This is a genomic window from Allobosea sp. NPDC055332 (assembly GCF_053645455.1).
Map to the genome: position 1 here is coordinate 222,913 of NZ_JBSHMO010000004.1, position 113,884 is coordinate 336,796.

94 protein-coding genes (2 of these 94 running past the window's edge) are annotated in these 113,884 nt (G+C 67.3%); 33 read left to right on the top strand and 61 right to left on the bottom strand.

Going from position 1 to position 113,884, the window contains the following annotated elements; all coding sequences use genetic code 11:
- The 7 genes from ACWIGM_RS22705 to ACWIGM_RS22735 all read right to left on the bottom strand — a co-directional run.
- Window positions 1-644, bottom strand: the 5' portion of a protein-coding gene (locus ACWIGM_RS22705) for an SIS domain-containing protein (protein WP_454028236.1). Its footprint begins 376 nt before the window's first position; the window shows 644 of its 1,020 coding nt (coding positions 1-644); the start codon lies at window positions 642-644; its stop codon lies beyond the left edge, outside the window.
- Window positions 637-1,509 carry a carbohydrate kinase family protein gene (locus ACWIGM_RS22710; protein WP_454028749.1) on the bottom strand — a complete coding sequence of 291 codons (873 nt, stop codon included), beginning with the start codon at window positions 1,507-1,509 and terminating at the stop codon, window positions 637-639. The genes ACWIGM_RS22705 and ACWIGM_RS22710 overlap by 8 nt, the downstream gene beginning before the upstream one ends.
- Before the next feature lie 83 nt (window positions 1,510-1,592).
- Window positions 1,593-2,660, bottom strand: a complete 1,068-nt coding sequence (locus ACWIGM_RS22715; RefSeq protein WP_454028237.1) for an ABC transporter ATP-binding protein — start codon at window positions 2,658-2,660, stop codon at window positions 1,593-1,595.
- On the bottom strand, window positions 2,660-4,177 hold the full coding sequence (locus ACWIGM_RS22720; protein WP_454028238.1) for an argininosuccinate lyase: 1,518 nt from the start codon (window positions 4,175-4,177) through the stop codon (window positions 2,660-2,662). Before ACWIGM_RS22720 ends, ACWIGM_RS22715 begins: the two co-directional genes overlap by 1 nt.
- Window positions 4,178-4,182: 5 nt before the next feature.
- Window positions 4,183-5,019 carry a carbohydrate ABC transporter permease gene (locus tag ACWIGM_RS22725; RefSeq protein WP_454028239.1) on the bottom strand — a complete coding sequence of 279 codons (837 nt, stop codon included), beginning with the start codon at window positions 5,017-5,019 and terminating at the stop codon, window positions 4,183-4,185.
- Window positions 5,019-5,945: a carbohydrate ABC transporter permease gene (locus ACWIGM_RS22730; protein WP_454028240.1), complete on the bottom strand. Its 927-nt coding sequence runs from the start codon at window positions 5,943-5,945 to the stop codon at window positions 5,019-5,021. The genes ACWIGM_RS22725 and ACWIGM_RS22730 overlap by 1 nt, the downstream gene beginning before the upstream one ends.
- 40 nt (window positions 5,946-5,985) lie before the next feature.
- On the bottom strand, window positions 5,986-7,245 hold the full coding sequence (locus tag ACWIGM_RS22735) for an extracellular solute-binding protein (RefSeq protein WP_454028241.1): 1,260 nt from the start codon (window positions 7,243-7,245) through the stop codon (window positions 5,986-5,988).
- Between the two features lie 167 nt (window positions 7,246-7,412).
- Here ACWIGM_RS22735 and ACWIGM_RS22740 point away from each other — a divergent pair, with 167 nt between their 5' ends.
- The 5 genes from ACWIGM_RS22740 to ACWIGM_RS22760 all read left to right on the top strand — a co-directional run bounded on the left by ACWIGM_RS22740 (window position 7,413) and on the right by ACWIGM_RS22760 (window position 13,069).
- Entirely contained in the window at window positions 7,413-8,672 is a 1,260-nt protein-coding gene (locus tag ACWIGM_RS22740) for an ROK family transcriptional regulator (RefSeq protein ID WP_454028242.1), read from the top strand.
- 243 nt (window positions 8,673-8,915) lie between these two features.
- Complete coding sequence (locus tag ACWIGM_RS22745) at window positions 8,916-9,752, top strand: endonuclease/exonuclease/phosphatase family protein (protein WP_454028243.1); 837 nt, start codon at window positions 8,916-8,918, stop codon at window positions 9,750-9,752.
- Window positions 9,753-9,899: 147 nt separating this feature from the next.
- Window positions 9,900-10,502 (top strand): MarR family winged helix-turn-helix transcriptional regulator, encoded by a 603-nt coding sequence (locus ACWIGM_RS22750; RefSeq protein ID WP_454028244.1) that lies wholly within the window; start codon window positions 9,900-9,902, stop codon window positions 10,500-10,502.
- A gap of 19 nt (window positions 10,503-10,521) precedes the next feature.
- Window positions 10,522-11,241, top strand: a complete 720-nt coding sequence (locus ACWIGM_RS22755; protein ID WP_454028245.1) for a hypothetical protein — start codon at window positions 10,522-10,524, stop codon at window positions 11,239-11,241.
- Window positions 11,242-11,470: 229 nt separating this feature from the next.
- Complete coding sequence (locus ACWIGM_RS22760; RefSeq protein WP_454028246.1) at window positions 11,471-13,069, top strand: gamma-glutamyltransferase; 1,599 nt, start codon at window positions 11,471-11,473, stop codon at window positions 13,067-13,069.
- Between the two features lie 199 nt (window positions 13,070-13,268).
- Here the strand turns inward: ACWIGM_RS22760 and ACWIGM_RS22765 are convergent, their stop codons facing one another.
- The 6 genes from ACWIGM_RS22765 to ACWIGM_RS22790 all read right to left on the bottom strand — a co-directional run bounded on the left by ACWIGM_RS22765 (window position 13,269) and on the right by ACWIGM_RS22790 (window position 21,527).
- Window positions 13,269-14,855 (bottom strand): ABC transporter substrate-binding protein, encoded by a 1,587-nt coding sequence (locus tag ACWIGM_RS22765; RefSeq protein ID WP_454028247.1) that lies wholly within the window; start codon window positions 14,853-14,855, stop codon window positions 13,269-13,271.
- A gap of 88 nt (window positions 14,856-14,943) precedes the next feature.
- Window positions 14,944-16,437 (bottom strand): amidase, encoded by a 1,494-nt coding sequence (locus tag ACWIGM_RS22770; RefSeq protein WP_454028248.1) that lies wholly within the window; start codon window positions 16,435-16,437, stop codon window positions 14,944-14,946.
- A gap of 111 nt (window positions 16,438-16,548) precedes the next feature.
- Window positions 16,549-17,946: a dihydrolipoyl dehydrogenase gene (lpdA, locus tag ACWIGM_RS22775; RefSeq protein ID WP_454028249.1), complete on the bottom strand. Its 1,398-nt coding sequence runs from the start codon at window positions 17,944-17,946 to the stop codon at window positions 16,549-16,551.
- A 15-nt stretch (window positions 17,947-17,961) separates the two neighbouring features.
- Window positions 17,962-19,275 carry a dihydrolipoamide acetyltransferase family protein gene (locus ACWIGM_RS22780; protein WP_454028250.1) on the bottom strand — a complete coding sequence of 438 codons (1,314 nt, stop codon included), beginning with the start codon at window positions 19,273-19,275 and terminating at the stop codon, window positions 17,962-17,964.
- On the bottom strand, window positions 19,275-20,291 hold the full coding sequence (locus ACWIGM_RS22785; RefSeq protein ID WP_454028251.1) for an alpha-ketoacid dehydrogenase subunit beta: 1,017 nt from the start codon (window positions 20,289-20,291) through the stop codon (window positions 19,275-19,277). Before ACWIGM_RS22785 ends, ACWIGM_RS22780 begins: the two co-directional genes overlap by 1 nt.
- Window positions 20,292-20,294: 3 nt before the next feature.
- Window positions 20,295-21,527, bottom strand: coding sequence for a 3-methyl-2-oxobutanoate dehydrogenase (2-methylpropanoyl-transferring) subunit alpha (locus ACWIGM_RS22790; RefSeq protein ID WP_454028252.1), 1,233 nt, complete (start codon window positions 21,525-21,527; stop codon window positions 20,295-20,297).
- Window positions 21,528-21,737: 210 nt separating this feature from the next.
- Between ACWIGM_RS22790 and ACWIGM_RS22795 the strand changes: the two genes are divergently transcribed.
- A complete protein-coding gene (locus ACWIGM_RS22795) occupies window positions 21,738-22,238 on the top strand; it encodes an Lrp/AsnC family transcriptional regulator (protein ID WP_454028253.1) in 501 nt (166 codons plus the stop codon).
- Window positions 22,239-22,243: 5 nt separating this feature from the next.
- Here the strand turns inward: ACWIGM_RS22795 and ggt (ACWIGM_RS22800) are convergent, their stop codons facing one another.
- The 8 genes from ggt (ACWIGM_RS22800) to ACWIGM_RS22835 form a co-directional block, all read right to left on the bottom strand.
- A complete protein-coding gene (gene ggt, locus ACWIGM_RS22800; protein WP_454028254.1) occupies window positions 22,244-23,857 on the bottom strand; it encodes a gamma-glutamyltransferase in 1,614 nt (537 codons plus the stop codon).
- Between the two features lie 23 nt (window positions 23,858-23,880).
- On the bottom strand, window positions 23,881-24,909 hold the full coding sequence (locus ACWIGM_RS22805; RefSeq protein WP_454028255.1) for a CapA family protein: 1,029 nt from the start codon (window positions 24,907-24,909) through the stop codon (window positions 23,881-23,883).
- 6 nt (window positions 24,910-24,915) lie between these two features.
- On the bottom strand, window positions 24,916-26,586 hold the full coding sequence (locus tag ACWIGM_RS22810) for an ABC transporter ATP-binding protein (RefSeq protein ID WP_454028256.1): 1,671 nt from the start codon (window positions 26,584-26,586) through the stop codon (window positions 24,916-24,918).
- Entirely contained in the window at window positions 26,583-27,401 is an 819-nt protein-coding gene (locus tag ACWIGM_RS22815; RefSeq protein ID WP_454028257.1) for an ABC transporter permease, read from the bottom strand. Before ACWIGM_RS22815 ends, ACWIGM_RS22810 begins: the two co-directional genes overlap by 4 nt.
- Window positions 27,398-28,342, bottom strand: coding sequence for an ABC transporter permease (locus ACWIGM_RS22820; RefSeq protein WP_454028258.1), 945 nt, complete (start codon window positions 28,340-28,342; stop codon window positions 27,398-27,400). Before ACWIGM_RS22820 ends, ACWIGM_RS22815 begins: the two co-directional genes overlap by 4 nt.
- 36 nt (window positions 28,343-28,378) lie before the next feature.
- Window positions 28,379-29,932: an ABC transporter substrate-binding protein gene (locus ACWIGM_RS22825; RefSeq protein WP_454028259.1), complete on the bottom strand. Its 1,554-nt coding sequence runs from the start codon at window positions 29,930-29,932 to the stop codon at window positions 28,379-28,381.
- 64 nt (window positions 29,933-29,996) lie between these two features.
- Complete coding sequence (locus tag ACWIGM_RS22830) at window positions 29,997-31,541, bottom strand: ABC transporter substrate-binding protein (RefSeq protein WP_454028260.1); 1,545 nt, start codon at window positions 31,539-31,541, stop codon at window positions 29,997-29,999.
- Between the two features lie 40 nt (window positions 31,542-31,581).
- Window positions 31,582-32,466 (bottom strand): alpha/beta hydrolase family protein, encoded by an 885-nt coding sequence (locus ACWIGM_RS22835; protein ID WP_454028261.1) that lies wholly within the window; start codon window positions 32,464-32,466, stop codon window positions 31,582-31,584.
- A gap of 152 nt (window positions 32,467-32,618) precedes the next feature.
- On the opposite strand from ACWIGM_RS22835, the gene ACWIGM_RS22840 reads away from it, so the two are divergent.
- Entirely contained in the window at window positions 32,619-33,266 is a 648-nt protein-coding gene (locus tag ACWIGM_RS22840; RefSeq protein ID WP_454028262.1) for a GntR family transcriptional regulator, read from the top strand.
- Here the strand turns inward: ACWIGM_RS22840 and ACWIGM_RS22845 are convergent.
- Together ACWIGM_RS22845 and ACWIGM_RS22850 are read right to left on the bottom strand one after the other, a co-directional pair.
- A complete protein-coding gene (locus tag ACWIGM_RS22845; RefSeq protein WP_454028263.1) occupies window positions 33,263-34,822 on the bottom strand; it encodes an ABC transporter substrate-binding protein in 1,560 nt (519 codons plus the stop codon). The genes ACWIGM_RS22840 and ACWIGM_RS22845 overlap by 4 nt on opposite strands.
- A gap of 52 nt (window positions 34,823-34,874) precedes the next feature.
- Window positions 34,875-36,017 (bottom strand): C45 family autoproteolytic acyltransferase/hydolase, encoded by a 1,143-nt coding sequence (locus tag ACWIGM_RS22850; RefSeq protein WP_454028264.1) that lies wholly within the window; start codon window positions 36,015-36,017, stop codon window positions 34,875-34,877.
- Window positions 36,018-36,101: 84 nt separating this feature from the next.
- On the opposite strand from ACWIGM_RS22850, the gene ACWIGM_RS22855 reads away from it, so the two are divergent.
- Window positions 36,102-36,983, top strand: a complete 882-nt coding sequence (locus ACWIGM_RS22855) for a GntR family transcriptional regulator (RefSeq protein ID WP_454028265.1) — start codon at window positions 36,102-36,104, stop codon at window positions 36,981-36,983.
- Window positions 36,984-37,060: 77 nt separating this feature from the next.
- On the top strand, window positions 37,061-38,401 hold the full coding sequence (gene aptA, locus ACWIGM_RS22860; protein ID WP_454028266.1) for an omega-aminotransferase AptA: 1,341 nt from the start codon (window positions 37,061-37,063) through the stop codon (window positions 38,399-38,401).
- Between the two features lies 1 nt (window position 38,402).
- Here the strand turns inward: aptA and ACWIGM_RS22865 are convergent, their stop codons facing one another.
- Window positions 38,403-38,801, bottom strand: a complete 399-nt coding sequence (locus ACWIGM_RS22865) for a rhodanese-like domain-containing protein (protein ID WP_454028267.1) — start codon at window positions 38,799-38,801, stop codon at window positions 38,403-38,405.
- 115 nt (window positions 38,802-38,916) lie between these two features.
- Between ACWIGM_RS22865 and ftrA the strand changes: the two genes are divergently transcribed.
- Window positions 38,917-39,876 (top strand): transcriptional regulator FtrA, encoded by a 960-nt coding sequence (gene ftrA / locus ACWIGM_RS22870; RefSeq protein ID WP_454028268.1) that lies wholly within the window; start codon window positions 38,917-38,919, stop codon window positions 39,874-39,876.
- 19 nt (window positions 39,877-39,895) lie between these two features.
- On the opposite strand, the gene ACWIGM_RS22875 is transcribed toward ftrA, so the two are convergent.
- The 3 genes from ACWIGM_RS22875 to ACWIGM_RS22885 all read right to left on the bottom strand — a co-directional run bounded on the left by ACWIGM_RS22875 (window position 39,896) and on the right by ACWIGM_RS22885 (window position 42,637).
- Window positions 39,896-41,140 (bottom strand): aminopeptidase, encoded by a 1,245-nt coding sequence (locus ACWIGM_RS22875; RefSeq protein ID WP_454028269.1) that lies wholly within the window; start codon window positions 41,138-41,140, stop codon window positions 39,896-39,898.
- A gap of 88 nt (window positions 41,141-41,228) precedes the next feature.
- Entirely contained in the window at window positions 41,229-41,933 is a 705-nt protein-coding gene (locus ACWIGM_RS22880; RefSeq protein ID WP_454028270.1) for a flavin reductase family protein, read from the bottom strand.
- Window positions 41,930-42,637, bottom strand: coding sequence for a GntR family transcriptional regulator (locus ACWIGM_RS22885; RefSeq protein ID WP_454028750.1), 708 nt, complete (start codon window positions 42,635-42,637; stop codon window positions 41,930-41,932). The genes ACWIGM_RS22880 and ACWIGM_RS22885 overlap by 4 nt, the downstream gene beginning before the upstream one ends.
- Before the next feature lie 237 nt (window positions 42,638-42,874).
- Between ACWIGM_RS22885 and ACWIGM_RS22890 the strand changes: the two genes are divergently transcribed.
- The 7 genes from ACWIGM_RS22890 to ACWIGM_RS22920 are packed head-to-tail and all read left to right on the top strand — an operon-like array spanning window position 42,875 to window position 51,092.
- Entirely contained in the window at window positions 42,875-44,443 is a 1,569-nt protein-coding gene (locus ACWIGM_RS22890; protein ID WP_454028271.1) for an ABC transporter substrate-binding protein, read from the top strand.
- A 58-nt stretch (window positions 44,444-44,501) separates the two neighbouring features.
- A complete protein-coding gene (locus tag ACWIGM_RS22895; RefSeq protein WP_454028272.1) occupies window positions 44,502-45,494 on the top strand; it encodes an ABC transporter permease in 993 nt (330 codons plus the stop codon).
- Window positions 45,484-46,419 (top strand): ABC transporter permease, encoded by a 936-nt coding sequence (locus ACWIGM_RS22900; RefSeq protein WP_454028273.1) that lies wholly within the window; start codon window positions 45,484-45,486, stop codon window positions 46,417-46,419. The genes ACWIGM_RS22895 and ACWIGM_RS22900 overlap by 11 nt, the downstream gene beginning before the upstream one ends.
- A gap of 30 nt (window positions 46,420-46,449) precedes the next feature.
- Window positions 46,450-47,649 (top strand): amidohydrolase family protein, encoded by a 1,200-nt coding sequence (locus tag ACWIGM_RS22905; RefSeq protein WP_454028274.1) that lies wholly within the window; start codon window positions 46,450-46,452, stop codon window positions 47,647-47,649.
- A gap of 38 nt (window positions 47,650-47,687) precedes the next feature.
- A complete protein-coding gene (locus ACWIGM_RS22910) occupies window positions 47,688-49,151 on the top strand; it encodes an amidohydrolase family protein (protein WP_454028751.1) in 1,464 nt (487 codons plus the stop codon).
- Window positions 49,148-50,131 carry an ABC transporter ATP-binding protein gene (locus ACWIGM_RS22915; RefSeq protein WP_454028275.1) on the top strand — a complete coding sequence of 328 codons (984 nt, stop codon included), beginning with the start codon at window positions 49,148-49,150 and terminating at the stop codon, window positions 50,129-50,131. The genes ACWIGM_RS22910 and ACWIGM_RS22915 overlap by 4 nt, the downstream gene beginning before the upstream one ends.
- The gene (locus ACWIGM_RS22920) at window positions 50,124-51,092 is read left to right on the top strand and encodes an ABC transporter ATP-binding protein (RefSeq protein WP_454028276.1); all 969 of its coding nucleotides are present in this window, start codon (window positions 50,124-50,126) and stop codon (window positions 51,090-51,092) included. Before ACWIGM_RS22915 ends, ACWIGM_RS22920 begins: the two co-directional genes overlap by 8 nt.
- Before the next feature lie 6 nt (window positions 51,093-51,098).
- On the opposite strand, the gene ACWIGM_RS22925 is transcribed toward ACWIGM_RS22920, so the two are convergent.
- The 9 genes from ACWIGM_RS22925 to ACWIGM_RS22965 form a co-directional block, all read right to left on the bottom strand.
- Complete coding sequence (locus tag ACWIGM_RS22925; RefSeq protein ID WP_454028277.1) at window positions 51,099-52,802, bottom strand: IlvD/Edd family dehydratase; 1,704 nt, start codon at window positions 52,800-52,802, stop codon at window positions 51,099-51,101.
- A 93-nt stretch (window positions 52,803-52,895) separates the two neighbouring features.
- Window positions 52,896-54,491, bottom strand: coding sequence for a gamma-glutamyltransferase (gene ggt, locus ACWIGM_RS22930; RefSeq protein ID WP_454028278.1), 1,596 nt, complete (start codon window positions 54,489-54,491; stop codon window positions 52,896-52,898).
- Window positions 54,492-54,562: 71 nt separating this feature from the next.
- Entirely contained in the window at window positions 54,563-56,149 is a 1,587-nt protein-coding gene (locus ACWIGM_RS22935) for an ABC transporter substrate-binding protein (RefSeq protein ID WP_454028279.1), read from the bottom strand.
- 81 nt (window positions 56,150-56,230) lie between these two features.
- Window positions 56,231-56,938 (bottom strand): GntR family transcriptional regulator, encoded by a 708-nt coding sequence (locus tag ACWIGM_RS22940; RefSeq protein ID WP_454028280.1) that lies wholly within the window; start codon window positions 56,936-56,938, stop codon window positions 56,231-56,233.
- A 327-nt stretch (window positions 56,939-57,265) separates the two neighbouring features.
- Window positions 57,266-58,417 carry a glycosyltransferase family 4 protein gene (locus ACWIGM_RS22945; protein ID WP_454028281.1) on the bottom strand — a complete coding sequence of 384 codons (1,152 nt, stop codon included), beginning with the start codon at window positions 58,415-58,417 and terminating at the stop codon, window positions 57,266-57,268.
- A complete protein-coding gene (locus tag ACWIGM_RS22950) occupies window positions 58,414-59,442 on the bottom strand; it encodes a glycoside hydrolase family 5 protein (RefSeq protein WP_454028282.1) in 1,029 nt (342 codons plus the stop codon). The genes ACWIGM_RS22945 and ACWIGM_RS22950 overlap by 4 nt, the downstream gene beginning before the upstream one ends.
- The gene (locus tag ACWIGM_RS22955; protein ID WP_454028283.1) at window positions 59,439-61,226 is read right to left on the bottom strand and encodes an alpha/beta fold hydrolase; all 1,788 of its coding nucleotides are present in this window, start codon (window positions 61,224-61,226) and stop codon (window positions 59,439-59,441) included. Before ACWIGM_RS22955 ends, ACWIGM_RS22950 begins: the two co-directional genes overlap by 4 nt.
- Complete coding sequence (locus ACWIGM_RS22960) at window positions 61,223-62,605, bottom strand: lipopolysaccharide biosynthesis protein (protein WP_454028284.1); 1,383 nt, start codon at window positions 62,603-62,605, stop codon at window positions 61,223-61,225. The genes ACWIGM_RS22955 and ACWIGM_RS22960 overlap by 4 nt, the downstream gene beginning before the upstream one ends.
- Window positions 62,602-63,828: a glycosyltransferase family 4 protein gene (locus ACWIGM_RS22965; protein WP_454028285.1), complete on the bottom strand. Its 1,227-nt coding sequence runs from the start codon at window positions 63,826-63,828 to the stop codon at window positions 62,602-62,604. The genes ACWIGM_RS22960 and ACWIGM_RS22965 overlap by 4 nt, the downstream gene beginning before the upstream one ends.
- A 343-nt stretch (window positions 63,829-64,171) precedes the next feature.
- On the opposite strand from ACWIGM_RS22965, the gene ACWIGM_RS22970 reads away from it, so the two are divergent.
- The 7 genes from ACWIGM_RS22970 (at window position 64,172) to ACWIGM_RS23000 (ending at window position 73,686) form a co-directional block, all read left to right on the top strand.
- Window positions 64,172-66,238: a GumC family protein gene (locus ACWIGM_RS22970; RefSeq protein WP_454028286.1), complete on the top strand. Its 2,067-nt coding sequence runs from the start codon at window positions 64,172-64,174 to the stop codon at window positions 66,236-66,238.
- A gap of 14 nt (window positions 66,239-66,252) precedes the next feature.
- A complete protein-coding gene (locus ACWIGM_RS22975; protein ID WP_454028287.1) occupies window positions 66,253-67,491 on the top strand; it encodes a hypothetical protein in 1,239 nt (412 codons plus the stop codon).
- Window positions 67,492-67,774: 283 nt separating this feature from the next.
- Window positions 67,775-68,020: an acyl carrier protein gene (locus tag ACWIGM_RS22980; RefSeq protein ID WP_454028288.1), complete on the top strand. Its 246-nt coding sequence runs from the start codon at window positions 67,775-67,777 to the stop codon at window positions 68,018-68,020.
- Between the two features lie 50 nt (window positions 68,021-68,070).
- The gene (locus ACWIGM_RS22985) at window positions 68,071-69,255 is read left to right on the top strand and encodes an acyl-CoA dehydrogenase family protein (protein WP_454028752.1); all 1,185 of its coding nucleotides are present in this window, start codon (window positions 68,071-68,073) and stop codon (window positions 69,253-69,255) included.
- Between the two features lie 4 nt (window positions 69,256-69,259).
- Window positions 69,260-70,180 carry an amino acid--[acyl-carrier-protein] ligase gene (locus tag ACWIGM_RS22990; RefSeq protein ID WP_454028289.1) on the top strand — a complete coding sequence of 307 codons (921 nt, stop codon included), beginning with the start codon at window positions 69,260-69,262 and terminating at the stop codon, window positions 70,178-70,180.
- Window positions 70,181-70,185: 5 nt separating this feature from the next.
- Window positions 70,186-71,199 (top strand): DUF1839 family protein, encoded by a 1,014-nt coding sequence (locus ACWIGM_RS22995; RefSeq protein ID WP_454028290.1) that lies wholly within the window; start codon window positions 70,186-70,188, stop codon window positions 71,197-71,199.
- A 3-nt stretch (window positions 71,200-71,202) separates the two neighbouring features.
- On the top strand, window positions 71,203-73,686 hold the full coding sequence (locus tag ACWIGM_RS23000; RefSeq protein WP_454028291.1) for a glycoside hydrolase family 2 protein: 2,484 nt from the start codon (window positions 71,203-71,205) through the stop codon (window positions 73,684-73,686).
- Window positions 73,687-73,696: 10 nt separating this feature from the next.
- Here the strand turns inward: ACWIGM_RS23000 and ACWIGM_RS23005 are convergent, their stop codons facing one another.
- The 12 genes from ACWIGM_RS23005 to ACWIGM_RS23060 form a co-directional block, all read right to left on the bottom strand.
- Complete coding sequence (locus ACWIGM_RS23005; RefSeq protein WP_454028292.1) at window positions 73,697-73,984, bottom strand: hypothetical protein; 288 nt, start codon at window positions 73,982-73,984, stop codon at window positions 73,697-73,699.
- Window positions 73,974-75,062, bottom strand: coding sequence for a hypothetical protein (locus ACWIGM_RS23010; protein WP_454028293.1), 1,089 nt, complete (start codon window positions 75,060-75,062; stop codon window positions 73,974-73,976). Before ACWIGM_RS23010 ends, ACWIGM_RS23005 begins: the two co-directional genes overlap by 11 nt.
- Window positions 75,059-75,472: a DUF4383 domain-containing protein gene (locus ACWIGM_RS23015; RefSeq protein ID WP_454028294.1), complete on the bottom strand. Its 414-nt coding sequence runs from the start codon at window positions 75,470-75,472 to the stop codon at window positions 75,059-75,061. The genes ACWIGM_RS23010 and ACWIGM_RS23015 overlap by 4 nt, the downstream gene beginning before the upstream one ends.
- 7 nt (window positions 75,473-75,479) lie before the next feature.
- Complete coding sequence (locus ACWIGM_RS23020; protein WP_454028295.1) at window positions 75,480-76,928, bottom strand: FAD-binding oxidoreductase; 1,449 nt, start codon at window positions 76,926-76,928, stop codon at window positions 75,480-75,482.
- Window positions 76,929-77,036: 108 nt separating this feature from the next.
- Window positions 77,037-77,924 carry a sugar phosphate isomerase/epimerase family protein gene (locus ACWIGM_RS23025; RefSeq protein WP_454028296.1) on the bottom strand — a complete coding sequence of 296 codons (888 nt, stop codon included), beginning with the start codon at window positions 77,922-77,924 and terminating at the stop codon, window positions 77,037-77,039.
- A 14-nt stretch (window positions 77,925-77,938) separates the two neighbouring features.
- On the bottom strand, window positions 77,939-78,553 hold the full coding sequence (locus ACWIGM_RS23030; protein WP_454028297.1) for an NIPSNAP family protein: 615 nt from the start codon (window positions 78,551-78,553) through the stop codon (window positions 77,939-77,941).
- A 21-nt stretch (window positions 78,554-78,574) separates the two neighbouring features.
- Window positions 78,575-80,293 (bottom strand): FAD-dependent oxidoreductase, encoded by a 1,719-nt coding sequence (locus tag ACWIGM_RS23035; protein WP_454028298.1) that lies wholly within the window; start codon window positions 80,291-80,293, stop codon window positions 78,575-78,577.
- Window positions 80,290-82,029, bottom strand: coding sequence for an FAD-dependent oxidoreductase (locus ACWIGM_RS23040; protein WP_454028299.1), 1,740 nt, complete (start codon window positions 82,027-82,029; stop codon window positions 80,290-80,292). Before ACWIGM_RS23040 ends, ACWIGM_RS23035 begins: the two co-directional genes overlap by 4 nt.
- 9 nt (window positions 82,030-82,038) lie before the next feature.
- Entirely contained in the window at window positions 82,039-82,845 is an 807-nt protein-coding gene (locus ACWIGM_RS23045) for a shikimate dehydrogenase family protein (RefSeq protein ID WP_454028300.1), read from the bottom strand.
- Window positions 82,846-82,869: 24 nt separating this feature from the next.
- Complete coding sequence (locus ACWIGM_RS23050) at window positions 82,870-85,392, bottom strand: branched-chain amino acid ABC transporter ATP-binding protein/permease (protein WP_454028301.1); 2,523 nt, start codon at window positions 85,390-85,392, stop codon at window positions 82,870-82,872.
- Entirely contained in the window at window positions 85,389-86,258 is an 870-nt protein-coding gene (locus ACWIGM_RS23055) for a branched-chain amino acid ABC transporter permease (protein WP_454028302.1), read from the bottom strand. Before ACWIGM_RS23055 ends, ACWIGM_RS23050 begins: the two co-directional genes overlap by 4 nt.
- A gap of 89 nt (window positions 86,259-86,347) precedes the next feature.
- Window positions 86,348-87,619: an ABC transporter substrate-binding protein gene (locus ACWIGM_RS23060; protein ID WP_454028303.1), complete on the bottom strand. Its 1,272-nt coding sequence runs from the start codon at window positions 87,617-87,619 to the stop codon at window positions 86,348-86,350.
- A gap of 200 nt (window positions 87,620-87,819) precedes the next feature.
- Here ACWIGM_RS23060 and ACWIGM_RS23065 point away from each other — a divergent pair, with 200 nt between their 5' ends.
- Genes ACWIGM_RS23065 through ACWIGM_RS23080 form a run of 4 tightly spaced genes read left to right on the top strand, consistent with a single transcriptional unit; the run spans window position 87,820 to window position 91,330 of the window.
- Window positions 87,820-88,866: a Gfo/Idh/MocA family protein gene (locus ACWIGM_RS23065; protein ID WP_454028304.1), complete on the top strand. Its 1,047-nt coding sequence runs from the start codon at window positions 87,820-87,822 to the stop codon at window positions 88,864-88,866.
- A 4-nt stretch (window positions 88,867-88,870) separates the two neighbouring features.
- Window positions 88,871-89,728: an IclR family transcriptional regulator gene (locus ACWIGM_RS23070; protein ID WP_454028305.1), complete on the top strand. Its 858-nt coding sequence runs from the start codon at window positions 88,871-88,873 to the stop codon at window positions 89,726-89,728.
- 42 nt (window positions 89,729-89,770) lie between these two features.
- Window positions 89,771-90,601 carry a sugar phosphate isomerase/epimerase family protein gene (locus tag ACWIGM_RS23075; protein ID WP_454028306.1) on the top strand — a complete coding sequence of 277 codons (831 nt, stop codon included), beginning with the start codon at window positions 89,771-89,773 and terminating at the stop codon, window positions 90,599-90,601.
- A gap of 30 nt (window positions 90,602-90,631) precedes the next feature.
- The gene (locus ACWIGM_RS23080) at window positions 90,632-91,330 is read left to right on the top strand and encodes a hypothetical protein (RefSeq protein WP_454028307.1); all 699 of its coding nucleotides are present in this window, start codon (window positions 90,632-90,634) and stop codon (window positions 91,328-91,330) included.
- Here the strand turns inward: ACWIGM_RS23080 and ACWIGM_RS23085 are convergent.
- Window positions 91,270-92,241: a LysR family transcriptional regulator gene (locus tag ACWIGM_RS23085; RefSeq protein WP_454028308.1), complete on the bottom strand. Its 972-nt coding sequence runs from the start codon at window positions 92,239-92,241 to the stop codon at window positions 91,270-91,272. The genes ACWIGM_RS23080 and ACWIGM_RS23085 overlap by 61 nt on opposite strands.
- Before the next feature lie 158 nt (window positions 92,242-92,399).
- Here ACWIGM_RS23085 and ACWIGM_RS23090 point away from each other — a divergent pair, with 158 nt between their 5' ends.
- From ACWIGM_RS23090 to ACWIGM_RS23110, 5 genes are all read left to right on the top strand, one after another.
- On the top strand, window positions 92,400-93,827 hold the full coding sequence (locus ACWIGM_RS23090) for an FAD-dependent oxidoreductase (RefSeq protein WP_454028309.1): 1,428 nt from the start codon (window positions 92,400-92,402) through the stop codon (window positions 93,825-93,827).
- 116 nt (window positions 93,828-93,943) lie between these two features.
- On the top strand, window positions 93,944-94,996 hold the full coding sequence (locus tag ACWIGM_RS23095) for an ABC transporter substrate-binding protein (protein WP_454028310.1): 1,053 nt from the start codon (window positions 93,944-93,946) through the stop codon (window positions 94,994-94,996).
- Window positions 94,997-95,030: 34 nt separating this feature from the next.
- Complete coding sequence (locus tag ACWIGM_RS23100; RefSeq protein WP_454028311.1) at window positions 95,031-95,837, top strand: ABC transporter ATP-binding protein; 807 nt, start codon at window positions 95,031-95,033, stop codon at window positions 95,835-95,837.
- The gene (locus ACWIGM_RS23105) at window positions 95,834-96,916 is read left to right on the top strand and encodes an ABC transporter permease (protein WP_454028312.1); all 1,083 of its coding nucleotides are present in this window, start codon (window positions 95,834-95,836) and stop codon (window positions 96,914-96,916) included. Before ACWIGM_RS23100 ends, ACWIGM_RS23105 begins: the two co-directional genes overlap by 4 nt.
- 13 nt (window positions 96,917-96,929) lie before the next feature.
- Window positions 96,930-97,697 (top strand): SDR family NAD(P)-dependent oxidoreductase, encoded by a 768-nt coding sequence (locus tag ACWIGM_RS23110; RefSeq protein WP_454028313.1) that lies wholly within the window; start codon window positions 96,930-96,932, stop codon window positions 97,695-97,697.
- A 95-nt stretch (window positions 97,698-97,792) separates the two neighbouring features.
- On the opposite strand, the gene ACWIGM_RS23115 is transcribed toward ACWIGM_RS23110, so the two are convergent.
- From ACWIGM_RS23115 to bcsA, 12 genes are all read right to left on the bottom strand, one after another.
- On the bottom strand, window positions 97,793-98,098 hold the full coding sequence (locus tag ACWIGM_RS23115) for a hypothetical protein (protein ID WP_454028314.1): 306 nt from the start codon (window positions 98,096-98,098) through the stop codon (window positions 97,793-97,795).
- A gap of 56 nt (window positions 98,099-98,154) precedes the next feature.
- Complete coding sequence (locus tag ACWIGM_RS23120; RefSeq protein ID WP_454028315.1) at window positions 98,155-99,672, bottom strand: aspartate ammonia-lyase; 1,518 nt, start codon at window positions 99,670-99,672, stop codon at window positions 98,155-98,157.
- A 45-nt stretch (window positions 99,673-99,717) separates the two neighbouring features.
- Window positions 99,718-100,398, bottom strand: a complete 681-nt coding sequence (locus tag ACWIGM_RS23125; protein WP_454028316.1) for an orotate phosphoribosyltransferase — start codon at window positions 100,396-100,398, stop codon at window positions 99,718-99,720.
- On the bottom strand, window positions 100,395-101,690 hold the full coding sequence (locus tag ACWIGM_RS23130; RefSeq protein ID WP_454028317.1) for a Zn-dependent hydrolase: 1,296 nt from the start codon (window positions 101,688-101,690) through the stop codon (window positions 100,395-100,397). Before ACWIGM_RS23130 ends, ACWIGM_RS23125 begins: the two co-directional genes overlap by 4 nt.
- Window positions 101,687-102,649 (bottom strand): dihydroorotate dehydrogenase, encoded by a 963-nt coding sequence (locus tag ACWIGM_RS23135; protein WP_454028318.1) that lies wholly within the window; start codon window positions 102,647-102,649, stop codon window positions 101,687-101,689. The genes ACWIGM_RS23130 and ACWIGM_RS23135 overlap by 4 nt, the downstream gene beginning before the upstream one ends.
- Window positions 102,646-103,521: a dihydroorotate dehydrogenase electron transfer subunit gene (locus ACWIGM_RS23140; RefSeq protein WP_454028319.1), complete on the bottom strand. Its 876-nt coding sequence runs from the start codon at window positions 103,519-103,521 to the stop codon at window positions 102,646-102,648. The genes ACWIGM_RS23135 and ACWIGM_RS23140 overlap by 4 nt, the downstream gene beginning before the upstream one ends.
- A gap of 10 nt (window positions 103,522-103,531) precedes the next feature.
- Window positions 103,532-104,779, bottom strand: coding sequence for an MFS transporter (locus tag ACWIGM_RS23145; protein ID WP_454028320.1), 1,248 nt, complete (start codon window positions 104,777-104,779; stop codon window positions 103,532-103,534).
- Between the two features lie 339 nt (window positions 104,780-105,118).
- Window positions 105,119-106,030: a helix-turn-helix domain-containing protein gene (locus ACWIGM_RS23150; RefSeq protein WP_454028321.1), complete on the bottom strand. Its 912-nt coding sequence runs from the start codon at window positions 106,028-106,030 to the stop codon at window positions 105,119-105,121.
- 202 nt (window positions 106,031-106,232) lie between these two features.
- A complete protein-coding gene (locus tag ACWIGM_RS23155; RefSeq protein ID WP_454028322.1) occupies window positions 106,233-108,401 on the bottom strand; it encodes a tetratricopeptide repeat protein in 2,169 nt (722 codons plus the stop codon).
- Window positions 108,392-109,411, bottom strand: coding sequence for a glycosyl hydrolase family 8 (locus tag ACWIGM_RS23160; protein ID WP_454028323.1), 1,020 nt, complete (start codon window positions 109,409-109,411; stop codon window positions 108,392-108,394). Before ACWIGM_RS23160 ends, ACWIGM_RS23155 begins: the two co-directional genes overlap by 10 nt.
- Window positions 109,408-111,663 (bottom strand): cellulose biosynthesis cyclic di-GMP-binding regulatory protein BcsB, encoded by a 2,256-nt coding sequence (locus tag ACWIGM_RS23165; RefSeq protein ID WP_454028324.1) that lies wholly within the window; start codon window positions 111,661-111,663, stop codon window positions 109,408-109,410. Before ACWIGM_RS23165 ends, ACWIGM_RS23160 begins: the two co-directional genes overlap by 4 nt.
- Window positions 111,664-111,860: 197 nt before the next feature.
- On the bottom strand, window positions 111,861-113,884 hold the 3' portion of the coding sequence (gene bcsA, locus ACWIGM_RS23170; protein WP_454028325.1) for a UDP-forming cellulose synthase catalytic subunit. The gene runs 160 nt beyond the window's last position; the window shows 2,024 of its 2,184 coding nt (coding positions 161-2,184); its start codon lies beyond the right edge, outside the window; its stop codon occupies window positions 111,861-111,863.

Here is a 113,884-nt window from a genome sequence, read left to right on the forward strand (position 1 = left end):
CCGAAGGACAGCCCCCGGCCGATCACATAGAGGCTGCTGGCCTCGCGCCAGGACAGGAGAGCGGGCTTCCAGTCGCAACGCCCGGCAGCGTCGAATGCTTCGGGTGCCTGCGCAAGCGCGGCGGACAAGGCTTCGTCCTGTGCCCACTCCGCCGTCAGATGCAGGAAGGCGAGGCAGGTGGCGAGGAAGCTCTTGGTCGCGGCGACGCTGCGCTCGGGCCCGGCCCGCAGCGGCACGAGCACGTCGACCATCCCCGCGAGCGGCGAGGCCTCGTCGTTGACGAAGCCGACCACGAGCGCTCCGGCGCGCTTGGCCGCTTCGGTCAGCAGCAACGCATCGGGACTGCGGCCGGATTGCGAGACGGCGATGAACACGGCGCGGGACAGATCGAGCTCGCCGCCATAGACCGAGGCGAGGCTGGGGCCGAGCGAGGCGACGGGCAGGCCGAGGGCGCGCTCGATCAGGTATTTGCCATAGGTCGCGGCATGGTCGGAGGAGCCGCGCGCGCAGGTCGCGACGAAGGCCGGTCGCTTGATGCGCAAGCGCGTGACGAGATCGGCGATGATCGCCGCGTTCTCGGCAAGCTGGCGGCGCGCGACGATGGCGGCCTCGGCCGCCTCACAAGTAAGCAGGGCTTCAGCCATGGCGACGCAGGGGCTCTTCGAGCAATCGGTCGGCGATGCGGGCGACCTGGTGCGGATCGAGCACGTGGCCGGCACCGCCGACGCTCTGGACCGAAAGCGTACCACAGGCGATGCCCTCGGCGAGGGCGCGTTCGGGAGAACTCCCGGCAAGCCAGGCGGCGAGGAAGCCGGCATTGAAGGCATCACCCGCACCGGTGGTATCGAGCACCGCCTGGCTGGGCGCGGCAGGAAGCGTGATGCTCTTCTCGCCGTGGTAAAGGCAGGCGCCGGCACCGCCATCCTTGATCACCACCAGCGCGAAGTGTTGCGCCAGCCGTTGGCCAGCCGCATCGAGATCGTCGCTATCGGCAATCGCGCGAGCTTCCGATGCGTTCGGCAGGAAGACATCGACGCCGCTGCAGCGTGCGACGAGATCGGGCGAGCGGATCAATGCATCGTCCCAGCTCGGATCGAGCGAGACGGTGAGGCCGTGATGTTTGGCGTCGGTCACCAGATGCGGGATCTCGGCCAGCGTCGCGAACTCTGCGATGTGGAGGTGGGCAGCGCGGACATGGCCGAGGGCGGCAGGAAGCGTCCCCGGCCGCGCCGGGCCGGCGCGACGGGAGAGAAAGGCGCGCTCGCCATCCTTGACCATCGCGACTGTGAGCTGCGGGCCGGCATCGACGGCACGCTCCAGGAAGGCGAGGTCGACGCCGCTGCCTTCCAGCGCCGGCAGGAGCGATTGCGAGAGCGGGTCCTCGCCGAGGCGCGCGAGCAGGGCGGAGGGGCGGCCGAGCCCGACAAGATGGGCCGCGGTGATGAAGCCGCCGCCGCCGGGGACGATCGCGACATCATCGGCAAAGCGCTCCTCGCCGAGGCGCGGCATCGCTTCCAGCCCGCGGAAGACGAGATCGCAATAGAGCCGGCCGGCGCTCAGCACGAGCCCGTCCGGCCGAGGTGGCCGGGACGTCACAAGGCACGCTCGCTCTTGGCATCGAACAGGCGCAGCGCCGAACTGGGGGCGCCGAGCCTGACGGCGCTGCCGACAGCGGGCGGATGCTTGGCCGAGGCCGAGGCGAGCAGCAAGCCGCCCTCGGCCTCGACATGGACGAAGGTCTCAGGTCCCAGCGGCTCGACCACGGCAACCGTGCCGGAGAGGATGAGATCGGCGCGCTCGTCCTGTTCGAGCACGCGCAATTCCTGCGGCCGGACGCCGACGAGGATTTCGGCCGGGAGCGCGGTCGGCCATGCCATCGGCATCTCGCCGAGCTGCAACGTGCTGCGGCCGGCCTCGGCAGTCGCCTTCGCCGGCATGATGTTCATCGTCGGCGAGCCGATGAAGCGGGCGGTGAAGACATCGGCCGGCTTCTCGTAGAGCTCCATCGGCGCGCCGACCTGGAGGATATGGCCGTCGCGCATCACCACGATCCGGTCGGCGAGCGTCATCGCTTCGACCTGGTCATGGGTGACGAAAACGATGGTGGTCCCGAGCCGCTGGTGCAGGCGCTTGATCTCAAGCCGCATCTGCGCCCGCAATTGCGCATCGAGATTGGAGAGCGGCTCGTCGAACAGGAAGACGGCGGGATCGCGCACCATGGCGCGGCCGATGGCGACGCGCTGGCGCTGGCCGCCCGAGAGCGCCGAGGGGCGGCGTTCCAGCAGCTTGGTCAGGCCGAGCACCTCGGCCACTTCCTCGACGCGGTGGCGCTTCTGCGCCTTGTCGAGCCCGGAGGTGTAGAGGCCGAAGGCGATGTTCTCGGCGACGCTCATATGCGGGTAAATCGCATAGTTCTGGAACACCATGGCGATGTTCCGCTCTTTCGGCTCGAGCCGGTTCACGACCTGGCCGCCGATCGCGATCGTGCCGTCGTTGATCTCCTCGAGCCCGGCGATCATGCGCAGTGTCGTCGACTTGCCGCAGCCGGAGGGACCCACGAAGACGACGAACTCGCCGTCCTGGATGTCGAGGTCGATGCCATGCACGACCTGCGTCGTGCCATAGCGCTTGACCAGTTTCTCGATCGCGATCCCGGCCATCAGGCGGCTCCTGCGAGGGCGGTGAAGGCGGCGTCGAGCTCGCGACGTGCAGTATCCTCGCGGCTTGCGACGGCGCGGGCGGTTTCCTCAGCCGCGGCGAGCTCGGCGCGATAGCCGGCAAGCGCTTCGCCGAGCACCTTCGGCCCCGGTCCGCCGAAGCGCTCGCGCAGGGCGACGAAGTTCTCCGGCGAGACGGCGGTGGCGAAGTCCTCGCGGCTGAGAGCAGGCTCGCGGCCGGCGGCGTGACGGAAGGCTTCACTGAAGGGTTCGTAGCCGTCGCGCGGCAGGTCGCCGTCCTTGGCGACCACAGCGCGGGCGACCGCCGAGGCGACCTCATGGGCGGCGCGGAAGGAGAGGTCCTCCTTGCGCACCAGCGTGTCGGCGAGCTCGGTAATGGTGATGCAGGAGCGCCGGATCGTCTCGGCAACGCGGCGGCTGTCGACCGACAGTGCCGGCAGCAGCGCCGCGAGCAGGTCGAGCACGCGTCCGCCGCTCTCGAAGGTCTGGTAGCCGGCTTCCTGCGTCTCGCCCTCGCTGTCGTTCATGTCGGTGAACGGCGTGTTGTGGACGATGTCGCGGACCATGCGGGCGCGGCTGACGCTCTGCGAGGCGAGATGGCGCAGATGCTCGATCGGCACGGGATTGCGTTTCTGCGGCATGATCGAGGAGATCTGCACGAAGGCGTTGGGCACATAGACCTGGCCGACCTCGAAGGCGGTCCAGAACTGCAGGTCCTGGATCAGCCGGCCGAGATGCAGGAAGACCAGCTCGATCGCGCCAAAGACGCCGGTGACGTAATCGACCGCGGCGATGCAGCCATAGGAGTTCTGCAGGGGTGCCTTGAAGCCGAGCAGATGGGCGGTGCGGTGGCGGTCGAGCGGGAAGCCGGAGGTGGTGATCGCGGCCGCCCCGAGCGGGCAGAGGTCCAGCAATTCGCGCGCCTGCATCAAGCGCTGATGGTCGCGCAACATCACCTCGATGGCGGCCGAGAGATAATGGCCGAGCGTCGAGGGCTGGGCCGGCTGGCCATGGGTATAGGCGACGATCAGCGTCGCCTTTTCGCGCTCGGCCAGCGTCAGCGCTGCGGCGATGAGGGCGCGCAGCTGGGCGGCGAGCCTGTCGAGCCTCGGCTTCAGCGCCAGCTTGAACAGGGTGTGCTCGATATCGTTGCGCGAGCGGCCGGTGTGCAGGCGGCCATTATCGTCGGGCTTCAGGCGCTTGCGCAGCTCGGCCTCGACCAGGAAGAAGTAATCCTCGACCTCGCCGGTATAGGTCAGCGTCGCCGGATCGATCTCGCGCTCGATCTCGATCAGGGCGCGGGCGATACCGGAGGCCGTCTCGCGCGAGAGGATGCCGGTCTCTGCCAGCATGACGAGATGAGCGCGGTCGACGGCGCGGAAGCCAGCGACATGATGCGTCTTCACTGCGTCAAAGAGCGGGCGCAGCACCGTTTCCTTGTAGACCGGATCGGGAAAGACGGAGCTGTCGCTGGTGCGTGGATCGATGTGGGCGGTCATCGCAACTATCCCTTGAGTCCGGCGAGCACGACGCCGCGGACGATGTAGCGCTGCAGCAGCAGGAAGACGGCGAGGGTTGGGATCGTCGCCAGCGCCGCGCCGGTCATGATCAGCTCCCACTGGATCTGCGATTCGACCGCGAAGGAGGCGAGCCCGACCGGGAGCGTGTAGAGCTCCTTGCTGGTGGTCACGATCAGCGGCCAGATGAAGGCCGTCCAGTTGCTGAGGAAGGTGAAGATCGCCAGCGCCGACAGCGCCGGCGTCACCAGCGGCAAAGCGATGCGCCAGAAGATCGCGAACTCGTTGAGCCCGTCGACGCGTGCCGCTTCGAGGAAGTCGTTCGGTACCGTCTCGAAGAACTGCTTCATCAGGAAGGTGCCGAAGGCGGTCATCATGCCCGGGAACATGATGCCCCAATAGCTGTCGAGCCAGCCGAAGTTCTTGGCCATGACGTACCAGGGGATGACCAGCATCTCGGTCGGGATCATCAGGGTCGAGAGGATCGCGAGGAAGACGAGATAGCGGCCGCGGAACTGGAATTTGGCCAGGGTGTAGCCGACCAGGCTGTCGAAGAAGACATTCGACAGGGTGACGATCGTCGCGATCGCCAAGGAATTCCAGAACCAGCGCAGGAAACGCCCGTCCGAGAGCACGGTCTTGTAGTTGTCGAGCGTCGGCGCCGCCGGGATCAGCCGGAGATCGTAGATATCGGCCGAGTCCTTCAGCGAAGTCGAGAACATGAAGAGCAGCGGCATCAGCATCAGGAGGCCGCCGGCGAGCAGCAGCAACCAGGCGATGACGCGCCCTGGGGCGAAACGATGCATCAGGGACGAGCCGGTCATCAGCGATCCCTCAAGAGGCGCAGCTGCAGCAGAGAGACGCAGAGCAGGACGAGGAAGAGCACGACGGTCTGCGCCGCCGCATAGCCCATGTCGAAAGAGGAGAAGGCGGTCTGATAGATCATCAGCACCAGCGGCTTGGTCGAGTTGAGCGGGCCGCCGGGATCGCCGCTGGTCATGTTGTAGACCTGGTCGAAGATGCGCAGGAAGCCGATCGAGGAGAAGACGACGAGGAAGATGATCGTCGGCTTGAGCAGCGGCAGGGTGATCTTGCGTAGGATCGCGAGGTCGGAGACGCCGTCGATCCGCGCCGCCTCGTAATAGGTCGTCGGGATCGCGCGCAGGCCGGCGAGGAAGATCACCACCTGGAAGCCGAGGCCGGCCCAGATCGCCGGCGCCAACACCGCCGGCAGCGCCTGCGTGGTCGAGCGCAGGAAGGGCTGCTGGGCCAAGCCGAAGGACGAGAGCAGGTCGTTGATCAGGCCGATCGGCACCGGCTGGTAGAACCAGCGCCAGACCCAGGCCATCGCCGTCGCCGTGGTCAGGAAGGGCAGGAAGTAGAGCGCCCGGATGAAGCCGTGCATGAAGCGGACGCGGTCGAGATGGTAGGCGATGGTGAAGGCGAGCACGAGGCTGAGCGGCGTGCCGATGAGGAGGTAGAGGAAGGTGTTGCGGAATACCTGCCAGAACACCGGATCGGCCATCAGCCGCTTGAAGTTCGCCAGCCCGACGAAGGAAGGCGAACTCATCAGGTTCCAGTTCGTGGTCGAGATGATGAAGGCCTCGACCGTCGGGTAGAAGCGGATCAGCCCGTAGAACAGGATCGGCACGGCAAGGAAGCCCCAGGCCCAGACCACCTGCTTCTGCTGCAAGGTGAGGCCCTGCCAGAGGCGCCCGCCGGAGCGGGCGACTTCGGTATTGGCGGTCATGGCGCGTCCTGCCGTCTTGGGATGGCTCAGCTTGCCGCGATCACTTCTTGTAGAAGCGGTCGAGGATCGCCTGCTCGGCCTTGGCCGCTTCCGCGAGCGAGGCCTTGGCGTCCCGGTTCTGGATGAACACCCGGTTGGCCATGTCGAGCCCGACCTGGCGCTGCGCCAATTCGTCGACGAAGATGGTCGCCTGCGAATAGTTCAGGGCCTTGAGGAAGGGGCCGTAGATCGGGTGGGCAAGGTTCGCCTGCGTCTCCGCTGCGGCCTTGCGGGCGGGGAGCTCGCCGACCATGTCGAGCCAGACCTGCATCGCTTCCGGCGAGGTGGTGAAGGCCATGAACTTCTTGGCCGCCTCAAGCTTGGCGCCGGTCGGCTTGCCGGTGATGGCGTTGACCCAGTAGCTGGCGAAGTTCGAGCGCTTGCCATCGGCGCTGGCGGGCAGCTCGGTGACACCCCACTCGAAGTTCTTGATGCCGCCGAAGGCGCCGAGGCGGAAGGAGCCGTCGACTGTCATCGCGGCGCGACCGGCGCGGAAAGCGGCCTGGCCCTCGTCCATGAAGCCGGCCTGGCCGACCTTGTGGACGCGCTGCAGGTCGGCATACCAGTTCAGCGCCTTGGCGCCGGCCTCGCTGTCATAGGCGACGCTCTTGTTGTCGTCGGAATAGGGCTTGCCGCCCATCTGGCGCAGCAGCACCTCGCGCCACCAGTGCAGGTCCTGACCTGGCATGTCGATCACGGCGCCGGCCGAGAGCATATTGCCGGCGGCGTCGCGCTTCACCGTCTTCTTGGCAGCTTCGAGATACTCGTCGAGCGTCTGCGGCGGCTTGTTCGGGTCGAGCCCGGCCTCCTGGAACAGTTTCTTGTTGTAGAACAGCGCCAGCGTGCGGACCGCTGTCGGCAGGCCATAATACTCGCCGTCGCGCTTCATAGTCTGGACGATCGGGTAGAATTCCTTCTCGATCACGTCGTGCGGGAAGGCGTCGCGTGGCAGCGGCTGGATGAACTTGGCCGAGACGAAATTGTCGAGCCAGCCATAATAGAGCTGGACCACGTCCGGCCCCTGGCCGGCCGGCACGGCGGCGGCGATCTTGGTCTGGTAGTCGGCATAGGGGAAGGTCGTGTGCTTGACCTTGATGCCGGGATTGGCGGCCTCGAAGCGCTTGATCAGCTCGTTCATCGCCTTGATGCGGGCGTCGAACACATATTGCCAGTACTCGATCTCGACCGCCTGGGCGCGGGCGCCGGCAATGGCGCCGATCGACATGGCAATGCCCAGGACTAATCCGCGAAAGCCGCGCATAGGTCTTCCTCCCCGTCTCGTTGCGACGTCCGCCCGCATGCTCGCTCCCGGCTGCCGGACGTTCGGCAAGCAGGCTCTCCCGCGGCCCGCCTGCTGTCAATAGATTAATTCACTTGAGTTTGATTAATGGCCGGCGCAGCCTGTGCGGACGAAAGAGGCTGCCCACCATGCCGCATCGCAAGCTCCCGGCCGCGCCAAGCGTCGCCCTCGGCGCCAACCCCGAGCGGGCGCGCCGCCACAACCGGCGCGTCGTGCTGGAGACGCTGCGCCAGCATGGCCGGCTCGGCCGCTCCGACATCGCCAATCTGACGCGGCTGACCGCGCAGGCTGTCTCGAACATCGTCGCCGAATTGCTCGAAGAGGGCTTCCTGATGGAGCTCGGGCGGCGACGTACGGCGCGCGGCCAGCCGCCGGTCGAGTTCGCGCTCAACGCCGATGGCGGCGTGACGGCCGGCCTGGAGATCGCCGCCGACCACATCACCACCGTGCTGGTCGACCTCGCTGGCGAGGTCAGGGCGCAGCGGGTCGTGCCCTTGCCGGACCTTTCGGTCGAGGCCGTACAGGCGCTGGCGGCCGCCGAACTCAAGCGAGCGCGGGCGGGGAAGGATCTACCTGAACGCCTGCTCGGCTGCGGCGTCGTCATGCCCGGGCCGTTCGATTTCGAGGGGACGATCACCGTCGGCTCGACTGCGCTGCCAGGCTGGACCGGGCGCGATGTAACGGCGCTGATGAGCGCGGCACTCGGGACTTCCGTGACGGTCGAGAACGATGCGACGGCGGCGGCGGTCGGCGAGCATCTCTACGGCATCGGTCGCAATCTCCGCCATTTCTGCCTGATCTATTTCGGGCTTGGCCTCGGTCTCGGGCTGATGCTCGGCGGCGAGCCCTATCGCGGTGCCTTCGGCAATGCCGGCGAGATCGGCCATGTTCCGGCGGTGCCGGAGGGCCTGCCTTGCGTCTGCGGCCGTCAGGGCTGCCTCGAGCGCTATGTCTCGCCGTCAGCCCTGCAGGATACGCTGCGCGGCGCGGGCATCGCCCAGGTCGATGCGGCCAGCATTGCCAGGCTTCATGCCAGCGGGCATCCGGCGGTGCTCGGCTGGATCGCCCAGGTCGGGCCGTTGCTCGCGCCGGTGCTCGCCATGCTGGAGAACCTGTTCGATCCGGAGACGATCATCCTGGGAGGGGCACTGCCGGACAGCGTCATCGATGCCCTGATTGCGGCGGCCGAACCGTTGCCGATTTCCGTCGCCAGGCGCGACGGTCGCGCCATCCCACGTCTCCAGCGTGGCACGACCGGTCAGCTGACGGCGGCGCTCGGCGCGGCAGCGCTGCCTCTCCTCGATGCAATTGCGCCGCGCCTTGTGCGCAATCCGGCGGCAGGGGATGCTGGCCCGTCAGCCGCTGCCGATACCATGCCCGCAGCATAGTGGCTCGCGCAGCAGTCGGGCCGGGGCGAGGACACAACTTGGTCGTGATGCGGCGTCGCCGCGAAGGCGATCAACAGGTCGAGACGTGGCATCAGACAGGCTGTATCGGCCGAATTTTTCCGCTAACGCTGATCCGAGCGAGTCGTTCGCCCCGGGCCGATCGAACCGTAGCGTGCGTCAAGGATTGATCATGGCAGGGCTCTTGCTAACGAGCTGGGGCGAGCGATTGGAGATGCCGGCCGGATGCTAGAGTTCGAAGGGCGCGGCTTGCGCCGGATCAGGGTGCTGCGCCCACCCCAGATGTCGAGCTGGACGCGCGAGACCGCCGCGCAGCAGGCGCCTGCGAGCGCGCCGCCGGCCACCGAGCTCAGGATCGCCTCCTACAATATCCACAAGGCGGTGGGGCGTGATCGCCGCTTCGATCCGAACCGGATCATCGAGGTGATCCGGCAGATCGACGCTGATGTCGTCGCGCTGCAGGAGGCCGACCAGCGCTTCGGCGAGCGCGCCGGGCTGCTCGACCTCGCCCGGCTCGAGCGCAGGACCGGCCTGAAGCCGGTGCCGGTGCAGAGTGCCTGGCAGGGCCATGGCTGGCATGGCAATGTCGTGCTCTTCCGCGATGGGGCGGTCACCGCGACTCGGCAGCTCGTCCTGCCCGGCGTCGAGCCGCGCGGAGCGCTGATCGCCGACCTGACCGTCAGCGGCGCGCCGATCCGGGTGGTCGCCGCGCATCTCGGCCTTTTACGCCATTCACGCTCGCGCCAGGTCGAGACGCTGATCGCCGCCTCCAGGCCGACGGACGGGCGCCCGATCTTCCTGATGGGCGACCTGAACGAGTGGCGGATCGGCAAGAAATCGAGCCTGCACGGGCTGGCGCCGAAATTCGGGCCGCTGCAGGCGGCAATCCCGAGCTTCCCGGCGCGCTTCCCGATCTGGGCGCTCGATCGCATCGTCGCCTATCCCGCCGAGACCATCACGCAGGTCGATCTGCACGACACCGACTTGTCGCGGCTGGCCTCCGACCACCTGCCGATCAAGGCGGTGGTGCATCTGCCGGGCGAGGATCGCCAGGCGCATTAGAGCGATCTGTCGGCTGAGGGCGGGTGGGCTAATAGGCGGCTTGACGATTTTACATAGGAATCCTATTCAATAGATATGTCGTTCTTCGATGCCAGCTCCGGGCCCTTGCCGCGCCGTCTCCGGGACGGGCTGGAGCGGCTTGCGAGCGTGCTCAAAGCTGATCAATGGTCGGTGGCCAATGCGGCCGGGCTCAATCCGACCCAGGCCCATGTCCTCTCATTCCTGGCCGGTCGCGGCGAAATGGGAATGCGGGTCAAGGCGATCGCCGAGCATCTCGGCGTTACGCAGCCGACCGCGACGGATTCGATCGCGGCGCTGGAGCGCAAGGGGCTGGTCGCCAAGGGGCCCGATGCCGGTGATGCACGTGCCGTTGCGGTGAGGGTGACGCAGGCCGGTCGTGACGCGGTCAAAGCGATCGGGCTCTCGACCATGGCGACCGACACGGCTCTGGCCGGCCTTTCCACCGCCGAGCAAGCCGACCTGCTCCTGCTCGTGGTCAAGTTGATCCGCTCGCTGCAGATTACCGGCGCCCTACCGGAGCAGCGGACTTGCGTGACCTGCCGCCATTTCCGGCCGAACATCCATCCCGGCGCCGACGCGCCGCATCATTGCGCCTTCGTGAACGCCGCTTTCGGGACCCGGCATCTCCGGCTCGATTGCGGCGAGCATGAAACTGCGGAGCCGTCCGCCCAGGCTGCCACCTGGCGGGCTTTCACAAGGGCTTCCGCGCCCCTCCAGACGAACCGCTAGGCAGGAAGGACCACAGATCATGAAGAGTTTTGGGCTGCGGGGCATGGGCCTCGCCGCAACGGTCGCGCTCGGCCTGATCGGCGCGGCCGGAGCACACGAGATCAAGAGCGCCAGCAACGCCGCGGTGCAGGCCTCGTTCGACATCGTCGAGACCACGATCGCCACCGATCACGGCCATGCAATCTTCCGCAGCCGCCTGCGTGGCGATGCGGGTGCGGCCAAGCCTGCCGCGACCGGAAACTTCGCCGGCTCCGAGGTCTACGCCTATGTCTGGCCGACCTCGCTCGACAGCGCCGAGGTCGGCTTCGACAAGGGCCAGGGCATCGTCGCGCTCGCCGTCACCTTCCATCCCGATTTCGACGATGGCGCCAAGGGTGCGAGGAATCGCGATGTCTGGCACCCGCACTGGGTCGTGCTGGCCGAGGACAAGGCCTGCGGCGGCGGGCTGAAGGTGCGCGACATTCCCGACGGGGCGAAGCCGCGCGTACCCGAGACCTGGCCCGGTGTGCCGCTCTTGATCGACAGCCCCGCCTACAAGACAGCGCTCGCCGGCAGCATGGTCGAGGTTCATGTCCCGCTCGACAAGCTCGGCGCGCTGAAGGGTGCTTCCTTCGACGGCGTCACTGCGGGCCTGCGCGTCAATGCCAACCTGCACGCGCCGCTGCTCTGCGTCGCCAATGTCTTCAAGGTCGCCTCGGGCAATCTCAGCCTGCCCGGCAAGGTCGCGCCGGCGAAGTAGGCGCAAACGGTAGGTGGCGCGCCGACTGCCATCGGCGCGCCACCCGGATTTCCCCCTCCAGACGATAGAGAAGGAGCAGCAAATCTCGCACGGAACGGCCCAATCGATCCAGCAGGATGGCGCAGCGGGACCGACGCGCGGCGCGGAGCCGCTCCGCATCACCGGGCGATGACCTTTCCGAGCATGCATGCCACGATCCCGGTCGCCTCCATCCTTGATCGAGATCGTCATGCCCACTGCCACGCCGCACCGCGCCTACCGCACCCAGAACTGGAGCCTGACCAAGCCTTCGGCGCGCGGGCGCAAAGGCATCGTCGTCTCGCAGAACCATGAGGCGGCGGCGGCCGGCGCGGCGATCCTTGAAGCCGGCGGCAATGCTACCGACGCCGCGGTCGCGACCGCCTTCGCGCTGGCGGCGGTCGAGCCCTGGAACAGTGGATTAGGGGGCATCGGCTTCGGTGTCGTGCTCAAGGCCGGCGAGAGCCGGGCGCAGGTCGTCGATTTCGGCCCTGTCGCGCCGCGCCGCGCCGATCCGGCCGACTATCCGCTGACCGGCGCGATGAAGTTCGACCTGTTCGCCTGGCCGGAGGTCGAAGGCGATCGCAATATCCACGGACCGCTGTCCTTCTGCATCCCGTCTTCTGTCGCCGGCTACGCCAGGCTGAAGGAGACGTTCGGGACGAGCATGCCCGTCTCCGAGTTGCTTCAGCCCGCGATCGCACTGGCGAAGCGTGGCCTGGCGCAGGACTGGTACACGACGCTGAAGATCGCCTCCTCGGCCGCGGTGCTCCGGCTCTACGAGGAGAGTGCGCGCATCTATCTGCCGGGCGGCTTGCCGCCTGTGCCGCCCTATCAGGGCGTGCCTGGCTTCAGGACGCTCGGCAATCTCGGCGCGACGCTGGAGCACCTCGCCAAAGCCGGGCTCGACGATTTCTATCGCGGCGAGCTGGCGAAGAGGTTGGCGGCCGACATCGCCGCGGTCGGCGGCGTGGTCGATGCGCAGGATCTCGCCGATTGCCGTGCGAGCGTGCGCGAAGCGCCGGTGATCGACTGGCGCGGCACGCACCGCATCCACACTGCCGGCGGTCTGACGGCGGCGCCGACCCTGCAGGCGGTGGTCGAGGGCATGGCCTCGAGCCCACCGCCGGAGGGCGGACCGGACTCGGCCTGGTTCGCCAGGCTTTCGCAGGTGATGCGCGAAGCTTACGCTAGCCGGCTCGAAGGGCTCGGTGCGGCGCAAGCTGCGAAGGAGCCAAGCGAGACCTGCACCACGCATCTCACCGTCGTCGACGGCGAGGGCACCATCGTCGCGCTGACCACGACCTTGCTCTCGTCGATGGGCAGCCGCCTCGTCCTGCCTGAGACCGGCGTGTTGATGAACAACGGCATGATGTGGTTCGACCCGCGCCCGGGCAGTGCCAATGCGATCGCGCCGGGAGCCCGGCCCTTGTGCAATATGTGCCCGGTGGTGGTGACCCCTGCCGATGGCGGCTATCCGCGCCATGGTGCTGGCGCCTCGGGCGGGCGGCGCATCCTCGCCAGCGTCTACCAGGTGCTGGCCTTCACCCTCGATAGCGGCATGAGCCTCGAGGATGCCGCGCATCAGCCGCGCATCGACGTCTCCGGCCCAGACGGCACCAGCGCCGATGCCCGCCTGCCGGACGGCACGCTCGATGCGCTGGCGGCAGCCGGTCCGTTGACCGTGGTCGAACACGGCGTGCTGCCGCTCAACTTCGCCTGCCCGAACATGGTGCGGACCGGACAGGACGGGCAGGAGGGCATCAGCGACGCCGCCTCGCCCTGGTCGGCGGCGGTGGCGGCGAATTGAGACGCTGGAACCACAACGTGAAACCCCTCTCCTGGAAGGAGAGGGGTAGGGGTGAGGTGTTCGGAGCGGAAATGTAAGCGTGAGCCTGACCGCGCGGTCAGGCCGCACACAACTGGTCAAAGGGCCTACACCTCACCCTGCCCTCTCCTTACAGGAGAGGGTTCCCCGCGTTTCACTCGTCACGGTCAGAGGCGGGTTATCACCCCCGCTTCAACCCCCACGGATAGGGCGCCGAGCCCGGCAGCATGCCGGTCAGGCCCTTGCGATAGGCGGTCTTGATCACGAACTGGCCGAGCGGGATTGTGGCGCATTCCTCCAGCGCCAGCCGGCCGAGCGCGACCGCGACCTGCTTCTGCTTGGCCTCGTCAGGCGCGTAGAGCCATTCCTCGGCCATTTCCTCGGCTTTGGCATTGGTCCACCAGCCGAACCAGCCCTTGTCGCCAGGGCCGCGCACGAGATTGGAGAGCGCCGGGTTGCCCCAGCCGACGGCGGCGCCGGTGGTGTGGAAGATGCTCCAGCCACCCTTCTCGACCGGCTCGCGGCTGTTGCGGCGCTGGATCACCGTGCCCCAGTCGCTGGCGGCCATTTCGACATTCATGCCCATCGCCTTCAGCAATTCGTAGGTGACGTCGCCGAGCGGGCCGATATCGGGGAAGTCGGTCGGGTTGATGATGACGACCTTCTCGCCGTTGTAGCCGGACTCCTTCAGCGCCGCCTTGGCCTTGTCGAGGCTCTGCGGCATCAGGTCCTCGAGCTCGCCGGTGTAATAGGGCGTGCCGCGCCACCACAGGTTCCGGCAGACCTGCCAGGCCGTGGTGTCGTCGCCCTGCGACGCCCGCATATAGTCTTCCTGGTTGACGCCCAGGCGAACCGCGGCACGAACCTTCGGATTGTTGAAGGGCGGCTGGAGGTGGTTCAGCCGCATGATCGAGCCGCGGCCGTTCTTGTCGATCACCTCGCGGGTGATGTCCGGGCTCTTGGCCAGCAGCGGCTGCAGGTCGGCGAGTGGGCGCTCCCACCAGTCGATCTCGCCCTTGGTCAGGGCGGCGGCGGCGGTCGCCGGATCGGGCAGGATCGGCCATTCGATCCGCTTGAAATGCGCGACCTTGCCGCCGGCATTACGGCTCGGCGGCTCGCTGCGCGGTTTGTAGGCCTCGTTCTTCTCGTAGACGACGCGGCTGCCGGAGACGTATTCGCTGGCCACGAATTTATAGGGGCCGGAGCCGGTCATCTCGGTGACCTGCTTGGTCGCGTCGGTCTTGGCCAGGCGCTCCGGCATGATGAAGGGCGGGTTGTCGGCCTTGGCCATGCAGTCGAGCATCATCGGGAAGGGCCGGGTCAGCTTGATCTCGATGGTGCGCTCGTCCGGGGCGCCCCAGGCCTCGACCGCCTTGATCAGGAGCTGGCCATAGGGGTCGCGCTGGCACCAGCGCTTCAGGCTCTCGATGCAGTCGGCCGGGCGGACGGGCTGGCCGTCATGGAAGGCGAGGCCCTCGCGCAGCTTGATCTTCCAGACTTTGCCGTCGGCCGAGATCTCGTGACCTTCTGCCATTTGCGGTTGCGGCTTGAGATTGAGGTCGCCGCCATAGAGCGTGTCGAAGACGTAATAGCCGTGGTTGTTGGTGACGGTCGCGGTCGTCCAGATCGGATCGAGCGAGGTGAGGTTGGCCTGCGGCGCCATCTTGAGCACGGCCGCGCTCGGCGCCTGTGCCATTGCCTCGCGGGCAAGCGCTGGAGCGAACAGGGCGGCAGCGGCCGTGCCCTGCAGGAACTGACGACGCTTCATAAGATCTCTCCCCTTTTATGATTGAATCTGACTGCCGATGAACCCTGTTCTCTTCTGCTTTTGATAGGACGAAAATGGTTGGCCTCGACTAGTCGAAGCCGAGGAAATTCGGGCTGTCCTTGAGCTTCGGGGCCTTCCTGAGTCCGGCGATATCCGGCACCGGGCGCGCCGTCAGCGGATCACCCGCCAAGAGTGACTCGAGCGCCGCAGCGACCGCAAGCACCTTGGCGTCGCCGCCGCGCGGGCCGACGATCTGCAGGCCGAAAGGCATGCCGTTGCGATCGAGCCCGACCGGCAGCGAGATCGCGGGATGGCCGACGATCGTCACGGCATAGGCCATGGCGAGCCAGTGGAAATAGGTGCGCGTCGGCTTGCCGTCGATCTCGGCCGGGTAGAGCTCGGACCAGGGCCGTGGCGACAGCGTCATCGCGGGCGAGAGGATGACGTCGTATTTTTCGAAGAAGCGCTGCCACTCGTGGTAGAGCACGGTCTGCTGCTTCAGGGCGCGGGTGACGTCGAGCGCGCCATAGCGCAGCCCTTCCTCGACATTGGCGCGGACATTGGGGCCGACCATGTCGGGCATCTTGGTCGAACGCTCGTGATGGCTGGCGAGGAAGGAGACGGCGCGCAGCACCTCGAAGCTCTCATCGGTGCCGGCGCAATCGGGTGTCGCCTCGTCGGCGCGGCCGAAGACACTGCTGAAGCGGCCGACCTTGTCGGCGAAGACCTCGCGGATGTGTTTCTCGGTCGGAGCGAAGCCGAAATCCGGGGTGATCGCGACTTTCAGCGAGGCGAGGTCGCAATGATCGGGCCGGGCGAAGTCTCCCGCTCGTCTGACCTGCTTGCCGTGGATCGTCGTCGCCAGCGGATCGACCGCGTCGTCGCTGACCATGGTCGAGAGCAGGAGGCAGAGATCGGGCACGGTGCGCGCCATCGGGCCGAGCACCGAGAGCGGGTTCCAGCCGAGCGGGCGCTTGTCGCTGGGCACCAGCCCCGGCGACGGCCGGAAGCCGACGATGCCGTTGAAGGCGGCAGGGTTGCGCAAGGAGCCGCCGGTGTCCGAGCCGGTGGCGATGGGCACCATATTGGTCGCGAGCGCGACGCCCGAGCCGCCGGAGGAGCCGGCAGCCGAGCGCGAGGGATCGAACGGGTTGCCGGTGACGCCGTAGACGGCATTGCGGGTGTTGGCGCCGGCGCCCCATTCGGGCGTGTTGGTCTTGCCGACGATGACCGCACCGGCCTTGCGCACCGAGGCGACGATGCCCTGGTCCTGCGTCGGGACATGGTCGGCGAAGAGCGGGCTGCCATAGGTGGTGCGCAGACCGGCGACGTCTTCGAGATCCTTGATGCCGATGGGCAGGCCGTGCAGCGCCGGCAGAGCGTCACCGCGCATGGTGGCAGCGTCCGCCGCCTTCGCGGTGGTACGCGCCCGCTCGTCGTCGCGCGCCACCATGGCGTTGACGGCGGGGTCGACGGCATCGATCCGGGCGAGGCAGCTTTCGAGCAGTTCGCTCGCCGAGAGCTTCTTCTCGCCGATCAGGCGGCGGGCGGTGACGGCATCGAGATCGCAGGGTTCGGTCACAGCAGAAAGCTCCGGCAGTCAGGGCGGGTCGTCCTGACCTGTCCTGCCAGTCGAAGCGGTCGGTGCTCCTGCGTCAACCCTCGTCGGGTTGAACCCCGGCCTGCGTTCGCCTCAGATGTGCAAGGCGTGGCCGAGCGCCTTCAGCGCCGATTCCTGGAAGGCCTCGCCCAAGGTCGGGTGAGCGTGGATCGTGCCGGCGACATCTTCGAGCCTCGCGCCCATCTCGATGGCGAGGCCGAAGGCGGCGGAGAGTTCCGAGACGCCCTGTCCGACCGCCTGGATGCCGAGGACGAGATGGTTGTCGGCCCGGGCGACGATGCGGACGAAGCCGGTCTCGCCATGGCGGGTCATGGCGCGGCCATTCGCCTGGAGCGGGAAGAGGCCGATCTTGGTCTCGAAGCCGGCGGCCTTGGACTCGCTCGGCGACAGGCCGGCCGAGACGATCTCCGGATCGGTGAAGCAGATTGCCGGGATGCAGGCCTTGTCCCAGACCCGCGGCTCGCCGGCGACGATCTCGGCGACCATCTCGCCCTGCGCCATGGCGCGGTGGGCCAGCATCGGCTCGCCGGTGACATCGCCGATGGCATGGATGCCCCGCATCGAGGTCTCGCAGCGTTCGCCGATGCGGATGAAGCGGCCATCCATGTCGAGCACGAGCTCGTCGAGGCCGAGCTTGGCCGTCGCAGGCGCGCGGCCGACCGTGACGAGGATCTTGTCGGCCGGCAATTCGCGCTCCTTGCCGTCGGCGGTCTCGATGCGCAGGCCGTCGCCCTTGGCGGTCTGTCCGAGCGCCTTGGCCCCGAGCAAGACCTCGACGCCGAGCGCCGAGAGGCTCTTGGCTACGGGCCCGGTCAGCTCGGCGTCGTAGAGCGGCAGGATCTTGTCCTGCGCCTCGACCACGGTGACCTTGCTGCCGAGCTTGGCGAAGGCGGTGCCGAGCTCGAGGCCGATATAGCCGCCGCCGACCACGACGAGGCGCTTCGGCAAGTCGGTCAGCGCGAGTGCGCCCGTGGACGAGATGACGTTGCCGCCGAAGGGCAGGAAGGGCAATTCGACCGGCACCGAGCCGGTCGCGATCACGATCGTCTCGGCCGTGATGGTCTTCGGGCCGGTCTCGGTTTCGACCGCCACGGTCTTGCCGTCGCGGAAGCGGGCCTGGCCGTGGACGATCTTGACCTTGGCCTTGCGCAAGAGGCCGGCGACGCCGTTGTTGAGACGCTGGACGATGCCGTCCTTCCAGGCGACGGCCTGCTTCAGGTCGAGCTTGGGCTCGGCTGCGGTCAGGCCGAACGGCGTCTTGCCGGCGGCGGCGTGGGCGGCCTTCTCGAACTCCTCGGCGACATGGATCATCGCCTTGGAGGGGATGCAGCCGATGTTGAGGCAGGTGCCGCCGAGCTTGGTGCTCTCGACGATGACGGTATCGATGCCGAGCTGGCCGGCGCGGATGGCACAGACATAGCCGCCCGGGCCGGCGCCGATGACGAGAAGCTTGCAGGTGATGTCGGTCATGGCTCGCTCCGCCGCTCACATGTCCACGAACAGGGTCGCCGGCGTCTCCAGCAGCTCTTTCAGCCGCTGCACGAAGACCGCCGCGTCCCAGCCGTCGATGACGCGGTGGTCGAAGCTGGAGGACAGGTTCATCATCTTGCGCGGCACGAAGGTGGTGCCGTCCCAGACCGGGCGGACCACCATCTTGTTGACGCCGACGATCGCGACCTCGGGATGGTTGATCACCGGGGTGGTGGCGATACCGCCGAGCGCGCCGAGCGAGGTGATGGTGATGGTTGAGCCGGTGAGCTCGTCGCGCGTCGCCGAGCCGTCGCGGGCACGCTCCGCCAGGCGCGAGAGCTCGATGGCGCAGCCCCAGAGGTCGCGCGCCTCGGCATGCTTGACGACCGGGACCATCAGGCCGGACGGCGCCTGCGTGGCGATGCCGATATCGATGCCGGCATGCTGGTGGACGATGCCGGCATCGTCGTCATAGAGCGCATTGAGATTGGGCTGCTCGCCGAGCGCCTTGACCATCGCCCGCATCAGGAAGGGCAGTATCGTCAGCTTCGGCCGCTCGGCCGTCGGCTTCTTGTTGAGCGCGGCGCGCAGGTCTTCCAGCGCCGAGACGTCGACTTCTTCGACAATCGTGATGTGCGGGATGCGCGACTTCGACAGCGCCATCTTCTCGGCGATGCGGCGGCGTAGCCCGACGACCTTGACGTCGGTGATCGCGGTCCTGGCGACGAGCCCGCCCTTGGTCGGAGCCTCGGGGCCGCGCAGGATGAAGGCGTCGATATCCTCATGGCTGACGCGGCCGGCCGGGCCGGAGCCCTGGACCTGGCGCAGGTCGACGCCGGCCTCGCGTGCCTTCAGCCTGACGGCCGGCGAGGCCAACGGCTTCTCGCCGACCGGCCGGCGCGGCGCCGGCGTGGTGATGACCGGGACCGGGCGGGCCGGAGCCGCGGGCTTCGGCGTCGGCATCTGCTTGGGAGCGGGCTCCGCAGCCACGACCGGTGCGGCCGGAGGAGCCGCAGCAGCGGGCTTTTCCTTCGTCGGCTCGAGCGGCGCTTCAGCCTCGGCTGGCGCCTCGGTCGCGGCGCCGTCGCCGGAGACCTTCAGCTTCACCAGCGCCGAGCCGATCGCGACGGTGTCACCGATCTCGGCGCCGACCCAGGTAACCTCGCCCTCGACGGGGGAGGGAATCTCGACGGTCGCCTTGTCGGTCATCACCGCGGCGATCAGATCGTCCTCGCGGACGATGTCGCCGACCTTGACGTGCCATTCGACCAGCTCGGCTTCGGCGATGCCCTCGCCGACATCGGGCAGCTTGATGATGCGCTCGGCCATCAGCGTGCCTCCATGATGTCGCGAAGCGCTCGTCCGAGACGGGCGGGGCCGGGGAAATAGTCCCATTCCTGGGCGTGCGGATAAGGCGTATCCCAGCCGGTGACGCGTACGATCGGCGCCTCCAGATGGTAGAAGCAGTGCTGCTGGATGAGCGCGGCGAGCTCGGCGCCGAACCCCGACGTCAGCGTCGCCTCGTGCAGGACGATGCAGCGGCCGGTCTTGGAGACGGAGGCGACGATCGCGTCGAGATCGAGCGGCAGCAGGGTGCGCAGATCGATGATCTCGGCGTCGATGCCAGTTTCTTCGGTGGCGGCCTGCGCGACATGGACCATGGTGCCGTAGGTGACGATGGTGACGGCCGAGCCTTCGCGGCGGATGGCGGCCTTGCCCAGCGGGATGGTGTAGTGACCTTCCTCGACCTCGCCGAGCTCATGCTTCGACCAGGGCGTGACCGGGCGGTCATGATGGCCGTCGAACGGGCCGTTATAGAGCCGCTTCGGCTCGAGGAAGATCACCGGATCGGGATCCTCGATCGCCGCGATCAGCAGGCCCTTGGCGTCGCGCGGATTGGACGGCACCACCGTCTTCAGGCCGGAGACGTGGGTGAACAGCGCCTCGGGGCTCTGGCTGTGGGTCTGGCCGCCGAAGATGCCGCCGCCGGTCGGCATCCGGATCACCATCGGGCAGGTGAAGTCGCCGGCCGAGCGGTAGCGCAGGCGGGCTGCCTCGGAGACGATCTGATCGTAGGCCGGGTACATGTAGTCGGCGAACTGGATCTCGACGCAGGGGCGCAGGCCATAGGCCGCCATGCCGATCGCGGTGCCGACGATGCCGAGCTCGCTGATCGGCGCGTCGAAGCAACGGTTGACGCCATATTTCTGCTGGAGGCCGTGGGTGCAGCGGAAGACGCCGCCGAAATAGCCGACATCCTCGCCATAGACGACGACGTTGTCGTCGCGGCCCATGGAAACGTCGAGGGCGGAGCGGATCGCCTCGATCATGGTCATGCGGGCCATGGCTCAGACTCCGATCTGCTGGCGCTGGCGGCGCAGGTGCGGGGGCAGCTCGGCATAGACGTCCTCGAACATGTCGCGCGAGGAGGGCTTGCCGCCGGCATGCAGCGTGCCGAAGCTCTCAGCTTCCTTCTGCGCGGCGATCACGGTCGCCATGATCTCGGCCTCGGCCTGCTTGTGACGCTCCTCGGTCCAGGCGCCGATCGCGATCAGATGCTGCTTCAGCCGGACGATCGGGTCGCCAAGCGGCCAGTCGTCGGATTCGTGCTTGGGCCGGTAGGCGGAGGGGTCGTCCGAGGTCGAATGCGCGCCGGCGCGGTAGGTGACGTATTCGACCAGCGTCGGCCCGAGATTGCGGCGGGCGCGCTCGATCGCCCATTGCGCCACGGCATAGGTCGCGAGGTAGTCGTTGCCGTCGACGCGCAGGGCCGGGATGCCGAAGCCGAGGCCGCGGGCGGCGAAGGTGCCGGAGCCGCCCCGCGCGATGCCCTGGAAGGTCGAGATCGCCCACTGGTTGTTGACGACGTTGAGGACGACCGGGGCCTTGTAGGTCGAGGCGAAGACCAAAGCCGCGTGGAAGTCCGACTCGGCGGTCGAGCCGTCGCCGACCCAGGCGGCCGCGATCTTGTTGTCGCCCTTGATCGCCGAGGCCATCGCCCAGCCCACCGCCTGGACATACTGGGTGGTGAGATTGCCCGAGATCGAGAAGAAGCCGTTCTCCTTGGAGGAGTACATCACCGGCAATTGCCGGCCCTTCATCGGGTCGCGTTCGTTCGAGTAGATCTGGCACATCATCTCGACGAGCGGGTAGTCGTGCGCGATCAGCAGCCCGGCCTGGCGATAGGTCGGGAAGTTCATGTCGCCCTTGCCGAGGGCGATGCGGAAGGCACAGCTCACCGCTTCCTCGCCGGTGTGCTGCATGTAGAACGAGGTCTTGCCCTGGCGCTGCGCCATCTGCATGCGGGCGTCGAAGGCGCGCAGCGTCAGCATGTGGCGCAAGCCGCGGACCAGATCGTCTTTGGAGAGCTCGGGCACCCAGGGGCCGACCGCCTCGCCCTCGCGGTCGAGCACGCGGATGATCGAATAGGCGAGGTCGCGGATTTCGCGGGGATCGACATCGACCGGCGGACGCTGCACCGAGCCGGCCTTGGGGATCACGACATGGGAGAAATCGGGCTTTTCGCCGGGGCGACTGGCGGGGACTGGAACGTGGAACCGAAGCGGTGAGGGGTCTGTCATGTCCACGCTCCCTAGGCTCTAGTCCGACCCAGCATTTCGCCATGCGGCTCTCGCCGCAAGGCGCGTTTGCAGGGGCGTCCGTCGAGACGCCGTCGTTATTCGGGCATGATAGGGTGGTGACACATCGATTTCTTGCCGAAATGGCCTTGAGATTCGACTCTGACCGGAGGATTATTCTGTCATCTCGGTCTAGTGCGGAAAATTCACCCGATGGCGATCAAGGCGCGGCGCAGCGACGAGCTCGACCAGATCGACCGGCGTATCCTCTCGGCCCTGAACGAGGATGGCCGGCTGACGATCAATGCGCTGGCCGAGAAGGTCGGGCTCTCGCCCTCGCCATGCTGGACGCGGGTGAAGCGGCTCGAGGAGAATGGCGCGATCGAGAAATACGTCGCGGTGCTCAACCATCGCGCGCTCGGGCTCGACAATGTCGTCTTCATCGAGATCACGCTCGACAAGCATGACGACAAGCTGCTCGACCGCTTCGGCGAGGCGCTGGCGCGCATTCCCGAGGTGGTCGAGGCCTATCTCGTCACCGGCGACTACGATTATCTGGTCAAGGCCGTGGTCAGCGGCACCGAGCACTATGAGCGCTTCCTGCGCGAGAATATCTACCGGCTGCCGGGCATGCGGCAGTCGCGCACGACCTTCGGCCTGCGCGCCCTGAAGCGGGCGATCTCGGTCGACCCGCTGCAGATCGCGCCGGTTTAGCAGGCTTACGCAGGCACCGAGATCGCCATGCCGTCGCGCTGCGGGTCGGCGCCGCCGGTCGCGAGCCCGTCTTCGATCTTGACGCCATGGAGCGCGGCGAAGGGATAGCTCTGCGCCGAGCGCTTGACGTCGTAGCCATCGGCCTTGAGCTGGGCTTCGACGCTGCGGCGGATGCGGTTGCTGATGTCGATGGAATTCGACACGCCCATGACGCGCGGCGCCGCCACCGCTTCCAGCATCGACATGTCGAAATCGATGACGTTCATGATGCCTTGCGCCATCGCCGGGGCGATATAGCTGCCGCCCGGCGCGCCCATGACGATGAAGGGCTTGTCGCCCTTGAAGACGATGGTCGGCGCAGCCGAGGATGAGCGGCGCTTGCCGGGCGCGATCGAGCCGGCGCGGCCGGGACGCGGGTCGAAGCGGCTCATCGTGCCGTTGTAGATGAAGCCGAGCCCCTCGGTGATCGCGCCGGACGGGCTGCCGAGCGTATGGGTCAGCGCGACGGCATTGCCGTGCCGGTCGATCACGGTGACATGGGTGGTCTCGCGCTGCGAGGAGCGCTCCAGGCGCTTGACGTCGGCGCGCTCGCCGCGGCGGATGCTCTCGGCCTGTTCCGCCGCATGCTCCTTCGAGATCAGGCGCTCGACCGGGACGTCGACATAGGCGGGGTCGCCCATGAACTGGTCCTTGTCGATGGTCATGCGCTTCATCGCTTCGGCCAAGAGGCGGACATGCTCGGCGCTGCCATGGGCCAGCGAACCGATGTCGAAGGCCTCGAGCATGTTGAGGATCTGGAGCATCGACATGCCGCTCGCCGGTGGCGGCGAGGTCGAGATGCGGTGGCCGCGATAGGAGCCCCAGATCGGCTCGGCGACCGAGAGCTCGTAGCGGGCGAGGTCCTCGCGCGAGATCAGCCCGCCATGCCCTGCGAAGTCGGCGGCGATCTCCTCGGCGAGCTCGCCATGGTAGAACAGGTCGGCGCCGCCTTTCGCCAAACGCTCCAGCGTATTGGCCATGTCGGTGTTGACGATGACGTCGCCAGGGCGCTTCGCGCTGTCATCCGGGCGGAAATAGAGCTTTTTGCCGGTCTCGCTGTAGCGCAGCTTGTCCGATGTGTTGACCTGGCCGGAGCCGCTCTGGTCCTGCGTCCAGAACCAGTGCATGTGCGGGCGCACCAGAACGCCCTCGCGCGCCTGCTTGATCGCCGGCGCCATGACATCGGCCCAGTCCATCGTGCCGAAGCGCGACAGCACATGGTCGTAGCCCTTGACGCTGCCGGGCGTGCAGACGGCGAGATGGCCGAACTCGTTGATGCCGCCTTCGAGCAGGAAGGCGAAGCCGTCGCGCGACTGGCCGCGCAATTTGTCGAGCCACATGTCCGGCTTTGCCGAATAGGAGGCGCGGGCGTAGAACTCGACGATCTCATGGACGCCTTTTCCGGGCATGTAGAGCTGCATCGAGCCGAAGCCGCCGATGCCCGACATCAGCGGATCGACCACGCCCTGCATGAAGGCGCAGGCGATCGCCGCATCGATCGCATTGCCGCCGCGCTCCAGCACGGCAGCGCCGGCTTCGACCGCTTCCGGCTGCGGGGCGACGATCATTCCGTTCTTCATGGCAGCGTCTCGTTCATTGCGGATTAGGTCTTCAGCTGGAGGCGCAGAATCTCGCCCTCGGCCTGTAGGCGGGCGCCCAGCCTGGCCGAGGCGGCGATCAGCCGGTCGCGTTCCAGCGGGAGATCGGCGACAGGGCGAGGGACGGTCTGATTCTCGGCATTGCGCGTGACGAAGGCGATCTCGATCGCCTGCAGCGCGCCATCGCGGATCGGCGCGCGCAGGAGCATGCCGGTCCAGTCGTCATGCAGCGCGCTGTCATGGGCGTACTGGAAGGAGAAGTTGCCGCAGCCATAGAAGATCGGGCGATCGGCATGGAGCTCGATCGGCAGGATCATGTGCGGGCCGTGGCCAAAGACGAGATCGGCGCCCGCAGCGATCGCCGCATGCGCGAACTCGCGCTGATAACTCAGCACCTCGGCGCGGTAGCCCCAGTGGAAGGAGGCGATGACGATATCGGTCTGCTGGCGCAGGGCCGCGATCGCGGCCGAGCACTCCGCCAGCGAAGCCGGGTCGGCGAAGGTCACGACCTCCGGCGGAACGCCCGGCCGGGTCCGCGCCGCCTGCTGTTCGAGCCGCGGCCGATAGGCGGTGTGCGCCCTGATGACGGCGACGCCGGGCTTGCCGGGACTGGCCTCGTGGCCATCAGGCCAATAGACGGCGGTGCGTTGCAGGATGCCGTAGCGCAGCCCGTCGCGTTCGATGATGAGCGGCCGGTAGGCGGCTGCCATGTCGAGCCCGGCGCCGACCGTGGCGATACTGGCCCGGTCGAGCGCGGCGAGCGAGGAGGCGACCGCTTCGCGCCCGATATTGACGTTGTTGGCCTGGCCGACGGCGTGCAGGCCGGCCGCCTTCAGTGCCGACGCGAAGCGGGTCGGCACATAGAAGCCGCGCTGCTCGCTGACGCTCGCGGCATCGTCGAACAGGCAGCATTCGAGATTGGCGAAGGCCAGGTCAGCCTCGGCCAATCGCGGCCTGATCAGATCGAACACTGCATCGGGCTCGGCGACGCCCTTCAGATTGATATCGCCGAGCAGGTAGAGGCTGCGCGTCATCGCCGGTCAGGCATTGGCCATGGCCGTGGCCTGCCCGGCATCGGCGAGCCGCCAGAACAGGCGCACGCCGCCATCTTCGGTGCTTTCCAGCCCGGGTACGGCCGAGAGCAGCTTTCTGGTGTAGTCGTGCTGGGGCGCATCGAAGATCTGGTCGCGCGTGCCTTCCTCGACGATGCGGCCCTCATGCATGACGATGACGCGGTCGGAGACCTGCTCGACCACGCCGAGATCGTGGCTGATGAACAGGCAGGAGAAGCCGTGCTTCTTCTGCAGCTGCGCGAAGAGCTCCAGCACCTGCGCGCGCACCGTCACATCGAGCGCCGAGACCGGCTCGTCGGCGATGACGAAGCTCGGTCGGCGGATGATGGCGCGGGCGATGGCGACGCGCTGGCGCTGGCCGCCGGAGAGCTCGTGCGGATAGCGCTCGGCGAAACCATCACCGAGGCCGACCTCGCCCAGCACTTCGGCGAGCCGCGCCTTCTTGTCGGCGGCGCCCATGCCCTTGACCAGCCGCAGGGGCTCACCGACGAGCTCGCCGATGGTCATGCGCGGATCGAGCGAGGAATACGGGTCCTGGAAGACCATCTGGCAGTTGAGCCGGTAGTCCCAATAAGCCGTCTCGCTCTTGTCGATCGGCTTGCCGTTGAACAGGATCGCGCCCTCGCTCGGCTTGATCAGCCCGGCGATGGCATGGCCGAGCGTGGTCTTGCCCGAGCCCGAGCCGCCGACGACCGAGACGACCTCGCCCGGCTTCACCGACAGGCTGATGCCGTGCAGGGCACGCTTGGGCTGCTCCTTGCGGAAGAAGCCCTGGCGGCCGCCATAGTCGACGACGAGGTCATTGACCGCGACGAGTGGCGTTTTTGCCTCCGGCAGCGCGCGGGCCGGCTCGCGATGCGGCATCGCAGCGAGGAGCTTGCGGGTATAGGGATGCTGCGGCCGGGCGAGGATGTCGTCGCTGTTGCCGTGCTCGACGACGTCGCCCTGGCACATCACGACGATGCGGCTGCAATAGCGCGCGACCATGCCGAGATCGTGCGAGATCAGCAGCACGGCAGTGCCGTTCTCCTTGGTCAGGTCGACCATCAGCTCCATGACGTCGCGCTGGACGACCGCGTCCAGCGCGGTGGTCGGCTCGTCGGCGAGCAGCAGCGCCGGCTTCAGCAGCATCACCGAGGCCAGCATGATGCGCTGGCGCATGCCGCCGGAATACTGGTGCGGATAGGCGTTGAACGCCCCTTCGGGATCGCGGATGCCGACGCGCCGGAGCATGTCGAGGATGAGCTCGCGCCGGCCATTGGCGTCGAGCTTGCGATGCAGCGCGAGGCCTTCCTCGAGCTGGCGACCGATCAGCATGGACGGGTTGAGCGAGGTCATCGGCTCCTGGAAGACCATGCCGACCCTGGCGCCGCGGATCGCCCGCAGGCGCTTTGGCGCCATGGTCGTGACCTCTTCGCCGTCGAAGCGGATCGAGCCCGAGATCAGGCGCACCGCCGGCGGGATGAAGCCCATCACGGCGCGGGCCGCGAGCGTCTTGCCCGAGCCGGATTCGCCGACGATGCCGACGATCTCGCCGGGCGAGACGGAGAAGCTGACATCATTGACCACGGTGCGGCCGCTCGCACCGATCCTGAGGGTGAGGCCATCGACCTCGAGCAATGGCTTGGTGGAGGTCATCGTGCACCCCTCATCCGCGGGTCGAGCTTGTCGCGCAGGGCGTCGCCGAGCAGGTTGATGCCGAGCAGAGTCAGCGAGATGCACAGGCCCGGGAAGACGCCGAGCCAGACGGCCTGGCCGATATAGGGCCGCGAGCCCGCCAGCATGTTGCCCCAGGTCGGCGCCGGCGGCGGCACGCCGAGGCCGAGGAAGGAGAGCGAGCTCTCGGCTAGCAGCACCCAGCCGAACATCGAGGTCGCCAGCACGGTCAGCGGCGCGATGCAGTTCGGCAGGATGTGACGGGCCATGGTGAAGCCTTCCGAATTGCCCATCACCCGCGAGGCCGAGATGAACTCGCGCTCGCGCAGCGAGAGCACCGTGCCGCGTACGATGCGGGCGACCGAGGGCGCATAGGCGATGCCGAGCGCCAGGATGATGCCGTATTTGTTGGCGCCGACCACGGCGAGCAGGCCGAGCGCCAGGAGGATGCCGGGGAAGGCGAGCAGGGCGTCGTTGAAGGCCATGATGGTGCGGTCGACCCAGCCGCGGACATAGCCCGAGAACAGGCCGATGACCGTGCCGAGCGAGACGGCGAGCGCGACGGTGAGCAGGCTGATCCAGACTGATGTGGCGGCGCCCGCCATCAGGCGCGAGAGCACGTCGCGGCCGAACTCGTCGGTGCCGAGCCAATGCATCGCCGAGGGTGGCACCAGCTTGGCACGGAAGGAGAGCCGCAAGGGATCGTAGGGCGTCCAGAGCGAGCTGAGCGCGGCAACGATGCCGAGGAAGCCGATCAGCGTGCCGCCGACCAGGGCGTTGGGAGCGGGAAGCTTCATTGCGCCGTCACCCTCGGATCGAAGATCGGATAGCAGAGGTCGATCACGAGATTGACCAGCACATAGGTGAAGGCGACGAAGAGCATGCAGCCCTGGATCACCGGATAGTCGCGGGCGAAGATCGAATCGACCAGCAGGCGGCCCAGTCCGGGGATGGTGAAGACCGTCTCGACGACCGCGATGCCGCCGAGCAGATTGCCGAGCACGAGGCCGATCAGCGTCCAGGTCGGGCCGAAGGCGTTCTTGAAGGCGTGGTTCCAGAGCACGGCGCTCTCGGTCAGGCCCTTGGCTCGCGCATGGGTGATGTAGTCGAGCCGCAGCACCTCGAGCGTCGAGGCGCGGGCCATGCGCAGGATCACACCGATCTCGTGCAGGAACAGCGTCATGATCGGCATGATCAGATAGAGGACGCCGGCTATCGGGTGCTCGGCGATCGAGACATAGCCGACCACCGGCAGCCATTCGAGCTTGAGGCCGAAGAACAGCAGCAGCAGCAGGCCGAGCCAGAAGGTCGGGATCGAGAGCAGCAGCGTCGCGACGGCGACGAGGCTGAGGTCGAGCGAGGTATCCTGCTTCCAGGCGGCGAGCACACCGGCCGGTACGGCCACCAGGCTGGCGAGCGCGACCGCGACCAGCACGATCTGCGCCGAGATCCAGAAGCGCTGCAGGATCAGTGGCAGCACCGCCTGTTGCGAGTTGATCGACTGGCCGAGATCGCCCTTGAGCAGATTGCCGAACCAGATGCCGAACTGGACCGGCACGCTCTGGTCGAGGCCGAGCCTCGCCTGCAGATCGGCGATCGAGGCCGGCGTCGCCAGGTCCCCCAGCATCAGCGAGGCCGGGTCACCCGGGATCAGCCGGATCAAGGCAAAAACCGAAACCGACACGATCAGCAGTGTCGGCACGGACATGAGAATGCGCGTCAGCGCAAAGCGCAGCATCGGTTTCCTCCCGGTGTGCGGATGATCCGAGTGACGTCAGTTCGCCAGCGTCACTTCCCACATGCGCAGCTTGGACTGCCACGGCTTGAAGCCCTGGACGCGCTTGGCATGGGCGATGATGTCGAGGCCGTTGAAGGCGAAGATCATCGGGACTTCGTCGATGACGCGCTTGTGCAATTCGTCGACGAGCTTCTGGCGTTCGGCCCGGTCTGAGGTGACGAACAGCTTGTCGATCTGCTTTTGCGCCTCCGGATTGTCCCAGACCTTGCGCGGCTGCTTGTCCTTCGGCCCCGAGAACTGCTCGAAGGCGATCGCGGGATCGAAGCGGGCCGAGAAGGAGAAGGACTGCATCTGGTAGTTGCCCTTGTTGTAGCGATCGAGCTGGGTCGCCCAGTCGAGCACCTCGATCTCGACATTGACGCCGACGGCCTGCAGCATCTGCTGGGCCACCACCGCGGAAGGGAAGCTCGGCACGACCGGGCGTTTGTTGGCGAGGATGATGATCTTCTCGTCCTTGTAGCCGGCCTCCTGCAGCAGCTTCTTGGCGCGGGCCGGATCGAAGCTCAGGCCCTTTTTCTCGACCTCGCCGAAATAGCTCGAGCCGGAATAGATCGGCGAGGTGTTGGGCTTGCCGAGGTCGTTGTAGAAGGCGGCGACGATCTCATCCATGTCGAGCGAAGCGGCGATCGCCTGGCGCAGCTTCTGGTTGCCCATCACGGCATCCTTGACCTGGATCAGGAAGACGTGCCTGACGGCATTGGACTCCGCCACGACCGAGAGCTTGGGGTTCTTCTTCAGCTCGGCCGCGTCGCTCGGCAGGATCTCGCTGAGATCGAGCGCGCCGGAGATGAGACCGGCCTTCACCGTGGCCGGGTCCTTGACGATTAGGAACTTCACGTCCTTGAGCAGCGGGCGCTTGGAGCCGACATAGCCGTCGGCCTTGCCGCCGTCCTTCGGCGACTTGTAGCCCTCGAAGGCGGTCATGGTGAAATATTCGCCGCGCTTCCACTCGCCGAACTTGTAGGGGCCGGTGCCGATCGGCTTGTCCCAGGAGCCGTCCGCCTTGACCGAATCCTTGTGCAGGACCGCGGTCATCGCGCAGTCGGTGCGGGCGAGCGTGTCGAGGAAGAGTGCATTCGGCTTGTCGATCTTCATGACGAAGGTGCGTGGATCCGGCGCCGTCGCTTCCTCGACCTTGAGGCCGGAGCGACCATCGAACTCGATGGTGCAGCGCCAGTCGGTCTTCGGATCCATGTAGCGGTTCCAGCTCCACAGCACGTCGGCCGAGGTCAGCTCGGCGCCGTTGTGGAACTTGACGCCCTGGCGCAGCGTGAAGGTGTAGGTCTTGCCGTCGGCGGAGAGGTCGACCTTCTCGGCGAGCAGCGGCGTCGCGACGCCGCCCTCATTGTAGCCGACGAGTCCCTCGACCAGTTGCAGCGCGAAGTCGTCGGTGTTGTCGTCGCGGTTGACGCCAGGATTATTGCTGCGGATGTCGGCGGCGACTGCCACCGTGATCGACTGCGCCATGGCCGGCGCTGCGAAGGCGGCGGTGGCGATGAGCGCGGCGGCCGGCGCAAAAAGATACTTCATCTCGGTCCCCTGTCGTTTTTTTGGTTTGTCGTCGTGATCGTGAGGCCGCCGCGTCCGCGACGGGTCAATTGGCGAGGCCGACCTCCCAGAGCCGCGGCTTCGAGGCAACCCAGGGCGCGAAGCCCTGCAGGCGCTTCGAGACCACGGCGGTGTCGACCTGATTGTAGAGGAAGATCAGCGGCGCATCGGCGAGCATCAGCCTGTGCAGTTCGTCGAACAGCTTCTGGCGCTCGCCCTCATCGGCGGTGACCGTCGCCTTCTCGATCAGTTCGTCGGCGTGCCGGCTGTCCCAGGCCTTGGAGGGATAGGTATCCTTGGGGCCGCTGAACTGGTTGTAGCTCTGGGCCGGATCGATACGGGCGGAATAGCTGAAGGACATCATCTGGTAGTTGCCCTTGCTGTAGCGGTCGAGCTGCGTTGCCCATTCCAGCACTTCGATCTCGCTGTTGATGCCGGCCACCTGCAGCATGGCCTGCGCCACCACCGCGACCGGGAAGCTCGGCACGGTCGAGCGCTTGTTGGCGATCAGCTTGATCGTCTGGCCCTTGTAGCCGGCCTCGGCGAGCAGCTTCTTCACCCGGGCCGGCTCATAGTTGTAACGCTGGCGCTGGACCTCGCTGTAATAGGGCGAGGCCATGTGGACGGCTGAGTTGTTGACCTTGCCGAGCTCGTTCGAGGCGTGGGCGACGAGCTGGTCGAGATCGAGCGCCGCCGTAATCGCCTGACGCATCCGGACGTCGCTCAGTAGCGGATCGCGGCTCTGGAACAGCAATGCGTGCTTGGTCGCGCTCGGTGCGGTCACGACCTGAACGCTGTTGCTCTTCTGCATTTCCGGCAGATCGGAATCCGGGATGTCGGCGACATGCAGCGCGCCCGAGAGCAGCCCGGCCTTGACGGTCGCACCATCGGCGATGGCGAGGAATTTGACCTCCGGCACCAGGGCGTTCTTGCGGCCGACATAGCCGTCGCGCTTGTCGCCGGGTGGCGAGACGTAGCCATCGAAGCGCTTCAACGAGACGAATTCGCCGCGGCGCCAGTCGCCGAGTGTGAAGGGACCGGTGCCGATCGGCTTGCCGAAGGATCCGTCGGGCTTCAGCGAGTCCTTGTGGATGATCGCGACCATGGCGCAGTCGGTCCGCGCCATGGTGTCGAGGAAGAGCGCGCTCGGCTTCTCCAGCGTCATCACGACGGTCGCGGCATCGGGCGCGGTGACGCTCGTCACCTTCATGCCGATGCGGCCATCGAATTCCGACCGGCAGCGCCAGTCGGTCTTCGGCTCCATGTAGCGGGTCCAGTTCCAGAGGACGTCGGCCGAGGTCAGCTCGGCGCCGTTGTGGAACTTCACCCCCTTACGCAGGCTGAAGGTATAGGTCAGCCCGTCTGCCGAGGTTGACACCTTTTCCGCCAGCAGCGGCGCGACTGCGCCGTTCTCGCGATAGCCGACCAGGCCTTCGACCATGTGCAGGACGACGGCATCGGTGTTGTCGTCGCGATTCACCCCGGGATTGGTCGAGCGGATGTCGGCATTGAGCGCGACATTGATTGTCTGCGCCGTGGCGGGGCTCGCGAGAGCAAGGAGAGCGAAGGCGGAGACGAGCCGGCGGTTCATTGTCGTTCCCCTCGCTGTTCGCGTTTCCGGCTAGACGATCTCAGGCGGCCTTGGCCGCGCCGGATCGGCGCTTGGCGAGCGCGTCGGCGAAGAAGTCCTCGACCCGCGAGACCGCCTTCAGCCCGTCATGCGGCATGTTCGGCACCAGGTCGAAGCGCACGTCGATGCCGTGCTCCTCGAAGTTGCGGCGCAAGCGGTCGAGACGCTCCGGTCGGTTCGTGCCGGCATGGTTGGCGTCCGGCATCCAGCTGGCATTGCCGGGCTGATGGGTGATCTCCCAGGTCTCGAGATCGGCGGCACCGACGATCATCTGGACGGCGACCTTGCGCATCGCCTCGATGTCCGGCGCGGTGCCGAAGAGCTCGGCCATGTTGCGGGTGCCGACCCACCAGTCCCGCGTCGGGTCGAGCAGGGTCACCGAGCCGGGCGCGCCGATCGAGGCGGCCCAGAGCTTGTGGGGCTGCAGCATCAGGAAGCGATGGGTGAAATGGCCGCCGCCGGAGTAGCCGAACAAAGCGAAGCGGTCGAAGCGCAGGCCGTAATGCTGGGCGACTTCCTCGACCATGGCAAGGAGGATGTGGTCGTAGCGGACCCCGCCCTCGCGCATGTACTTGAAGCCGTTGCGGTTGCCGTCGCCCATCACGCCGATCGGGAAGAGCGGGGCGAGGATGATGCAGTTGTTCCAGCGGCCGAAAGCCTCGAAGGCGTCGCGATAGCCGGTGAAGCCGCGGCCGGTGCCGTGCATGGCGACGACGAGCTCGGGCGCCTGGCCGCCCTTGCCGAGGCTCTTGGGCACATAGAGGCAATAACTGAAGCGTGGATCGGCCTTGCAGGCGGTGACCGGCGTCGGGCCGAGGTCGTAGAGCGCACGAGCGATCGCGGCCGCATCGTCCTGCTTGGCCTGGCTAGCGAGGGGAGCGGTCATGCGGCGTTTCCTGATTGGCTATAAGATTGGCGCCAATTTTGTTGCATGATATGATTGAGGCCGCAAGCCGGATTCGACAGATGCCGAGCCGGCTGTGCGCGATGCGGCTGAACCAGTTCACAAGCATCGTTGAAATGCTCTAGAGACCCGTCATGGCCACCCGCCCCAAGACCCAACGCGCCAAGGGCGAACTCGCCAACGAGATTGCCCGGGCGATCCATGGCCGCGCTTATCGGCCGGGCGAGTGGCTGCGGCAGATCGATCTCGAAGATGCCTTCCAGGCGACGCGCTTCGACGTTCGCGCCGCGCTCGACGAGCTCGCCGTGCGCAAGACGATCGAGCATGTGCCCAATCGCGGCTACCGGGTGGCCGAGATCGACATCGCCACCTATCGCGCGATCCGCGACACCCGCATCATCCTGGAGAGTGCAGCGTCCCGTCTCGTGATCGGCAGGATGGACGATGACGTGATCGCCAGGCTCGATGCGCTTGCCCATGAATTCAGCGAGGCGGTGCGGAGCGGGACGCGTCCGCAGCAGAGCGAGATCAACCGCGCCTTCCATAGCCTGATCTATGCTCATTGCGGCAATCCGGTGCTGGCGGAGACGATCTGGAGCTTGCGCGACCGCTCGCGCGGCTCGGCAGTCACGGTCTGGGCTTCGCATCAGGCCCTGCTCGCCAGCGACGCCGACCACCATGCCATGGTCGCGGCGATCCGCGCCGGGGACGGCGAGCGCCTGGCCGAGCTCACCGCCCATCACATCATCAAGGACCTGATCGAGGTCAACGGCGCAGCCTAGTCGGTGACGGTGACCTCCCAGAGCCGCGGCTTCGACAGGATCGAGGATTTGTAGCCCTTGATCCGCTTGCCATAAGCGCCGGCGTCGATGCCGTTATAGAGCATCACCATCGGCACCTCGGCGATGAAGCGCTGGTGCAATTCGTCGAAGAGCTTCTGCCGTTCGGCCTTGTCCGAGACGACCATCGACTTGTCGAGCAGCGCCTGCGCCTCCGGATTGTCCCAGACCTTGCGTGGCTGCGTCGCCTTCGGGCCGGTGACGGATTCGAACGAGAGGGCGGGGTCGAGCCTGGCCGAATAGGGGAAGGCCTGGAGCTGGTAGTTGCCTTTGCTGTAGCGGTCGAGCTGCGTCGCCCATTCCAGCACCTCGATCTGCACATTGATGCCGGCGGCCTGCAGCATCTGCTGCGAGACGACGGCGGCGTCGAAGCTCTGCGGGTAGCGCTTGTTCGCCAGCATCACCAAAGGCTCGCCCTTGTAGCCGGCCTCCTGCAACAGCTTCTTGGCGGCGGCGAGGTCGTGCTTGTAGCCCTTGGCCTGGACCGCATCGTAATAGGACGACAGCGCCGGCACGATCGAGTTGTTGCGCTTGCCGAGTCCGTCGGTGACCTGCGCAACCAGCTCCTCGGTGTCGATCGCCGCTGCGATCGCCTGGCGCAGCTTGACGTTGCCGAGCAGCGGATCGCGCGTCTGCAGGAGGATGCCGACCAGACCCATGTTCTGCGAGATCGAAAGCCCGACGCGCTGATCCTTCTTGAGCTCCTTGACCTCGGCGTTGGCGACGTCGGGGACGATGTCGATGTCACCCCGCAGCAAGGCCGCCTTGGCGGTCGCGCCATCGGGAATGACCATGAAGCGGACTTCGTCGACGAGCGGGCGCTTGCCGCCGGTATAGCCGTCCGGCGCTCCCGGCAGGCTGGCATAAGCCTCGTTGCGGGAAAGGCGGATGAATTCACCGCGCTTCCATTCGGTGAGCTTGTAGGGGCCGGTGCCGATCGGCTTGTCGAAGGAGCCGTCGGGTTTCAGCGAATCCTTGTGCAGGATCGCGGTCATCGCGCAGTCGGTGCGGGCGATGTTGGCGAGGAAGAGCGAGCTCGGCTTGTCGAGCCTGAAGACGACGGTCGCCGGATCGGGCGCCGTGACCGCCTCGACCTTGGCGCGGCCGCGGCCATCGAACTCCGACAGGCAGCGCCAATCGATCTTCGGGTCGATATAGCGGTTCCAGCTCCAGACCACGTCGGCGGAGGTGAGTTCGGCGCCGTTGTGGAATTTCACGCCCTTGCGCAGAGTGAAGGTGTAGCTCAGCCCGTCCGGCGAAACCTCCACCTTTTCGGCCAGCAGTGGCTTGACCTCGGAGTCCTCGCCATAGGCGACGAGGCCCTCGACGACATGCAGGACGACCGAGTCGGTGTTGTCGTCGCGATTGACGCCGGGATTGATGCTGCGGATGTCGGCATTGAGGTGCACCCGCAACGTCGCGGCTGCGGCCGGCACTATGGCTGCGGTCGCGAGGCCCAATCCGGCGAGGGCGAGGGAAAGGCGGCGTCGGCTCTGCATCGGCGGGTTCCCCTTGTCTTATGGCTTTGGCTTGGACGCTGTCGTTGCCGCCTTATTCGGCGGCTTGCGCCAGCGTCATCGGTTCATCGGTGAGGCTGTAGCGGGTGAAGGTGCGGTTGAGAGCCGGCAGTGGCGCGACCTCCATCGTGCCCTTGGCCGGCTGCATGATCACCATCGAGACGGTGGCCGAGAGATTGCCGGTATCGTTGGGGCGCGGTGGTCGGCAGACCGAATGCGGGGTCAGGAAATCGTCGAAGAAGGCCTGCTTCAGGTCGTCGACCGTAAGCTTGCGGCCGACCTCGTTCAGCAGCTTCCTGACGCGCCAATCGCGATAGAAGCTCTCGGGCACGCGCGGGGTGCCGGTATCGGTGATCTTGGTCAGCGCGACCTGGCCGACCCAATGGTTGGCGTGCACGATCAGCCCGTCTTCGGGGTAGAGCGGGAAGGCGGCGTCGGGCGCGCACTCGAAGTCGATGCCGAAGCCGGCGACCGTCGAAAGCATCATGTTGTTCGAGCAGGCCTTCGGCGTGGTCGCGACAGCCTTGATCGCGAAGGCGAAATGCTCCTGCTCCAGCACCTTGCGGCGGATGAGCGCCAGCGGCACGCCAACTTGCGTGAAGTCGCGCTCGCTTTCGAGATAATTGGCGGTGATCGAGATGCCGGCCGCGTTCATGCCGCAGCGGGCGAGGCCGCCGGCCTCGACGAAGGTCAGGAAGTCCGGGCCGTCATCGCGGCGCACGCGCAGCACGATCGCCGTCTCCGCGCATTCGGCCTTCCAGTCCCAGTTCTGGCCGTGGATCAGTTCGCCCGAGGCGCTGCGCTCGGGCAGGATGATCGCGCCGGTGCAGCCGTCGTCGAGCTCTTCCTCGGCTTCGGCCGGCTTGCTCTTCTCCAGCTTGGCCTTGGCGATCACCTCGGTGCGAGCATTGATCATGATGACGTCTTCGAGCGCGACGCCGGCGCCGTCGGCGATGCCGCGCATCTCCTCGACATAGTGCTTGCCGAAGGCCTCGATCTCGCGGGCGAATTCGCCGATCAGGCGCGACTTGGCCGCGGCGTCATAGCCGAGATCGCCGAGCTGTCCGCCATAGAGTTCGATCGAGCGCTTGACGCGCTTGGGCACCGCCGCACCATGCTGGCGGCCGCGCTCATAAGGCGTGCCGGAGACATCGACGAAAGGAAAGGGCTCGACCATGGCCGGATCTCCGCGGGTTCGCGCTGTTGCTGTGTCTGACTATAATGTATTTCATTTCAAACTAAGACAATCAAGAGCCTTTCAATGACGACGCCGACACGATTGCAGCAGGAGATCGCCGAGCGGATCCTCCGCATGGTCCGGGAGGACGGGCTGGAGGCCGGCGCCTGGCTCAACGAGAACAGCGCGGCGCGCCGCCTCAACGTCTCGCGCACGCCGGTGCGGGCCGCGATCGACCATCTCGCCCGGCAGGGGCTGGTGCGTCGTCACCCGAACAAGGGCGTCGAGCTGCTCAGCGCGCCGGAGGCCGGTGCCGATCCCGGCGCGAGCACCGATGCGACCGAACTCGTCATGGTTAAGGTCGCGCAGGATCGCCATGGCGGGCGCCTGCCGGACGAGATCTCCGAGCTCGAGCTGATGCGGCGCTACGAGCTCGGCCGACCCGAGGTGCAGCGCCTGATGGCGCGGCTCGCCGATCTCGATATGGTCGAGCGCAAGCGCGGCTATGGTTGGCGCTTCCTGCATGAGGCACGCGACCAGTCGGCACATGACGAGCGCTACCGCTTCCGCCTGCTGATCGAACCGATGGTCTTTCTCGAGCCCGGCTTCTCGCTGGAGCAGAGCTGGATCGACGAGATGCGGGTGCGGCATGAGCTGACGCTGTCGCAGCCCTGGAAGGAAAGCTCTGCGATCGGCTTCTACGAGATGAACGCCGATTTCCACGAGGGGCTGGCGGCGGCCTCCGGCAACCGCTTCATCCATTCCGCCATCCGCCGGCAGAACCAGATGCGCCGCCTCTCCAACTACGACTGGACCTATGGCTATGAGCGCGTCGTGGTGAACAGCCGCGAGCACCTGCAGATGCTTGCGACGATCGAGGCCGGCGATCTCCAGCTCGCCAGTGCCCTGATGCGCAGCCATCTCCAGCGCGCCATGCAACTGCGCCGTCCGGACGGGCTGGACTGAAACTGCTCGGCACTCTCGCTATTGTCTTTTGATATTAAGAAAGACATTATGAGGTGATCCATAGCGAGGACCCGCCGATGAACGCGCCTGCCTTTGCCGCCCAAAGCCGCCGGGACAACGCTCCCGATGCGTTCTGGATGCCGTTCACGCCGATGCGGGCCTTCCGGCAGGCGCCGCTGCTGTTCGAGCGGGCCGAGGGGATGCACTACATCACGCCGGACGGACGGCGTGTGCTGGACGGCATGGCCGGGCTCTGGTGTGTCAATGCCGGGCATGGCCAGGCCAGGATCACCGAGGCGATCCGCGCCGCGGCGGGTAAGCTCGATTTTGTCTCCTCCTTCAAGATGAGCCATCCCGATGCGCAGGCCTATGCGGCGCGGCTCTGTGACTTTGCCCCCGAGGGGATCGACCATGTCTTCTTCGTCAATTCCGGCTCGGAAGCGGTCGACACCGCGTTGAAGATCGCCCGCGCTTACCATCAGGCCCGCGGCCAGGCCGGGCGGACCAAGCTGATCGGCAGGGCCAAGGGCTATCACGGCATGGGCTGGGGCGGCCTCTCGGTCTCCGGCATCGGCCGGCACAAGGCCGCCTTCGGGCCGCTCTTGCCCGATGTCGCGCATCTGCCGCTGCCCTATGACCGCGGCAGCATGGCCTTCTCGCGCGGCCGGCCGGAAGGCGGGCTCGCTGCGGCCGAGGCGCTGGAAACGCTGCTGCAGATCCATGATCCCCAGACGGTCGCCGCCGTGATCATCGAGCCGGTGACGGGTTCGGGCGGGGTCTATCCGCCGCCGAAGGGTTATCTCGAACGCCTGCGCGCGATCTGCGACAAGCACGGCATCCTCCTGATCTTCGACGAGGTGATCACCGGCTTCGGTCGGCTCGGCGCGCCCTTCGCGGCACAAGCCTATGGCGTCAGGCCGGACCTGATGAGCTGCGCCAAGGGCATGACCAATGGCGCCGTGCCGATGGGCGGCGTCCTCGTTGCCGGCCATGTCTACGACGCCTTCATGGCCGGGCCGCCCGAGGCGATCGAGCTTTTCCACGGCTACACCTATTCGGCCCATCCGCTCGCCTGCGCCGCCGGCCTCGCGACGCTCGACGTCTTCGCTGAGCAGGACATCCTTGGTGGCCTCGCCAAGGTGCTGCCGCTCTGGGAGGAGCGGGCGCACCGGCTGAAGGGTGCGCCCCATGTCGTCGACATCCGCACCGCCGGGCTGCTCTGTGCGATCGACCTCGCGCCGCGGCCGGGCGCGGATGGCGCAAGGGGCGGGGAGGCCAACACGCTCTGCCTCGATGCCGGCGTGCTGATCCGCAATGCCGGCGACACTCTGGTGCTGTCGCCGCCATTGGTGATCGCGCCTGCCGAGATCGAGGAGATCTTCGCCGCGATCGAGCAGGCGCTGGGTCGGATCGCCTAGCTCAGCCAGGGCTTGTCAGCGAGAAGCCTTCGTCGAGCCAGCCGGTGACGCCGCCGATCAGCAGCTTGACCGGCAGGCCGAGGCGCGAGAGCCGGACCGCGGCGCGGTTGGCGCCGTTGCAATGCGGGCCGGCGCAATAGACCACGAAGGTCTTGCCCTCCGGCTGCTCGGCCATCCGGGAGGCGGTCATCTTGCCATGCGGGATGTTGATCGCGCCGTCGATGTGGCCCTCGGCGTAGAGTGCGGGCGAGCGCACATCGACGAGGACGAAATCGCGGTCGTTCGCCTTCAGCGCCTCATGCGTGTCCCAGCAATCGGTCTCGAAGGTCAGCATCGCCTCGAAATGGGCGCGGGCGATATGCGCGGGAGCGGCGGGGATTTCGGTGACTGCGGTGGCCATGGCGATCCTCATCGGGCTTGCGATGGCGACAGGGGTAGCGGTCGGCACGGATTTCAGGCAGTAGCGGAAATGACAATGTCTGGCAGGTTTCCGCCAAATGCATGCTGACGCTGGAATGGATCGCCTCACAACACCGCACGAGGTCGTCGCCGTCGCCTATGACGGGCTGTGCACCTTCGAGTTCGGCATCGTCGTCGAGGCTTTCGCCTTGCCGCGGCCGGAGTTCGACTTTCCCTGGTACCGCTTTCGCGTCGCCGCGGCCGAGCGGCCGATCCGGGCGATGGGCGGCTTCTCGCTGCAGGTCGATGCCGGGCTGGAGATCCTCAGCGAAGCACAGACCATTGTCATCCCCGGCTGGCGCAATCGCGACGAGGCACCACCTGTTGCGCTGATCGAGGCTCTGCAGACGGCACACCGGCGCGGGGCGCGGTTGCTCTCGATCTGCTCGGGCGCTTTCGTCCTGGCGGCGGCCGGCCTGCTTGATGGCAGGCGGGCGACGACGCATTGGCGGCACGCACCGCATCTCGCCGATGCCTGCCCGGGCGCGACGCTGGTCGACGACGTGCTCTATGTCGAGGATGAGGGCGTCGTCACCTCGGCCGGCAGCAGCGCCGGCATCGACGCCTGCCTGCATTTGATCCGGGCCGACCATGGCGCGAAGATCGCTAATATCGTCGCGCGCCGGCTGGTGATGCCGCCGCATCGCGATGGCGGCCAGGCGCAATATGTCGAGGCGCCGATCCAGGCGCGGCCCGGCCGCTCGATTGCGGCCGTGCTCGACTGGGGGCGCGAGCGCTTGGCTGAGCCGCTGGAGATTGGCGCGATGGCGCGCCATGCCGGCCTCAGCGAGCGCACCTTCCTGCGCCGTTTCCGCGACGGCACCGGGGTGACGCCGCTGAAATGGCTCAGGCGCGAGCGCATCGGCCGGGCGATGAAGCTGCTCGAGGAGAGCGGCATGGCGCTCGCCGATATCAGCGCCGCCTGCGGCTTCGCCTCGCCGGAGAGCTTCCGGAAGGCCTTCTTCGAGATCGCCCGGACGTCGCCGGCGGCCTACCGCAACCGCTTCAGGCGGTAGGTGCTAGCTGGGACGATCCTCAGGCCCACTCGCCCTTGCGGAAGACTGCGACACGGCTGCCGTCCGGCTTGATGCCGTCGATGTCGACCTCGCCGGAACCGATCATCCAGTCGATATGGATCAGGCTCCTGTTGCCGCCCTGCGCCGCGATCTGCTCCGGCGTCAGCTTGGTGCCGTCGATGAAGCACTTCGAATAGCACTGGCCGAGCGCGATATGGCAGGAGGCGTTCTCGTCGAAGAGCGTGTTGTAGAACAGGATGTCGCTCTGCGAGATCGGCGAAGAGTGTGGCACCAGCGCGACCTCGCCGAGCCGGCGTGCGCCCTCGTCGGTGTCGAGCACCTTGTTCAGTACCTCTTCGCCGCGGCTCGCCTTGGCCTCGACGATGCGGCCCTCCTCGAAGCGCACCTGGATATTGTCGATCAATATGCCCTGATAGGAGAGCGGCTTGGTCGATGAGACATGGCCCTCGACGCGGCGGGCGTGCGGGGTGGTGAAGACCTCCTCGGTCGGGATGTTGGCGTTGCAGGTGACGCCGTTCTTCGCGGTCGAGGCGCCGCCTTCCCATTCATGGCCGTCGGCGAGGCCGATGGTGAGGTTCGTGCCCGGCCCGGTGAAATGCAGTGCGGAGAAGCGCTGGCCGTTCAGCCATTTGGTGCGCTGCGCCAATGCGGCGTTATGCTCCGCCCAGGCCGCGATCGGATCGTCGCGATCGACGCGCGATGCCGCGAAGATCGCCTCGGCGAGACGGGCGACCGCGACCTCCTCGGCATCGCCAGGGAAGACCTGGCTCGCCCAGGCCGCGCCGGGATAGGAGACGATGTTCCAGTTGATGTCGAAATTGGCGATCTTCTCCAGCGCCGGCTGGTAGGCGATCGAGTTCGCCTTGTTGGCGCGGGCGACCTTGGCCGGGTCCTGCTCGGCGAGCAGCATCGGATTGTCGCCGACGATGGCGAGACGGGCGGTGTTGGCAGCGAAGGCCTTGCCGACGCCCTCATAGAGCCAGGAGGGGGCGCGGTCGAAGCTGGCATCCTGCCCAAAACGGTAGCGCGCCAGAGTCAGCGCCTCGTCGGAGAGGATCGGCGTGACCAAGCCCGCGCCGGCCTTGTAGGCGTGCTCGGCAATGCGCCGGACCAGCGGCAGCGCCGCCACAGGCGCGGTCAGGAACAGGTCCTGCCCTGGCTGCAAATTGAGGCCGACCTTGATTGCGACCTCGGCCAAACGATCGAGCTTGGCGGGATCGATGCCGGAGACGTGCTTGTTCATGGGGGCCTCGTCGAACTGATTTGCGAGGCCGCATTGCTGGCGGAAATCCGCCGCGGGTCAACCGCTCCCGAGCAGATGATGCATTCGCTCAGCGCTTGCCGGGACGGGTGCGCCGCGCCTTGGAACGGTCGCCGCGCCAATCGGCCACCGACATGGTCGGCAGGTCGAAATAGTCGCGCGTCGTGGCATAGCCATGCCCGCCCATGCGGCCGATCGCATCGAGCGCGACCGGGTCGACATAGTGCTTCAGTGTATCGACCGTATCGGCGCGGAAATGCGCATAGACGACCTCGCCGAGGATGATCTCGCGCGAATTGCCGATGCCGAGCGTGGTGTGGTGGCGGCATTCGAAGGCGGCCGGCGCCTGGCCGATCCAGGGGCAGGGCACCTTGATGCCGGGCATGGCGGTGAGTCCGGCCTCGGCGAGCTCGTCCGTGCCCGGCTCGAACGGCACGGCGCAGGCGTTCATGCCGTCGAGCAATGCGTCGGAGACGATGTTGACGGTGAAGGCGAGGCTCTCGCGGACATTGCGGCCTGTGTCCTTCTGTCCGCCGGTCTGGCGGTACTCGACGCCAAGCGCCAGGATCGCCGGGTCGGCCGAGAGGCAGTTGAAGAACGAGAACGGCGCGGCATTGACGACGCCGTTGGCGTCGATCGTGGTCACCAGCGCGATCGGGCGCGGCACCACCGCGCCGATCAGGAGCTTGTAGCGCTCGCGCGGGGTCAGCGCGGCAAAATCGAAGGTGACGATCTCGGCGGCGGCCGAGCGGTCCTGGGTCAGGGGCTGGGTCACGATGGGGTCAATCCTTCACTCAGGGCATAGGGTGCGAGCACGTCGCGGATGTCGCGTTCGCCGCGCGGCGCCAGCAAGGCGCGGGTGACGACGGATTGCAGGTGGTGGTCCATCAGCGCGGCGGCGCGGGGGGCGTCGCCGGCGCGCAGGGCCTCGATCAACTGGCGATGCTCGGAGACGGCGCATTCGGAGGAGTGCGGGCGGCCGTAGATGGCGAGGATCAGCGAGCAGCGCGACGACGCCTCCTGGACATAGCGCAGCAGCAGGGCGTTGCCGGTCATCTCGGCGAGCTTGATGTGGAACTCGCCTGAGAGGCGGATCGATTCCGGCCCATCCTGCTCGTGCGCCTTCTCCTCCAGCCGGACATGGGCCTCGAGCTCGGCCGACTGCGCCGCGGTCAGCCGTCCTGCGAGGTTCTCGGCGACGAGCCGCTCCAGCCCGCGGCGGACCTCGAAGACGTCGCGCGCTTCTTCAAGCGTCGGGTAGGCGACATTGGCGCCGCGGTTTGGCTTGAGCTCGACCAGGCCCTCGACGGCCAGCCGTCCGAAGGCCTCGCGCACCAGCGTGCGGCTGACGCCGAGCTGCTCACCGATCGCATCCTCCGGCAGCTTCACGCCCGGCTTCAGCGCCTGCTCGATGATGGCGCGGCGCAACGCCTTGTAGACCGCTTGCGCGCGCGGCACCGGCGCGCCCGTTTCAGGCATCTTGCCGTTGGGTCCGGACTTGTTCGCAGCGAGCGTGCGGCTAGGGCGCGGCATGAATCGAGTTTCCGCTTGTCTTCAATAATCGCATACAATACGGTTATTGTATCGTATGCAAGTTTGCTCAACGATCGCACACGAGATGGCGCGCAAAGCGCCACGGTGATCACAGAGGTGGCAACGGACGGCATTTCCCGGTGCGCGAAGCGGGCCGGCAAGCAACGAGAAGGGGAGAGATCGATGAAGAAGGCCTGGTTGCTGGCGGCTGTCGCCGCTCTTGCGCTGAACGGCGCGGTCGAAGCCAAGACGCTGAAATGGGGCTCGGCCCGCGAGATCGCCTCGCTCGATCCCTATTCCTTCGGCGAGACTTTCACCTTGTCGGTGCTGAACCACGTCTATGAGGGGCTGGTCCGTTATACCGGCGATCTCAAGATCGAGCCGGCGCTTGCGGAATCCTGGGAGACAGTGAGCCCGACCATCTGGCGCTTCAAGCTGCGCCAGGGCGTCAAGTTCCACAACGGCAACCCGTTCACGGCCGACGACGTCATCGCCTCGCTGGCGCGCGTCACGCACGACACCTCACCGCTCAAGGGCAATCTGCCGGCCTATAAGAGCTCGAAGAAGATCGACGACTACACTGTCGAGATCGAGGTCAATGGGCCCTATCCACTGCTGCTCAACGACCTCACCAACATCTTCATCTTCGACAAGGAGTGGATGGAGGCGAACAACTCGCTGCTCCCGACCGATTCCGGCAAGGGCGTGAAGGGCTACGCTACCGACAACGCCAACGGCACCGGCCCGTTCAAGGTCGAGAGCCGCCGCGCCGACGCGAAGACCGTCTTCGCCAAGAACGCCGACTGGTGGGACAAGCCGCAGCATAATATCGACCTGATCGAGTTCGTGCCGATCACCTCGTCCTCGACCCGCGTCGCGGCGCTGCTCTCAGGCGAGATCGACTTCACCAATGTCGCGCCGCTGCAGGACCTGCCGCGCCTCTCGGCCTCGAGCGAGGTCAAGGTGCTGCAGACCAATGAACTGCGCTCGGTCTTCTTCGCCTTCAACCTGACCGACAAGCTGATCGAGAGCGACGTCAAGGACAAGAACCCCTTCAAGGACATCAAGGTGCGCGAGGCGCTCTATCGCGCCATCGACATCGACGCGGTGCAGAAGCGGGCGATGCGAGGCCTCTCGCGCAATACCGGCGCGCTCGTAGCGCCCGCAATCCCCGGCTACGAGCCGTCGCAGGACCAGCGCCTGCCCTTCGATTTGAACGGCGCCAAGAAGCTGCTCGCCGAGGCCGGCTATCCGAACGGCTTCTCCTTCATGATGAACTGCCAGAGCGACTCGCTCGTCAACGAGGAGGAGTTCTGCCAGGCGGTGGCGGCGATGTGGTCACGCGCCGGCCTGAAGCCCAATCTCAGCCTGGCGCCGCGCAGCCAGCAGGCGCCGAAGCGGGTGAAGGGCGATTTCGACCTGATCTCATTCGGCTGGGCCAACGAGCCGATGATCGACGCCTATTCGCTCCTGGTGCAGGTGCTGCGCTCCAAGAGCGGCACGGGCGGCGTCTTCAACTGGGGCAATTGGGGCGATCCGCGCATCGACGCGCTGGTCGACAAGTCCGGCGTCGAGCTCGATACGCCCAAGCGCATCGAGATGATGAAGGAGGCGCTGAAGATCGCCAAGGCCGAGCATCTCTTCATCCCGCTGCACCAGCAGCCGATGGCCTGGGCGATGCGCAACACGGTCGCCTCCACGGTGCAGGCCTCGGACAACAAGCCGCGTCTGTGGCTGACCAAGATGAAGTGAAGGCGTCCGTCGTCCGGCCGGGCCTGTCGGCCCGGCCGTCCTCAGAACGGAGACTGAGATGCCCGCCTTCCTGTTCAAGCGCTTCGTCAATGCCGCCGGCGTCATGTTGGCGGTGGCGTTCCTTGCCTTCCTGACCTTCCGCTTCGTCGGCGATCCCGTCGAATTGATGCTGAACGAGCAGGCGAGCCAGGCGCAGCGCGACGAACTGCGCACCAGGCTCGGGCTCGACAAGGGCTTCGTGCTGCAGTTCGCGACCTTCGTCGGCAATGCCCTGCGCGGCGATTTCGGCATCTCCTACCGCAACCAGCAGGAGGTGTTCACGCTGATCGCCGAACGCTTCCCGGCGACCTTCGAGCTCGTGCTGGTCGCGACCTTCCTGTCTCTGGCGGTCGGCATTCCACTCGGCGTCTATACCGCGATCCGGCGCGACAGCCTCCTCGCCAAGGCGCTGCAATTCGTCTCGGTGCTCGGCGTCTCCCTGCCCAGCTTCGCGCTCGGCATCCTGTTCATCCTGGTCTTCTCGGTGAACCTGCAATGGCTGCCGGCCTTCGGCCGCGGCGAGGTCGTGCAGATCGGCTGGTGGAGCACCGGGCTGCTGACGGCATCGGGCCGCAAGGCATTGATCCTGCCCGGCATCACGCTGTCGCTGTTCCAGATCACGCTGGTGATGCGGCTGGTACGGGCCGAGATGCTGGAGACCATGCGGACCGACTTCATCCGCTTCGCCAGGGCGCGCGGCCTGCCGGCCCGCGCGGTGAATTTCCGCCACGCTTTGCGCAACTGCCTGATGCCGGTGATCACGGTGACCGGCCTGCAGATCGGCAACCTGATCGCCTTCGCGCTGGTGACCGAGACGGTGTTCCAGTGGCCCGGCATGGGCATGCTCTTCGTCCAGGCCGTCACGTTCGTCGACATCCCGGTGATGGCGGCCTATCTGATCGTCGTCTCCTTCATCTTCGTCTCGCTCAACACGCTGGTCGACCTGACCTATGCCTGGGTCGATCCGCGCCTGCGCGAGGACGCGCTTTCGGGAGGCGCCAATGCCCGCTGAAGCCGCCGCCAAGCCGGGCCGTCTGCGCCGCTTCCTCGACAGCGACATCGGCTGGAGCTTCCGGCGCACGCCGGCGGCCTGGCTCTCGGCGCTGGTGCTGGCGTTGCTCATCCTGACGGCTTTGTTCTGTCCGCTGATCGCGCCGCAGAACCCGCACGACCTCGCCCAGATCTTCATCGACAAGGCCGAGATTCCGCCGATCTGGTCGGCCGATGGCGAATGGCCCTTCCTGCTCGGCACCGACCCGCAGGGGCGCGACGTCTTCTCCGCAATCCTCTACGGCACGCGGGTCTCGCTGATCATCGGCTTCTCGGCCGTCATGGTCTCGATGGCGATCGGCGTCACGATCGGGCTAGTCGCCGGCTTCTATGGCGGGCGCATCGACAACCTCCTGATGCGGCTCGGCGACACCGTGCTGTCGATCCCGACGCTGCTGATGGCGATCCTGGTCTCGGCGATCTTCCGCGAATTGCTGCCGCCGGCGCTGCGCGACCCCTTCGCCGCGGCGGTGCTCGTCGTCTCGATCGCGCTGACCAGCTGGGTCCAGTACGCCCGCACCGTGCGCGCCTCGACCATGGTCGAGCGACGCAAGGAGTATGTGCTGGCGGCGCGGATCATCAAGGTGCCGGCCGGGCGGATCATGCGTCGGCACATCCTGCCGAACACGCTGACCCCGGTGATGGTCGCGGCGACGCTCAATCTCGGCCTCGCCATCCTCTCGGAAGCGACCCTGTCCTTCCTCGGCGTCGGCATGCCGATCACCCAGCCCTCGCTCGGCACGCTGATCCGCATCGGCAATCAGTACCTGTTCTCCGGCTCCTGGTGGCTCGTGGTTTTCCCATCGCTGCAGCTCGGTCTGATCGTGCTCTCGGTCAACCTGCTCGGCGACTGGTTGCGCGATGCGCTGAACCCGAAGCTGCGCTGACGACAAGAAACCAAAGAGGATACGCCTGCGATGACCGCCTCCCTGCTGCTCCGCAATGTCCGCCCCTATGCCGGCAAGGCCGTCGATCTCCTGATCGAGAACGGCAAGATCACGCAGGTCGGCGCGAACCTGTCCGCACCTGCCGGGGTCGCGGTCGAGGACGGCAAAGGCGAGATCGTCATCCCTGGTCTGGTCGAGGCCCATACCCATCTCGACAAGAGCCTGCTCGGCCTGCCCTGGTACACCAACGAGGTCGGCCCCAAGCTGCTCGACAAGATCGACAATGAGCGGGAGAACAAGAAGCGGCTCGACATCGATCCCGCGCGCCAGTCCGCCCGCCAGAGCATCCTCTCCTCGCTCAAGGGCACGACCCATATCCGCAGCCATGTCGATGTCGACACCGAGCATGGGATGTGGGGCGTCGAGGGCGTGATGAAGACCCGTGACGCCTATCGCGACATCGTCGACATCGAGCTCGTCGCCTTCCCGCAATCGGGCCTGCTGCGCCGGCCGGGCACGCTCGAATTGATGGACCAGGCGATGAAGGCCGGCTGCGAGATCGTCGGCGGGCTCGACCCCTGCACGATCGACCGCGATCCGAAGGGCCATCTCGACGCGGTCTTCGGCCTCTGCCAGCGCTATGGCAAGCCGCTCGACATCCACCTGCACGAACCCGGCGAGGTCGGCGCCTTCTCGCTCGACCTGATCATCGAGCGCACCCGCGCGCTCGGGATGACCGGCAAGGTCACGGTCAGCCACGCCTTCTGCCTGGGCACGCCCGACCCGGCTTTGATCGACCCGCTGATCGACGAACTCGCCGCGCTCGACATCGCGATCATGACGACGGCTCCGGCGAGCCGTCCCGCTCCCCCGGTCAAGAAGTTGCTGCAGGCAGGCGTGCGCGTCTGCTCCGGTTCCGACGGCATCCGCGACACTTGGAGCCCCTATGGCAATGCCGACATGTTGGAGCGGGCGATGTTCGTCGGCCTGCGCAACAATTTCCGCCGCGACGACGAGGTCCGGCTGGCGCTCGACGTCTGCACCACCGAAGGCGCCAAGGTGATGGAGATCGAGGGCTACGGGCTCGATGTCGGCTGCGTCGCGGACCTCGTCCTGCTGCCGACCGAGTCGATCGCCGAGGCCGTCGCCACCCGCCCGGCACAGCGGCGCGTGATCAAGCGCGGCAAGGTCGTCGCCCGCGACGGCGTCTCGATCAGGCCCGCGCCGTGACCTTGCAAGCCAAGAAGCGGCCGGACGGCCGCATCCTGATGACCGCACGCTGGGTCGTCGGCCACAAGGACGGCCGCCATCGCCTTTATGAGAACGGCGAGGTCGTGTTCGAGAACGGCGAGGTCGTCTTCGTCGGCCACGGCTTCCCGCGCGAGGTCGCCCGGCGTATCGATTACGGCCATGCTCTGATCGGGCCGGGCTTCATCGATTGCGATGCGCTCTCGGATCTCGACACCACCATCCTCGGCTATGACAACCAGCCGGCCTGGAAGAAGGGCCGCGTCTGGCCGCGCAGCTATCTCGAGGCCGGCCCTTACGAGATGTATTCGCGCGAGGAGCTGGCCTTCCAGAAGCGTTATGCCTTCTCCCAGCTGATCCGCAACGGCATCACCACGGCGCTGCCGATCGCCTCGCTGTTCTATCGCGCCTGGGGCGAGACGGTGCAGGAGTTCGAGGACGCCGCGGAAGCCGCCGCTGATCTCGGCCTGCGCGCTTATCTTGGGCCCGCCTATCGCACGGGCAATCAGCTGGTCGAGGCCGATGGGCGCATCGTCACCCATTACGACGAGCCGCGCGGGCTCGCCGAGCTCGACGCCGCCGTCGATTTCGCTGGGCGACATGAAGGCGCGGCCGGCGGGTTGATCCGCGCGATGTTCGCGCCCGACCGTATCGAAACCTCGACGGCCGAGCTGCTGCGGCGCACCGCCGCTGCTGCGCGCGAGCTCGACGTGCCGGTGCGGCTGCATTGCTGCCAGTCGAAGATCGAATATGATCTCGTCCTCGCCCAGCACGGCATGAGCCCGCCGGAATGGCTGGAGAGCCTCGGCTTCCTCAATGAGCGCTGCTTGCTGCCGCATGGCACCGTAGTCTCCGGCAGCCGCCTGATCGACCGCCCCGGCCGCGACCTCGAAATCATCCGCGATTCCGGCGCCAGCATCGTGCATTGCCCGCTGGTCTCGGGCCGGCACGGCAACGCCATCAACCATTTCGGCAGCTATCGCGCCATGGGGCTCAACATTGCCATGGGGACCGATACCGCCCCGCCGGACATGGTGACGAACCTGCAGGTCGGCATGATCCTCGCTCGCACCATGGCGGGCAATGTCGGCGCCGTGCGCTCCGAGGACTATTACGATGCTGCCACCATCGGCGGCGCGGATGCGCTGCGGCGGCCCGATCTCGGCCGTCTCCAGCCGGGCTCCCGCGCCGACATCACCGTCTTCCAATTCGACCGGCTGCATAGCGGGCAGGTCATCGACCCCATCCAGACGATGATGCTGGCCGGCCATGGCCGCGACTTTTCGACCGTGGTGATCGACGGCCGCTTCGTCATGGAAGACCGGGCCATTCCCGGCCAGGACGAGGCCGCTGACAACATCCGCGCCCAGAAGCAGTTCGAGGGCGTGATGGCGCGCTATCCGCAGCGCACTTTGGGCCATCCGCCGATGAGCGAGATCTTCTCGTCCAGCTATCCGATCGAACGCAAGGAGGACGCCGCGTGAACGCCCAGCCAGCGCTGCTCTCGGTTCGTGACCTGCGAATCGTCTTCGACGGGCGGCGTGGCCCGCTGACAGCGCTCGACGGCATCTCCTTCGAGATCGCGCCGGGCGAAATCCTCGGAGTGGTCGGCGAGTCCGGTGCTGGCAAGTCGCTGACCGGCACGGCGGTGATCGGCCTGCTCGATCCGCCCGGGCGCCTCGCCGGCGGTGAGATCCGCCTCTCCGGCCAGCGCATCGACAATTTGCCGGCGGAGGCGATGCGCAAGCTGCGCGGTCGCCGGATCGGCGCGATCTTCCAGGACCCTCTGACCTCGCTGCATCCGCTGCTGACCGTCGGCGAGCAGCTGGTCGAGACGATCACCACGCATCTGCCGGTCGGCAAAACGGAGGCGCGCAAGCGTGCGCTCGATCTTCTGAAGGAGGTCGGCATCCCCGCGGCCGAGACGCGGATCGACCACTATCCGCACCAGTTCTCCGGCGGCATGCGCCAGCGTGTCGTCATCGCGCTCGCGCTCTGCGCCGAGCCGACGCTGATCATCGCAGACGAGCCGACGACGGCGCTCGATGTCTCCATCCAGGCGCAGATCACCACCTTGCTGAAGCGGCTCTGCCGCGAGCACGGCACTGCGATCATGCTGGTGACGCACGATATGGGCGTGATCGCCGAGACGGCCGACCGGGTCGCCGTTATGTACGCCGGGCGGGTTGTCGAGATCGGCCCGGTCGAGGAAGTGACGCGCCGGCCGCGCCATCCCTACACCGCTGGTTTGATGGCTTCGATCCCGAGCGTCCACCGCCGCAATGCCCATCTCAACCAGATCGACGGGGCGATGCCGCGCCTGAACGCTATTCCGGCCGGCTGTGCCTTCAATCCGCGCTGCGGCTTCGCCACCGATTTCTGCAGGGAGAACAAGCCCGGCCTGCCGGTCTCCGGCCATGCCGCGGCTTGCCATTTTCCGCTCCAGGAGGCGGCCCATGGCTGAGACGAACACCATCCTCGAAGTCACCTCGGCCTCCTGCCGCTTCGACGTCTCGGCGCCTGCCCTGTCGCGGCTGTTCTCGCATGAGCCGCGCCGGGTGCTGCGCGCGGTCGAGGACGTCTCGTTCAGCGTCCAGCGCGGCACCACCTTCAGCATCGTCGGCGAATCCGGCTGCGGAAAGTCGACGCTGGCGCGCATGGTCGTCGGCCTGCAGAGGCCGACGCAGGGCATGCTGGATTTCAAGGACATCAAGCGCGCCGACGGCTCGGTCGGGCCGCCGCGCGTGCAGATGATCTTCCAGGATCCTTACGCCTCGCTCAATCCACGCTGGCGTGTCGGCGACATCATCGCCGAGCCGATCCGCGAACTGAAGCTGCGCAAGGATGAAAGCGAGACGGGAACCCGCGTCGGCGACCTCCTGGAGATCGTCGGCCTGTCCCGGGCCGATGCGAGCCGCTTCCCGCACGAGTTCTCGGGCGGCCAGCGCCAGCGTATCTCGATTGCTCGGGCGTTGGCGACCGAGGCCGATTTCCTGGTCTGCGACGAGCCGACCTCGGCCCTCGACGTCTCCGTGCAGGCGCAGATCCTCAACCTGATGGTCCGCCTGCAGAAGGAATTCGGGCTGACCTATCTCTTCATCAGCCACAATCTCTCGGTGGTCCGGCACATGTCGGACCAGCTCGCCATCATGTATCTCGGCCGTTTCGTCGAGAGCGGACCGGCGGAAGAGGTGTTCGGCCGGCCGCGCCATCCCTATACGCGGCTGCTGCTCGAGACGATCCCCGATGTCGAGCAGCCGAACCGCGAGCGCCGGCCGATGTCGGGCGAGGTGCCGAGCCCGATCGCGCCGCCGCCGGGCTGCGCCTTCCATCCGCGTTGCGTGCAGGCGGTCGAGCGTTGCCGCACCGAGGCGCCGGCGCTTCGCCGCGAAGGCGAGCTGGAGATCGCCTGCCACCTGGCTTGAGTTGGCTCAGCAGAAGTCGAAATCGACGCCTTCGTCGGCCTGGAGCACGTGCTCGTCATAGAGCCGGTCATAGCCGCGGCGCTCCCGCGCTGGCGGCTGCGGCAAGGCGGCCCGGCGCGCTTCGAGCTCGGCCTCGTCGACCAGCAGATCGAGCCGACGCTCGGCGACGCTGAGCCTGATCCGGTCGCCATTGCGGACGAGTGCCAGTGGACCACCGACCGCCGCTTCCGGCGCGACATGCAGCACGATCGCACCATAGGCGGTGCCGGACATGCGGGCGTCGGAGATGCGGACCATGTCCTTGACGCCTTTGGTCGCCAGCTTGCGCGGGATCGGCAGATAGCCGGCTTCCGGCATGGCAGCGGTGCTCTTCGGGCCGGCATGCTGCAGAACGAGGATGTCGTCCGGGCCGACATCGAGATCGGGGTCGTCGATGCGGGCAGCAAGATCCTCCAGTGAGGAGAAGACGACGGCACGGCCCTCGTGCTCGAGCAGGCGCTTCTCGGCCGCGGCGCGCTTGACGATGGCGCCGCGCGGCGCGAGCGAGCCGAACACGGCGACGAGTCCGCCATCGGGATCGACCGGCTCTGATCGCGGCCGGATGATCGCGCGGTCGACCTGGTCGGCGAGGGGCGCGTCGATCAACTCGCGCAGCGTCTGCCCGGTCACGCTGAGGCAGTCGAGATGGAGCAGGTCGCGCAGTTCGCGCAGCACCGCCGGGACACCGCCAGCGGCGAAGAAGTCCTCCATGTAGTTGTTGCCGACCGGCTTCAGGTTCACCAGCACCGGCGTCTCGTCCGAGAGCTGGTTGAGGCGGTTAAGGTCGACCTTGATGCCGGCGCGGCGGGCGATTGCGGTCAGGTGCACCACCGCATTGGTCGAGCCTGAGATCGCCAGCAGCACGCGCCAGGCGTTCTCGATCGTCTGCTCGGTGACGATCTGGCGCGGCAGCAGGGTTTGCGTGCCGATCAGCGCGACGGCGCGCTTGCCGCTCTCCTCGGCGTTGCGGAGCCGGTCGGCATGGACGGCCGGGATCGCGGCCGAGCGCGGCAGCGACAGGCCCAGCGTCTCGGCGATGCAGGCCATGGTCGAGGCGGTGCCCATCACCGCGCAGGTGCCGGCGGTGGTCGCGAGCCTGCCCTCGACCACGTCGATCTCTTCTTGATCGATCTCACCGGCGCGGAAGCGGGCCCAGAAGCGCCGGCAATCGGTGCAGGCGCCGAGCCGCTCGCCCTTGTGACGGCCGGTCGACATCGGCCCGGCGACGAGCTCGACGGTCGGGACATTGGCGGAGAGCGCCGCCATCAATTGCGCGGGCACGGTCTTGTCGCAGCCGCCCATCAGCACGACGGCATCGATCGGCTGGGCCCGGATCATCTCCTCCGTGCCCATCGCCATCAGGTTCCGGAACTTCAGGCTGGTCGGGTTGAGGAAGACCTCGCCGAGCGAGATCGTCGGGAACTCGACGGGGAGGCCGCCGGCCATCAGCACGCCGCGCTTCACCGCCTCCAGCAATTCGGGGAAATGGCGATGGCAGTTGTTGAAGCCGCTATAGGTGTTGGCGATGCCGACGATCGGGCGCGCCAGCGCCTCGTCGGAATAGCCCATGGAGCGGGCGAAGGAGCGGCGCAGATAGGCGGCGAAGGCCGGGTCGCCGTAATTGGTCAGCCCGCCGGCGATGCCGAGCCCCTTAGGCTTCTCACCCGCCATGCCCGCTTCTCCCTCGATTTGTTCTGAGGAGAAGCTTGCCGGGATCGCCGGCGCTGTCGAGGCCGCCTTGTGCAGGGCGGCCTCGCGTTGGGTTCAGTAGCCGAGGGCGCAGCCGTCCTTGCGCGGGTCGGAGCCGCCGGTCAGCGTGCCCTTTTCCCAGTCGATCCAGATCGCCTGGGCACCGCCCATCGGCGACTTCGGCACTTCGACCTTGAAGCCGCGGGCAGTTAGGGCCGCGCCGACGCTCTCGCGCAGGCGGCTTTCAGTCTCGACCGTGGTCGTGCCCGGCAGCGGGAACAGGCGGGGCAGGTCGATCGCCTCCTGCAAATCGAGGCCGTGGTCGAACAGCTTGGCCAGGAAATGCGCGTGGCCCATCGCCTGGTAATGCCCGCCCATCACGCCGAAGGGCATGACGACGCGGCCGCCCTCAGCGAGCATGCCGGGGATGATCGTGTGCATCGGCCGCTTGCGCGGGGCGATCGCGTTGGGATGGCCCTGCGTCAGCACGAAGCTCTGGCCGCGATTATGGAAGAGCACGCCGGATTTCTTCGTCATCAGCCCGCTGCCATAAGGCGAGAAGATCGAGTTGATGAAGGAGACGGCGTTACGGTCCTTGTCGACGACGCTGATATAGACCGTGTCCTTGTGCTCGGCCCCGCCGGGGATGACCGGCAGCGGATCGAGCGCGCGATCGGGATCGATCATGCCAGCGAGCTCATCGGCGAGCTTGTCGGAGAGCAGATGTTCGACCGGGACGTCGGCCTTGGCGGGGTCGGCGAGGAAGCGGTCGCGGGCGGCATAGGCGAGGCGGGTCGCTTCCAGCTCGATATGCAGGTTCTCGACCGCGAGCGGGCTGCCCTTGGGCTTGAAGCGCTCGAGGATCTTCATGATCAGCAGCGCGATCACGCCCTGGCCGTTCGGCGGGCACTCATAGACGGTGCGGCCACGGAACGTGGCGCTGATCGGCGTGACGTATTCGCCCTCGGCCGCGGCGAAATCGTCAGTTGTGTGCAGGCCGCCGGCAGCCTGGAGATAGTCGACCATCTCCCGGGCGATCTCGCCGCGATAGAAGGCATCGCGGCCCTCGCGGCCGATCGCTTCAAGCGTCTCGGCGAGAGCCGGCTGGCGCTGGACCGTGCCGGCCAGCGGAGCCTTGCCATCGACCAGGAAGGTCGCGGCGGCGTTGGCGTCCTTGATCAGCAGCTCGTGCTGGGCGGCGAGGTCATAGGCGACGCGCGGCGTCAGCGCATAGCCGTCGCGGGCATAGGCGATGGCAGGCGCGAGGACCTCGGCGAGCGGCAGGCGGCCATGATCCTTGTTGAGCCGCGTCCAGGCATCGATCGCGCCGGGCACGGTGACGCAATGGGGAGAATGCCTTTCCAGCGAGGCGATGCCGGCCTTCGCGTACCAATCCAGCGTCGCGGCGGTGGGCGTGCGGCCCGAGCCGTTATAGGCGAGAATGTCGGTCGAGCCGCCGCGCGAATAGAGCACGAAGCAGTCGCCGCCAACGCCGGTCGAGCCAGCCTCGACCACGCACTGCACGGCGCAGGCGGCAATCGCCGCGTCGATCGCATTGCCGCCAGCCTTCATGATGTCGAGCGCGGCGAGCGTCGAGGCGGGATGCGAGGTCGCGGCCATCGCATTGCGGCTGATGGCGAGGGACCGACCGGGAAGCTCAAGATCGCGCATGGAAGAGGCTTTCGTGGAGATAGGGGCCGGCGGCAGTGCCGCCGGGTTTTCGGGAAGGAAGCGAAGAGCGGTCAGCCCTTGCGCAGATTGGTGAAGACCGGGACGCCATTCAGCATGCCCGTCAGGTTCTTGCGATAGGCGACTGGCTGAAGGTACTGCCCGGCCGGGACATAGGGCACGTCCTGCATCGCCTGCAGCTCGATCTCGCGGGCGATCGCCTTCTGCTGCGCCGGGTCGGCAGCGGTCAGGAAGCGGGCGCGCAGCGCCTCGATCTGCGGGCTGTCGGGCCAGCCCGGGCTGCCCTTGGCGCCATTGCCGCGCAAGGGTGAGCTCGTTGCCGGCGAGCCGAGATCGAGCCCGGCCCAATAGGTGACGTAGCAGCTCCAGCCGCCCTGCTCGACCGGGTTGCGGCTGCTGATGCGCTGCAGGACGGTGCCCCAATCGGCGGCGACGAAGTCGACATTGATGCCGATCTTGCGCAGCGCGTCAGCGGCGACATCGCAGACCAGCGCGATACGCGGCACGTCCTGCGCTGCGAGAAACACGGCGCGCTCGCCCTTGTAGCCGGCGGCGGCGAGCTCCTGCTTGAGCTTGCCGAAATCCTTCGGGCCCTTCAGCGCCTTGGCCGCAACGTCGGACGCCATCGGCGAGTTGTTCGGGAAGAAGCCGATGCTGCCGCGCTCGACCTCAGGGTCGCCGCCGCAGACGGCATTCATGCACTCCTCCTGGTCGATCGCCTGGAGGATGACGCGGCGGATCGCCGGGTTGTTGAAGGGCGGCTGCAGATGGTTGAGCCGGAGCTGCCCGGCCATGCCGGTCCTGTCCTTGACCTCGACCACGATGTTCGGGTCCTTCCGCAGCAGCGGCAAGAGGTCGATGATCGGCTGCTCGACCCAGTCGACCGCGCCGGTCTGCAGTGCCGCGACCGCAGTCGCGGCATCCGGCATGACGGTGAATTCGACGCGGTCGAGATAGGGCGTGCGCGGCCCGGCGGTAAAGCTCGGCGTGCCGCTCGGCCGCGGGACGTAACCCTCATGCCGTGCATAGACATGGCGGGCGCCGGCGATGCGCTCGGCGGTGAGATAGCGATAGGGACCGCTGCCGATCGCCTCGGGGATCTGCTTGAACGGATCGGTCTGGGCGAGGCGCTCGGGCATGATCGCGGCGACGAGCGCGCTCGGGCGGGCGAGCGCCGCCGGCAGCTGCGGGAAGGGCATCTTCAGCCGGAAGACGATGGTGCGATCATCAGGCGCCGAAAGCTCGTCGGTTGCGGCCATCAGCGCCTGGCCGAAGGTGTCGCGGGCGCCCCAGCGCTTGATCGAGGCGACGGCGTCGCGCGCCAGCACCTTGCTACCGTCATGGAAGACGAGGCCGGGCCGCAGCGTCAGCGTCCAGCGCTTGCCGTCCTCCTCGACGACATGGCCTTCGACCATTTGCGGCTGCGGCTGAAACTGGTCGTCGAGCCCGTAGAGCGTGTCCCAGACGAGCAGAGCGTGAGTGCGCGTCGAATAGCCATTGGTCCAGATCGGATCGATGATCGCGACGTCGGAATAGGGCACGAAGCGCAAGGTCTTGTTGTCCTGCGCGCTGGCGAGATGCGGCGCGGCCGGCAGGAAGGTGGCCGCGGCCGAGGCTTTCAGGAACTGGCGTCGATCCATTGTTGGTCCCCTCGTTGTTTTGGCTGGCCCTCGGGCGTCCTCAGAAGCGCGGCTTTCTGGCGAGCCGCTGCGTCGTTTGGTTCAGAGCTGGGCGCTGGCTGGCAGGGTCGATGGAACGCCTGCCGCCTGGCTCCGGCTGTGCAGGAATTCGGCGAGGCGCGGCGCGGTGCGCAGGACATGGTCGCGCATCACCGCCTCGGCATGCTCGGCATCGCCGGTCCTGATTGCCTCAACGACCTCGTCCTGGCGCTCGGTGGCGTGGGCTGGCTGGGCGACATGGTGGAGCCAGACGCGCATATAAGGCTCCACGGCGATATGCAACGCCGCGATCTGGGCGATCAGCTTGGGCCGCCGGCTCAGCCCGCAGATATAGGCGTGGAATTCCTGGTGCCTGCTCAGCCAGTCGGCGCCGCCGGCCGCACCGGCGCGGTGCATGCGGACAACATGGTCGTCGAGCTCGGCGAGTGCCGCTGCGTCGAAACGCGGCATGGCCAGGCGCACGGCGAGCCCTTCCAGCACCGAGCGGATCTCGAAGAGCTCGTAGATCTCCTCGATGGTCAGGCCCGAGACGATGCAGCCGCGATTGGGGCGGATGAGGACGAGGCCTTCATTGGCGAGGCGCTGGAAGGCTTCGCGCACTGGCATGCGGCTCATGGCGAGCTCGCGCGCGATCGTTTCCGGAATCAGGCGCTCGCCAGGCTGATAGCGCCCGCTGCGGATGTCCTGGAGAATGGCGCGATAGGCCTCGTCCTGCGCCGTCGCGGCCATGCCTTTCGAGGCGAAGCTCATCCCGTTTCCCCGCAAGCCGTCTGCACTCGATCAACTACTCTGTATGAGTGTATCCACTATTACAAAGCCAGAATCGGACGGCGCGCAAGGGGCTTGCGCGGTGACGGCGCGATGGCGTCGGGAGCGGATGCTTCCCGTCATTCCGGGGTGCGGCGAAGCCGTGAGCCCGGAATCCAGAACCGGTGACGGGAATCAAAGCGGTGCGACAATCCCGGCGCATCGTCTGGAAGACGCCGCGGTTCTGGATTCCGGGCTCTTCGCTGCGCGAAGCCCCAGAATGACGGCAGAGATTCCGCGCAAACCTGCGGCGCCAACTGGCAACAATACCTACAGCGCCGCGGCGTAGAACTCGAGATAGCGGCGCGTGACCTCGTGCCAGGAATAGGATGCGAGGTCGAAGAGGCGCGGGCGCGTATTGCCGGGATAGCGGACGAGATCGGCATGAGCCTGCTCGACGGCCAACGCAGCCTCGTCTGCATCGGCGAAATCGACGGTGCGGACGACCGGGAACTTACTCGCCAGGCCGGCAAAGGCGGCATTGGGCTGGACGATCGGCACGAGCCCGGCGCTCATCGCCTCGACGAGAGCGAGGCCGAAGCCCTCGAACTCGGAGGCCGAGACGAAGAGCGAGGCGCGGCTCATCACCGTTCGCGCGGCGGCATCGTCGAGGCCGAGATGCAGCGTCACGTTCTGCTTCATGCCGGCATCGGCGATCGCCTTGCGCAGCGCCTCTTCGGTCCAGTCCGAGGCGACACCGAGCATGTCGAGCTGCCAGGAAGGCTCGCGCCGCGCCAGCGCCGCCATCATCGCGATCAGCCGGTCCGGGCGCTTGTTCTTGGAGAAGCGGCCGATGCTGACCAGGCGCCGCTGCGGGTCGGGGCTGGAGGCGCCGGCGAACTTGTCGAGGTCGACGCCGTTTTCGATCAGCCTGACCTTGCCGGGCGCCAGTCGCTCGAACATGCGGGCATCGTTCGTGCTGCAGCCGGCGATGCCGCGATAGACCTGCGCCGAGAGGCGGGTCGGGCCGTTGAACCAAAGCTTCTTCAGGCCGGCGAAGTCGGTGGTGTGGAAGAAGCCGCCATGGGTGGTGGCGACGAGAGGCTTGCGATGCAGCAGCCAGCCGAGCGCGAGCGCATCGAAGAAGAAGTCGATCGCGTGGACATGGACGAGATCGGCGTCGCGCAGGTGCTTGAAGACCTCGGGCGCGAGCGGATAGCGCGTCGAGCCACGGAAGGGGATGCGGGTGACGGGGATGCCGTCGATCACCTCGCTCGCCGGCAGGATAAGCTCTGGCCGAGAGAACAGCCGGTCGAGCGTCACCACCGAGGGCTTGAGGCCCAGCGCCAGCTGCGCCCGGCAGAGATTGGCGACGACATCTTCCAGTCCGCCGCGATTGGGCAGAAACTGGCGCACGACATGGACGATGCGCGTGCCCGCCGGCAGAGCGGGCGCGGCGCGATGGGAGAACGGAGCGGTCACGATTTGGCCTCCCGGCCGCAAATGGCGCTGGGCCGCTTCGTCTTCAAGCGCTCGATCAGCACCTTCATCTGCGGGCGTTCGCCGGCCTTGGTCGGCTCGAGATTGAAGAGATAATCCGCCGGCCACCAGGGCCCGGCACCCCAGGCGGTCCAGCCGAGCCATTGCTGCGGATTGGCGTCGACCTTGGCTGCCATCTGCCTGAGGGCGATCAGGCATTCCGGCTTGCTCGAGGCGGCGAACTCGCCGAGGAAACCGCGGCGGCCATTGGCCTTGAGCCAGGCGGTGACGTCGTCGATCGCCTTGAGCGCATTGGCGGCGGCCGAGCATTCCGGGGCGCGGCCGGAATAGTCGGCGTCGAGATATTGGTGGAAATCATAGGCGTAGCGGTCGAGCGGGTCGACGACGCCGATGAGGTCGCGGCCGTTGTTGCCGACGGGCAGGTCGGAGGTCCAGCTATGGGCGCCGCCGAAGGCGGTTCCGGTGACAAGCAACAGTTGCTTGGCGCCTGCCTTGCGGATCGCGGCGATCGCGGTGTTCTGGATCTTTGCCCAATTCCCGCTGTGGATGTCATGGGGCTCGTTCATCAGCGAGAAGACGAGCTTGGGCCGGTCGCGATAATGCCTGGCGAGTCGGCCCCAGACATCGGCGAGCGCCTCGGCCGGAAGCTCGGCCGAGGCGAGCTGCTTCTTGGCGTAGTAGCCGTAATTATGCAGGTCGATGATGGCGATGAGCCCAGCCTCGTTGATCCGGCGGACCGTCTGATCGAGATAGGCCAGCTCCATGATGTCGAGCGAGCCGTTGAGCTGCGGCTGGATGCGCTCCCAGCGGAAGGGCAGGCGGATGGCGCTCGCGCCGAGCTTGCCGAGCCGCTGGATCGCCGCTTCGCCGGGATAGGTGTAGTCGGTATCGACCTTGCCGGGCGTATCTCCGAATTCGGCGCCCGAGAGATTGACGCCGCGCAGGCAAGTCTCCGCCTGCGCCGGCAGGGTGGCGAGCAGGGCCAAAGCGAGGGCGGGCAGCCTCACGGCGCGACGATCCGCATGAGCGCGTCGAGCAGCCGGCGCCCGGCGGCGAGATGCGTGAAGTTGTGGTCGGCGTCGGCGAGCATGGTCAGCGAGGCATTCGGATAGGCGGCGAGGCCCTTGCCGGCTTCGCCGAAATAGGTCTGGAGCTCGGCCAGGCCGACATCGCCATCGGCATAGAGCAGCGAGAGTTCGACATTACGCGCCGCGAGCGTGGCGAAATGGCGATGGCACTGGTGATGGAGCCGGCCATGCTTGGTCAGCCGCCCGAGAACGGGCGCGAGCTTGACCGAGAGCCGCTTGCGGTAGCGATAGATCAGGTAGCGCCCCGCCGGCCCGACCCGGAGCTTGCCGGTGAGCAGACGGCGCAAACCGTCCTTGCGGGCCAAGGTCGCGCCGAGATCGCCGGCGCTGCGATGGGCATAGCGGATCGCGTCCTCGACGCTCTCGTCTGGATCCCAGACGAAGCGCTCATTGTTGACGATCACGAGGCGGCAGATGCGCTCGTCCACGACCGCGGCGTGGAAGGCGGCATAGGCGCCGCTGCAGCGCCCGATCAGGATCGGGGCGTCGAAGCCGCGCGCCTGCATCGCGTCGATGGCGAGACGGACATCGTCGATCTGCGCCTGCGAATAGAGGATCTCCTCCGGCCCGTCGGCGGCCGTTCCGCTGTCGCCGACGCTGCTGGCGTCGAAGCGCAGCGAGGCGACGCCGCGCTGGGCGAAGGCGCGTGCCTGGTTCACGCTGACCCGAGCCCAGCCGATATGATAGTCGCGGCCGGCATTGACGAAGACGATCGGCTCGCGCGCCGCCGGTCCGAGCGGCTCACAGAGCACGCCGAAGAGACGCCCATCCGGGCCGAAGCGGATCGGCCGCTCGACGAAGCCATCGCCGAGCAGTCCTTCCGCTAGAGCGGGGATCTGGGGAACTCTGATATCGCGTGGAGTGGGGCTCTCCGCCTGGGAGCGCTCGGCGATCCAGTCAACGATCCCCGCGATCGTCGCCCTGGGCGGGCGCGCCGCGGTCGGGTCGGTGGTCAGCGTCTCGTAGCCCTCATAGTCGCGCTGTGTCACGGCGGCGCCGAGGCCGGTGAGCGCTTCGGCGAGGGCAGCGTCGCCGCCATGGCCGGGCCGGGACAGCAGCAGGACCTGCCCGGACGGCGCCTTCTGGAGTGCTCCCGTTCCGAGCGTCGCGATCGCCGGCAGGCGGCCGGGCGCGAGGCGCAGGCCCGCCACGGCGCAGCGCGTGTCGTCATCCGGGTCGGTGCCGATGCCAATCCGGTCCGAGACGATGCGCGTCCAAGCCGAAAGCTCGCGCAGATAGCGCTTGCCGTTGCCGACCGGCGCCATCAGCACGCTCGCGGCGACCGGTGCGAGCTCCTCGGCGAGCCTGAGCGCCAGCGTCCCGCCGAGGCCTTGGCCGAGCAGGACGAGGCGCTCGCAGCCGCTGGCATGGCGCAGCAACCCTGCTGCGGCGCGGATAGTCTCAAACCAGTCGTCCAGCCCTTGCGCATCGGCGGCCTCATGCGCGTCGCCCTGGCCGGGATAGTCGAAGCGCAGGCAGGCGATCCCTTTGTCCGACAGGGCCTGCGCCAGGTTGCGCCATGTCGCGCGCAGGCAGAGCTCCTCATAGCCGATGGCGCCGAGCATCAGCACCGCGACCGGCGCGTCGCCGGCATGGAGCATGCCCATGCTGCGGCCGAAGGTCACCGGCACGCCGAAGAGCGTATCGGGCGCCGCCGACAGCCCATCGGTCGGCTCCATGCGATAGGCTGCAACTGCCGTCATCGGCCGGCTCCTTCGGTGGCGCGATCGCCCGGCTGCGGTGCCATTCCAGTCTCGGGTGCGCCGCCGAAGAGGAAGGGTCGGATGAAGGCCGTGGCCATGTTGTCGATCCGCCATTTCCGCTTGATCCAGTACCAGGCGGCGAGGTTCGAGGCCGTGCTGAAGACGAGGCCGGCGATGGCGATGCCCATCAGGCCGCCGACCCGCGCCAGCCCGTAGAGCAGGCCGAGATAGAGCACGAACATGACGGCTCGCGCGATCAGGAAGAAGCGCTCGCCGCCACCGATCATCAGCAGCCAGGAGCCGGGGCCGAAGAAGGCCTGCGAGACGGCGAGCACGCAGAGCGCAGTCAGCACGTCGGCATGGCGGACGAACTCCGGATTGAACAGGTGGAGGATGAACGGTGCGACGATCGCGAGCGCGAACGCACCGGCGAGCGAGATGCAGAAGCTCGCGAAGGAGAGCCGCCCGATCAGCAGCTGCGCGCCCTCGGTGTCGGATTTCTGGAAGCGGGCGGCGATCATCGGGATGCCGACGGTATCGATCGCCGCGACCGGCAAGGTGAGCAGCATGGCGATGCGCAGCGCCACGAAATAGAAGCCAGCTTCATTGAGGCCGAGCAGGGCGCCGATCAGGATGGTCTCGAGATAGGCCGAGGCTGAGTTCAGCACATTGTTGGCGATGAAATAGCCGCTCTCGCGGCGCCAGTCGGCATGTGTCTCAGCCGGGACATGGTGCCTCGCGCGCAGCCAGCCCACCCCCTCGCCCTGCAGGAAGATCGCGCTCTGATAGATCGTGGTCGCGGCGAGCAGTCCGGTGATGAGCGCCATCGCGCCTGCGCCGCCCATCAGCACACCGGCGAGGCCGGCGGCGCCGATGCACAGGATCGAGCTGCCGCGCCAGACGATCTCGCGCGGCACCAGCGACATGTTGATGCGCCCGTGGATGCGGAAATAGTTCTGCAGATACTCGCTGAGCGCGAAGATCGCGGCGAAGACGAAGGCGAGCCAGAGATAGTGATAGGTCGGCGGTAAGTCCCCGGCAAAGAGCCAGAGCGGCAGGGCCGCGGCCAGCAGCACGAAGCAGCCGAGCGCGAGCCAGCGCGCGTTCACGCCGACGAGCGCCTGGTTGAGCGGGTGGCTCGTCGCCTCGGTCCGGCGATAGTGCTTCACCACCAGGATCTGCTGGCCGAGCACGGCGATCAGCCCGAGCGCACTGCCGATCGAGAACAGGAAGACATAGAGCCCGTATTCCTGCGTCGGCAGGAAATGGCTGGCGACCAGCAGCACGAAGAAGCTCAGCAACGTGCTGCTGAAACGCGAGGAGAAGGCCGGCAGGAAACGGCCGGCTCCGGTCCAGGCCAGTTCGAGCAGCGCCTTCATGGACGCGCCTCGCCGGGCTGCAGGAAAGCGTCTCCCGCCGGCTTGCGGACCAGCCGGTCGAACACCGCGCCATAGGCCGTTGCGATCCTGTCGGGCGCGTAGCGCGCGGCGGCGGCAAGCGCGCCTGCAGACAGCCGAGCGACAAGGGCACGGTCCCGGGCGAGATCGAGAATCCCTGCGGCGAGCGCCGCATCGTCACCGGGATCGAACAGGGCGCCATTGACGCCTGGCTGGATCGTCTCGGGAATACCGCCGGACTTCGCGCCGATCACCGGCACGCCCTGCGCGAACGCTTCGATGACGACGCGGCCGAAGGGCTCGCGAAAGAGCGAGGGGACCGCGAGAACATCGATCTGCGGCAGGAAGTCCTCCGGCTTGGTCCAGCCGAGGAAGCGGGTGTTCTGCGCCGGGAAGCGGGCGGGCAGGGTCTTTGCGTAGTCGCTCTGTCCGGTGCCGGCGATCAGGAACTCGACCGGCTCGCCCGCCAGCCGATGCGCAGCCGCCGCCAGCGTGTCGAGGCCCTTGACCGGGTCGTGAACGCCGATGAAGCCGATGCGCAGGGGGCGATCCGTCGGCGGTGCGATGCGGGGCAGGGCGCCGGGGACAGGCGCGATCGCGCCGGGGATGGCGTGCGTCGTCGCGTTCGGAAAATAGCTGTGCTCGGTATGGCGGCTGATGATGAAGTCGGTCTCGCCGATCACCGCGTCGACGAAGCGCGAATTGAGCTTCTTGCCATAGGAGGTCGCCTGGCAGGAGGTGCAGGCGCGGCCGCAATTGTCGCTGCCGCGCCACATGCTGCCCTTCCAGCAGAGCAGGAAGGTGCTGCGCAGGATATGCGCGACCGGGATGCCGCAGCTCTTCGCCGCTGCCCAGGTCGCGACATTGATGTTCTCGATCGAGTCGGTCAGCACGACGTCGGGCTGGAGGCGCCTGATCTCGCGGCGCATGACGAAGAAGGCGCGCGGATTGAAGTTCTCCAATGCGTGCCAGATCGCCTTCTTCCAGGCCGGGCGCGGCAGCCGGTAGTTCCAGTCGATGTTGAGCGAGCGCAGGCGATGCACCGGCACGCCGTCATAGGTCTCATGCCGGTCCTCGCCGGAGACATTGACGACCGTCAGGTCATGGCCGGCCGCAAGCAGCAGCTTGGCGACGATCATCGCCGAGATCGGCCCGCCGCCGTCGATGAAGGGCGGGAACGCTGCACAGGCCATCAGGATACGCATGCGGTCTGGACCTGTCCTCGTCACGACGCGTTTGCAGAGCCGACTTGCCCCTACGACAGGGATATCCGGTGCGAGCTAAGCAAAGGTTGGCGTGACCGGGGGATTTCTCCCTGTTGTAAACGGGGCGTGAACGGGATCGCGTGGATCGTGTGCGCGGTCCCCCCGACGCAAGCCTGATCATGTCAAATTTCGTAAAAGTCGAACTATCATTGCGGGGTCAAGAAAGAAATGATTCCAATATCACCTTTGATGAATTAGTTAATTTTCAAAAACCTGACGCATTGAATACTTGATACAAATTGTAATCATTCCGTTACCGAAATATTAACCACGCGTGGCCAGGATGCGCGGTGGAATTCCAGCCGAGCCCGTCGGCGCGTCCGGCTGCGGATGCGCGCCGGATCGGGACGGATCGAGGAGACGTGTGGTGCCGGCTGCGCTTGGAGCGGGTGGAAGAGATGACGCGTCGGCGCCGGGCCGGCCTTCTGCTGCTTTCAGCCTGTCGGAACTGCTCCAGCTGCTTCAGCGCCGCCGCCGACTGGTGAGCGCAAGCGCAGGCATCAGCCTGCTGTTCGCCCTCGCTTATCTCTCGGTTCAGGTCGCGGTCTACCGCGCCACCGCCGAATTGCTCGTCGATCCGCAGGCGCTCCAGGTCGTCGGCAAGGACATCGTGCGCACCGACACCTCGGCCTCGATCGACTTCGCCAATGTCGACAGCCAGTCGCTGGTGATGACCTCGACCGGCGTCCTGCGCCAGGTGATCGAGGAACTCGACCTCGAGAACGATCCCGCCTTCGTCCGTCCGCCCGGACTGCTCTCGCGCCTGCTCGGCCGGCTGATGCAGCCAACGCCGGAGCAGCGGCTGGCGCAGGCGGTGGACGCGCTGAAGAAGTCGATCGTGATCCAGCGCGTCGACAATTCGCTGGTCTTCCGCATCACCGTCTCGCATCCGCAGGCGCAAAAGGCCGCCGACATCGCCAATGGCCTGGCCCAGGTCTATTTCCGCCAGGGCAATGACGGGCGCCGTGCCGTCGTCGAGCGCGCCAACACCACGCTGATCGGCCAGATCGCCGGCCTCAGAACGCAGCTCGACGAGGCCGAGCGCGCCGTCCAGGCCTTCCGCAGCCAACACAGCTTGGTCAGCACCGGCGAGGGTGGGCTGATCATTTCCCAGCAATTGCGCGATCTCTACGGCCAGATCAGCCTGGCGGAGGCCGAGTCCGCGCGCCAGCAGGCGCGGCGCGACCAGCTTGCCCGCTACCAAAATCGTGATCCGCTGTCCGACACGCTGCCGGAGGCGCTCACCTCATCGGTGGTGACCTCGCTGCGGGCACAATACGCCCAGAGCGCGCGCGAGGCGGCGAGCCTCGCCCAGACGCTGGCGCCGCAGCACCCGCGTCTGATCGAGATCCGCGCAGAGCTCGCCGAAACGCGCCGGCTTCTCACCGGCGAGCTGGCCCGCCTGCGTGCCACGGTGCAGGAGGGCTATCGCCAGGCCGAGGCCAACCTCGCCAATCTCAGGAAGCGGGCGACGGAGCTGACCAAGTCGCAGGAGGTCAGCGGCGCCGCCCAGATCAAGCTGCGCCAGCTCGAAAGCGAGGCCGAGGCGGTGAGGGCGGTGTACAGCGCCTCGCTGCAGCGCGCCAAGGAGCTGGAGCAGCAGAAGCGGATCGAGACCAATAATTCGCGCATGCTCTCCGAAGCGGTGGCGCCGGCCACGCCGACCAAGCCGCCGGCCCCGCTCGTGCTGGCCGCAGCTCTGCTCTTCGGCGCCTGCGCCGGACTGGGCATCGCCTATCTCATCGAATGGCTGCCTTCCTCCCGGATCATGCCCGAACGGTTGAAGCCTCTGACGCCGGAGGCGGCCGGTCTGGCGATCGGCGTCGGCACCGTCGTCTCGCTGCCTGCTGCCGCGGCTCGCCGCGAGGACGCGCTCGTGCCGGTGACGCGGCTGCTGCAGAAGACGCTCGGCCCGCATTTGCCGGCTTCGGTGATGATTGCCGGCTCGGTCGACGATGCCACGCAGGCTGAACTGGCCGAGCATCTCGCCAACAGCCTGGCGGCGCATGGCGAGAGCGTGCTGCTCTGCCAGGATGGCGCCGGCCGCGACATGAACATCCGCCGGATCGAGCCGGCGGCGACCACACCGGCAAGGCCGGGGCGGCGGCGCAACTTCATCATCATGCGGCAGGCCGCGCCGTCGGACGGCAGGGCCGGCGCACGGCCCGACGCGATCGTGCTCGCTGCCTCCCTCGCCGGCGAGACCACGCGCAGCCTCGTCGATCGGGCGGCAGCGGTCGATCCGGCCGGCGAGCATATCGTCGCGCTCGTCGTCCCCGAGACCGGCAGTGCCGGTGCGCGCGGGCTGGCCAGGCGCTGGCTGCGCCGGCCGGCGCAGGCGGCCGCGTGAGCAGGGCTTCGGCCATGGCTTCCGAGCTCGAGCCGGCCAGACCTCTGCCGATCCTGCCGATCCTGCTCCTGGTCGGCGCGCTCACCTTCAACATGGCGTTGTGCTTCATCAACACGAACGTCACGGGCATCAACGACACCATGGTGATGGGCTGCGAGGTGGTGCTGGTCGCGACCGCGCTTTATCTCGGCCTCGGCCGCAACGCCGCACCTTATCTGCTGCTGGCGATCTTCCTCTCCTACGCCGCCATGCTGATGGCCATGCGCCCGCTGATCGATCCAAAGGCGGTGCGCGATTTCCTGATCCCGATCGCCTTCTACCTGCTGGGCAAGAGCTGCAACGATCCGCGCCTGGCCGATCGCGCCGCCCTGCTTTGCGGCATCATCGTCGTCGTCTTCGGTCTGTTCGAGTTCCTCGCCCTCGACGTCTATGTGAGCTATTTCAACATCATCAAATACTATGTCGCGCGCGGTACGGTGGCGCCGAGCGACGTCAGCAGCCAGACCGGCGCGCTCTTTGCCAGCGGTCTGCGACCGGATTCACGTACCTTGCTGCCTTTCCTCGGGCCGCACCGCGCCTCCTCGGTCTTCCTCGAGCCGATCTCGACCGGCAATTTCGGTGCGATCCTCTATATCTGGGCGCTCAACCGCCCGGCGATGGCGAAGCGCTGGCTGACCATGGCAGCGGGCATGGCCGCGATCGTGCTCAGCGATTCCCGCTTTGGCGCCAATGTCTGCATCGTTGCGACGGTTGCCTATCTGGTGGCGCCGATCACGCCGCGTTTCGTCTGGCTGGCCGCGCCTTTCACGCTGCTGATCGGGTTCGCCGTCTACGGCTTCGTCAGTGCAGAGGTAAACTGGGAGAACAATTTCGCCGGCCGCATGCTCTGGACGGCGCGGCTGATCACGTCGCTCTCTACCGCCGCGGTCTTCGGCCTGTCGCCGGACAAGCCCTTCCTGTCGGATTCCGGTTATGCCTACTCGCTGAACCAGATCGGGTTGATCGGGGTCATCGGCTTTTGGAGCCTGTTCATCTTCGCACCGGAGCGATCGCCTCGAGCCTGGCGCTTCAAGGTCTGTGTCGCGACCTATATCTGTCTGCTGATGATCGTCAGCGACTCCGTCTATTCGATCAAGACGGCCGCGTTGCTCTGGTTCATGACCGGAACGAGCGATGGAGATGCGGGAGCCGCATCCGAGTCGACCGAGCAACGCAGCTTGGCCCCGAGCTATTCTGCCGCCGCGACAGGCTGAATCCTCAGAAAAATGAGTATTCGCGGCAATCTGCCGTTTACCACATCTCCAGACGTCAGTGAGCGGAGCGCGTCTTCCAGTCTTTCTGCGGCGGGCGCAAGGTAACTTTAAATTTTATGCGTTAGGCCTGACGCAACGAACAACAGGCTTCAAACCAAGCAACCGACGCGTCACGACGGCGATCGCAAGCGCCCAGCGCGAGCGTGTGCCGCCGCACGCAGAGGGCGGGCCAAGACAGCGCTGCGAGGCAGCGCCGGTCAATTAGACAGGGCAGGACCGAAAGATGAAGACCAGGATCCGCGAAATCCTCAAGACCACCGGCAAGCTGCCGGTCGATGTCGGCACGCTCGCCGACGAGGCCGATCTCTACAATGCCGGCCTCACCTCCTTCGGCACGGTCGAGCTGATGATGGCGCTCGAAGAGGCCTTCGAGGTCGAGTTCCCCGACAACATGATGAACAGGCGCAACTTCGCTTCGATCGCCGCGATCGAGAACGCGATCCGCACCATCCAGAGCGAGCACGTCTGATGACGACACTCGCCCGCCTCGCCGAAGCCGGCTACCAGCTCACCTCCGAGATGCCCGGCGCGAGCGCCGAGGCACAGAAGGAGATGATCGCCAAGGCACGCAAGATCGCGAAGCTCGCGGCCGAGCATGCCGGCGATGTCGACGTGAAGTCGCGCTTCCCGCACGAGACCTTCGAGGCGCTGAAGCGTGAGCGCCTGCTGGGGATCATGATCCCGGCGGCCCATGGCGGCGAGGAAGCGAGCCATGCGACGATCGCCGAGATCTGTTCGGTGCTGGCGCAGGCCTGCGCCTCGACCGGCATGATCTACGCGATGCACCAGATCAAGGCGTCGAGCCTGGTCGTGCATTGCAATGACGATCCCTGGCATGCCGGTTTCATGGCGCGCATCGCCCGCGAGCAGCTGCTGCTGGCCTCAGCCACCACCGAGGGGGGCGGCGTCGGCGGCGACCTGCGCTCGTCGATCTGCGGCGTGGTCCGCGAGGGCGACGATTTCACCTTGGACAAGGAAGGCTGCCTGATCTCCTACGGCGCGCAGGCCGACGCCATCCTGATCACCTCGCGGCGCACGCCCGAGGCGCCGCCTTCCGACCAGGTCATGTCGGTCCTGACCAAGGACCAGTACACGCTGGAGCGCAGCGCTGCCTGGGATACGATGGGCATGCGCGGCACCTGTTCCGACAACTTCACCTTCGCCGGCCGCGCCCCGGCCGAGCAGATCATCCCGGTTTCCTTCGCCGAGATCGCGGCGCAGTCGATGCTGCCCAATGCGCATCTGCTCTGGGCCTCGGTCTGGTACGGGATTGCGGCCGAGGCCGTTGCCCGTGCCGAGGGCTTCGTGCGCAGCGAGGCGCGCAAGCGCCCGGGTTCGACCCCGCCGAGCGCGCTGCGCCTGGCCGAATTGCTCGCCCGCCTGCAGCAGTTCAAGGCGCTCGTCGTCGCCGGGCTCGACCGCTATGAGCGCGCTCGCGGCGATGCCGACGAACTCTCCTCGATGGGCTTCGTCGTGGCGATGAACAGCATCAAGGTCGTGGCCTCGCAGAGCGTCGGCGAGATCGTGATGCAGGCCTTCCTGATCTGCGGCATCCAGGGCTATCGCAATGACAGCCCGGCGAGCCTGGCGCGCCTGATGCGCGATGCGCTCTCGGCGCCGATCATGATCAACAACGACCGAATCCTCGGCAACACCTCCAACCTGCTGGCGGTCTACAAGCACGACCCCAGCCTCTCCAGGTGATCGCATGTGCCAGAACTGCCCCCAGCCGCAGGGCTTCCTCGCGGAACTGATCGATAGCGGCCTGCTGATCGACACCGGAGTCGACGGGCTCTATGGCCGCAGCGGCCTGTTCGAGGAGGTCATCGCCCGCTTCGACGATCTGATCACCCGCCATGGCGGCCAGGACGGCGCCGAGATCGTGCGCTTTCCGCCGGCGATGAGCCGCAAGCATTTCGAGAAGAGCGGCTATCTCAAGAGCTTCCCGCAGCTTGCCGGCACCGTGCATTCCTTCGCCGGTAACGAGCGCGCCCATGCCGAATTGCTGCACAAGGTGGCTGACGGGATCGACTGGACCGACGGGCAGATCTCGACCGAGGTCGTGCTGACCCCGGCCGCCTGCTACCCGCTCTATCCGGTCGTCGCCAAGCGCGGCCCGCTCAAGAGCGAAGGCGCGCTGTTCGACCTGCAATCCTACTGCTTCCGGCACGAGCCCTCGAAGGACCCGGCTCGGATGCAGCTCTTCCGGATGCGCGAATATGTCCGCTTCGGCACGCCCGAGCAGGTCACGGAGTTCCGCGCGACCTGGCTGGAACGCGGCCAGGAGATGATGGCCTCGCTCGGGGTGCCGCTCAATCTCGATGTCGCCAACGATCCGTTCTTCGGCCGGGCCGGACGCATGCTCGCCAACAACCAGCGCGACCAGCGCCTGAAGTTCGAGCTCCTGATCCCGATCGAGAGCGAGGAGAAGCCGACCGCCTGCCTCTCCTTCAACTACCATCAGGACCATTTCGGCACGACCTGGGGCATCGAGACCGCGGCCGGCGAGACCGCACACACCGCCTGCGTCGGCTTCGGCATGGAGCGGGTCGCGCTCGCTTTGTTCAAGCACCATGGCTACGACGTCGAGCGCTGGCCGGCCTCGGTCCGCAACGTGCTCTGGCCGTGAGCACGATGACGGCCCAGCAAAAGATCGCCGCGCCCGCCGCTATGGCGGGCCGGCTCCTGCCGGTCGATCCGCTCGCCTATGACAGGCATGCCATGCATGCCGGCGAGCGGCATTGGCCGCAGACCAATTGCTATGCCGATCTCTGGATCGAGATCCTGCATGCGCTCGGGATGGAGCCGGCGGCCGCCTTCGGCTTTACGATCACGCAGGATTTCGAGGGCGACCAGTTCACCTTCTTCAAGCCGCCGCTCGATGATCTCGAGGCACTCTACGGCCTCAAGGTGACCGAGCTTGCGCTGTATGACGAGCTGATCGGCCATATCGAGCAGCAGATCGGGCTCGGTCGCCTCGTCCTGCTCGAACTCGATTCCTTCTACATGCCCGACACGCGCGGCGTCTCCTATCGCGACAGCCACGGCAAGACGACGATCGCGGTGAACCGGCTCGACCGCGCCGCCCGCGAGCTCGATTATTTCCATAATGACGGCCTGCACCGCGCCGAAGGCGAGGATTTCGACGGCCTGTTCCGGCTTCTGCCCGGGCAGATGCGCGAGGACACGCTCTTCCCCTATGCCGAGATGGTACGCCTGCCGACGCGCCGGCCCGACGAGGCGACCCTGCGCGCGACTGCGCTGAAGCTGCTCGCCCGCCACGTCGCGCGCCGGCCGACGGAGAATCCGGTCGCTGCCTTCCGCACGGTGGCGACCGCACAGGCCGAGGCGCTGGCCGAGCGGCCGGGCGCCGCCTTCCACCACTACGCTTTCAACACGCTGCGCCAGCTCGGCGCTAATTTCGAGCTGCTCGCCAGTCATCTCTCCTGGCTCGGCCAGTCGGTCGATGGGCTGGAGGTCGCCCGCGATGGTTCCCTGCGTATCGCAGAGGGCGCCAAGGTGGCGCAGTTCCATCTGGCGCGGGCGATGAAGCAGAAGCGCTTCGAGCGTTTCGACGCGACGCTCGTCGGCCTCGTCAGCGAGCACGACCAGGTCAGCGAGGCGCTCGGGCAGCGCTTCCCCGGCTGAGCCATGGCCCGCATCGTCGCGCGTAGCGGAGAACGGGTAGAGCCGCTCGCGGGTTGGTTCTGGCTGGCGACGGCTGCTGATGCCGTCGCGACACCGGCTGATCTGCCGGAAACCGGTGACTGGCAAGAAGCGGCTGTGCCCGGCACGGTAGCCGGAACGCTGCGGACACTCGGTCGGCTCGACGATGCCAGTGCCAATGCGATTGGCCATCAGGACCACTGGTACCGCACACGATTGACGGGAGCTTTGAACGGGCGCCTGCGCTTCGAGGGGCTGGCGACCGTCACGGAAATCTGGGTCGGCGGGGTCAGGCAGGCCGACAGCGCCTCGATGTTCGCGGCCGTCGAGCTCACAGTCGATTGCCCGGCCGGAACCGAGATCGCGCTATGCTTCCGCGCCCTGGCGCCGAAGCTCGCTGCCGCCCCGCGCCGTTCGCGTTGGCGCCCGGCGATGATCCAGCCCAATGGCCTGCGCTGGTTCCGCGCCAGCGCGCTTGGCTCGATGCCGGGCTGGTGCCCGCTTGGCCTGCCGACCGGGCCCTATCGTCCGGTGTTGCGGATCGAGGGCGAGAAGAATGCACCACGGATCGAGGCCGCCGATCTGCGCACGAGCTATGACGGGCAGACCGGCAGCGTCGCGCTCAGCCTGATACTGTCCGCGAACGCGCCAATGCCAGTTCGCGCCATCATGCGCTGCGCTGGCGGCGAAGCGACCTTGCACACGGATGGCGACAGTCGATTAGCCGGGACATTACCGCTCCAGGGCATCGCGCCCTGGTTCCCGCATACCCACGGCGAGCCGGTGCTGCACGATCTCACCCTTCTGCTCGACGGCGAGACGATCGATCTCGGTCGCATCGGCTTCCGCTCGCTTGAGGTCGATCGCGGCGAGGACGGCGAGGGTTTCGGCCTGATCGTCAACGGCGTGCCGGTGTTTTGCCGCGGCGCCTGCTGGAGCAATGCCGACGTCACGACGCTGGCCGGCGGCCGCGCGACTTACGAGCCCTGGCTCCGGCTGGCGCGCGAAGCCGGGATGAACATGATCCGCCTGCCGGGCGTGATGACCTATGAGGACGACGCCTTCTTCGCGCTCTGTGACGAACTCGGCATCATGGTCTGGCAGGAGATGATGCTGGCCAATTTCGACTATCCGCAAGGCGATGTCGGCTTCCGAGCGGCGATCACTGCGGAGGTCGAGGCGCTCTTGAACAGGACGCAAGGCTCGCCGAGCCTCGCCGTGCTCTGCGGTGGCAGCGAGGTTTTCCAGCAATCGGCGATGCTGGGCGCGCCGCCCGAGGCCTGGTCCGGCCCGATCTTCGACGAGGTTCTGCCCGAGGCGGTTGCCCGCCTGCGGCCGGACATCGCCTATGTCCCGAACTCGCCCTCGGGCGGGCCGCTGCCCTTCGTCGCCGACAAGGGCGTGACTCATTATTACGGCGTCGGCGCCTATATGCGCGGCATCGACGATGCCCGCCGCGCCAATGTCCGCTTCGCGGCCGAGAGCCTCGCCTTCGCCAATGTGCCGGAGGAGGTCTCGTTGCGGTCAGGCAAGCCGCCGGCGATCACGCATCATCCCGGCTGGAAGCGCGGCGTGCCGCGCGATGCCGGCGCATCCTGGGATTTCGAGGATGTCCGCGACCACTATCTCGAACGGCTCTATGGGCTCGAACCGGCGCGTTTGCGACGCGAGGATCCCGAGCGCTATTTCGCCTTGTCCCGCGCCACCGTCGCCGAGGTGATGGAGGAGACCTTCGCCGAATGGCGCCGGCCGGGCTCGCCGACATCAGGGGCGCTGGTCTGGTTGCTCCAGGACCTGCAACCGGGCGCCGGCTGGGGCGTCATCGCCAGCGACGGCGAACCGAAATCGGCTTGGCACGGGCTCGCGCGCGCTTTCCGGCCGATCCAGCTCGCGATGACCGACGAGGGCGTCAACGGGCTCGCTTTGCATATTCTGAACGAGCGTCCCGAGCCGTTGGCCGCGATGGTCGAACTGACCTGCTGGCGCTCCGGCGAGGTCGCTGTGGTCCAGGCGAAGCGGGAGGTCGCGCTCGCTCCGCGCTCGGCAATGAGCCTCTCGGCCTTCGATCTGATCGGCCGCTTCTTCGACATTGCCTATGCCTATCGCTTCGGTCAGCCCGGCCATGACGTGACCTCGGCGGTGCTGCGCGATGCCGCGAGCGGCGTGGTGCTGGCCGAGGCTTTCCATTTCCCGCTCGGGCGCGGCCATGAGCGCCATCATTGCGGGCTGTCGGCGCAGCTGGCGCGCGAGGGCGACGACTGGAACCTCGTCCTGTCGACCCGGCGCTTCGCGCAATCCGTCGAGATCGTCGACGCCGGCTGGCGGCCGGAGCGGAGCTGGTTCCATCTCGCACCGGGCGAGCCGCGACGGGTTCGCCTGCGTCAACGCCCGGGAACTAGCGCTGCGCCGACGGGCGAGGTCCGCGCCGTCAATGCTGTCGATCGCGTGAGCTGCGCTGCAAACGGCTGAGAGCGCTGGCCTAGGCCGCGCCGCCGCAACCCTTGCCCGGAGCCGGCAGGACCAGCCAGGCGCCGCCGCGATAGAGCGCCCGGGCCGCATTCGGCTCACTCGGGCGCAGCACGACGAAGCTGGATCCGGCCGAGACGAGGCTGCCCTGGCCGGCGGCGGTTTCGGTGATCGTCCGAGCAGGCCCGAAAGCGACGAGCGCCGGCATCTCCACCGCGAAGGCCGCGACGGCCATGGCACCGAACCAGGCGAGCAGCGCCAGCGCCAGCCCTGCCGGCAGCGGGAGCGACCTAGTAGTCATAGGCGTGCTCGAATTCGGCGCCCTGGCTCTCGATCGCGCCGATTTGGGCGGCGAGCGTCGGGACGGGCATGTCGATGCCGACGCGCCGCCAGCCCGGCCGTGATTGCAATGGCAGCGAGAAGACCTCCGAGCCTGGCACCGACAACGTCATCTGCTCGGGCTTGAGAATGGTCGTCAGGATGCTGGTGTTGCCGGCGATTTCGACAATGCTACGGCCTCTCGTTCCCAGCCCGCGCGCGATCTCGGTGAAGACGCGGTAGCGCGGCGTCTCGATCAGGGTGGCAGTGCGCCCATCGGGCAGCGAGACGTCCCTGATCCGCTTGATGCGGGGATCGGCTGCAAGATCGCTCTCGTCCAGCCCCGTCACGACGCTGCGCAGCGTCAGCACGGCCGGGTCATAGCCGGCAGCATAGCCCAGGATCTTGGCATAGGCATATTTGCCGCCCCATTCGAGGCTGAGCGCGAGGCGGCGCTCGAGCGCACGCAGGGAGAAGACGAAGGGCGTCTCGTTCCAGAGGCGTTGGAGCTCGCTGCCGAAAGGATAGCGATACCACGGCGTCTGGCGCAGGAAATCGGCGTAGTCGGCGCGCATCCGCACCGCCAGCTCGTCCTCCGCCGTCTTCCGGGGACCGCGCCACCAGGCGCTCAGGGCGCCGACGCTGCGCTCATAGGCGCCCTGCAGCAGCATCTCGGCGGTGAAGCTGAGGCCGATCACATAATTCGTGGTCTTCTGCGAGGCGGTGCCGGTTCCGCTGCGCGAGGCGATCTCGGTTGCACGGCACAGGCTCGACCAGAAGCCGCTGATGCCGGCGAGATAGTCATAGGCCGATTCCGAGGATTGCCGGGTGACGCCGGCAAGGTCGGCATAGGCGTGGACGATGTACCACTCGGGATAGGTCAGATAGCTGTCGCCGAGCTGGCGCCGGTCGGGGGCGTCGACCAGCGGGGCTGTGGTACGGAGCGCCGCAGCCGGTGCGACGCAGCCATATTCGACGCCGGCGACGGGAACGGCGATCGCGGCGGCCAGCAAGGCGAAGAGGCCGCCGGCCCAGAGCGCGACCTTGGTGCGGCGCTTCATGCCGTCACGCGCTCGCGCGCCGGCCAGAAGCCGGCGAGGATGGCGATGCCGCCGAGCGCCAGATGCGGGATGCTCGACAGGAACTTGATCAGCAGCGGCGTGTTGCGGATGCCTTCGAGGAACAGGCTGAGGTCGAGATAGCTCGAACCCGTGGCGACGCCGACGAGGCCGTCGACGAAATAGAGCACGCCGAAGATCCTGAGGAACTGCATCGAGGCGTTGCGCGAGAGGAAGGCCGCGACCAGAGCCCAGGCTCCCGAGGCGACGTGGAGCGCGTCCTTGTAGATGTCGAGATAGAACAGCCCGAAGACCCGACCCTCGGCATCCTTGAAGGCCGGCACATAATTCGTCGCGGCGGCGAACAGCAGGGCGATGCCGAGGGCGATGGCGGTGATGCGATAGCGATCCATGAGGCCCTCAGGCGAAGTAGGTGTCCCACATCTGGTTTCGGAAGATCATGTTGGGATCGTGGCGTCGCTTGGCTGCGACGAACTGCTCGGCCTTGGGATAGGCGGTGCGCAGCTGGTCGCGGCGCGCGTGCAGGCGATAGGGCAGATAAAAGGAGCCGCCGAAGCCGACGACGCGCTCGATCAGCCCTTCGGTCAACTGGATCATGTCGACCTCGCCTGCCGGCGAGATCTCCTGCGAGAACGACATCACCGCGGCGATGCGCGGCGCCGGCGCGAAGGCCAGCACGGCGTCAGGATCGGCCCCGACATAGCGCAGGGTGACATTGAGGAACTCCGCCTTGGCCGGGGGGATCAGCGCGCGGCAGGCAAGGATGAACTCGCCGAGCTTGTCGGGCGGGATGAAGTATTCATGCAGAATGTCGGTGCGGCGACCGTCGCGCCCGGCGAGGTTGACCACCGGCTCGGCCATCAGCGAATTACGCGTCGCCACGGCGGAGGCGACATTGGGCGCGATCCGGGTCTCGGCCGTCCAGCGGAACCATTTGAACAGTTCGCTGCCGGTCTGGGCCCGGTAGAGCTCGCGCGACAGGCCGGTCATGCTGCCCGACTGTGTTGCAGCCGGGAGTTTCGCCGGCTGGCTCGCCGCGGGGCGATAGGTCACGAGCAGGGCCTCGTCGAACAGGTCCTGGCGGGCGACCGAGAGCCGGCCATAGGCCATGCCGACCTTTGGATCCTGCACCGCCTTGATGAAGGCGGCGGAGAAGCGGTTCGCCGGCATGGTCTGGAAGGTCGGTGCCATCAGCGCGTTCGCGACCATCTCGACTTCGAGATCGACGATGATCCCGAAGAGGCCGTAGCCGCCCATCGCCAGGCCGAACAATTCGGCATTCTCCTGGCGCGAGCAGGTGACGAGTTCGCCATTGGCCATGAGGAGGCGCAACGAGCGCACCGTCGAGCCGAACGGGCCATAGGGCACCGGCCAGCCATGGGCATTGACGCTGAAGGTGCTGCCGAGGCCGAAATCGCTATTCGACTGCATCACCGCCGGCGAGAAGCCTTGCGGGTCGAGCGCCTTGATCACGTCCCACCAGCGCGTGCCGGCGACGGTTCGGTAGGCGCCCGCCTTGCTGTCGAGCTCGATCGGGCCGCCGGGCAAGGTGACCGCGATGCCGTCGCGCGGCAGGCTCTGGCCGCCCATCGAATGGCGGGCGACGCCGACGGCGACCGGCCGCTTCTCTGTCGCCGCAGCCTTGAGCTCCGCGCGCAGCAAGTCGACGAGCGGTTCGGCCGGGCCCGACTTCGGCCGGACGTGCTTGGCCACAGGCGTCGGGTTGAGCAGGCTGGCGTCGTTGAGGATCGGGCGGATATCGGCGTTCGCAGGGCGCACCAAGGTGGCAGCCGCCGCGCCCGCCAGGACCGAACGCCGGGTGAGATTGGGGCCGAGAGGGGAAGTCATCAGGTCTCCGGATCGCAGCGCGTGCAGGATAGCCGGAGACGGAAAGCTGGTCGACCGGCCGCAAGAGCGACTGGTCGATCCGGTTAATGCCGTTTGCTTAGGGCTGATTTAGCGGGTGGCGGCCTGATCGCGATCGAAGTGCCGGTCGGGGGGCGTATTCCGGCGCAACGAAGCTCCTTGGGCTAGAGCGATGTCGCGGGCGGCGAGGACGGCTCGTGCTGCCGCAAGGGCCTGGCGAGCCCATTCGCGAGTGCCGAGCCGGCTCGAGCGTTCGAGATGCGGGACCTCGACGCTGACCGGAAGATCGGCCGGGAGCTGGCTGAAGATGCCGACGAGGTCGATGCCACCTTCGCCGGGGAGCAGGCGGGCCTGCCGGGCGGTGTGGATCAGGCCTTCGGTCGTGCCCGGAATCTCGGCCGGAGCATCGCAGAGCTGGGCATAGCTCAGGCGTGCCGCCGGGATCGCGGCGATGTCGGCGAGCGTTGTCGTGGAGCGCCCGGCATGCAGCGCGTCGACCAGCACGCGGCCATTGGGCTGATTGGCAGCCTCGACGATGCGCAGCGCCGTGCTGGCATCCGGGACTTTCGTCCACGGCATGAATTCGAGATTGCCGGTCAGGCCATAGGCCGCCGCCGCCGCGCAGAAGGCGGCGAAGGAGGCGGTGAGACGCGCCTCGTCGGGATCGTCGCCGGCGACGAGCACGGCGCGGGCCTTGAGCGCGCCGCAGATCTCAAGGAAGGGCTTGATCGCTTCGACGGAGAAATCGCCGCCGAGCCGGATGATCTCGACATCGAAGACCGGGACGCCATCGGCGATGGCGCGCCGGGTTTCGGCCAGCAGCGCGGCATCCTCGATCAGCAGGCTGGTGTCGCCGCCGGGGGTGGCCGGGAGCGCGCGCAGGCCGACCGCGTCATAGCCGAGTGCGGCGGCGAGCCGGACCGCATCGGGCGGGCTCAGCGGCACGGTGGTGAGATAGGCGAGCGACATCAGCGGCATGGCCGGCTTCCTTCTCAGGCGAGCGGCGAGATCGCGGCCGGCAGCGCGATCGTCGAATACATCTCGCCGGTCAGCCATTCCGGCCCGCCCTTGGGCGGCCAGATTCCCCTGGCGACGGAGTCGGCGCGGACGGCGGCGCGCTGGTCGAGACCTGCGTATGGCCAGATATGGGTGAAGCGCGGCGGGCCGTCGAGCGCGTACATGGCGATGACGAGGGGAGAGAGTTCGACGCGCGCCGGTATGGCGGCCTGCCAGGCGGCGATCGTCGCCGGCACGCCGCCGTGCCTGAGCATATAAGTGCGGATCTCGTAGACGACGCCGAACTTGCCGGGCCGGACCGGCGGCAGGAAGGGGAAGGGCGCATAGCTGTCGAAGGCGAGCCTGGCGATGTCCTCGCCGGCGCCGAACGGATTGCCGCTTGAGAGCATGCGCTGGCGTTCGGATAGCAATTCCGCTTCGTCGGTGAAGCCGCGGAGCAGGATGACCTGGTTGAGCGTGCCGATCTCGCTCGTCCAGCAACCGAGCAGGCGGCCCTTCGCCTCCGGCGCCTTCAGCGCTGCGTCGATCGCGGCGACGACTGCGCCCGTCTTGCCCAGGCGGACGGTGAGGGTGGCGATTTCATAGCGCATGGCGGCTCTCCGGGCGCGGGATCAGGAACGGTTGTTGGCGAGCGGGATGCCGCCAGCATGGTGGGCGGCGACGTAGCCGAAGGTCATGGCTGGGCCGAGCGTGATGCCGCCGGCGGGATAGCGGCCGGCCATCATGCTCGACATGTCGTTGCCGACCGCATAGAGGCCCGGAATCGGCGCATCGCGCTCATCGAGCACGCGGGCCTGCGCATCCGTCTTCAGCCCGGCGAAAGTGCCGAGGCTGCCGGGCACGATCCTGACCGCATAGAACGGCCCCGGCCCGAGCGGCGCGACGCACGGGTTTGGCTGATTGTCGGCCGCGCCCTGGATGCGGTTGTAAGGCGTCTCGCCGCGGCCGAATTCGGGGTCACGGCCCTCGGCAGCGGCGGCATTGTAGGCTTCGAGGGTTCCGGTCAGCCCGGCAGCGTCGATGCCGCAGGTCGAAGCGAGCTCAGTGATCGTCGCGCCGCGCTTCAGGTAGCCATTGCCGAGCCAGGGCCGGATCGGGAAGGGCCGGGGCCGGACGCGGCCGAGCCCGTAGCGGCGCAGGAAGGCGTGATCGCAGAGCAGCCAGGCTTCAGCCGGCTCGCCTACAGGCGTCGCGGCGAAGAGCACCTGCATCACGTCGTGGTAGGAATCGGCTTCGTTGCAGAAGCGCCTGCCGTCGCGGCGCACCATCAGTGTGCCCGGCTTGGCCCGCTCGACCAGATGCGGAAAGCGGCCGGGCTCGCCACCCGGCTTCGGCACCAGCGAGACCGGCGCCCAGGCGCCGGCATGCGCCAGGTCGGTTCGGATATGTCCGCCCGCGGCCTCACCGAGCCTGAGGCCGTCGCCAGTATTGCTGCAGGGCGCCGCCGACCAATGCTCCCGGCCGCTCGGCGCATGCGGGAAGAGCTCTGACTTGCGGGCGAGATCATGCGGAAAGCCGCCGGTGGCGAGCACGACGCCGCGTTTCGCCTGGATCGTCCGGCGCCGGTCGCCGTGCTCCACCACCGCGCCAGCGATGCGCTCGCCTTCGCGCAGCAATTCCACCGCCGCAGCGTCCTTGAGCAGGGCGATGCCGAGATCATCGGCGGATTTGAGCAGGCGCGCGACGAGGGCGTTGCCGTTGACGAGATGCAGGCCGCGGCCATGGCTGGCGCGATCGACGACGTGGCGCGCCAGCCGGCGCAGTACGTGCAAGAAGGAAGAAACCCTGCGCGTCGCATTGAGGAAATGCTGCAGGTCGGCACCTGACGCGATGTTCATGCCGAAGGGCGCGATTTCGGCCAGCGGCGGACGCAGATCCTGCAAGCGCGCGCCGAGTTCGCGCCCGTCGAAAGGCTTGGCGCAGAGCGAGCGGCCGCCGGTGCCGGCGCCGGGCGTGTTGCCGTGGAAGTCCGGCATCAGGTTGCCGTCGATGAAGTCGACCGCGCTTTCGCGCCGGAAGAAATCGACCATGCGCGGCCCCTGCTCGATCAGCATGGTGACGAAGGCCTCGTCGTAACCCTCGCCGAGTTCGTGGCGCAGATAGGTGCGGATCGTCTCCTCGTCCTCGTCGATCCCGGCGGCGCGGGCGAGCGGGTTACGCGGCAGCCACATCCAGCCGCCCGACCAGGCGGTGGTGCCGCCGAAATGGCGCTCCTTCTCGATCACGACGACATCGAGACCGAGGATTGCGGCGGTGACGGCGCTCGCCAGCCCGCCGGCGCCGGAGCCGATCACCAGCAGGTCGCAGGAGCTGGGCAGGTCACTGCTCATCCCGCTGCACGCTCCGCGGCCGGCGTGCGCAGGCCGAGTGCATGGCGGATCGCGCACCAGGCGAAGGTGATAGCCGGACCGATGGTGATGCCGGGGCCCGGATAGGTGCCGCCCATGATCGACTGCGCCTCGTTCCCGCAGGCATAGAGCCCGCCGATCGGCCGGTCGCCCTCGCCGAGCACCTGCGCGTTCTCGTCGATGACGAGCCCGGTCGCGGCGCCGATATCGCCCGGCGTCAGCTTGACCGCGTAGAAGGGCGCGGTCGCGATCGGACCGAGCGTCGGATTGGGCAGGCTGCGCGAGGCATCGCCGTTGACGCGGTGATAGTCGGTGGTGCCGCGGCCGAACTCCGGGTCGGCGCCAATGCGTGCGTGGTCGTTCATGCGCGCGATGGTCTCGGCGAGCGTCGCCGGATCGATGGCGAGCTTGCCGGCGAGCTCGGCGACGGTCGCGCCTTCGACGAGATAGCCGTCGGCGAGGAAGGGCCGGAGGTCGCGCGTGCCCATCCGGACCATGCCGAGCCCATAGCGGCTTAAGGACTCGGCGTCGGTGATGATCCAGCAGGGAATGGTCGGGCGCGTCTGGTTCGCCTCGAACATGGCGCGGCTGAACAGATGGTAGGAGGTGGATTCGTTGACGAAGCGCCGGCCGGTCTGGTCGACGCAGACGGTGCCGGGCTTGCTGCGGTCGAGCACGAAATGCGGGAAGACGGCGGTCGAACCGTCCGGCCTCGTCCGCGTCGAGACCGGCGCCCAATAGGCATTGTCGCGGCTGCCTTCGCCGAAGCGCGCGCCGAGTCTCAGCGCCAGATCCTGCATCGCGCCGGTATGGCCGGGGGCGGCAGGGCTGAGCGTTGGCGTCGGGCTATGGAGCATGGCGCCGCGTCGCTGCGGATGACGGTTGAAGCCGCCGGCGGCGAGCACGACGCCGAGGCCGGCCGCGATCGCACGCGTCGCGCCGCCCTGCTCGACGACGACGCCGGTGACACCGTCGGGCCCGCTCGGCAAATCGGTGATCGAGGCGTTGAGCAGCACGGTGCCGCCATGCTGCTTCAAGGTCAGCAGCAGGCTGCCGATCAGCGCGTTGCCCATGACGAGGCGGGTGCCGCGCTTGCTACTTAGGCGATCTAGGCCGTAGCGGCCGAGGATGGCGGCCGCATGCCTGAACGAGGTCCAGGAGGTCCTGAGCTTGAGCAGATGGCCGATATCGGTGCGGTCGATCATCATGCCGCCGAACAAGGTGAATTCCGGGATCGGCGGGCGGATGCGCTGGAGATCGGCGCCGAGCCGGCGGCCGTCGAACGGGATCGGCTCCAACGCGCGGCCGCGCAGGGTCGAGCCCTCGACATCCGATTCATAGTCGGGATGGGTCGCATAGGGGCGGAAGTGAACCGTCGTACGCTGCTCCAGCGTGGCGATCGCCTGCGGCCCTGCGCGCAGGAAAGTCTCGCGCAGCCGCGCCGAAGAATGGTTGCCGACGACGCCGTCGAGGAAGCGGGCGGCCTTCTCCAGGGAATCGCCGGTCGCGACCTTCTCCGCATGCAGCGAATTCGGGACCCAGGTCGTGGCGGCGGAAAGCGCGCTGGTGCCACCGACATGCTCTGTGCGCTCGACGACCAGCACCGAGCGGCCCTCGATCGCGGCGAAGACAGCCGCCGCCAGTCCGGCGGCGCCGGAGCCGGCGACGATGACGTCATAGGAGGTCTGTTCCGGCAGGGCCGCCAGTGTCGTGAACATCAGGGAACCTCAGCCGATACGCTTGCCGGCGAGCAGGAAGTCGACCATGGCACTCTGCAGCGCCTGGTACATGTCGCTACCCGTAGAGGTCTTGCAGCCGCGCTTGCGGGCGGCCTCGATCAGCGGCGAGACGACGGGAACGGTGATGACGCAGCCGACGAAGGTTCCGGGCGCGAGCTTGTCGACCTCGACCGGCAGCGGGTCGCCCGGCTTCATGCCGGCCGGGGAGGCGTTGGCGACAAGTTCGAAACCGGTCGGATCGGCCGAGCCGACACGGACTTTCGCGCCGCCCCGGCCGTCGAGGCGGGCGATCAGCCGGTCGCGGCGCTCGGCGTCGGCATCGTGGATGGCAAGTTCGCGGACGCCGGCATCGACGAGGGCGAGTGCGATCGCCGAGCCGGCGCCGCCGGCGCCGACCAGCAGAGCGCGCTTGCCGGCGGGCTCGCCGCCATTGGCCTTGACCGCGCCGACGAAGCCGAGCCCGTCGACGATGTCGCCATGCCAGGCACCGTCCTTGCGCCGGCGCATGATGTTGACGGTGCCGAGGAAGTCGCCGCGCTCGGTGGCGCTGGCGCAGTGGCGATGGCAGGCGAATTTGTGGGGGACGGTGACGATGATGCCGTCGCAGTTCGGCACATGGTCGAGCGCGCTGAGGAAGGCATCGAGATGCTCGGGCGCGACGCGCACCGGTGCGACGATGCCGTCATGGCCACGTGCGGCGAAGGCTGCGGTCATGCCGGCCGGGGACTTAACCTGCGCGATCGGCTCGCCGACGATGACGTTGAGGCGCGTCGCGCCGGTGATGGTGATGCTCATGGTCCTGTCCTCCGGCAGCAGCCCTCAGGCCGCGCGAGTGTCCTGGGTTTCGACGACGCCGAGAAGCCGCGCCTGCAAGGCTTCATCATGCTCCAGCTGGGCGGCGTCGCCGGCGAAGGCGACCTGGCCGTTGACCAGCACATAGGCGCGGTCGACGATCGGCAGCACGAGCTCGGCATGGTGTTCGACGATGATCATGGCGATGCGGCCGCGCAGCTTAACCAGCGCCTCCATGACCTCGTTGACCACGGCCGGGGCCAGCCCCTCGAAGGGCTCGTCGAGCAGGACGAGCTTGCTCGGCACCATCAGGGCGCGGGCGATCGCGACCATCTGGCGCTCGCCGCCCGAGAGGTTCTCCGCCTTGGCGGCCTGGCGCGTCTTGAGACGGGGAAACAGGGCGAAAGCTTCTTCGAGTGTGATGCCGCCCGGGCGCTGCGCCAGCAGCAGGTTCTCGGTGACGGTGAGGTTCGGGAAGAGCCGCCGCCCCTCCGGCACCAGCGAGATGCCGAGCCGGTTGATCTCGAAGGGCCTGAGCTTGCGCAGGTCGGTGCCGGCGAAGCTGATAGAGCCTGCGTCGAGCGGCAGGCTGCCGGTCAGCGCGCGCAGCGTCGTGGTCTTGCCGACGCCGTTGCGGCCGAGCAGCGCCACCGCCTCGCCCTCGCGGATGGCGAGATCGACCCCGGAGAGCACGGTGCTGCCGCCATAGCCGACGGCGATGCCCCTGGCGTCGAGCAGGACCGGGCTGGTTGCTCCCGCGCGGCGTGCCACGGCCGGGGTGCTCGCGCGCTCGCCGTCCCTGGCGGTGCCGAGATAGGCGGCGATGACCTCGGGATTGCGCGCGACCTCGGCCGGCTTGCCGTCGGCGATCATCCGGCCCTGATGCAGCACGGAGATGCGGTCCGAGATCGCCAGCACGCGGTCGATATCGTGCTCGATCAGCAGCACGGCGTGGCGCTGGGCGAGCTTGCGGATGAGATCGGCAACGACGATGCGGTCGGCTTCGGCCAGCCCCGCCAGCGGCTCGTCGAGCAGCAGGAGCTTGGCCTCGATCGCCAGGGTCACGCCGATCTCGAGCAGGCGCTTGGCGCCATGCGGCAGGTCCTGGGCGAGCTCGGCGGCCTGTTCGGCGAGGCCGACCGCGTCGAGGATCGACCAGGTCCGGGCGTTGATCGCGTCGTCGGCATGGGCATCGCGCAGCAGGCCGCGCGCGCCGATCCGCTGTGCCTGCACGGCGATGCGGACATTCTCGAACACACTGAGATTCGGGAAGATCGAGAGGATCTGGAAGGAGCGGCCCATGCCGAGCCGGGCGCGGGCATGCATGGGCAGGCGGGTGACCTCGGTGCCCTCGAAGAAGACCTGGCCGCTGGTGGGCGGCAGTACGCCGGTCAGCATGTTGTAGAAGGTGGTCTTGCCGGCGCCGTTGGGGCCGATGATCGAGTGCAGCACGAAGGGCTTGACCTGAAGGTCGATCTCCTTGGCCGTCACGAGGCTGCCGAACTGCTTGGAAAGCTTGCGCGTCTCCAGGATCGGCTTGTCCGGATCCATCGCCTGGGCGGCGCTGACATAGGGTTCGATCAGTGCCGGCCGCGGCGGAATGCTGTTGCGGGTCAGGGTCCAGCGCTGCTTGCCGAAGAGGCGCTGGGCCAGGCCCTGGATGCCCTCCGGTGAAAGCAGCGCGAACAGGATCAGGATGGGCGCGAAGATCAGCCACCAGTTCTCGGTGATAGCCGAGAGTCGGTTCTCCAGGATGATGAAAGTGATCGCGCCCCAGAGCGGGCCGAGAAAATGGTGGACGCCGCCGAGCACCGTCATCAGCAGCGCGTCGCCCGCATGCTGCCAGCTGAGGTTGTTGGCGTAGACGCCCTGCAGCAGGAAGGTCAGCAGCGCGCCGGAAAAGCCGACGAAGCCGGCCATGACGACGAAGGAACCGAGTCTCAGCAGATAGACGTTGAAGCCGAGGCTGCGGGCGCGCTGCTCGTTGTCGCGCACAGCCTGGAGCGCCCGGCCGAAGGGCGAATGCACCAGCCGCCAGAGCAGGCAGATGCCGGCGACGACCGCGGCCAGCACGAAGAGATGGAAGGAGAGGTCGCTGGCGAAGCTGGCGCGGGCGACGCCCTGCAGGCCGTTCTCGCCGCCGGTGACCGCCGTCCATTTGAAGGCGATCTCGAAGGCGATCTGCGAGCAAGCCAGGGTCAGCAGCGAGAAATAGAGGCCCTTGCGGCGCAGGATCAGCGCGCCCAGCACGAAAGCGAGCGCCAGCGAGAACAACACGGCGAGCACGATACCGAAGAGGTCGTTGCTGATCCGCCCGAGCACGAAGAAGGCGGCGGCATAGCTGGCGCAACCGAAGAACACCGAGGCGCCGAACGGGACGAGGCCGGTGTAGCCGACGAGCAGGTTCACGCCCATGCCGTAGAGCGTGTAGATCGCGATCTGGGTGATCAGGCCGATCGGTGCGCCCAGGCCAAGCCAGAGCAGCGTCAGGCCGGAGAGGACGATGCCGGCCCAGAGGGCGGGATGCGCAAGGAAGCTGCGGAGATTCATTCGAAGCGCTCCCACTTTTCACCGAAGAGGCCACGGGGACGCACGAGCAGGATCGCCGCCATCAGCACGTACATCGCGGCGCCCGCCCATTCCGGCTGGAACTGGATGGTCATGGCGATGGTGATGCCGACGAGCAGGCCAGCGACGATGGCGCCGGCATAGGAGCCGAGCCCGCCAATGGTGACGATGACGAAGGCGGGCATGATCGCGCTCGCCGCCATCGAGGGCGTCACGGTCCAGAGCGGCGCTGCGAGCAGGCCAGCCAAGCCGGCGAGCAGGCAGCCGATGCCGAAGACGAAACTGAACACCACCGGCAGGTTGATGCCGAGCAGGCCGACCATCTCGGCATCGCGCGAGCCGGCCCGGATGATCCGGCCGAAGGGCGTGTAGGTCAGGAAGGCCCAGAAGGCGACGAGGGCCGCGACCGTCACCAAGAGCACGAACATCCGGTACTTGGTCAGGAGGACCGGCCCGTATTCGACGAAGCCGGAGAGGAAGCGCGGCGCGCTGAACGGCAGCGGCGCCCCGCCGAAGATCATCCGCAGCACCGCTTCGAACAGCAGCGCCAGCGCGAAGGTCAGGATCAGGCCGAGCAGCGGCTCCTTGCCGTAGAGATGGCGGATCAGCACGATCTCGACCAGCATGCCGAGTGCGCCGGTGACGAAGGGCGCCAGCAGCGCCGCCCACCAGCCGAATTCGCGCGCCAGCACCAAAGCGACATAGGCGCCGACGGCGAAGAAGGCGCCATGGGCAAAGTTCACGATGCCGAGCAGCCCGAAGATGATCGAGAGGCCGACGGCGATGAGGACATAAAGGAAGCCCAACACCAGACCGTTCACGGCCTGGGACAGGATCATATCGAGCATGGGGCGCTCCTGGAGCGGGCGCGACGAGGGAAGAGGAAGGAACCGGCCGGCGCATGGTCCAGCCAGCCTTCATCCGGCTCAGCGGAGCGTCAGAGCGCGTCCATCTTGCAGGCGCTCTCGGCCTGCGAGCCGAAGGCCTTGTCGATGTCGGCTTGCGTCTTCGGCAGCTCGGCCTTGATGTCGAAATAGTCCCATTTGTCGGTGATCTTCGGCTTGATGCCGGCAATCAGCAGGCGGTTGACCATCTGGTGGTCGAAGCCGCGATAATGCACGTCGAGGTCGCCGCGCTTGACCTGCCATGTCTCCAGCGCGGCGACGATGGCCGCTGGCTCGGTCGATTTCGCGGCCTCGATCGCGTCGAGCAGGCTCTTCATGCCGAACCAGCCCATCCAGGTCTTGTCGGCAGCGGGGCGGTTGTATTTCTTCTCATAGGCCGCCGCCATCGCCTGCTCTTCCGGCGGGTTGTTCGGGTTCTTGTAGTACCAGGTCAGGGTGTAGAGCCCGTCCGCCGCCTCCGGCCCGACGCCCCAGAGATCGGTGTTGCCCACCGAGATCTCGGCGAAGGGAATGCGCCCGCGCATGCCGAGCTCGTTCCACTGCTTCAGGAAGGTGGTGAGGTCGCTGGCCGAGAGGCCGCCGATGACGACATCGGGCTTGGCGGCGCGGATCTTCAGGATGAAGGAGCTGTAATCGGGCGTGCCGACCGGCACCTCGTCGGCGCCGACGACGGTGATGCCGTTGGCCTTGCCGTACTCCTCGAAGGAACGCTTGATGTCCTGGCCGAAGGCATAGGAGGCGGTCAGGAGATACCATTTCTTGCCGATGTCGCGGCAATAGGGCGCCAGCGCCCGGGCATGGACCTCGACCGGCGGCTGCAGGCGGAAGGTGTATTTGTTACAGGATTTGCCGGTGAGCTCGCCGGTGGCGGCATTGGCGGCGATGTAGGGGATCTTGGCCTTCTTCGCCACGGCCGAGATGCCGAGCGCGAAGGAGCTGAGCGCACCGCCGACGATGCCGACGACCTTGTGCTCGCCGACCAGGCGCTCGGCGTTTTGCTGGGCGCCCTGCGGGTTGGGCTCGTCGAGCCAGACGATCTCGGCGGGGCGGCCGAGGAGGGTACCGTTGCGCTGTTCCAGCGCCAGCATGCTGCCCTGCGCCAGATATTCCGACTGATCGACGATGTTGCCGGTCTTCGCCCAGATCATGCCGATCTTGATCGGTTCGGCTGCGGCGGCGTTGCCGATATAGGGCGTGCCGAGCCTGGCGGAGACGAGGCTGGTCGCGCCGAGCGAGCCGGCGCCGAGGAGAAGGCTCCGGCGCCTGATGGTGGAAATCCGCTGCGGCTTGTCTGTGTCGATCACGACGTCCCTCCCTGCGTTGGCGTTCCCTTGGAGCCTTTTTGGCTCCGATTGGCGGGCTCCGCGGTGCGGGCCGGCGGCGATCCTCTAGCATTACTGGAATAGAATTCCAGTCATATTTTTGAAAATGGAATCTTGTTCCAGTTATCTTGACCGCGAGACGACCCGGCGGGATAAGGGGAGCAACGCAGGAGGCTCAGGCTATGTCGCCACTTTCAATAGGGATCGTCGGGGCCGGGGCGATCGGCCGCCTGCATGCGGACGTGATCGCCGGAACCGATTTCGCGGGCGTCGTCGGTGTCGCCGATCCCACCGAGGCCGGCCGAGCCTTCTGCGAGGAGCGGGGACTGCGCTGGTTCAAGGATCATCATGCTCTGATCGCGGCGGGTGGCATCGAGGCGCTGATCGTCGCGACTCCCAACCAGACCCATCTGCCGATCGGGCTCGATGCGATCGCGCGGGGGATTCCCGTGTTGATCGAGAAGCCGGTGGCGGTGACCGTGGCGGAGGGCGAGGAGCTTGCGGCTGCCTCGGCGCGTGCCGGTGTGCCGGTCCTCGTCGGCCATCACCGCCGCTACAATCCGATCATCGCCACGGCGCGCGAGACGGTGCAAGGCGGCGCTCTCGGGCGGCTGACCACGGCGACTGTGCTCTATACCTTCTACAAGCACGACGCCTATTTCGACCTGGCCTGGCGGCGCGAGCCCGGCGGCGGGCCGGTGCTGATCAACCTGATCCACGAGATTGACCTGATCCGCTTCATCTGTGGCGAGATCGCTGCGGTGCAGGCCATCACTTCCGATCGCATCCGCGGCCTGCCGGTCGAGGACACCGCGGCAGTGCTGCTCGAACTGGAAAACGGCGCGCTGGTGACGGTCAGCCTGTCCGATACCGCCGTCACGCCCTGGAGCTGGGATCTATCCTCGGGCGAATTGCCGAACTATCCGGCGCAGCCGGCACCGGTGACCTCGCATTTCCTCTCGGGCACCGAAGGCTCGCTGACGCTGCCCGGGCTCGATCTCTGGCGCTATGACGGGGAGAAGAGCTGGTTCGCGCCGCTCTCGCGGCAGGCGCTGCCGGTGACGCGCGAAAGCCCTTATCTGCGCCAGCTGCGCCATCTGCATGATGTCGTGCGCAACGGTGCCAAGCCGCTGATCGACGCTGCCGATGCGACCCGCACCTTGCGGGCCACACTTGCCGTCCACGAGGCGGCACGCCAGAGACAACGCCAGGAACTCAATTTCGGGTAGGGCCATGGCGAAGAAGCTCGTCGCTGACACGGATGAGACCGAGGCCGAGCAGGCTCGCAGCGGGCTGCTCGAACGCACGCTGGGCGTGATCGAGCTCCTGGCCGCCCATGCGCACGGCCTGCCGCTCTACGAGATCGCCGAGCGGCTGGGCATTCCGCGCAGTGCGACGCATCGCGTGCTGACCAGCCTGGTCGAGCGCGGCTATGTCCGGCAGGAGCGCCATCACGGCATGTACCAGCTCACGGCCAAGATTGCCTCGCTCGCCTTCAGCTTCCTCGCCGGCAGCGGCATCACCGATCTCGCCCAGCCGGTGCTCGACCAGCTGGCGCGCGAGACGGCCGAACTGGTCCGCCTCGCCCTGATCGACGGGCGCGAGCTGATCTGGGTGGCGAAATCGCAGGGATCGCCTTTCGGGCTACGCTACGACCCCGATATGGGCCAGTCGGGCCGGCTTTCCTGCTCGGCCAGCGGCCATGCCTGGCTCTCCTGCCTGCCGGAGGAGGAGGCCCTCGCGCTCGTCGAGCGCCAGGGCTATGGCTCGCGCGAAGAGTTTGGCCCGAAGGCGCCGCAGACGCCGGCAGGTTTGCTCAAATATCTGCGCCAGGCGCGCAAGCGCGGCTTCAGCATGGTGAGCCAGACCTATTCGCCCTGGATGAGCGCAACGGCCGCGCCGATCCGCAGCGCCCAGACCAACGAGGTCATCGGCGCCCTGGTGATCGCCGGGCCCCATATCCGCCTGACCGAGGAGAAGATGCTGTCGTTCTCGCCGATGCTGCTCAGCGCCGCGCGGGAGTTGTCGCTGGCGCTGGGCGCGAGTCCAACGCTGGTCTCGCATCAGCCGCGCGGCCCCTTCTTCGGCTGAGGCCAGACTTCACAGGCAAGCTTCGCGGGGACGAGTGAGAGAATGCAGCTGGCGGCCCATACCTTCGGCTTCGTCTGGCAGGAAGAGGCGGAGGCGACGGTCGCGACGCTCGCCCGTGCCGGCTTTCGCCACATCCAGCTCCTGGCGACGCCGCCGCATTTCGATCCGTGGCGGGCAGACGAAGCCAGGACCGCAAGGCTGCGCCGGCTGGTCGCCGACCATGATCTCGAAGTGTTGGCTGCAGACCTCGCCAGCAGCGACATCAATCTCGCCAGCGCGGCTCCCGAGGTCGTCGGCTTCTCGGTCGAGGCCTATCGCCGGCTGGCGCTGCGCTGCGCCGAGCTGGGCGCCCGCCATGTCTGCGTCGGTTCCGGGCGGCGGCATGCGCTGCTCGCCAAGGCCAATGACCGGCTGATGCAGAGCTTCCGGCCGGCTTTCCGCCAGGTCGTGGAGGCAGCGCGCCGAGCTGAGGTGGGCGTGATCCTGGAGAATCATCCGCAAGGCTTGCTCGACAGCGCGCAGACGATACGGCGCTTCCTCGACGAGGAAGGTTATGACGACGTTCCGGTGATCTACGATGTCGCCAACGCGTTCGCGATCGGCGAGAACCCGGCCGAGGGTCTGTGCCTGCTCGCCGGGCGCATCGGCATCGTCCATCTTTCCGACAGCCCGGTGGGCCAATGGCGGCACGATCCGATCGGTAGCGGCGCCATCGATTTTGCTGCGATCAGGTGCGAGCTGGAGCGTCAGGGCTATGCCGGACCGGTCGCGCTGGAGATCCTGTCGGAGGCGCCCCTCGCCGGGCTGCTCGACGGCGTGGCAAGGCTGGCGGCGCAGGGCTGGAGCTTTGACGGGCCGCTGCCGAAACTCTGATCCGGCTGGTCGAAAGGACGAACCGAGACGATGCTCAAAGGCGCTGGACTGCTCTCGCTTTGGAACGGTGTCGATCCCGGGCGGCGTGGCGAATACGATCTCTGGCATACGCGCGAGCACGTGCCGGAGCGGCTCGCCATTTCCGGCATGCTGCGGGCTCGCCGCTATCATCGCGGCGAGGGGCCGTTGCCGGAATTCCTGACGCTCTACGAGCTCGACAATAACGGCGTGCTCGACAGCGCACCTTATCGGGCGCTGTTGCAGAACCCGACAGCGTGGTCGCGCAGCATGCGCCCGTCCTTTCGCGGCTTCTTCCGTGTCGGCCACCTCGTCCGGCTGAGCCGCGGCGGCGGCGTGGGCAGCGCCCTGATGGCGAGCGTCTTCGCTGATGCCGCGGCGCCGCAAGGCGGCTGGGAGGCCGTGGCGGCGCTCGTGCTGCAGAAGACCGCCGCGACGGCGGTCCATGTGCTGGCGAAGGATCCTGCCGTTGCACCGGTGCCGTTCTCGGTGCCGTCGGGCGAAGGAGCGTCTTACGACGATGGCGCGGCGCTGATGGTCGAGTGCCATGACCGGGATCGCCTCGCCGACATCGCCGGCGTGCTCGATGCGGCGCTCGACGCTCGCGGGCTGGCGCAAGGCCGGGAGGCCTGGACCCGCTACGAGCTTGCCTATGTGCTCGATCGGGGCGAGCTCGATTCCGTCGTATCCTTGTCCGGAATGCCGGCCTGAGCCTTGGCTGCCCTTGCCGCCGCGGTCTTGGGATGGCGCGCGATCGCGTGCAGCAGCATGCGTTGAAGCTGCAAGGCCGGGCGAGGCAATTGCACGCCGTCCCTGGCGATGATGCCGACGGTACGCCGGATCAGCGGCGCGGTGATCGGGATGACGCGCAGTTCCGTGCTCGGCGGGATGGCGAGGCGCGGCAGCACGGTGATGGCGATGCCGCTGGCGACAAAGCAGGTGGCCATGTTGACGCGCTGGACCTCATAGGCCCAGTCGAGCCGTTCGCCGAAAGTGCCGAGGCTTTCGCTCAGCATGAAGCCGTGGCTCGTCGTCGTCGCGACGCGGGCCAGCGGATGGCCGACGAGATCGGCCCAGGTGAGTTCCGCACGGTGCGCCAGCTCGTGGCAGGCCGGGACGGCGGCGACGAAATCCTCCTCGAACAGGGCGCGGGATTTCTGGGTCCAGAGCTGCGCGCCGAGGATGGTGAGCGCGAACTGCGCCTCGCCCGAGGCGACACGCTCGCGCAGGGCCGCCGCCGGCTCGTCGAAGATCGTGACCGAAACGCCCGGATGGCGCTGGCGGAACTCGCGCAGCACCTCCGGCAGGAAATGCTCGCCGAGCGAGCCGAGGCAACCGACTGAGACCCGCTCCTGCGCCTGCCGGCCCTCGCGTCTCAGGTTCTCGTAGAGCGTCGAGAGTCGGATCAGCGCATCGCGTGCCTCGGGAAAGAAGTCCTGCCCGGCGCGGGTCAGAGCGAGGCTGCGGGTGGTACGCTGGAACAGGGTGACGCCGACATCCTCCTCCAGCTTGCGGATGCGATGGCTAAGGGCCGTCTGCGAGAGGCGCATTGCCTCGGCAGCGCGGCGGAAGCTGCCGAATTCCGCGATCTGGATGAACGCTTCGAGCCCGGCGACATCCATCGCGTCGTCTCCAATTGAGCAATCCTGCTCATGAATAAGGCCTTCAAATTCATTTGAACAGCGCGCAGCGGCAGTCCTATCCTTGCCTTCATGAGGCCACCGGGCACAGCGCCAAGCGCGATGGTGTCCGGCACAGGGTCTGCCCGAGGAAACGCGTCATGGGATCGATGGAAGGCGAGGGAGGGCGGCTGTTCTTCCGCTCCGAGACCTTCGACACGCAGAAATTCGATCGCCGCAGGCCGTCGGACAAGACGGTGGCGGAGCCGGCACGCGATCTTCCCGTCCATACCGAATGCGATGTCCTGGTCGTCGGCGGCGGACCGGCCGGCACGGCGGCCGCGGTCGCGGCGGCGCGGCTCGGCGCCGATGTGGTGCTGCTCGAGCGCTACAACCATCTCGGCGGGCTCTCGACCGGCGGTCTCGTCATCTGGATCGACCGGATGAGCGATTGGCAGGGTCGCCACGTCATCCGCGGTTTCGCCGAGGAGCTTCTGGCGCGCCTCTCCCGCGACAAGATCGCCGGGCCCGAGCCGGCGGAATGGGGCTCGCGCGATCCCGAACGCGTCGCCTATTGGGGCCAGCGCAACGCCGCCTTCAACGGCACGGTGACCCATGCCCCGACGCTCGACCCGGAATGGCTCAAGGCTGAGTCGCTTGCCATGGTGCTCGAGGCCGGCGTCCATCCGATCTTCCATGCCTGGGGCGCGAGCCCGATCATGGACGGGCGGCGCGTCGCCGGCTGCGCCTTCGAGAGCAAGGAGGGGCGGCGCGCCATCCTTGCCCGGGTGACGGTCGACGCGACCGGCGATGGTGACCTCTATGCCGGCGCGGGCTCGGCCTATGACACCGAGGTCGACGCCCGCGACATCCATGGCTGCATGAACACCTCCTGGCTGTTCGGCGGCGTCGACATGAAGGCCTTCCTGCGCTTTCGAGCGCAGACGCCGGATCAGTTCACGCAGTTCATGGCGCTTGGGCGCGAGGAACTGCGCTTCTTCGACAAGCCCTCAGTGTCCTGGCGCGACGACATCGCCGTGTTCATGGGGCCGCGGCTCGCCGGCTATTCGGCGCTCAAGGTCGAGGATCTCTCCGAGGTCGAGATCAGAAGCCACCAGCTGATGCTGGAACATCTTTCCTTCTATCGCACGCACGCGCCGGGATTCTCGGATGCCTTCGTCATGCTGTCGGGCTCGCAGCTCGGCGTGCGCCACGGCCGTCGCCTCGCCGGGCGCGGCAAGCTGACCCGCGAGAACTGGGACGGCGCCGTGGCACCCGACGAGATCGGCGTCTCGCCCTCGCTCGCGCCGAAGTTCGCGAATGTCTCGGTGCCCTATGGCGCGATCGTGCCGCGCGAGGTCGATGGTTTGCTGGCGCCCGGCCGGCATCTCTCCTGCGACGCCACCAGCCACTCCTTCATGCGCGAGATCCCGCAATGCTGGCTGACCGGCCAGGCCGCCGGCATTGCCGCGGCCATCGCCGCCGACCGGGCGCTGGCGCCGAGCGAGGTACCGATCGCCGACCTTCGGGCGGCGCTCAAGGTGCAGGGTGCCTATCTCAATGCGATTCCCGCGATGGCGGAAGGATGAGCATGCGCCGGCCGCGCCCGTCGCGCGGTTGACGAGACCTTGTGAGCAGGCCGAAGAAGCTTGCCGGAGATGGACAGGAAGGCGGCAGCAAGCCGCCTCCAAGGGGAGGATCAAGAATGCCGTTTCGATTTGACCGCTGGCGCAGCGCCGGTGCCGCCCTGTTTCTCAGCCTCGCCGGAGCATTGCCCGCTTTCGCGCAGGCGCCGGCGCTGAAGCCGCTCGATCCGCCGCAGGCGGTGCGCGTCGCCTATGTGCCGATCATGAAGTTCGCCACCGCCTATGTCGCGGAGTCACGCGGGCTCTTCAAGAAATACGGGCTCAACGTCCAGCTCGACAGCGTCAAGTCCGGCACCGAGGCGATCGCCTTCCTCGACAAGGGCTCGGTCGATGTCGGCGGCATCTCGATCGTCGCCTCGCTCTGGTCGGCCTGGAATCGCGGCCTCGACATCAGGGTGATCGCGCCTGGCGCGCTCGATCCGATGACCGACGGGCCGACCAAGCTGATCGTCCGCAAGGACCTGATCGACAGCGGCGCGGTGAAGAGCGTCGCCGATCTCAAGGGCAAGCGCATCGCGGCCGCCGGCGGGCCGGGCAGCGGCGGCGAATATTTCGTCAGCAAGGCGCTGGAGAGCGCCAAGCTCAGCTTGCGCGACGCGCAATTGCTCAATGTCGGCAATGCCGACATGCCGGCGGCGATGGAGGGCAAATCGGTCGATGCCGTGCTGACCTCCTCGCCCTATTCCGACCAGATCCTCAAGGCGGGCACCGGCAAGCTGCTGGTGCAGGACATCACGCCCGGGCTGATGACGGTGGCTTTCGTCGCCTCCGGCAAGTTCATCAAGGAGCGTCCGGAGGTGGCCGAGCGCTTCGTGCTGGCGATGACCGAGGCGGCCCGGCTGATGCAGGGCGCCGACTATCTCGCGCAGGCCAATATGGACGCCTATCTCAAATTCACGGCGTCGACGCCGGAGGCGATCAAGGGTGGCGGCGCCATCGTCTTCGATCCGAACATGGCGATCCCGACGGCAGGCCTGGCCGACATCGAGCGTGTCCATCGCGAGAACGGCCGCACCGAATACGAGAAGCCGCTCGACATGGCCAAGGCGGTCGACGAGCGCTTCGCCAGCAAGGCGATTGAGACCCTCGGCAAGGCCGCTCCCGCCAAGTGAGGAGCAGCCCGCAGCCAGCCCGGAGGGCCGAGCAATGACGATCGCCATGCAGCGCGTCGCCGCGCCCAAGATCGGCGCGCGCAACGTCAGCAAGCACTATCCGACGGCCGATGGGGTCATGGTCGCGCTCGAGGATTTCTCGCTCGATGTCGCCGATGGCGAGTTCGTCTGCATCGTCGGCCCGTCCGGCTGCGGCAAGTCGACCTTCCTGCGCATGGTCGCCGGACTGGAATCGATCTCGCAAGGCGCGATCGAGATCAGGCCCGGCGCGGATGCGGACAAGCCGCTGAACAGCGTCGTCTTCCAGGAATATGCGATCTTCCCCTGGAAGACGCTCGCCGACAACGTCGCCTTCGGCCTGCAGATGCGCGGTATCGGCCGCAAGCAGCGGCTTGATACGGCCCGCTTCTGGCTCGACCGCGTCGGCCTCTCGAAGTTCGCCGATTACTATCCGCACCAGATCTCGGGCGGGATGAAGCAGCGCGTCAGCATCGTCAGGGCGCTCGCCAACGATCCCGAGGTGCTGCTGATGGACGAGCCGCTCGGCGCGCTCGACGCCCAGACCCGCGTCGTCATCCAGGAGGAACTGCTGCGGATCTGGGAGGAGACGCGCAAGACCGTGCTCTACATCACCCACAGCCTCGACGAGGCGGTCCTGCTCGGCGACCGCGTCATCCTGATGAGTGCCCAGCCCGGCCGGCATCTTGCGACCTTCAAGATCGACCTGCCGCGCCCGCGCAGCATCGCGACCACGAACCTGCCGCGCTTTGCCGAATATCGTGCTGCGATCTGGGAGAAGCTCAGCGCCGAGGTGACCCGGGCGATGGAGGCAAGGCCATGACCATCACCTCCGCGAACGAGATCGAAGCCGGCCGCGAAACCGCGCCGCGCGCCGCTCCCGGCAGCAGCGACAGGCGCGCCCTCGTATTGCTCGCCGCTGGAGGGTTGGCAGCGCATGCGCTGCTCGTCCTTCTTGGCCTCTGGCGCGCCGTCGCCTGGCCGGCGATCGGCCTCAGCTTCATCCTGCTCGTGCTGATCGGCGAACGTGCCGGCCGGATCGTGCCGGTACGGGGCAGGGGCATCTATGAGCGCACGCTCGCCCTTGGCTTCCCGGCTTTGGTGCTGCTGGTCTGGCAGCTCGCCGGTGACTATGGCCTGCTCAACACCACCTGGTTCCCGCAGCCCTCGCGCATCGCCGCCGGGCTCTGGGACCTGACGGTGCGCTATGACCGCTTCTCCGGCACCAGCCTCCTCGGCCGACCCTGGCTGATCCCCGAGGTCTATGCCGCCGACGGCGTGGCCGGCGTCTGGAAGCTTCTGTCGGAGAGCCATCTGCTGGCGACGGTCGGGCGGGTCTTCGGCGGCTTCGTCCTGGGTGCTATCCCCGGCGTGCTGCTCGGCGTCGTCATGGGCATGAACCAGACGGTGCGACTGATGCTCGATACGACGCTGTCTGCGATCTATGTCCTGCCGAAGATCGCGATCTTCCCGATCGTGATGCTGATGTTCGCCGATCCGTTCGGCGAGGCGCCGAAGATCGTCGTGGTCGCGCTCGCCGTCTTCATCCTGATGGCGATCAACACGATGGCCGGCGTCCGCGGCATCGACAAGGTCTACCTGATGGCGGGACGCAATTACGGCGCGCGCGGCTGGTCGATGCTGCGCCATGTCATCCTGCCTGGTGCCATGCCGGTGATCTTCGCCGGCCTGCGCATCGCGCTCGGCACGGCGATGATCGTGATCATCTCGGTCGAGTTCGTGCGCGCCAAGCAAGGTGTCGGCTACATCACCTTCTACTACTGGGAGGTGCTCAATCCCGAGAAGATGTATGCCGGCCTCGTCGTGGTGATGGCGCTCGGCGTGCTGCTGACCTACGGGCTGCAATGGCTGCAGCGCCGGCTGATGCCGTGGCAGCGGTGAGGCGGAGGCTGCCATGAAGGTCGCTTTGGTGACGGGTGCTGCCGGCGCGGTCGGGGCCGCGACGGCGCGAATGCTGGCCGCCGACGGCTTCGATGTCGTGCTCGCCGATCGCGCGGTCGAGCGGACGGAAGCGATTCGCGCGGAGATCGAGCGCGAACATGGGAGGCGGGCGGTCGTCGAACCGGTCGACCTCCTGGAGGAGGGTGCGCCGCATCGACTGATCGGGCGAATGGGAGAGCGCTTCGGCCGGCTCGACTGCCTCGTCAACAATGCCGGGATGACAGGTGCGCCGCGGATCGGCGAGGTCGATGTCTCGGTCTGGAACGCCGTGCTGGCGCTCAACCTGACGGTGCCGATGCTGCTCTGCCAGGCGGCGCAGCCCCTGATGCGGCAGAGCGGCGGCGGCAGCATCGTCAACGTCGCCTCGCGGGTCTATCTCGCCGGCACCGGTGTCGCCTACACCTCCAGCAAGACCGGGCTAATCGGGCTGACGCGGGTGCTGGCCGTACAGCTCGGACCGGACCAGATCCGCGTCAACGCCGTGGCGCCGAGCTTTCTCAACACGCCGTTCAACGACAAGATCGTGCGCGAGAATGCCGGGCTCGCTGCCTCTTTCCGCAAGATGTCGCCTTTAGGCCGGGTCGGCACCGCCGAGGATGTCGCCGGCGCCATCGCCTTCCTGGCCTCGCCGCGGGCGAGTTTCGTCACAGGCGACGTCATCCATGTCTGCGGCGGCACCCAGCTTGCGCCGCAGCCGGGCGCGGCGGGCGAGCCCGATTAGGCGCGGGAAAGCGGCGTGCCCGAGGGATTCGAGCCCCTGCGTCTCTGCTCTTGTGCAGGGCCGAAGGCTTTCGTCCTCACATGGGCGGGCACCGTCTAGGCGAGTTCGCTGGTCCCGACCTGATTGAGCAACGCAAGGTGACCCGATGGGTTTGCTGCGCCTTGGTCGACGGCCTTCTCGAGGAGCCCGACCAACCGATCGAGCGCATGCGCGGCTACTTCGGCGGACAAGGGCTGGCGGTCATAGGCCTCGACGAAACGGCCGGCGAGATCGGCGAGCAGGCGCAGCAGCGCGGCCTGTTCCGGCTCGTCGGCACGCAGCGCCAGCGCCCGGTCCTGGAATTCGACATAGGTGCGCAGGCTGCCCTTCTGCTGCTGCAGCCAATTCAGAAGCTCGTTCATCATCTCTCCGCGAGATTGCGATCATGACCGCGATGGGTCGGCGGGGCGGGGTGCGCTCAGGCGCGCGACGGGGTCGGCGGCTTGGCGCGCGAGGGGGCGGTCATCGCCTCGATGCGCAAGAGCTCGTCGAGCTCGGCGAGCGTCAGCAGCCCTTCCTCGAGCACGATGTCGGCGACCTTGCGCTTCTCGGCGAGCGCACGCTTGGCGACACGCGAGGAGGCTTCGTAGCCGAGCGCCGGGCCGAGCGCGGTGACCAGCCCGATCGAATCCTCGACCAAAGCGCGGCAGCGTTCGCGGTCCGCCTCGATGCCGTTGACGCAGCGGGTCGTCAGCGTCGTCACCGCCGCGGTGAGATGGCGCAGCGAGGAGAGCAGGCAATAGCCGATCGTCGGCTCGAAGGCGTTGAGCTGGAGCTGCCCGCCCTCGGCGCACATGGTCACGGTCAGGTCGTGGCCGATGACAAGATAGGCGACCTGGTTGACCACTTCGGGAATGACAGGGTTGACCTTGCCCGGCATGATCGAGGACCCCGCCTGGACGGCCGGGAGACGAATCTCGCTAAAGCCGGCGCGTGGCCCACTCGATAGCAGCCGCAAATCGTTGCAGATCTTCGAGAGCTTGACGGCGACGCGCTTGAGCACGCCGGAGAACAGCACGAAGGCGCCCATATCCGAGGTCGCCTCGATCAGGTTCGTTGCCGGCACCAGCGGCTGGCGTGTCGCCCGCGCCAGTTCCTCGATAGCGAGCGCGGCATAGCGCGCATCGGCGGTGATGCCGGTGCCGATCGCGGTCGCGCCGAGATTGATCTCGCGGAACAGGGCGGCGGCTTCTCTCAAGCGCGAGACGTCCTCCTTGATCGTCGCGAAGAAGGCGTCGAACTCCTGGCCGAGCGTCATCGGCACGGCGTCCTGGAGCTGGGTGCGGCCGATCTTGAGCACGTCGGCGAACTCGACCGCCTTGGCCTTGAAGGCGAAGGCGAGCTCGTCGAGCGCCGCGATCATCGGCTCGGTCGCGAATATTACGGCAAGCCGCAGCGCCGTCGGATAGGCGTCGTTGGTCGACTGCGCCATGTTGACGTCGTCATTGGGATGGAGCGCGCCGTAGTCGCCCTTCGGCCGCCCCATCAGCTCCAGGGCGACATTGGCCACGACCTCGTTGGCGTTCATGTTGGTCGAGGTTCCGGCGCCGCCCTGGACAGCGTCGACGACGAACTGGTCGTGGAAGCGGTTTTCTTTGGCGATGAGGTCGCAGGCGCGCTCGATCACTTCGGCTTTTGCCGCCGGCAGGTTGCCGAGGCGCCGGTTGGCGCGGGCGGCGGCCTGCTTGACCAGGACGAGCGAACGCACCAGTTCGGGAAAATGGCCGACCGGCACGCCGGTGATCGGAAAGTTCTCGACCGCCCGCAGGGTATGGATGCCCCAATAGGCACCGGCGGGCACATCGGCCTCGCCGAGCAGATCATGCTCACGGCGGGTCGAGACCTCCGCGAGCGCAATGGTCTGCGTCGTGGCGAGCTGCACGCTGTCCGGGCGGGGGGCGTCCGTGGGCGGAGTGCTGGTAGCTTTGTCAGACATATCAAATCTCTTTCGACGTCCGGCCGTCACAGTTTGTCCTCTGCGTCAGGTCCGGATGGCGAGGCTAGCGCGGCCGCCATGGCGGGTCGACCATGCTACCGGGTCGGCCAGGAAGCGCTCGATCTCGGCGCGATCCTCGGGCGCGAGCCGCTGGCTGGCCTCGGCGCGCAGAACATCGGCCCAGCTCGCCAAGGCGTGGAGCGTCAAGCCGGCCTCCCGCAAACGATCTCCGGCGCCGGGAAAGGCGTCGTGGTAGAAGATCGTCAGGACATGCTCGACCTGCGCTCCTGCCGCCCGCAGGCCGCGCACGAAATTGAGCTTGCTGCCGCCGTCGGTGGTCAGATCGTCCATGAGCAACACGCGCAGGCCCTCGACCGGACCGCCCTCGACCTGGGCATTGCGGCCGATGCCGAGCGGGCGCTTGCGGACATAGCGCAGCTTCAGGGCCAGCCTGTCGGCGAGCCAGGCGGCGAAGGGGATGCCGGCGGTCTCGGCGCCGGCGATCACCTCAAAGCTACCCGGCGCGAACGCCTCGCCGGCATAGCGCGCGGCAAGATCGCTGACAGCCTGGCGCAAGTTGGGATCGCCGAGCAACAGGCGGACGTCGACATAAACCGGGCTCGCCCACCCGGCCGCCAGGATGAAGGGCTGCTGGCGGCTGACATGGATGGCGCCGGCTTTGAACAGGAGTTCAGCGACCTCGCGGCCGATCTCGTTCGCGCTCATCGCACCGCCTCCCTGATGGCGTCCCGCATCACCGCGATCCCGGCGAGGAAGTCATCGATCGCCATCGCCTCGTGCGGATTATGCGATCCGTTCTGGTTGCGCACGAAGATCATCGCGCTGGGGATGCCGGCATTGGCGAAAACCGCCGCATCATGCCCCGCCCCGCTCGGTATGTCCTCGTCGGGCAGGCCGAGATTGCGGGCGGCGGCCTTGAGCCTGGCGATCCAGCCGGCATCCATCACGGCGGGAGCGGATTCGAGCCGGCGATCGACGCGGAATTCGACACCCCTCTCCTCGCCGATCAGGGCGCATTCCGAGAGGAAGAGGTCGTAGAAGGCCTCCAGCGTCTCGCGGCTCTGGCTGCGCACCTCGAAGGAGAAGCGCACGGTGCCGGGAATGCGGGCGATCGCGTGCTCCTGCGGATCGGTACCGAGCACGCCAGCGGTCACGACGACGTCGCGGCCGCGCTCCAGCAAGGTTCGCCAGTGCCGGTCGAGATGGGTGATCAGTTCGGCGGTGGCGAAGACCGCATCGCGCCTGAGCCAGCGCGGCACCGCGCCGGAATGGCCGGCCTCGCCGAGGCATTCGACCTCGCGGTGCCGGATATTGCCTCTGATGCCGGTGACGATGCCGACAGGCAGGTCGCGAGCGACGAGCACAGGCCCCTGCTCGATATGCAGTTCGATCCAGGCAGCGACATCGGCGGGATCGAGCAGCGGCTCGGCCTTCCCGACGCGGGCCATGTCGACGCCGACGGAGGCCATACACTCCGCGAGAGTCCGCCCGCTCGCATGATCGCGCACCGACAGGTCGGCGGCCGAGAGTTTCCCGAACAGGGCGCTGGAGCCCATATAGGCCTTGCCGAAGCGGGAACTTTCCTCGCCGCGCAAGCCATAGACCTTGATCGTCCGGCGCGGGACGAAGCCCTCCTCCTTGAAGCGGGCGATGATGGCGAACCCGGCGATGACACCGGCGGCGCCGTCGAAATTGCCGCCTTGCGGCACGGAATCGAGATGCGAGCCGCAGGCGAGGAAGGGCAGCTCCGGCTCGCGGCCCTCCAGGGTAACCACGAGGTTGGCGCCGGCGTCCCGCTCCGTCGCGAAGCCGAGTTCGCGCGCTTTCGCCTCGACGATGTCGAGCGCCAGCGATTCGCGCTCGCTATAGGCCTCGCGAGTGATGCCGACGCTATCGCCCGTCGCCTTACGTAAGGCATCGAACAGCACCTCGGCGAGGGCCCGGTCGCCCTCGTCGCTACTGAAGACGTTGCGCATCTTGGCGGATTGCGCGCTCACGAGACCGGGTCCAGCCAGGCGAGGTCGGGCTCGTCGGCCTCCTCGATCACGACGCCGTGGATCAGATCGGCGACGCGCGGGATCTCGCGGCGCAGGCAGAAGGCCTCGAGCCCGTCGATGATCGTCGTCATCGCCGCCGGCTGCAGGAAGGTCGCGGTGCCGACCTGCACGGCGCTGGCGCCGGCGAGCATGTATTCGGCCGCGTCATCGGCGTTGGAGATGCCGCCGCAGCCGATCACCGGGATTTTCACCGCCTTGGCGCATTGGAAGACCTGGCGCAGCACGATCGGCTTGATCGCCGGTCCCGACAGCCCGCCCATGATGTTGCCGAGGCAGGGCTTGAAGCTCTTCAGGTCGATCGCCATCGACAGGATGGTGTTGGCGACCACGACCGCATCGGCCCCCGCAGCCTCGGCGGCGCGCGCGACCTCGGGCACATCGCCGGTGTTGGGCGTGAGCTTGAGCCAGAGCGGCAGCTTTGTCGCCTTGCGCAGTTCTCGCGTCACCTTTTCGGTCGACTCGGCCCGCATCGCGAAGGCCTTGCCGTCCTCCTCGATGTTCGGGCAGGAGATGTTGGCCTCGATCGCGGCGACGCCGGGGATCGAGAGCTCGGCCGCGAGGCTCGCGAAGCCCTCCGCCGTCGGCGCCGAGATCGAGACGACCAGCGGCGTGTCGTAGGCCGCGTAATGCGGCATGGTCTGCTCGATGAAATAGGGCACGCCCTTCGAGGGAATGCCGATGGCGTTGATCAGCCCGCCCGGCCGCTCGACCACACGCGGTAGCGGATTGCCGGCGCGCAATTCGCGCGTGATCGTCTTGGTGACGAAGGCGCCGAGCCGGTTGAAGTCCATCACCTTCTCCAGCCCTTCGGCGAAGGTGCCCGAGGCCGGCATGACCGGGTTGCGCAGGGTCAGCCCGCCGATCCTGACGGAAAGGTCGACATTGCTTGCAGCGCTCATGGCAGCGCCTCCATCAGGTCGAAGACCGGGCCGTCCCAGCAGACGCGCCGGTTGACGATCTCGCCATTGACGTTGAAGTCGCGGACGCAGCAGTAGCAAAGCCCGATTCCGCAGGCCATCTGCTGCTCCATCGCGACCTGGCCGGGCAGCCCGAACTCGCGCGCCAGGCGCTGCTGCACCCGCATCAGCCGGCTCGAGCCGCAGGTGAAGAAGGCGTCGCAGCGGCCCTCGGCGATCTGGCGGCGCAGGATGCGCTCGACATTGGCGGGCCCGCTCGTCGCTTCAGAATCGGTGACGGCGATGACGTCGGCACCATGGCGATGGAAGAGCTCGACCGAAACGAGCAGCTCCGGGCGCCTCGCGCTGAAGACCGCGGTCACCTGCGTGCCATTGGCCTTCGCGGCCCTGGCGAGCGGGGCAAGCGTCGCCAGCCCCGCGCCGCGCCCGACGGCGACGATGTGCCGCCATTCCGGATCGAGCATGAAGCCGACGCCGAGCGGCCCCATGATGTCGAGCCGGTCGCCCGGTCGCAGCGTATCGAGCCCGCGCGTGCCGGCGCCGGTCACCTTGTAGAGGAACTCGACCTGACGCTTGCCGGGATCGGCCCCGTAGAGGCTCATCGGCCGGCGCAGGAAGGGCTGCTCACCAGCCGGCTGCGGGCAGAGCAGCTGGAAGAACTGCCCCGGCTGGGCCGCCGCGGCTTCCTCGCTGCAATTGACCACGAGGTGCCGATACTCGGCGTTGACGGCCTCGTTGCGGACGACCTCGGCGAGCTCGGCGACGATGCTCGCCTTCCACGCCGCAGAAGAGCAGCTGCCGCCTAGGGCCGCGCCGGAGCGCGCGGCCAGGGATTGTTCGTGCTGGATCGACATGGCGATGCGCTCAGGCGAGCTCGGCGCCACGCCGCTCCGGAATCAGGAACCACATGGCGAGGATGTCGAGCAGGTAGAGCGCCGCCAGCATGGCGATCGCCATTTCGAAGCTGTAGGCGGCTGCGATCGTTCCGACCACGAGCGGACCAAAGCCGCCGACGCCGCGCCCGATATTGAACAGCACGTTCTGGGCTGTCGCCCGCGCTGTAGTCGGGAACAGCTCGCTGATCAGCGCGCCATATCCGCCGAGCATGCCGTTGACGAAGAAGCCCATCACCGCGCCCGCGACCAGGAGCTGGAGCGGATCGGTCAGCCGCGAATAGACGACGACCATCACTGCGGCGCCGAGCATGTAGCCGAAGAAGGCCGGGCGACGCCCGATGCGGTCGGCGATATGGCCGAAGGCGTAGATGCCGACCGCCATGCCGGCGATGGTGACCGAAGTCCAGACGGCCGACTGCGTCAGGGCGAAACCGAACCGGCTCGCCAGATAGTTCGGCAGCCAGATCATCACGCCGTAATAGCCGAAGTTCTGGACCGAGCAGAGCACGACCATGCCGAGGCTCAGCTTTGTCGTGTCCCAGTCCTTGACCAGCAGGCGCAGCGCCGATTCCTTCGGGCGGTCCTTGCTGCGGGCGACGAAGACCTCGGGCTCATGCAGCGAGTGGCGGATGAAATAGGCGGCGACCGCCGGCAGGATGCCGATGGCGAACATGCCGCGCCAGCCGATCGTCGGCAGCAGGATCGGGGTGGCGATCGCCGCGGCCAGCACGCCGACCTGCCAGCCGAGGCCGACATAGGAGGAGGCGCGCGCCCGCTTCGAGGCCGGCCAGGCTTCCGCGACCAGGGCCATGCCGATGCCGAATTCGCCGCCGAGGCCGAGACCGGCGATGGTGCGGTAGATCAGGAGGTCCCAATAGCCCTGCGCAAATGCGCACAGGCCAGTGAAGACGGCGAAAAGGACGATCGTCCAGGTCAGGACGCGGACGCGGCCGATGCGGTCCGACAGCATGCCGAAGCCGATGCCGCCCAGCACGGCGCCGACCAGCGTCGCGGTGACGAGTGAGGCGGCCTGGCCCTGGGTGAGCTGCAGGTCGGCCGAGATCGTCCGCAGCATGAAGCCGAGAATCAGCAAGTCGAAGCCGTCCATGGCATAGCCGATGGCGGCGCCCCACAGCGCTTTGCGAGCCTTGCTGTCGACCTCGGTCGGAGCGGATAGGGCGATGGAGCCGCTCATGGCGGCCTGATTGTCACTCACGGCGAATTCCCCCGTTCTGCTTTTCTTTGCGATGCCTACGAAAACGCCAAAGCACCAGCGCGCGCTTCCGCGCGCGGCTGCCGGCCGGCTGGTTGTCGTGGGAGTTTGGGCATTCGCCCGCTTTCTCAGGGCGCTTGCCGCGCCGCTTGGCGGCCAAGGCATCAGCTTGGCCGCGAGAAATTCGCCGCGGCACCGGAAAGGTCGGTGCGACCGCGTGATCATTCTATGTCACGCCAAAATCTCAATTGCAAGAACAATCTCAATTTTGCGACAAATGACGATCAAAGCTTATTCGTGCGACGAAACCGAAAGTGTCGACGATGGCGCGCTGCGCGAGCGTTAGACTAGTTCGGGCGCCGACGGCTGCGGGATCCCAGACCGATCGAGGGCGGCCCGCAGGACGGCTCCTGCCTCACTGCCCTTGAGGGCGCGGCGCCAGAGCCCGTCGGCGATCTCCTCGTAGAGACGAACCGGCTCCTCATCTGCGGTCAGCATGGCAATGCCGGAGCGGACATTCGGCAATTCGCCGCCCAGCCGGAATGGGCTCAGGCCAAGCAGCGTCTTCTCCGCAGTGCGGAAAAGCTGGAAGGTGATGTTCGGCAGCGTCTCCTCGATCAGGCCGATCTGCACGCCCATCGGCTCGCTTTCGATCAGGCCGATCAGGTGCTCGACCTCGGCACGCGCCGCCAGGCGGCGCTGGGCCAGTTCAGCGGCCGGCAGGTTGAAACGGCCGACGACCCCCAGCTTGAGCCAGCGCTCGATCTCGAGGACGTTGACGAAGTTGACGACGCTCAAGCGGCGGCGCTTGCGCGCCTTCTTGCGCTCATCGAGAATCGCGATGATCGCCTCGATCTCCGCTACCGCCTGATCGTGCACAATGTGGGGCGGAAGCGCCTCGACCAGGGTCTGCCGCAGGGAGGCAGAGTAGTTGTCCGAGGTCAGCAGGTAGGACAGCGGCGGAAAATGCGCGACGACCTGGTCGGCCTGCTCCTCGATCTGCCGCATGCGCTCGAAATAGCTGACCGGGCTGGAATAATACTCGACACCCGCGCCCAGCAGCGATGCGACGGTCGTCTCCAGCAGCGTCGCCAACCGCTCCAGCGTCTCGATCTTGACGACGCCGCCGCCTTCGATCCGATAGACCGCGGCCCGCGAGATGCCGAGACGCTCGGCAATGTCCTCTGCCTGAAGCCCCCGCCCCAGACGGTAGGCTTTCAGCCGCTCACCGATTTCATTGAACCGGATTGCCATCAAGCCGACCTCATCTGACGCATTGTCTGAATCTCAGATTTTAGACAGCCTATGCGATTCCGACCCCGATGCGAAGCCAAGTTGTCGTCTTTACACCCCGTTCGCCGCGCCTTCGGGCAGAGACGGCGACGCCGGAGATGGAGCGTTCGGTTATCGAGAGGCGGTCGCGCTGGTGCGCCGTGGCAGGCTGGCGGCGCAGGCTCTAGTATCTGTCGCGCTGCGTGATGTCCCGGATCGCAGACAGGCCGGACATCGCCTGCGCCGAGCCATTGGCCCGATAGAGCGCCTGGAAGACCTGCGCAGCATCGTCATAACGGCCGAGGTTGAAATACGACCAGCCGCGCATCAGCATCAGGTCGGTGCTTTCGGAAGCATAGCGCGCGCGCTCGCCCAGCGTGATCAGCGCGCCGTTGTAATCCTTGGCGTCATATTGAGCGTAGAAGCGCTCGGAGAGGAGCAGGGTCTGGAGCTCCTTGCGACGCGCCGGGGGCAGGGCAGCGCCGGCTGCCGCAGCACTCGCTTCCGCCGTCAGCCCCTGCTGGAGCTTCGCATAAGTCTTGCCCGCGGCGGCGTCTGCGGCGATCTGGGCATTGCCGCTGCGTTGGGCTGCATCGAACGCCTCGGCTGCCGCCACCGGCCGCTTCAGATTGAGCAGGCACCAGCCGCGCTGGAGTGTCGCCGCCCCGGTCATGCCTGTGCCGCAAGAGCTGCCGTCCGGACGCTGGGGAGCTGCGCGGCGTGTTGCCGCCACTGGAGCTGTATCATAGCTCCGGGGATGCGCAGGCTCGGCCCGGATGACACGATGCGGCGTCCGCTCGGCAGGTTCGGGTGGGGGAACAGTGCGGGTGCCCGGCCTGGCATCGGGCAGAGGCAGGGGTTCTCGTGTTGCAGAGCGCCCGCGCGCCGGGTTCAGCAGATCGGCGATGCGCGGCGAGCGGCTGCGCCATTCGGTGATGATCGCGCGCAGGCCGGCCTGATCGCGCAAGCGCTGGTGCACCAAAGCGAGCCCGTAGGCGGCCGGCTCGTAGTTGCGATCCCAGGCGAGGGCAGTCTCGAACCAGGTTTCGGCCGGAGCGATCTGCCCGGAGTTGTAGGCGTACCAGCCGAGCCCTGCACCGCCGGGGGCATAGCGGTCGACGCCGACAGTCTTGGCGATGCGCTCTATGACGGCACGCTCGAGCCGCGGCGCCGGCTCCTGCGCGATCAGCGCGGTCGCGACATCGAGATAGGCTTTGCGGTTCGCCGGGCCGGCGTCGAGCCATTGTGCGCCGAGCGTCTCTGCTTCCTGGTATTTCTGCTGCGCGCCGAGCGCGAGCACGGCGCCTTCCGCCGCCTTGGCGCCACCATTGCGCGCGAGCGCGGTCTGGAACCAGATTACGGCCTTGGCCGCGTCGTTGTGGCGGAAGAAATAGAAGCCGAGCAGGATCGCGTCATCCGGCGTCGTCGCCGCATTGGCGAGCGCCTCGATGCGTCGGAGGTCCTCAGGCGTCGCGGTCAGGGCCGGGTCGTCGGCCGCTTTGCCGACATGGCGCCGGGCGATCTCGTCGCGGATGCCCGAGAATTCGCTTTGCCGTTCCTGCGCCAGCAACGGGCCGAGCTGCGCTTCCGACAAGGTGGCGAGCGCCTTCTGCATGGTTCCGACCCGCTCGGCCGGATTGGTGCAGTTGGTCAGCACGTAAGAATAGGCATCGCGCGCACGCTCCGGGGCGCCGGTCTGGACGAAGGCCTCGGCCACGCGCCAGAGCGCATCGACATTGCCGCAGGTCAGCAGTGCTGGCGTTTCTGTGCCGATCCGGATCACCTGCTCCCATTGCTTGGCATTGGCGGCGTTGACCAGGCGCTGGCCGGCCTCGGCCCGGTCGAGCTGGGCGATGAGGTCGGCCGGCGCCTGCCAGTTCGGATCGGCGCTGCTGCGCTGAGCGATGGCCGCCCGCGCCTCGCCGAATTTGCCCTCGGCGAACAGCTTCCAGACCCGTTCCAGCTCGGGATCGCCGGTCGGCTGCGGCGATGTCAGGTCGGTCGGCGGCTTCCATTCGGGGTAGAGGGCACGCAGCCGGGCGAGCTCCGCTTCGTAGCGGCGGGTGTCGCCTTGGCTGGCGAAATAGCGCAGCGCCGTCTCGTCGACCCTCTGTGCCTGCCCGGGGGGCGGTGTCGGCCGTCCCGGTACCGCAGGGGCCTGAGCCAGTTCGGTCTCCAGCTGCCCGGCCGCGGGCAGGGCGGGTTGGCTGGGATCGGGATGCGTCTCGGCCTGCGCCTGCTGCACCGCTGGCACCGGCGCCTCCGGCCAGCTGAGATCATGGCCATAGCGGCCCAGCGCGTAGAAGGCGGCGCCGGAGGCGGCGACGGCGATCAGCGCGGATTTCACATGCATTGCGGATACCTCTCGTTCAGCATCGAGAGGGCGAGCAGGTGCAGCGTCGACGGGTAGTAGGCCGTCGGCTGGAAGGTTTTCAGCTCAGCTGGAATGGGGGTCCGGTCGAGCGCGCAGGCCATCGCAGCGGCAAGGATGCGGTAGCCGGCATCGGGCAGCGGCTCGGCAGGCTTGCCGCCCGGCACATCGATCACGGCCGTGCCATTGGCCCAGGCCTGGCGGAACGGCTCGAGGCGTTGCTTGTCGGCGAGGCCGGCCCGCAGAAGATAGAGCGGGATGCGCAAAGCGTTGTAGCCGAACTGCGGTGGGAAGCCATCGGCGGGCTTGGGCTCGCCTTTGAGCGAGAGCCAGTCGGCCGCCGGGGTCTTCCGTCTGGCGAGATCGTCGAGCAGTTTCAGCCCGCTGGCCTGCGCCTGCATCCAGCCCTGATCGTTGGTGAGGCGCGTGAGGACCGGGAAGGCCTCGAACACCCAGTAGGACGGGTTGATCACCGGTCCGTCCGGCCGCTCCTGCTCCGAAAAGCCCTTCGCCGCCGGCATCAGCCAGGTCTCGCCGCCGCGTTTCACCAGCGCGACCTTGGCGAGCGAGCGGGCGATCTGGCGAGCCGCGGCGGTATAGGCCGGCACCGACCAGCGCGTCCCGGCGCAAGCGAGGGCTTCCGCGATCAGCAAATCGCCGTCGCTGGCGTTGTTGATGTCGGTGACCCGAGGCGTTGCCTTCGGGTCCCAGCGCCAGGCGGCGAGCCCATCGTCACGGATCAGGAACTCGGTCCGGGTGAAGGAGAGGATGCTGGCGAAGCTGCCACGATCGCCGGCGAGGCAGGCCAGCAGCAGCCCGTAGCCCTGGCTCTCGCTATGGCTGATGCCGCCATTGGCGTCGTCGACGACCCGGCCCTCGGCCGTGACGAATTTCTGCCGGTAGAGTTCCCAGGCGCCGGCGGGCAGGGCGGCCTGCGCAGTGGAGGAGAGGCCGAGCAGGGTTGCGGCCAGGGCTGCGCGGAGCCGCCTCATGAACGCCTCCCCAACTGGCCGAGCATCAGGAAGGTCCCGATCCCGAGGCCGATGCAGGCCGCCAGCAGCGTCAGCGCGTAGATGCCGATATTGCTCGACATCCAGTTGGCGAAGACGAGGCGCATATTGGCCAGGCTGAACGTCCGGGTCATGACGAAGGTCGTGCTGTCCGCCGAGAGGATGTGGTTGTCCTGCCCGCTGCGGAAGGCGGTGAGCTTGCCGGCCATGCCGGCCCAGTTGCCGGGGGTGACGAGCCTGTCGACGTTCCTCTCCAGCGCCTCCTCCTGGCGCACGACGAAGGCGGTCCAGACCTGCCGCGTGTCGGGGTCGCTCGCCTGGGCGGCGATCAACTCGGCGCCTTCGGCCGGTTCATAGAGCGTGGGGGCGCGAGAGGGGGTGCGCAACTGGGCGAAGGAAAGGTCGAAGGTCCGCTGCAGCCATCGGTCGAAGCTGATGAAATAGCGCGCGAGCGGGCCGCCGAACGAGCCGCGCCAGCGATCGCGGATCGCCTCGGTGCTCGGCGCGACGCCGCCGGAATCCTCGGGCGTCGTCTGTCGCCCCTGGAAACGGTTGATCACCGCGTCGAACACGGCGGTGCCCTCGGTCTCCGGCACCAGGACGACGGCATCCGCGCGCTGCGGCCAGGTGTTGCGTACATTGTCGGCGATGCCGATGCGCGGCAGCAATCCTGCGGGCATCTGGCCGGCGGCGCCCACGATCAGAGCGGGGCGGTTGCCGATGGCGGCGGCGCTGCCGATGACATCGACCGGGAGTGGCCGGTCGGCACGCTGGGCGAGCCTCGCGAGCAGGGTCGCAGCGGCGCCCAGATTGGGAATGTCCAGGCGGCCGACGAGCAGGGCGATCTGGGAGGTTATCGAATAGGGGAAACCGGTTCCCGCCACCGCCGCCAGATTGGGGCTGACGCCGATCTTGGCAAAGTTCGGGATCGCCAGGGCCGTGGTGTCGAACAGCGCAAAGCGGTTCTTTCCGGGCAATGTCGCGCCCGGCCCGCAGGCGAGGTCGGATTTGGCCGGGGTCACGGCCTCGAACCAGATCTCATTGATGCCGGGCCGGAAATGCCGGAGCGGTATCGTGATCGGGGTTTGCTGAAAGAGGCCACCGCTCGTCGTATTGAGCGGCACGGTCGCCGCGACATTGCCGTTGACGAAGATCTCGACGTGGCTGTCGCCGGGCAGGATCTCGGAATAGGCGCCGTCGAGATAGAGCGTCGCCTCGCCATAGGCGTTGGCGTAGAAATCTCCCGGCATCGCGAGGACAGCGCGCACGCGCATGCGGCGTCCCGAGGATTCCTGCGTCGCAACCCCGAGTTCCGAGAAGCGCAGCACCTGGCTATCGGAGATGAACGGCGCATCGGGGATGTGCCAGCTCGCCGTGGCCATCGTCTTGCGGTTGATGTTGGTCGGCCGGGAGACCGGCCCGGTCAGGAGCCTGGCAATGGTCGCCTCGAGGTCTTGCCAGCTCTCTCCGGTGACGAGCAGGGCGGCAGGTCCGAGCTTCGGATGCGTCGTGAAGCCGACGAAGCTGCCGACGCCAGCCTCCGCCGGCAAGATGCCAATGAGGTCGCGCAACTCCTTGCCCGTCCCGAGCAGGACGGTCAGCATGCCGGGGCGGACCCTGTCGGGCAGCCGCTCGGAGATCCGAACGGTCGTCTGGCTGTAGCGGCCGCGTAGCGCGACGCCTTGCGCGACGGCGAGAATGCTGTTGGCGGCAACGGCGCTCGCCGCGCCCGGCGCGACGATATGGATGGTCGTCTGCCCGGTCTCGTCGGCGCCGACCGCTGGCAGGTCGTCGATGCTGCGCAGTCGCGATTGCTGTGCGGGGTTCCTGAAGCTCAGCCGGGTACCGGCGCCGTCGATGCGCGTCCACAACTCATAGGTGGAGGCGATCGTGCAGTCGGTGCGGTGGCGCTGCACGGCCTCGAAACGAATCGTGTTCTGACCGGGCCTGAGCAGCCCTTTGCGGATCGCCGTCGAGGTCCGCTTGAGGCGATCGGAGGAGGCGATCGGCGCTTCCATGATGCGCTCGCCATTGATGCGCACCGTCAGGCGCGAGGCCTCCGGCATCACGACCAGCGCATTCTGGAAGGCGATGTCGAGATTGAGATCGGCTCCGGCCTCGTCCTGGGTGAGGTAAAAGGCCCAGCTGCGTGCATCGCCTTCGCCTTCGAGCATGACGCGGGCGGCCGGCAGCAGTGGCTTGAAGGCAAAGCTGGCGGGGATGGCGGGGGTCATTGGTGCCGGGGCCGGCTCTGCCTGCGGCCTGGGTTCCGCCGGCCGGGCGGCCGCAGGTTGCTGGGCGGGCGGGGCAATCATGAACGGCGCCGGCTCGTGCGGCGGCGTCGGCTGGGTCTCCTGTGCCCAGGGCGCGGAGCCCGGGTTCAGGATCGGAAGAGCTGCCGCCGCGGCCAATATGGGCAGGAGGCACGCTCTCATTCCGCCGCCCTCCGCTGGGCGTTGGAACGGGCAAAGCGGGCGAGGCCGAAGAAATAGGACAGGCCACGACTGGTCTGGAAGATGGCGAGGCGCAGGAAGCGCAGGGTGCCGTAGATGACGCCCATGTTCTGGCGCCGTGCCTTCTGGAAACTGCTCCAGACCCCGGCATCCGAGAAGGCGAGATCGGCGATGATGCGACTGTGCAGCGGTTCGCTCGGCTCGTAGCGGCAGCCGAGCACCAGGCCCTTCGCGTCCGGAGCGGTGCGGACCACACGCACGGGGAGCGCCCCGGGAGGCATCGCGATCGACGTCTCGAAGGTGATCTCGCCCTTGCTGTTCGCCGGCAGCGTGTCGAAGCCCTTGGACAGGATCCGGACGGCGACACCGTCGACGGAAACGTTCTCGGTGATGATCGGCGCCGTGCGGCCGTCGATGTTGATCTGGCCGCGACGCTTCACCGGGAAACGCCGGGCGCCGCGCCCTTCCGGCCGCTCCGAGACCACGCCGAGCGCGCAGCCCGCCATCAGCAGGTTGAGGATGTTCCAGAGCCCGACGACGAGCGTGGTGTCGGCGTTATAGGGCTGGGTGATGGTGCGCCAATAGGTGGCGACGACGCCGAGCGCCAGAACGGCGAAGATGATGAAGAAGGGCAGGCCGAGCTCGGAAACGCGCCGCGTTCCGAGCTCTTCGCTCTTGGCGGTGACCTTGAAGGTCGGCTTGCCGGGGTTGATCAGCACCGAGATCACCGCCGGCAGCAGATAGACCGACTGGATGAACTCATAGAGTTCGGAGATCCATGGCCAGCGATAGCGGCCATAGAGGTAGTTCTGCATCATCAGGTTCACCGCCATGTAGCTGAACACATAGGCGATGAACTCGGCGCCCGAGGCGGTGAAGATCTCCAGCCCGAAGAACAGGTAGAACAGCGGCGCCACCAGGAAGGTCAGGCGCACGAAGGGGAACAGCCAGAACAGGGCCGAGGACGAGTAGCACAGGCGTTGCGGCAGCGAGAGGCCGCTTTTCAGCATCGGGCGGTGATAGAGCAGGATCTGCATCATGCCCTGCGCCCAGCGCGAGCGCTGGCCGATGAAGCTCGCGAAGGTCGCGGGCTGGAGCCCGGCGATCAGCGGCTTGTCGACATAGATGCTGTTCCAGCCGGTGGCGTGCAGGGTGATCGCGGTCTCGGCATCCTCGGTGATGCTGCGGCCGGAGAAGCCGCTGGTCGTCTGCAGGGCCGTGCGGCGCAACACCGCGGCTGAGCCGCAGAAGAACGAGGCATTCCACTTGTCGAGGCCGCGCTGGATGATGCCGTAGAACATCTCGTTCTCGGACGGCATCGCCTTGAAGGTCCTGAGATTGCGCTCGAGCGGATCGGGATTGATGAAGAAGTGCGGCGTCTGGACCAGGAACAGCTTGGGATCCAGGGCAAAATGGCCGATCGTTTCGGTCAGGAAATTGCGTGCCGGCGCATGGTCGGCGTCGAATACGACCACGAGGTCGCCGCTGGAATTGGCGAGGCCGTTATTGAGGTTGCCGGCCTTGGCGCTGATGTTGCGCTCGCGCGTCAGATAGGTGCAGCCGAGCCCTTCGCAGAGCTTCTGCAGGGTTGCCCGGCGCTCGCGCGCGGCGCTGGCGGCGACGAAGTTGTCGGCATTGCATTTCTCGTCGGTGCCGCCGTCATCGAGCAGGTAGACCGTCAACCGGCCGGCCGGATAGTCCATGGCGAGCGCCGCCGAGAGCGTCGTCGCCAGCAGTTCCGGCTCCTCGTTGTAGGAGGGCACGAACACGTCAACCGTCGGAGCATCAGCGGGGATCGTCGGCGCGGTCTTGCGCCGCGGCAGCGGCATCGCGACGACGAACAGGCTGAGGAACAGCATGCCGATATTGTAGAGCTCGGCCAGATAGAGAATCAGGCCAGGGATGAAGTCCTCGAGCTGATTGATCGGCGGCAGCGTGCTCGTCGTCCGCCAATAGATGTAGCGCAGCACCATCGCGGTACCGAGCCCCAGCGCGATCAGGC

What these genes read in the sequence shown, in the direction of transcription:
- ACWIGM_RS22710 (WP_454028749.1), bottom strand. Translation starts at nt 1,509, where the DNA reads ATGCCGCGCCTCGGCGAGGAGCGCTTTGCCGATGATGTCGCGATCGTC.
- ACWIGM_RS22715 (WP_454028237.1), bottom strand. Translation starts at nt 2,660, where the DNA reads ATGGCCGGGATCGCGATCGAGAAACTGGTCAAGCGCTATGGCACGACG.
- ACWIGM_RS22720 (WP_454028238.1), bottom strand. Translation starts at nt 4,177, where the DNA reads ATGACCGCCCACATCGATCCACGCACCAGCGACAGCTCCGTCTTTCCC.
- ACWIGM_RS22725 (WP_454028239.1), bottom strand. Translation starts at nt 5,019, where the DNA reads ATGACCGGCTCGTCCCTGATGCATCGTTTCGCCCCAGGGCGCGTCATC.
- ACWIGM_RS22730 (WP_454028240.1), bottom strand. Translation starts at nt 5,945, where the DNA reads ATGACCGCCAATACCGAAGTCGCCCGCTCCGGCGGGCGCCTCTGGCAG.
- ACWIGM_RS22735 (WP_454028241.1), bottom strand. Translation starts at nt 7,245, where the DNA reads ATGCGCGGCTTTCGCGGATTAGTCCTGGGCATTGCCATGTCGATCGGC.
- ACWIGM_RS22740 (WP_454028242.1), top strand. Translation starts at nt 7,413, where the DNA reads ATGCCGCATCGCAAGCTCCCGGCCGCGCCAAGCGTCGCCCTCGGCGCC.
- ACWIGM_RS22745 (WP_454028243.1), top strand. Translation starts at nt 8,916, where the DNA reads ATGCTAGAGTTCGAAGGGCGCGGCTTGCGCCGGATCAGGGTGCTGCGC.
- ACWIGM_RS22755 (WP_454028245.1), top strand. Translation starts at nt 10,522, where the DNA reads ATGAAGAGTTTTGGGCTGCGGGGCATGGGCCTCGCCGCAACGGTCGCG.
- ACWIGM_RS22760 (WP_454028246.1), top strand. Translation starts at nt 11,471, where the DNA reads ATGCCCACTGCCACGCCGCACCGCGCCTACCGCACCCAGAACTGGAGC.
- ACWIGM_RS22765 (WP_454028247.1), bottom strand. Translation starts at nt 14,855, where the DNA reads ATGAAGCGTCGTCAGTTCCTGCAGGGCACGGCCGCTGCCGCCCTGTTC.
- lpdA (WP_454028249.1), bottom strand. Translation starts at nt 17,946, where the DNA reads ATGACCGACATCACCTGCAAGCTTCTCGTCATCGGCGCCGGCCCGGGC.
- ACWIGM_RS22780 (WP_454028250.1), bottom strand. Translation starts at nt 19,275, where the DNA reads ATGGCCGAGCGCATCATCAAGCTGCCCGATGTCGGCGAGGGCATCGCC.
- ACWIGM_RS22785 (WP_454028251.1), bottom strand. Translation starts at nt 20,291, where the DNA reads ATGGCCCGCATGACCATGATCGAGGCGATCCGCTCCGCCCTCGACGTT.
- ACWIGM_RS22790 (WP_454028252.1), bottom strand. Translation starts at nt 21,527, where the DNA reads ATGACAGACCCCTCACCGCTTCGGTTCCACGTTCCAGTCCCCGCCAGT.
- ACWIGM_RS22795 (WP_454028253.1), top strand. Translation starts at nt 21,738, where the DNA reads ATGGCGATCAAGGCGCGGCGCAGCGACGAGCTCGACCAGATCGACCGG.
- ggt (WP_454028254.1), bottom strand. Translation starts at nt 23,857, where the DNA reads ATGAAGAACGGAATGATCGTCGCCCCGCAGCCGGAAGCGGTCGAAGCC.
- ACWIGM_RS22805 (WP_454028255.1), bottom strand. Translation starts at nt 24,909, where the DNA reads ATGACGCGCAGCCTCTACCTGCTCGGCGATATCAATCTGAAGGGCGTC.
- ACWIGM_RS22810 (WP_454028256.1), bottom strand. Translation starts at nt 26,586, where the DNA reads ATGACCTCCACCAAGCCATTGCTCGAGGTCGATGGCCTCACCCTCAGG.
- ACWIGM_RS22815 (WP_454028257.1), bottom strand. Translation starts at nt 27,401, where the DNA reads ATGAAGCTTCCCGCTCCCAACGCCCTGGTCGGCGGCACGCTGATCGGC.
- ACWIGM_RS22820 (WP_454028258.1), bottom strand. Translation starts at nt 28,342, where the DNA reads ATGCTGCGCTTTGCGCTGACGCGCATTCTCATGTCCGTGCCGACACTG.
- ACWIGM_RS22825 (WP_454028259.1), bottom strand. Translation starts at nt 29,932, where the DNA reads ATGAAGTATCTTTTTGCGCCGGCCGCCGCGCTCATCGCCACCGCCGCC.
- ACWIGM_RS22830 (WP_454028260.1), bottom strand. Translation starts at nt 31,541, where the DNA reads ATGAACCGCCGGCTCGTCTCCGCCTTCGCTCTCCTTGCTCTCGCGAGC.
- ACWIGM_RS22835 (WP_454028261.1), bottom strand. Translation starts at nt 32,466, where the DNA reads ATGACCGCTCCCCTCGCTAGCCAGGCCAAGCAGGACGATGCGGCCGCG.
- ACWIGM_RS22840 (WP_454028262.1), top strand. Translation starts at nt 32,619, where the DNA reads ATGGCCACCCGCCCCAAGACCCAACGCGCCAAGGGCGAACTCGCCAAC.
- ACWIGM_RS22845 (WP_454028263.1), bottom strand. Translation starts at nt 34,822, where the DNA reads ATGCAGAGCCGACGCCGCCTTTCCCTCGCCCTCGCCGGATTGGGCCTC.
- ACWIGM_RS22850 (WP_454028264.1), bottom strand. Translation starts at nt 36,017, where the DNA reads ATGGTCGAGCCCTTTCCTTTCGTCGATGTCTCCGGCACGCCTTATGAG.
- ACWIGM_RS22855 (WP_454028265.1), top strand. Translation starts at nt 36,102, where the DNA reads ATGACGACGCCGACACGATTGCAGCAGGAGATCGCCGAGCGGATCCTC.
- aptA (WP_454028266.1), top strand. Translation starts at nt 37,061, where the DNA reads ATGAACGCGCCTGCCTTTGCCGCCCAAAGCCGCCGGGACAACGCTCCC.
- ACWIGM_RS22865 (WP_454028267.1), bottom strand. Translation starts at nt 38,801, where the DNA reads ATGGCCACCGCAGTCACCGAAATCCCCGCCGCTCCCGCGCATATCGCC.
- ftrA (WP_454028268.1), top strand. Translation starts at nt 38,917, where the DNA reads ATGGATCGCCTCACAACACCGCACGAGGTCGTCGCCGTCGCCTATGAC.
- ACWIGM_RS22875 (WP_454028269.1), bottom strand. Translation starts at nt 41,140, where the DNA reads ATGAACAAGCACGTCTCCGGCATCGATCCCGCCAAGCTCGATCGTTTG.
- ACWIGM_RS22885 (WP_454028750.1), bottom strand. Translation starts at nt 42,637, where the DNA reads ATGCCTGAAACGGGCGCGCCGGTGCCGCGCGCGCAAGCGGTCTACAAG.
- ACWIGM_RS22890 (WP_454028271.1), top strand. Translation starts at nt 42,875, where the DNA reads ATGAAGAAGGCCTGGTTGCTGGCGGCTGTCGCCGCTCTTGCGCTGAAC.
- ACWIGM_RS22895 (WP_454028272.1), top strand. Translation starts at nt 44,502, where the DNA reads ATGCCCGCCTTCCTGTTCAAGCGCTTCGTCAATGCCGCCGGCGTCATG.
- ACWIGM_RS22900 (WP_454028273.1), top strand. Translation starts at nt 45,484, where the DNA reads ATGCCCGCTGAAGCCGCCGCCAAGCCGGGCCGTCTGCGCCGCTTCCTC.
- ACWIGM_RS22905 (WP_454028274.1), top strand. Translation starts at nt 46,450, where the DNA reads ATGACCGCCTCCCTGCTGCTCCGCAATGTCCGCCCCTATGCCGGCAAG.
- ACWIGM_RS22910 (WP_454028751.1), top strand. Translation starts at nt 47,688, where the DNA reads ATGACCGCACGCTGGGTCGTCGGCCACAAGGACGGCCGCCATCGCCTT.
- ACWIGM_RS22920 (WP_454028276.1), top strand. Translation starts at nt 50,124, where the DNA reads ATGGCTGAGACGAACACCATCCTCGAAGTCACCTCGGCCTCCTGCCGC.
- ACWIGM_RS22925 (WP_454028277.1), bottom strand. Translation starts at nt 52,802, where the DNA reads ATGGCGGGTGAGAAGCCTAAGGGGCTCGGCATCGCCGGCGGGCTGACC.
- ggt (WP_454028278.1), bottom strand. Translation starts at nt 54,491, where the DNA reads ATGCGCGATCTTGAGCTTCCCGGTCGGTCCCTCGCCATCAGCCGCAAT.
- ACWIGM_RS22935 (WP_454028279.1), bottom strand. Translation starts at nt 56,149, where the DNA reads ATGGATCGACGCCAGTTCCTGAAAGCCTCGGCCGCGGCCACCTTCCTG.
- ACWIGM_RS22940 (WP_454028280.1), bottom strand. Translation starts at nt 56,938, where the DNA reads ATGAGCTTCGCCTCGAAAGGCATGGCCGCGACGGCGCAGGACGAGGCC.
- ACWIGM_RS22955 (WP_454028283.1), bottom strand. Translation starts at nt 61,226, where the DNA reads ATGACGGCAGTTGCAGCCTATCGCATGGAGCCGACCGATGGGCTGTCG.
- ACWIGM_RS22960 (WP_454028284.1), bottom strand. Translation starts at nt 62,605, where the DNA reads ATGAAGGCGCTGCTCGAACTGGCCTGGACCGGAGCCGGCCGTTTCCTG.
- ACWIGM_RS22965 (WP_454028285.1), bottom strand. Translation starts at nt 63,828, where the DNA reads ATGCGTATCCTGATGGCCTGTGCAGCGTTCCCGCCCTTCATCGACGGC.
- ACWIGM_RS22970 (WP_454028286.1), top strand. Translation starts at nt 64,172, where the DNA reads ATGCGCGGTGGAATTCCAGCCGAGCCCGTCGGCGCGTCCGGCTGCGGA.
- ACWIGM_RS22975 (WP_454028287.1), top strand. Translation starts at nt 66,253, where the DNA reads ATGGCTTCCGAGCTCGAGCCGGCCAGACCTCTGCCGATCCTGCCGATC.
- ACWIGM_RS22980 (WP_454028288.1), top strand. Translation starts at nt 67,775, where the DNA reads ATGAAGACCAGGATCCGCGAAATCCTCAAGACCACCGGCAAGCTGCCG.
- ACWIGM_RS22985 (WP_454028752.1), top strand. Translation starts at nt 68,071, where the DNA reads ATGCCCGGCGCGAGCGCCGAGGCACAGAAGGAGATGATCGCCAAGGCA.
- ACWIGM_RS22990 (WP_454028289.1), top strand. Translation starts at nt 69,260, where the DNA reads ATGTGCCAGAACTGCCCCCAGCCGCAGGGCTTCCTCGCGGAACTGATC.
- ACWIGM_RS22995 (WP_454028290.1), top strand. Translation starts at nt 70,186, where the DNA reads ATGACGGCCCAGCAAAAGATCGCCGCGCCCGCCGCTATGGCGGGCCGG.
- ACWIGM_RS23000 (WP_454028291.1), top strand. Translation starts at nt 71,203, where the DNA reads ATGGCCCGCATCGTCGCGCGTAGCGGAGAACGGGTAGAGCCGCTCGCG.
- ACWIGM_RS23005 (WP_454028292.1), bottom strand. Translation starts at nt 73,984, where the DNA reads ATGACTACTAGGTCGCTCCCGCTGCCGGCAGGGCTGGCGCTGGCGCTG.
- ACWIGM_RS23010 (WP_454028293.1), bottom strand. Translation starts at nt 75,062, where the DNA reads ATGAAGCGCCGCACCAAGGTCGCGCTCTGGGCCGGCGGCCTCTTCGCC.
- ACWIGM_RS23015 (WP_454028294.1), bottom strand. Translation starts at nt 75,472, where the DNA reads ATGGATCGCTATCGCATCACCGCCATCGCCCTCGGCATCGCCCTGCTG.
- ACWIGM_RS23020 (WP_454028295.1), bottom strand. Translation starts at nt 76,928, where the DNA reads ATGACTTCCCCTCTCGGCCCCAATCTCACCCGGCGTTCGGTCCTGGCG.
- ACWIGM_RS23025 (WP_454028296.1), bottom strand. Translation starts at nt 77,924, where the DNA reads ATGCCGCTGATGTCGCTCGCCTATCTCACCACCGTGCCGCTGAGCCCG.
- ACWIGM_RS23030 (WP_454028297.1), bottom strand. Translation starts at nt 78,553, where the DNA reads ATGCGCTATGAAATCGCCACCCTCACCGTCCGCCTGGGCAAGACGGGC.
- ACWIGM_RS23035 (WP_454028298.1), bottom strand. Translation starts at nt 80,293, where the DNA reads ATGAGCAGTGACCTGCCCAGCTCCTGCGACCTGCTGGTGATCGGCTCC.
- ACWIGM_RS23040 (WP_454028299.1), bottom strand. Translation starts at nt 82,029, where the DNA reads ATGTTCACGACACTGGCGGCCCTGCCGGAACAGACCTCCTATGACGTC.
- ACWIGM_RS23045 (WP_454028300.1), bottom strand. Translation starts at nt 82,845, where the DNA reads ATGAGCATCACCATCACCGGCGCGACGCGCCTCAACGTCATCGTCGGC.
- ACWIGM_RS23050 (WP_454028301.1), bottom strand. Translation starts at nt 85,392, where the DNA reads ATGAATCTCCGCAGCTTCCTTGCGCATCCCGCCCTCTGGGCCGGCATC.
- ACWIGM_RS23055 (WP_454028302.1), bottom strand. Translation starts at nt 86,258, where the DNA reads ATGCTCGATATGATCCTGTCCCAGGCCGTGAACGGTCTGGTGTTGGGC.
- ACWIGM_RS23065 (WP_454028304.1), top strand. Translation starts at nt 87,820, where the DNA reads ATGTCGCCACTTTCAATAGGGATCGTCGGGGCCGGGGCGATCGGCCGC.
- ACWIGM_RS23070 (WP_454028305.1), top strand. Translation starts at nt 88,871, where the DNA reads ATGGCGAAGAAGCTCGTCGCTGACACGGATGAGACCGAGGCCGAGCAG.
- ACWIGM_RS23075 (WP_454028306.1), top strand. Translation starts at nt 89,771, where the DNA reads ATGCAGCTGGCGGCCCATACCTTCGGCTTCGTCTGGCAGGAAGAGGCG.
- ACWIGM_RS23080 (WP_454028307.1), top strand. Translation starts at nt 90,632, where the DNA reads ATGCTCAAAGGCGCTGGACTGCTCTCGCTTTGGAACGGTGTCGATCCC.
- ACWIGM_RS23085 (WP_454028308.1), bottom strand. Translation starts at nt 92,241, where the DNA reads ATGGATGTCGCCGGGCTCGAAGCGTTCATCCAGATCGCGGAATTCGGC.
- ACWIGM_RS23090 (WP_454028309.1), top strand. Translation starts at nt 92,400, where the DNA reads ATGGGATCGATGGAAGGCGAGGGAGGGCGGCTGTTCTTCCGCTCCGAG.
- ACWIGM_RS23095 (WP_454028310.1), top strand. Translation starts at nt 93,944, where the DNA reads ATGCCGTTTCGATTTGACCGCTGGCGCAGCGCCGGTGCCGCCCTGTTT.
- ACWIGM_RS23100 (WP_454028311.1), top strand. Translation starts at nt 95,031, where the DNA reads ATGACGATCGCCATGCAGCGCGTCGCCGCGCCCAAGATCGGCGCGCGC.
- ACWIGM_RS23105 (WP_454028312.1), top strand. Translation starts at nt 95,834, where the DNA reads ATGACCATCACCTCCGCGAACGAGATCGAAGCCGGCCGCGAAACCGCG.
- ACWIGM_RS23110 (WP_454028313.1), top strand. Translation starts at nt 96,930, where the DNA reads ATGAAGGTCGCTTTGGTGACGGGTGCTGCCGGCGCGGTCGGGGCCGCG.
- ACWIGM_RS23115 (WP_454028314.1), bottom strand. Translation starts at nt 98,098, where the DNA reads ATGAACGAGCTTCTGAATTGGCTGCAGCAGCAGAAGGGCAGCCTGCGC.
- ACWIGM_RS23120 (WP_454028315.1), bottom strand. Translation starts at nt 99,672, where the DNA reads ATGTCTGACAAAGCTACCAGCACTCCGCCCACGGACGCCCCCCGCCCG.
- ACWIGM_RS23125 (WP_454028316.1), bottom strand. Translation starts at nt 100,398, where the DNA reads ATGAGCGCGAACGAGATCGGCCGCGAGGTCGCTGAACTCCTGTTCAAA.
- ACWIGM_RS23135 (WP_454028318.1), bottom strand. Translation starts at nt 102,649, where the DNA reads ATGAGCGCTGCAAGCAATGTCGACCTTTCCGTCAGGATCGGCGGGCTG.
- ACWIGM_RS23140 (WP_454028319.1), bottom strand. Translation starts at nt 103,521, where the DNA reads ATGTCGATCCAGCACGAACAATCCCTGGCCGCGCGCTCCGGCGCGGCC.
- ACWIGM_RS23150 (WP_454028321.1), bottom strand. Translation starts at nt 106,030, where the DNA reads ATGGCAATCCGGTTCAATGAAATCGGTGAGCGGCTGAAAGCCTACCGT.
- ACWIGM_RS23155 (WP_454028322.1), bottom strand. Translation starts at nt 108,401, where the DNA reads ATGCATGTGAAATCCGCGCTGATCGCCGTCGCCGCCTCCGGCGCCGCC.
- ACWIGM_RS23160 (WP_454028323.1), bottom strand. Translation starts at nt 109,411, where the DNA reads ATGAGGCGGCTCCGCGCAGCCCTGGCCGCAACCCTGCTCGGCCTCTCC.
- ACWIGM_RS23165 (WP_454028324.1), bottom strand. Translation starts at nt 111,663, where the DNA reads ATGACCCCCGCCATCCCCGCCAGCTTTGCCTTCAAGCCACTGCTGCCG.